A 112,849-nucleotide genomic window follows, 5' to 3' on the forward strand; every position below is an offset into this window, starting at 1 on the left:
TAGGCGATGGCGATGTCGGCGCTGCCGCTGCTGTGGCCGGGGACCTTGAGGTCGGGGCGGAGCTGGGCGAGCAGCGCGGCGACCTTCTCGGTGGTGCCGACGGGGGAGGTGGATTCGAGGATCACCACGTCGCCCGCCTTGAGCACCGTGGCGATGCTGGTCGCCGCCTGCAGGACATAGCCGATGTCGGGTGCATGGTTCGCCCCGAACGGGGTCGGCACGGCGATGACGAACACGTCCGCCGGCTCGATCGCCAGCGCCGCACGCAGGTTGCCGCGCGCCACCACGCCCGAGACGAGGCCGTCGAGGTCGATCTCCTCGATATGCACCCGGCCCGAGTTCACCGTCTCCACTACGCCCGCATCGACATCGATGCCGAGCACCTGCGCCCCCGTCCGTGCGATCACCGCCGCGGTGGGGAGCCCGATATAGCCGAGGCCGAGTACGGCGACCTTCGGCTCCGTGGTGACAAGCATCGCAAACTCCGCGCGAATTCAGGAGCCGCGACCATGGCAGAGAGGCGTTAAAATATCGGAAGACGGCTCAGGCGAGGCCGAAGCCGGCGCGAATGATGTCGGCGATGCGCGCGGCGGCATGGCCGTCGCCGAACGGATTGTGGGCGCGCGCCATCGCGGCATGTGCCTCGCGATCGTCGAGCAGGCGGCCGACTTCCTCGACGATGCGATCCGCATCGGTGCCGACCAGCCGGGCCGTGCCGGCGGTGACGCCCTCGGGCCGCTCGGTTGTCTCGCGCATCACCAGCACCGGCTTGCCGAGCGCAGGTGCCTCTTCCTGCACCCCGCCCGAGTCGCTCAGCACCAGATCGGCCATGCCCAGCGCGCGGATGAAGTGCGGGTAATCGAGCGGGTCGATCCGCGCGATGTTGGGCTGGTCGCCCAGGGCTGCGTCCATCACCGCGACGACGTTGGGGTTGGGGTGCACCGGAAACAGGATCGCGACGTCCGGCCGTGCTGCAATGCGGCGAAGTGCATCGGCAATCGCGGCCATGCCGCCGCCGAAATTCTCGCGGCGATGGGTGGTGACCAGCACGATCCGCTTTCCCGCGAACCGCGCCGCGATCGGGTCGAGCCCGGCCGCGAGCCCCGGCTCGGCCGCGATTCGCGCCCGCGTCGCGAGCAGCGCGTCGATCACGGTATTGCCCGTGACATGGATGGTGACGGCGGTCACATTCTCGTCGCGCAGCGCGTTGGCGGCGGTCTCGGTCGGGGCGAAATGCTGGTCGGCGATCGGCGCGACGATCCGGCGGTTCACCTCCTCCGGCCAGGGCTGGTAGATGTCACCCGATCGCAGTCCCGCCTCGACATGGCTGACGGGGATCTTGCGATAATAGGCCGCCAGCGCGCCGACCATTGCAGTGGCCGTGTCGCCCTGCACGATCACTCGGTCGGGCCGCACCGAATCGAGCGCGCCGCCGATGCCGGTCAGCAGCCGCACCGTCAGCGCATCGAGCGACTGGCCAGGGGTCATCAGGTCGAGATCGATGTCCGGCGTGATCCCCGCGATCGCCAGCACCTGATCGAGCAGGCCGCGATGCTGCGCGGTCACGCAGGTGACGACCTCGAAATCCGGCGACGCCTGCAGCGCGCGAATCACCGGGAACAGCTTGATCGCCTCGGGACGTGTGCCGAAGACGACGAACAGCTTTTTGCGAACCTGTGCCATTTCCCCCAATTAGCGTAACTGCCTCACCGAACCATTACGGATCCCGCGCGTTTGCCACCCGCGCGGTATGAGGTTATGCCGCACTGCACCCAAAATTAACCACGAGGGGGGTTATGACGATCAAGCCGCTGCGTAAGGCCGTGTTCCCGGTTGCGGGTCTCGGCACCCGGTTCCTGCCCGCCACCAAGGCGATGCCGAAGGAGATGCTGCCGGTCGTTGACCGTCCGCTGATCCAGTACGCCGTCGACGAGGCGGTGGAAGCCGGCATCGAGCAGATGATCTTCGTCACCGGCCGCGGCAAGTCCGCGCTCGAGGACCATTTCGACATCGCCTACGAGCTGGAAGCGACGATGGCCGCGCGCGGCAAGTCGCTGGACGTGCTCGACGGCACCCGCCTCAAGCCGGGCAACATCACCTATGTCCGCCAGCAGGAGCCGATGGGCCTCGGCCACGCCGTGTGGTGCGCGCGCGACATCGTCGGCGACGAGCCCTTCGCGGTGCTGCTGCCCGATGACTTCATGTTCGGCCAGCCCGGCTGCCTCAAGCAGATGGTCGACGCCTATAACAAGGTGGGCGGCAACCTGATCTGCGCCGAGGAAGTGCCGGACGACCAGACGCACCGCTACGGCATCATCACGCCGGGCACGCAGGACGGCACGCTGACCGAGGTGAAGGGCCTGGTGGAAAAGCCGGCGCCGGGCACCGCACCGTCGAACCTGTCGGTGATCGGCCGCTACATCCTGCAGCCTGAAGTGATGCGCATCCTGGAGAATCAGGGCAAAGGCGCCGGCGGCGAAATCCAGCTGACCGACGCGATGCAGAAGATGATCGGCGACCAGCCGTTCCACGGCGTGACCTTCCAGGGCACGCGCTATGACTGCGGCGACAAGGCCGGCTTCATCCAGGCCAACCTCGCGGTCGCCCTGTCGCGTCCGGACCTCGAACCGGCCGTGCGCGCCTTCGCGCAGAAGGCGCTGGGCTGAGCCCTAGCCGGCGGTGCGCCGGGCAGTCCGGCGCGCCGCCTCAGGCGCGGGCGATGTTCTCGCCCGCGACGCCGGCCTTGCCGCACGCGTTGCGGGTATCGATCACGAGCTTGGCTGAGGCAGCAAGCGCGGCATAGTCGACCGCATCGTGGTCGGTGGCGATCAGCACTGCGTCATAGTCCGCAATGGTCGCTTCGTCCCAGGCTACCCCATGACGATAGTTGAGCGTCGGATGCTCGCGGGTGCCGTTGATCTGGGCGACGTGCGGGTCGTGGAAGTCGGCCGTTGCCCCGCGCGCCTCGATCAGCTCCATCAGGCGGAGCGACGGGCTCTCGCGGATGTCGTCGACATTCTTCTTGTAGGCCACGCCCAGTACCAGAATGCGCGCGCCGCGCAGGCCGCGGCCGAAGCGGGCGTCGAGGGTGTCCGCCAGCACGCGGATCACGTGCTGCGGCATGTCGGCGTTGATCTGGCCGGCCAGCTCGATGAAGCGGGTGTGCTGGTTGTACTCGCGCGCCTTCCAGGTGAGGTAGAAGGGGTCGATCGGGATGCAATGGCCGCCCAGGCCCGGGCCCGGATAGAAGGGCATGAAGCCGAACGGCTTGGACTTGGCTGCCTCGATCACTTCCCACACGTCGATGTCCATCGCGGTGAAGATCAGCTTGAGCTCGTTGACCAGCGCGATGTTGACCGCGCGGAACACATTCTCGGTGATCTTCACCGCCTCCGCCGTCGCCGCCGAGGAGACCTGGATCGCCTCAGGCACGATGTGGCGATAGAGCGCCATGGCGAGGCCCGCCGATGCCGGATCGTCGGCGCCGACGACCTTGGGGATCTTGGTGGTGGAGAAGGTCGGGTTGCCGGGGTCCTCGCGCTCCGGCGAATAGGCGAGGAAGAAGTCCTTGCCGGCGGCAAGGCCGCCTTCCTCGAGGATCGGCTGCATCACCTCGCGGGTGGTACCGGGATAGGTGGTCGATTCGAGGATCACCAACTGGCCCTTGCGCAGGCTGTGCGCGATCGCGCGGGTGGTGTGCTCGACATATTTGAGGTCGGGCTCAAGGTGGCGTGTGAGGGGCGTCGGCACGCAGATCAGCAGGACGTCGACTTCGCCCAGCCGGTCGAGATCGGCGGTGGCGGCGAGGCGCTGCTCGCCCACCAGCGGAGCGATGCGGTCGCCGGGGACGTGCTTGATGTAGCTCTCGCCCCGGTTGAGCGCGACAACCTTCTCGGGATCGAGGTCGAAGCCCAGCACCGAACAGCCCGCCTCGCCGAACGCCACCGCCAGCGGCAGACCGACATAGCCCATGCCGATAATGCCGATCGTCGCCGCACGCGTCTCGATCCGGGTCTGCAGCTTGAGTCCATGCGCCGGCCACTCGAAGGTCATCTTGTCCGCTCCAATCGGGAGCGGCCCTTCTGCACCAGCGCCGGTTTCAGCTTCGATAATGCTCCAGATACCAGCGCACGAAGGCGGCCACGCCTTCTTCCGGCGTGGTGGAGGGCGCATAGCCGGTCAGACGGCGCAGCAGGTCGGAGGATGCCTCGGTCGCGGGCACGTCGCCGGCCTGCATCGGCAGGAAGTTCTTGATGGCGGTGCGGCCCAGCGCTTTTTCGGCCGCGCCGATATAGTCCATCAGCGGGGTAGGGCGGCCCGCGCCGATATTGACGATGCGGAAGGGGGCCGCGGGGGAAAGGCTGTCGCCCTCCACCGGTACGTCGCCCGGCACGGCGTCGACCAGTCGCACGATCGATTCGGCGAGATCGTCGATGAAGGTGAAGTCCCGCACCATCTCGCCATTATTGTACACGTCGATCGGCTCGCCCGCGAGGATGGCGCGGGTGAACTTGAACAGCGCCATGTCCGGGCGGCCCCAGGGGCCATAGACCGTGAAGAAGCGGAAGAAGGTCATCGGCGTGCGGAACAGGTGCGCGTAGCTGTGGCCCATCAGCTCCGTCGCGCCCTTGGTGGCGGCGTAGAGGCTCATCGGGGTGGCGGTGCGCTGGGTTTCGCCGAACGGCATGTCGGTATTGGCGCCGTAGACCGAGCTGGTCGAGGCGGCGAGGAAGTGGCGCACCGGATGGTGGCGCGCGAGTTCGAGCAGGTTGAACGTGCCGACGATGTTCGCGCCGATATAGCTCGCCGGCTGCTCGATGCTGAAGCGCACCCCCGCCTGGGCGGCGAGGTGGATCACCACGTCGGGCTGGAACGCCGCCCATTCGGCGGCAAGCGCTGGTTGGTCTTCGATCGAGAGGCGCGCTACCCGGAAATTCGGGTGGTTGGAGAGCATGTCGTTGCGCGCTTCCTTGAGCGCGACGTCATAGTAATCCGAGAAATTGTCGATGCCGAGCACCGTGGCACCCGCCTGCAGCAGGCGGCTGGCGGTGTGGAAGCCGATGAACCCGGCCGATCCGGTGACGAGCACGCGCGGGGGCTTGGCGGTCGGGTCGGTCATCATGGCTCCTGTGCTGCGGTATTCCGTGCCGCTCCTAGGCCGCTTCTCCTTACCGGAGCGTTCCCGTGCCGCAAGCCGGGCAGCCAGGATCCTTGGGCAGCTGAAGCGTGCGGAAGCGGAAACCAAGCGCGTCGACCAGCAGCAGCTTGCCGGCGGTGTCGTCGCCGAACGGCGCGATCGCGCGGATCACCTCCAGCGCGGCGAGGCTGCCGAGGATGCCGGTGAGCGCGCCCAGCACGCCCTGTTCGGAGCAACTCACGCCCTCGCGCTCGGGATCGTGGCCGACGAAGCAGCGGTAACACGGCTTGTCCGACTCCCACCCGCGGAAGGTGCTTAGCTGGCCCACGAACTCCGCGACGGCCGAGGAGATCAGCGGCACACGGGCGGCAAGCGCAGCGTCCGCTACGGCGAGGCGCGTGGCGAAATTGTCGGTGCCGTCGAGCACGACATCGTGCCCGGCGATTAGCGCTGGCGCGTCCTCCGCCGAGAGCCTGCGGGCCTCGACCCGCACGCTGACATTCGGATTGATCGCGGCGACGCGGGCGGCGGCGGCCTCGGCCTTGCCGGTGCCGATATCGTCGGTGCCGAACAGTATCTGGCGCTGGAGATTGGAGCGGTCGACCACGTCGTCATCGACGATGGTCAGCGCGCCCACGCCCGCCGCGGCGAGATACTGGATCGCCGGTGCACCGATGCCGCCCGCGCCGATCACCAGCGCCCGCGCGGCCTTGAGCTTTGCCTGACCCGCACCGCCCACCTCCCGCAGGATGATGTGGCGGGCATAGCGTTCCAGCTCCTCGTCGGAGAGCGTCATTTCGGCCAGGTGAAGGTGACGGTCGCGCGGTACCATTGGTCGGCATTGGCCATGCGCGGCAGCAGGTTGCCACGCGCCGCGCCCGCGACCATCGCGGCGGCATATTGCTCCACCGTCGGGCACTGGATCGCGCGCGGCACCGTCGTGCGGATATTGTCCTGTGCGTCGATCAGCACGGCGACGTCGACGCTCAGCGTCAGGCCCGGGCCGATCGCGACCGGGCATTTGCGCGTCGTCACTTCATTGGCGACGAAGGCGAGCATGTCCGGGGTGATCTGCGGCTCGCTGCGATAGGGCAACGGCGCGAGCGACGGCCAGTCGATGCGCGGCGGCGTTGCCTGCAGCGCCAGCCCCAGAGCGATGGCGCCGATCACCGGCCCGTCGAGCCGAAGCCGCCCGAACCGCGCGCGGTTTCGTCGAGGCTCGTCACTTCGTCCAGATCGGCGCGCTGGACGGGGGCGGGGACGAGCTGGGCAATGCGGTCGCCGCGGGCGATCGGGAAGTCCTCGTTGCCAAGATTGGCGAGGATCACCTTGATTTCGCCGCGATAATCGGTGTCGATCGTGCCCGGCGTGTTGAGGCAGGTGATGCCGTGCTTGAGCGCCAGGCCCGAACGCGGGCGGACCTGCACCTCATAGCCGGCGGGAATCGCCATGGCGAAGCCGGTGGCGACGGCGTGGCGCGCACCCGGGGCGAGCGTCAGGTCTTCGGCGGCAACGACGTCCATGCCCGCCGCACCTTCGGTGGCGTAGCGGGGGAGGGGCAGGTTCTCGCCATGGGGCAGGCGCTGGATCGCGATGCGGATCGGCGGCAGCAAGGTCAGCCTTTCGTGGGAAGCGCGGTCGCCAGCCGGTTGGTTGCCGCCAGCACTTCGGGATCGTTGAGCAGATCATGTCCCCGTCCGGGGACGATCCGGAGATCGGTAGCGATGCCGCGAAGCGCAAGGGCCTCGGCATAGGCGCGCGAGAGGGCCGGGGGGGTAATCTTGTCGTCGAGGCCGACCAGCACGGCGGCGCGCATGCCGGGCATTACCCCGCCCGCGGTCTTGAGCGGATCGAGGCTGGCGACGGGGGTCGCCCATGCCGCGCCGTGGCGCTGCTTCTGCATGCCCTTGCGCCACTCGGGCAGCGCGCAGGGGCAGCCGACCAGCACCATCGCGTCGACCAGATCGGGGCGGATGCCGGCGATGTCGGCGGCGATCGCCGCGCCCCCCGAATCGCCGACCAGGATCAGCCGCGCGGAAGCGAAGCGGCGGCGCAGGATGCCGAGCGACTCCGCGATCGCGTCGATCCGCTCCTGCGTATAGTCGTCGCCGAAGCCGAGCCCGGCCTGGCCCGGCGAGCGGTTGCCCGCGGCATCGCCATAGCCCGGGCGGAGCAGCGCGACTGCGGCGCTGTTAGGGATGCTCTGCGTCGCGGCCTCGGCGAAGCGATAATGGTCGCTGCGCGATTCCGGGCCGCCGTCGCCGTGGAGGACGACGATCAGGGTGCGCACCGTGTCCGGCGTGGTGACGCCGAAGTTGCGCGCGTGAAGGTTGAGCGCGGGCTCGATCTTGGCGGCGGTGTGCGTCTTGGTGGCGACCGGCGCGGCGCAGCCGGCGAGCAGCGCCACGCCAGCGAGGGCCGGCAGCAGCTTAGAGCGCATCGGCGATCCGTTCGGCGAGGCGGCGGGCGACGTCGGCCTTGGACGCGCGCTCCCAGCTTTCGACGCCCTCGGCGGTGACGAGATGGACGGCATTGGCTTCACCCCCCATCACATCGCCCGAAACATCGTTGGCGACAATCCAGTCCGCGTTCTTGCGCGTGCGTTTCGCGACGGCATGTTCGATCACTCGTTCGGTTTCCGCCGCAAAGCCCACCACGAGCCGCGGCCGGCGCGATCCCTGCGCCACCCCGGCGAGAATATCAGGATTCTGTGCAAGGTGCAGCAGGGGCGCGGCATCGCCCTTCTTCAACTTCTGGGCGGCGGGTTCAACCTGCCAATCGGCTACGGCGGCAACCATCACGGCAGCGTCTGCAGGTAGCGCTGCATCGACCGCCGCGGCCATCTCGCGCGCCGTTTCGACATCGACTCGGGCGACGCCGGGTGGGGTGGGGAGCGTCACCGGCCCGGCAACCAGCGTAACCCGCGCGCCCAGCGCTGCCAGTGCGCCGGCGATGGCGAAGCCCTGCTTCCCCGAGGAGCGGTTGGCGATGTAGCGCACCGGGTCGATCGGCTCGTGCGTGGGGCCTGCGGTGACGAGGACATGCCTGCCGGCGAGCCGCTGCTCGACGGGCGAAAGCGCCTGCTGGATCGCCGCGAGGATCGCCTCGGGCTCGGGCAGCCGGCCGGGGCCATATTCGCCACAGGACATCGGACCCTCGTCGGGCTCCAGCACCGTCACGCCATCAGCGCGGAGCTGGGCGACGTTGCGGCGGGTCGCGGCGTGGCTCCACATCCGCACGTTCATGGCGGGTGCCGCGAGCACCGGCTTGTCGGTGGCGAGCAGCAGCGTGGTCGCCAGGTCGCTGGCGATCCCCCCGGCCATGCGGGCGAGAAGATCGGCGGTCGCGGGCGCGACGACGACCAGATCGGCTTGGCGGCTGAGCTGGATATGGCCCATTTCCGCCTCGTCCTTCAGGTCCCACAGCGTCGTGTAGACCTGGTTCTCGGACAGCGCGGCGAGCGTCATCGGCGTGACGAAATGCTGGCCGCCTTCGGTCAGCACGCAGGTGACCCCGATTCCCGCCTTGCGGCACAGGCGGACCAGCTCGCAGGCCTTGTAGGCGGCGATGCCCCCGCCGACGATGAGCAGGATGCGCTTCATGGCGTCACCGTTGTAACCGTGATCCGTCGCCTGTCGAGCGCACGGTGCCACAGGTCCGCCAGCGCGTCGGGCACGAACACCAGCCCGACCAGCGCGGCAGGTGCGATCATCAGCGCCCAGTAGAAATTGTCGAGCCGCGCGAACACGGAGATCACCACGCCGTAGGCAATCAATAGCGCGAACATGCGCAGGCCGAGCGGCTCGTCCCAACTCGCCCAGCCGAGCAGCGCCAGCGCGATCAGCACCGCGCCGACCACCACCGGCAAGGCCTGGAGCGCGGTCGAGGTGACCAGCGCGCGGAGGAAGAAGCCGGGGCCGTTGAATGCGGACCAGCCGGGCGATGCGGCGTCGAGTGGCCCGGTCACCCCGGCCACGGCATGGGCATGCAGCGCCAGCACACCGCCGAAGACCAGCAGCGCGATGCCCCAGCCCAGCGCCTCGCCCCGACGGTCCTCGCCCCAGGCGAAGACCAGCATGACGATCGCGTACAGGGCCGCGGTTTCGCGGATCAGCATCGCGGCGAGGCCGAGCGCGATCGCCTCCAGCGCGCGGCCAGGGCGGCGCAGCGCCAGCGACAGCGCGACGAGCAGGCCCGCCCAGACCTCGTGGAACAGCACCAGCCCCGGCTGGAAGAAGGCCAGCATCGAGGCGGCGAGCAGCATCATCATCACCGCGCGCGGGAACAGCCCGGTGAGCGCCACGCCGACGCGCGACGCCCAGGCAAAGGCGGTCAGCGCGGCGAGCGCGAGCAGCAGGGCGATGCTCGCCCAGCCGGGGATCAGCGCCTCGAGCGCGGCCAGCGCGGGCAGCCGCATGGTGAAGAACGGCCGCAGCGGATAGGCCCCGGCGCGCATCGCATCGCTCGCCGCGACATAATAGGTGTCGCCGCCCTTCATCGCCGCGACGACCCGCTCGTACAGCCCCACATCGGTCATCCGATCGGCCGTGGCGGCGGCGGTGGTGCCATCGCCGGTGAGCGACGGCACCGCCAGCGCGGTCAGCGACGCGAGCACCAGCAGCAGCACCGCCAGCCAGGCCAGCCGCGCGCGGCCCCGCGACAGGGCGGCGAAGCGGCTCGGCTGGAGGGTCCAGAGGCGGCGCGTGCGCCCGGTCATTTCAGCAGCAGCGTTCCGGCCACGCCGGCCAGCGCGGCGACGATGCTCACCAGCGCATAGCGCCAGCCGCCGCCGACACGCACCACCTGGATCTCGCGCAGGGGCGGCTCGGGCGGGGCACCGCCGGGGGCGGGGAAGCGGCGTTCGATGTTGCGGACCAGCTCGGGCAGGCGGGCGAGAGTGCGCAGGTCCTCGATCAGGCGATCGGCGACCTTGGCCTCGGGCCCCAGCTCGGTGCGGATCCATTCGCGCACGAAGGGCGCGGAGACTTCCCACAGATTGATGTCCGGATCGAGCCCGCGCGCGACGCCTTCCACCATCACCATCGTCTTCTGGAGCAGCAGCAGGTGCGGCTGCGTCATCATGTCGAAGTCGCGGGTGATCGAGAACAGGCCGTCGAGCATGCCGCCGATCGACATCTCCTTCACCGGCAGGCCGCGCATCGGCTCGCCCACCGCGCGCAGGGCGGTGGCGAACTCGGCGACATTGTGGTGGGCGGGGACATAGCCCGCCTCGAAATGAATCTCGGCGACGCGCTTATAGTCGCCGGTGATCAGGCCGTAGAGGATCTCGGCCAGCCACACCCGCGCGCGGCGATCGATCCGGCCCATGATGCCGAAGTCGATCGCGGCGATGCGGCCATCGGGCAGGGCGAACAGATTGCCCTGATGCATGTCCGCATGGAAGAAGCCCTCGGCGATCGCCTGGCGCAGGAACGCCTTGATCAGCTTGCCCGCCAGCCCCGGCATGTCGTGCCCGGCGCGGACCAGCGCGTCGCGGTCGCTGAGCTTGATGCCGTCGATCCATTCGAGCGTAAGCACCTTGCCGGTGGTGCGCTGCCAGTCGATCTGCGGGACCATGAAGTCGGGCTCGGCGGTCATCGCCTCGGCGAGCTCGGAGGCCGAGGCGGCCTCGCGGCGGAAGTCGAGTTCGCGCACGGTCCAGCGCTTGAAGCTTTCGATTACCAGACGCGGGCGCAGGCGGCGGGCCTCGCCGCCATAGGCTTCCAGCTGGGCGGCGGCCCATTCATAGGTGTCGATCGCGCGCGCGAAATCGCTCTCGATGCCCGGGCGCAGCACCTTCACCGCGACGCGGCGGCCGTCGGTGGTCACCGCACGGTGGACCTGCGCGATCGAGGCGGCGCCGATCGGCTTTTCCTCCACTTCCGCGAACATCGCGGAAAGCGGGCGGCCATAGCTGGTCTCGATCCGCGCGCGGATGATGTCGAAGGGGACGGGCGGCAGCGCATCCTGCAGGCGCAGCAGGTCGTGCGCGGCTTCCTCGCCGACGAGATCGGGGCGGGTGGCCAGCGTCTGGCCGAGCTTGATGGCGGCGGGGCCGATCGCCTGGAAGGCATCGGCATAGGCGGGGACGGCAGGCACACGGGCGCCGAGCCGGGCGATGCGGGCGAGGCGGCGCACCGGGCGCGGCGTGTTGGCGTCGCGCTCGATCCCGCGCAGCGCGCCGTGGCGCGCCAGGATGCGGCCCCATTTGAGCAGGCGCCAGAGATGGATGGCGGGCGCGGTCATGCCCAGATCCTCCCCGGAACGGGGAGGGGGACCAAGCCGCATTGCGGCTTGGTGGAGGGGGCTATCCACGCGCGAGTCCGGTGGGGCGATCCCCCTCCACCACGCGCTGGCGCGCGCGGTCCCCCTCCCCGTGCCGGGGAGGATCGAACGGCGGCTGCCATCAAATCTTCCAGCCGCTGTGGATCGCGACGAGCCCGCCGAGCAGCGGCTCGACCTTGGTCTGGCGGAATCCCGCCTCGGCGATCATCCGCTCGAAGCTGGGCATGTCGGGGAAGCGGCGGATCGATTCGATCAGGTAGCGGTAGCTGTCCTCGTCCTGCGCGAGCAGCTTGCCGAGCTTGGGCACCAGCTTATGCGAATAGGCGTCGTAGATCTCGGCGAAGCCCGGCCACTGGGTGGTCGAGAATTCCAGCACGAAGAAGCGGCCGCCGCGCTTGAGCACGCGGTGCGCCTCGCGGAGCGCCTTGGGGATGTCGGTCACGTTGCGGATGCCGAACGCGATCGTATAGGCGTCGAAGAAGCGATCGGGGAATTGCAGCGTCTCGGCATTGGCCTCGGTCCACACCAGCCCGTCGATGCCGCGCTGGGCGGCGCGCTCGACGCCGACGCTCAGCATTTCCGGATTGATGTCCGCCACCGTGATCGCGGCACCCGTCTCGGCCATGCGGAAGGCGATGTCGCCGGTGCCGCCGGCCATGTCGAGGATGTGCTCGCCCGCGCGCGGCTTGACCCGGCGGACGAAGCGGTCCTTCCACAGCCGGTGCATGCCGCCCGACATGGCGTCGTTCATCAGGTCGTATTTGCTGGCGACATTCGAGAACACCTCGCCGACGCGGCGGGTCTTGTCCTCAGGGGCGACGTCTTCGTAACCGAAGGAGACGGTATCGGGCATGGGGGTGCCTTAGCCGCAGGTGACGGCCAAACCAAGAGGGCTGAGGGGCCATTGTAGATCCTCCCCGGCACGGGGAGGGGGACCATTCGCTGCGCGAATGGTGGAGGGGGCTATCCAAAAGCGACTCCGGTGTGGCGGCCCCCCTCCACCACGCGGCTGACGCCGCGCGGTCCCCCTCCCCGTGCCGGGGAGGATCTTAGGGTGACATTCCGCCTGCCACTTCCTAGCTGTAGCGCCAGATGCCTGAGCTTCCCGAAGTAGAAACCACCGTTCGCGGCCTGGCCCCCGTGCTGGAAGGGCAGCGGATCGAGCGCGTGCTGCTGAATCGCGCCGACCTGCGCCGCCCGTTCCCGGTCGATCTCGGCCAGCGGCTGACCGGGGCGACCGTCATCGGCCTGTCCCGCCGCGCCAAATACGGCCTTATAGATACGGACCGCGAGGATACGCTGGTCTTCCACCTCGGCATGTCCGGGCGCTGGCGGATCGATCCGGCGGAACTGGGCAAGCACGACCATGTCGTGATCGAGACCGCGCGGCACCGCTTGTCGCTGAACGATCCGCGGCGATTCGGCTCGATGGACCTGGTGCCCACCGCCGAACTGGCCGACTGGCCCGCGTTCAAGGCGCTGGGGCCGGAGCCGCTGGGGCCGGACTTCACCGCAGCGCATCTCGTGGCGGCGTTCGAGGACCGAATCGCACCCGTGAAGGCGCTGCTGCTCGACCAGCGAATCGTCGCGGGCCTCGGCAATATCTATGTGTGCGAGGCGCTGTTCCTCGCCGGCATCGCGCCCACCAAGCCGGCGGGCTCGATCGGCCGCGCCAAGCTGGAGAAACTGGTGGCCGCCGTGCGCGAGGTGCTGGAGGCCGCGATTCGCGCCGGCGGCTCCACGCTGCGCGATTACGCTCGGCCCGACGGCGAGCTCGGCTATTTCGCCAAGGAGTGGCGCGTCTATGGGCGGGAAGGGGAGCCGTGCAGCTGCGGCCGCCTTGTGCAGCGTCGCGTGGATTCGGGGCGCTCCACCTTCTATTGTGGAAAATGCCAGCGCTGAAATGGTTGACCCGAATCGCTGTAGCCGGTAAGGGGCCCGTCTTTCCGGCGTGGGCTCGCTTCCGCGCCTCACCCATTTCGAGCAGGAACAAGACCGAATGGCGAATACGCCGCAAGCGAAGAAGCGCATCCGTCGCAACGACCGCCGCGCCGAGATCAACGGTGCCCGTGTTGGCCGCATCCGTACCTTCGTCAAGAAGGTCGAAGCTGCGCTGACCGCCGGCGACAAGGCCGCTGCCACTGAAGCGCTCGCCGCTGCGCAGCCGGAAATCGCCCGCGGCGTCGCCAAGGGCGTGCTGCACAAGAACACTGCGGCGCGTAAGTTCTCGCGTCTCAACAAGCGTCTTCAAGCGCTCGCCTAACCGTAACTTTTCGGTAACGAAAAACCCTGCCGGGCACTGTCCGGCGGGGTTTTTCGCGTTTGCGCTGCAAAAATGGTTAAAATTTGAGCAACGCAGGCGAATCGCGCAAATCCACGAGTCGTACCGATTCGGTCGCCGAAGACTCTGGGTTTACCATGTTAACTGACGGAATTAGTTGAATAATTCTGGCGCCCCCACGGTTTTCCTAGGGGTTCGGGCTGTCAACAAAACTATTTCAGAAAGTTTACATGGCAGGCCCTTGCTCGACTCAGTTCGAGCTTCCTACAACGAACCTCCCGGCCACGCTGCTGGTCGGGGACAACGAGCTCAGCGCGCGTCTCCGGGGGCATGACCGGCTGCGATGGGCCTCATGATCGACAATGGTTTTAGAACGCGGGAATCTTGATCCCCGCGAAGGAAGGGTGCGTCACAGTGACTCAGGTTCAACCGCTGGAACGTGAGGAAGGCCGCGACGTCGCCAAGGCTTGGGCGCATGTGCGCACGAACCTGCGCCGCTCGGCCGGCCAGCGGCTGTTCGACCAGTGGCTGAAGCCCGTGGTCCTCGTCGAGGGCAGCGATTCGCACGCCGTGCGTCTGGGCCTGCCGTCCCCGTTCCTCACCCAGTGGGTGAAGAATCACTATGCCGAGCGCCTGCTGCTCGAATTCCGCGCGGTGCTGCCCAACGTGCGCACCGTCACGCTGGAGACGCTGCAGGATGCCGAGCCGCGCGTGCTCAGCGCCGAGCCTGCGCCCGCGCCGCGCAAGGAAACGCTGGTCGAGCCGGCCGAGCGCCCGTCGTTCGACCCGCGCTTCACCTTCGATCGCTTCGTGGTTAGCACGACGAATCGCGTCGCCTTCAACGCCGCGCGCACCGTCGCGCAGCCGGGCGTGCCGATGTTCAGCCCGCTCTACCTCCATGCCGGCACCGGCCAGGGCAAGACGCACCTGATGCACGCGATCGGCCACGCCTTTCTCGAGGCGAATCCGGGCGCGACCGCGATCTACTCGACCGGCGAGCGCTTCATGTTCGAGTTCGTGCAGGCGCTGCGCAACAAGGACACGCTGGCGTTCAAGACCCGGCTGCGCTCGGTCGACCTGCTGATGATCGACGATCTCCAGTTCATCGGCGGCAAGGACGCGACCCAGGAAGAATTCTTCCACACGGTCAACGAGTTCATGAGCGCCGGCAAGCGGCTGGTGATCGCCGCCGATCGCGCGCCCCAGGCGCTGGAAGGCTTCGAGCCGCGCCTGGTCGGCCGCCTCGGCGCCGGGCTGGTGGCGGACATCAAGCCCGCCGAGCTGGACCTTCGCCGCGCGATCGTCGAGCGGAAGCTCAAGGACATGCCCGCCGTCGACATGCCGGTGGAAGTGGCCGACCTGCTCGCTGCGCGGATCACCACCAACGTTCGCGAGCTTGAAGGCGCGCTCAACCGCCTCGTCGCCTATGCGAGCCTGTCGAACGAATCGATCACCATCGATTTCGCGACCAGCGTGCTCGGCGAAGTGCTGCGCACCAGCCAGCGCCGCATCACGATCGACGAGATCCAGCGTGCGGTCTCCACCCATTTCGAGGTCAAGCAGCTTGACCTGATCTCGGCCCGCCGCGCGGTGGCGATCGCCCGCCCGCGCCAGATCGCGATGTATCTCGCCAAGCGGCTGACCACGCGCTCGCTCCCCGAGATCGGCCGGAAGTTCGGCAACCGCGATCACTCGACCGTGATCCACGCGGTCAAGCGGATCGAGGATCTGCGCAGCAAGGATGTCGAGATCGACGGCGCGGTCCGCGCGCTGATGCGCACCCTGGAGGGGTGAGCTTGGTGATTCGCCCTGCCGTCGGCCAAGACGGCGCGGCGATCTGGGCGATCCTGGAGCCGGTGATTCGTGCCGGCGAGACCTATGCGCTGGACCGCGATCTCTCGCGGGAGGCCGCGCTGGCCTATTGGCTGGCGGCCGATCGCGCGAGCTTCGTCGCGGAAGCGGAGGGGCGGGTGCTCGGCACCTATTACCTCCGCGCGAACCAGGGCGGCGGCGGCGCGCATGTCGCCAATTGCGGCTATGCGACGCACCCAGAGGCGCGCGGCCGCGGCATCGCCCGTGCGATGGCCGAGCACAGCGTCGCCGAGGCGCGGGCGCGGGGCTTTCGCGCGATGCAGTTCAACTTCGTGGTGAGCAGCAACGCGCCCGCGGTGCGGCTCTGGCACGCACTCGGCTTTGAAACGGTGGGCCGGGTGCCAGAGGCGTTCGATCATCCGAGCCTCGGCCTGGTGGACGCGCTGATCCTCTATCGACGGCTCTAATCGGGGTGGCTGTCAGCACCGGGCTGCGGAAGGCCCGGCGCTCTCGACGGTTCCGGAGAGGGGCGACGTCCGATCCGCCTCTCCATTATCTCGAAAAATGAGAGGATCATTCTCGCGGCCGCCATATACTCTCACCCGGCGAGCAATCGTATCTCCACGCCATCGAGGCCAGACCGGCGCTCGAACGGTTTCGGAGATGCGCGATGTCGCTCAAGATTTACCCGATCAAATATGGCGAGCTGGACATGGATGCCAGCGGCCTGGTCCTGTTCCGCGATCCCGGCAGGACGGTGACGATCCCGATCATGGGTTTCCTGATCCTCGGCGGCGAGGAGCCGGTGCTGGTGGATACGGGCCCGCGCAGCGCGGAGGAAGTGAACGCACTCGGCTATCCGTACCGGGTGCGCGAGGAGGATGCGCTCGACTATCATCTGGCCCAGCACGGGCTGAAGCGTTCGGACATCCGCCATGTCGTGCATACCCATGGCCATCTGGATCATGCCGGCGGCAGCTTCCAGTTCCCGATGACCACCCAGGTGAGCATCACCCGCCAGGAAATGCAGTTCATGGCGTCCGGCATCATGGGCCCGGGCATGTACACGGCGGCGGACACCAAGCATTTCATCGACCGCCTGCACACCCGCGGCGCGCTGCGCCTGTTCGACGTGGACGGCTCGTTCGAGGAGGAAGTGATCCCCGGCGTGGTGGTGCAGCTCTCCGGCGGACATACGCCGGGTTCGATCTCGGTGCTGGTCGAGACCGACGAGGGCATCGCCAATATCTGCGGCGACATCGCCTATGACCTCAACGACCAGATCATCAGCCCGGCCTTCGAGCAGGCGGCGCACGAGCCCCACATCACCGGCAATCGCGCGATGACCACGCTGGAGGAGAAGCGGGCGATCAAGCGGGCGCTGGCGAAGAGCCGCTTCCTGTTGCCGGGGCACGACGTGCCGGCGCTGGTCGAGCGCGGCAAGATCGTCGGCCTGGCGCCGAACGCCATCTCGAACCCGGCGTTCGATGTCACCAAGGCGGTCAATTACACGCCGCTGGTGCGGCAGATCGACGTCGAAACCCTGGTGTAGGCGCGAAAGGACGGAGGGCGGGTCGAACGGCCCGCCACTTCCCCAAGGGACGTCGCGGCGAAACGCGCGCCGCGGCGTTGTCCGTCCTTTGGGAGACGGCGCGTGGCGACCAAGGACGACGAACAGTGGATGCGAATGGCGATCGAGGTGGCGCGCTCGAAAGGATCGGATCCTTCCACCTCGCCGCTCGGCTGCGTGATCGTGCTGGAAGGCAAGGTGCTCGCCGCCGAGCGCAACCAGACGCATGAACTGCCCGATGCGACCGCGCATGCCGAGATGATGGCGATCCGCCGCGCCTGCGAGAGCACCGGCGAACTCGAACTTCGCGGGGCGACGCTCTACTCGACGCTGCAGCCCTGCGGGATGTGCACCATGGCCTCGATCTGGTCCAAGGTCGGGCGGGTGGTCTACGGCGCCGGGCGCGACGACGTCCATGCGATGTATTTCGAGGCGCGGCATGTCGACACGCTGGGCTTCATCGGCGACGCCTATCGGGACGACATCGTGATCGAGGGCGGCTGCCTCGCCGCCGAATGCGCGACGCTCTATTATCCCCCCGATGCCGAGCTGCCGGTGGAGGAGCAGGCCAATCTCTAGCGGAGCAGCCCCGCGAGGATGGCGAGCGCACCCACTACGGCTGCGGCGCGCGCCAGGCGCACGTCATAGGTCAGGCCGAGCAGGACGAGCGCGGCGCTGAACGGCAGCACGCCGCCCCAGGTCACCAGCGCGGTCGGCCAGTCGGATGCGGCGAGGCTGGCGGCGAGCGAGGCGAGCAGCAGGGTCCATCCGGCGATCCGCAAGCCAGAGCTCGGCATCCGGCGTTCCCATGCCCCCAGCAATGCCGGCGCGTGGCGGGGCATGGCCGCGGCGAGCGCGAACATGCCGAGCAGCGTCAGGCCGGCGGCGATCATGCGAGCTGCTCGCGCGTGCGGCGGCGCGTGGGCGCCGGGCGGGGGCGCCATTGGCGAAAGCCCAGCCAGCCAAAGGCAAAGGCGGCGGCGAGCAGGGTGAAGCTCACGCTCGCCTGCACGGTGTTCGCAAAGGCGCCGCCGGGGAGCGCCGCTGCCGCACAGCCGAGCGCGAGGAGCGTGAGCAGCAGCGGCCAGCTCCGCTTCGGTGCGAGCACGGCGCCGAGCGCCAGCGCAGCGGCAGCGCTCCAGAGCGCGGCCGAAACTTCGGCACCGGCGCGGTCGGCCATGCCCAGCGGCAGCACGCGGTTGACCAGCAGGAAGGCAACGCAGCCGATCGGCACGCCCGCCAGCACGCCGGCATTGAGCCGCTCGACGATCCGGTTGCTCAGGCTGAGCGGCGCACGCTCGCGCCGCTTGACCACCCACAGCACCATTCCGCTCGCCACCGCCAGCGTCAGCATCGCGCCGCAGAGGAAGTAGAGCCACCGCGTCGCCAGCGGGGCGAAGCGCGCGAGGTGGAGGCCATAGGCCACCCCGTACGTCTGGAGCGCCGGGCGATTCTCGGTGAAGTCGGCGAGGACGCGTCCGGTCGTGCCGTCGAAGCTCACCGCGCCCGCGGCATAGGCGATCTGGCGGGCATCGTCGCGGAACATGGTGACCACCGCGGCGGCGTCGCCGGGGTGCGCTACGGTCACCCGGCCCACCGGCCTGCCCAGCCGCCGCTCGGACTCGGCCAGCATCGGGGCGAGCGGGGCGAGCGGCGCGGGCTTGCCCATGGCGGGGCGGTCGATCTGGCCCGGCTGGAAGGCCTGGAACATCGCCGCCATGTCCTTCCCGTAATTGGCGCTGATCGCCCAGGGCATGTTGAGCGTCGCCAGCGTCAGCAGACCGGTGAAGCTGATCATGATGTGGAAGGGCAGGGCGAGGACGCCCAGCGCATTGTGCCCATCGAGCCAGGAGCGCTGGCCCTTGGCGGGGCGGAAGGTGAAGAAGTCCTTGAAGATCCGCCGATGCGCGATGATGCCGGTGACCAGCCCGAGCAGCAGCACCATCGCCGCCAGCGAGGCGAGCAGGCGGCCCCAGGGGAAGGGGAGTTGGAGCTCGAAATGCAGGCGGTAGAAGAACTCGCCGCCCAGCGTCTCGCGCGGGGCGGGCGCGCCGGAGACGGGATCGAGCGCGCGATAGACGAAGCCGGTGCCGGGATCATAGGTCGCCTCGACCGTGTTCATCCGCTCGTTCGGCAGCGTCAGGTACCAGCCGAACGAGTTGGGGGCGTTCCTGGTGAGCCAGCCGGTGGCGGCGGTCAGTGCGGTTGCCCGGTCGGCGGTGGCGATCGTCTCGGGGCGCATCCAGCAGCCGATCTCGGGCTTGAACACGCTGAGCGTGCCGCCGAGGCACATCACGAACAGCACCCAGCCGAGCAGCAGCCCGGTCCAGCCATGCAGCCACGCCATTACCTGGCGGGCGCCGTCGCGCACCGCGCTCATGCCGCGGGCATCCCGGCCGCCCAGGCAATGCCCGCGAGCAGCGCGGCGGCGGCGAGGATGCCGCCAAGTGCGCGCAGGGGACCGGGGGCGAGGAAGGCCCAGATCGTCGCCACGGGGGCAACGAGGAAGGCGAGCATCGTCGCCGGCACGATCGCGTCGAGCCGGGGAAGGGGGAGGGTGCGCGCCGCCGCCGCGGCGAAGCACGCCGCGACCAGATAGGCGCCGAGGCTGCCGGCCACCGCGCGCGTCGCGATGTTGGCCCGGTAGCCCCAGCCTTTGCGGAGATGCGCCCCCATGCCCTGCCTTAGTAGCTGAAGCTGATGCTGCCGAGCACGCTGCGCGGCGGCGCGTAGAAGGCCTGGCCCCACATCACGCTGCCGAGATAGCTGCTGTCGGTCACGTTGCGGACGTTGATCGCGGCGCGGACGTGATCGATCAGGCGGACGCTCGCCATCAGATCGAGCACGGCATAGTCGTTCTGGGTGACGGTGAAGTCCGGGCTGCGGATCTTGTTCTGCCAGCGCAGCTGGGCACCCATCTTGAGGTCGCGCAGTTCGGGCACCGTATAGGTGGTGGCGAGCTTGAGGCTCTTGGTCGGGATGAACACGCGCGCCGCCTTGCCGGCATCGTCCTCGATCTCGAGCCCGGTATAGCCGCCGCTGATCGTCCAGTTGTCGGTCACTTTGCCGGCGAGCTCGATCTCGAAGCCGCGCGAGGTGGTGTCGAGGCCGCTGTAATAGCTGGTGCCCGGCTGGCCGGGGTCGCCTGGGCCGAAGGTGCCGGCGAAGGTCGCGAGGTTCTTCTGCTTGGCGCGGAACAGCGAGGCGGTGGCGTAGAGCCGGCCGCCGAACCATTCGGTCTTGAGCCCGCCCTCGATGCTGGTGCCGGTCACCGGATCGAGCCGGCGGCCGGTCCGGTCCACCTCGATCTGCGGATTGAAGATGTCGGTATAGCTTGCGTAGACCGAGACGTTCTTGGTCAGGTCGTAGGTCAGCCCGGCATAGGGGCTGACGCGGCTGTTCTTGCGATACTGGTCGGCGCCATAGGAGTAGCCGCTGGACTTGAGCCAGGTCGCGCTGCCGCCGACTACGAGCTTCAGCTGGTCGGTGACGCTGAGGTGCGCGGCGCCGTACGCACGGGTGACGTCGGTACGGCTGTCGGCCTGAAGGCTGATCGGCCCGGTGCCGGGATCGGCGATGACCGCGCTCGAAAGGTTGGGTACCGCGGGATAGGCGACATAGTTCTTGCCGGTGCCCTCCCACTGGCGGTTGTCGAGGCGCCCGGTCGAGACGCCGAACGCCAGCTGGTGCTCGCGCCCGAACAGGTGGAGCGGGCCCGAAGCGGTGAAATCGCCGAGATACTGGTCGGTCTCGGACGGATAGGCGCCGACTTGGCCCTGGATGCCGAGCCCGGTCGCCTTGTCCGGCGCGCCGAAGGCATAGAGCAGGCGGGCCTGCTGCTTGTTGTTGCTGTAGGTGAACACGCCCTTGGCCTGCCAGCCCTTGCCCAGATCATAGGCGAGCTCGCCGAACGCGCGCTGGTCGGTGGTGTCCCAGAAGGTCCAGGGCGCCGAGGTGGTCGCCGAGCGCGCATAGGGGATGCGGCTGCCATCGGTGTAGGTGAGCGGCAGCGCGCCCCACAGCACGCCGTCGGCATCATTGTCCTGGCGGCTGTAGCCGATCGTGGCGGTGAGCTGCGGGGTCACCTTCCAGTCGGCGATCAGGCCGTACACGTTGCGGTTGACGTGGTTGTAGTCGAGATAGCTGTCGCGCTGCTCATGCGCATAGACCGCGCGGACGCCCAAGGTGTCGGTCACCGGCACCGAGACGTCGGCCTCGCCGCGCCAGCGGTTCCACGAGCCGGCCTGCGCGGTGGCGGTCGCCTGCAGCATGTCGGTCGGGCGCTTGCGGACATAGTTGATCGTGGCCGACGGGTTGCCCACGCCGGTCATCAGCGCATTGGCGCCGCGGATCGCCTCCACCCGCTCGAACAGCGCGGTGTCTAGGTCGCCGTACTGGATGCCATAGGGCAGCGGCAGGCCGATGCCGTCGACCTGGAAACTGTTGATGTCGAAGCCGCGCGAATTGTAATAGGTCCGGTCGCTCTCGACGCGCTCGACGTTGATGCCGACGGTCTGGTCGAGCAGGTCGTTGATGTTGGTGAGCTGGAAATCCCGGATCCGCTGCTGATCGATGATCGTGATCGACTGCGGGGTCTCGCGCGGGGTGAGGGTGAGGCCGGTCGCGCTGCGCGAGGGCTGCGCCGCCACGCCGGTCACCACGATCTGGTTCTGCTGGTCGTCGCTGTCGGCGCTGCCGTCCGTACCTGCGATGGCGACGCCGGGCAGGGCGAACAGCGCGGTGGTGAGCAAGGCGGTGCGAAGCGACAGATGCATGGTTCAGCAAATCCCTTTGGGTCTCGTTTTCTGAGCGAGCCTTTAGGGATGCTGTGTATTGCGAGTCAATCGCATTATCAAATTTGGGGTCGGAATCGGCCTTAGCGCAGGCCGCGCGCGATCCGCAGGACGTAGCTGATCACCTCGGCCACCGCGGCATAGTGCTCCACCGGGATCGGCTGGTCGAGCTCGGCGCTGGCATAGAGCGCGCGGGCGAGGGGGCGGTTCTCGACGAGCGGGATGTTGTGCTCGGTGGCGATCTCGCGGATCTTCAGCGCGATCGTGTCGACGCCCTTGGCGACCACCACCGGCGCGCCCATGCTGCCATGGTCGTACTGGAGCGCGATGGCGTAGTGGGTCGGGTTGGTGATGACCACGCTGGCCTTGGGGACGTTGGACATCATCCGGCTGCGCGAGCGCTGCATCTGCATGCTGCGGATCTTGCCCTTGATCTTCGGATCGCCCTCGCTCTGCTTGTACTCGTCCTTCACTTCCTGAAGGCTCATCCGCATCCGCTTCATGAACGAGCGACGCTGCCAGACGAAGTCGAACAGCGCGAGCGCGCCGACCAGCGTGGCGATCGGGCGGAGCATCGAATGGACGATGTCGCTCGCCGCCGCGCCGGTATCGACCAGGTCTGCGCCTACCAGCCGGTCGATCGTCGCGGCATGCGGCCATGCGATCGCCGCACCGATGCCGCCGACTAGGCAGAGCTTGGCGAAGGTCTTGAAGAACTCCACCATCGCCTGCTTGCCGAACATGCGCTTGGCGCCGTTCATCGGATTGAGCTTGTTCCACTTCGGCTTGATGCGCGACCAGCTGATCATCGGCCGGCCCTGGAGCACGCCGCCGAGGATCGCGAAGCCGAACAGCGCGGCGAGGATCGGCGCGAGCGCTGTGCCGACCGCGCCGAACAGACCGGTGGCGAAGCTTTGCGAGCCGTCTGGATCGAAGCGGAAATCGTCTGCACCGCCCCACAGCCGGACGAACAGATTGCCCAGCTGCTGGATCGTGTAGGTGCCGAGGCCGCCCATCACCACCAGTGCGGCCACGAACATCGCGGCATGGCGCATTTCGGGCGCCATCGGCACGTCGCCGCGCTTGCGCGCGTCTTCGAGCTTCTTGTCGGTAGGTTCCTGGGTCTTGTCGTCCGAATCGTCGCCGCCGCCCGCCATCACCAGCCCTTTTGCAGCACGTCACCCATGGTCTGGGTGAAGAAGGTGAGCATGGTGCCGATGGTGGTGATCATCAGCGCGACGCCGAGCAGCAGGTTGAGCGGCTGGGCGATGAAGAAGACCTGGATCGCGGGTGCCACGCGTGCGGCGAGGCCGAGCGCGACGTTGAAGACGATGCCGTAGACGAGGAAGGGCGCGGCAAGGCTTATGCCCAGCGTCATCGAACGACCGATCGCCTCCACCGCCAGCTCGGCGAAATCGTGCATCGGCGGCATGCCGCCGATCGGGAAGGTCTGGTAGCTGTGGACGATCGCGCCCAGCCAGAGGTGATGGACCTGCATGCTCATGCACATCAGCGCGGCGACGATACCGACCAGCTTCGACAGCATCGGCGCCTGGCCGGACTGCGAAGGATCGAAGATCACCGCCGAGGACAGGCCGATCTGGAGGCTCATCAGCGAGCCCGCCATTGAGATCGCGAAGAACAGGATCTTGACGATCATCCCCATCGCCAGCCCGGTGATCAACTCGGTCACCAGGATCGCGGGGAGCACGGCGCCCGCCTGCACCGCGGCGCGCGCCGGCGCGCCGATCAGGCAATAGATCGCGAAGGACATCGCGAAGGCGATGAACAGGCGGATGCGACCGGGGATCGCCTCTTCGCCGAAGACGGGGAGCAGCATCAGCACCGCCCCGACCCGCGCGAAGACGATGAAGAAGGCCGAGACCTGCAGCGCGAGATCGGGGGGGACGATCATCCGTGGATGATCATGTCGCTGATCTTGGCCATGAACTGGCCAAGCGCCTGCCCGATGGTGGGCAGCATCAGCAGGAACACCAGCCCCATCGCGACCAGCTTGGGCACGAAGGTGAGGGTGGTTTCCTGGATCTGGGTAAGGGCCTGGAGCAGGCCGACGAACACGCCGACGATCAGCGACGTCAGCAGCAGCGGCCCGACAACGGTGAGAATCAGCATCAGCGCGGATTCGGTGAGGCTGATCAGCTGTGCGGGCGTCATGTCGCGGCGTGCCTTCGTCAGATCTGCATGCGCATGATGTCGGTATAGGCACCGACGACGCGGTCGCGCACCGCGACCATGGTGTCGAGCGCGGTCTCGGCGGCGCCGATCGCGGTGACGACGTCGATCAGGTCTCCTTTGCCGGCGACCTGCTTGGCCGATGCGGCCTCCGCCGAGCGCAGCTTGTCGGCGGTGCCGCCTACCAGGTTCTCGACCATCGCGCCGAAGCCCGACTGCTGGTCGCCGCCGATGTCATTGCCGCCCGCAGCCTTGCTGAGCGTGTTGCCGATCGACGCGGCCCGGCCATAGGCCTTGCTGGCGTCCAATGCTCCGATGGACATGATCCGGATTCCTTACTTGAGCAGATCGATGGTGCGCATCGTCAGGCTCTTGGCCGCTTCGATGGCGTTGAGATTGGCTTCGTAGCTGCGCTGCGCCGCCTTCATGTCGGCGGTCTCGATCAGGCCGTTGACGTTGGGGCGCAGTACATAGCCCTGCGCATCCGCCGCCGGGTGGCCCGGCTGGTAGACCTTCACGAATTCCGACTGGTCGTTCTGGATGGCCTTCACCTTCACGCCGGTGCCGCCGGTGGCGCGATCCATCGCCGCCTGGAAGCTCACGACCTTGCGGCGATAGGGATTGCCGCCCGGAGTATCGGCGACCGAATCCTGGTTCGCGAGATTTTCCGCGATCGTCCGCATCCGCAGCGACTGCGCGCGCAGACCCGAGGCGGAAACGCCCAGCGAAGCATCCAAATCCATTGTTGATCCTCCACGAGCCTGAAAGCGGCCCACGCCATCATTGTAGGCAAATTTTGCCGGGCTGGGCGTCGGGGGCGGAAAAAAGGTTCCTATAAGTCAGGGGGAAAGGGAGACGCATGTCCGTACTCGATGGAATCATGATCGAAATGTCGGTGGTGCTCGGTTCTACCGAGGTGCCGGTCCGGCAGATCCTGCAGATGAGCCGCGGGGCGATGATCCCGCTGGATTGCGGGCAGGACGATCCCAGCATGGTCTATGTCAATGGCGAGCTGGTCGCGCTGGGGCGCATCCTCGTCGACGGTGAGGTCATGTCGCTCGAAATCTCCGAACTCGTAAAGAAGTCGCGTCACTAATGGATCTTCTGTCGATGCTACGTACGCTGGGCGCGCTGGGCCTGGTGTTGGGGATGCTGGCAACGGCACTGTGGGTTGTTCGTCGCTATGATCTGAAATTGCCGGGCCGTGTGGCCGGCGGGGGACGCAAGCGGGTGGAACTGGTCGAGCGGCTGGCGGTGGACGCCAAGCGCTCGGTCGCGCTGATCCGTCGCGACGGGTGCGAGCACCTGATCTTCATCGGCCCCGAGGGCCATGCCACGATCGAGACAGGTATCGTCGCGCCGCCGCAGCCTGTGGCGGAGGCGACCGCGGCTGCCGAGGGTTCGGCCAAGATAGAGGACGATTTGGCGGTACTCAAGGCGGGCGTGGCCAAGCTGGCCGGCAAGCTCGACTTCAAGGCGATGGTGGAGCGGGTGCGCCCGGATGCGTACCCGGCGACCGGGGCCGTGGCTGAAACGCCGGTGGAAGCGCCGGTCGACACACCCGTCGTCGCCGCTGTCGAGCCTGCGCCGAGCCTGCCGCTGGCAGCGAACGACGCCGAGCCCGACGCGACGGTGGAAGCCGGAACGGAAATCGAGACCGACGCCGCGCCCGCCGCTGCGGAGCGCGCTGCGCGCCCGCGCGCCCGTGCGCAGGCCCGCACTCGCATCCCGCGCGACACTACGCGCTGGAACAAGCGCGCCGTGCGTGAGGCTCTTAATGGGTAAACTGCTTGCCGCGGCCGCACTGCTGATCGTGCTGCCGGTCGCGGCGCACGCGCAAGCCGTTGCACCTGCCGCGCAGGCGGCGGCGCAGGGCGCGACCATCAGCATCGGCGGCGAGGGGCCGCTTTCGGCCAAGGCCATCCAGCTGGTGCTGATGCTGACCGTGCTCAGTCTGGCCCCGGGCCTGCTGATGACGGTGACCAGCTTCACCCGCATGGTCGTGGCGCTGTCGCTGCTGCGTACCGGCATCGGTACGCCGGGCGTTCCGCCGAATCCGGTGATCATCAGCCTTGCGCTGTTCCTCAGCTTCTTCGTGATGGCGCCGACCTTCGAGAAGGCGTGGAACGAAGGCGTCGAGCCCTATACCAAGGGCAAGCTGACCGAGGTGGCGGCGTTCGAGAAGACCAGCGAGCCCTTCCGCCAGTTCATGCTTGGCCAGGTGCGCGACAGCGATCTCAAGCTGTTCGCGGACCTCGCCAACAAGAAGATCGCGACGCGCGCCGAAACGCCGCTCACCACGTTGGCGCCGGCCTTCATGATCTCCGAACTGCGCCGTGCGTTCGAGATCGGCTTTCTCTTGCTGCTGCCGTTCCTGGTGATCGACCTGGCGGTGTCGGCAGTGCTGATGGCGATGGGCATGATGATGCTGCCGCCGCCGACGATCGCGCTGCCGATGAAGATCATCTTCTTCGTGCTGGTCGACGGCTGGGCACTGGTCGCCGGCTCGCTGGTGAAGAGCTTCACGCATTGAGTCTACATTCTCCCCTCCCGCTTGCGGGAGGGGGAGGGTGTGTCGTGGAGGCTCCTTCTGCAACGGCGTCGCCCGCTAACCTCACGCACCCTCCCCTAGCCCCTCCCGCAAGCGGGAGGGGGATTTAGAAGGGAAGGGACGGGATCAGACCTGCAGCCCCACCGCCCGCTGCGCCGCCTTGAGCGTCGGCGCCGCGAGCGCACTCGCCCGCGCGGCGCCTTCGGCAAGCTTCGCCCCCACTTCGGCGCGGTCGTCCAGCAGCGCGGTCAACCGCTCGCGGATCGGCCCGAGGACCGAGATGGTCAGGTCCGCCAGCGCCGGCTTGAACGCGCCGAAGCCCTGGCCGGCATATTCCTCGACCACCGATTGCGGATCACGATCCGCCAGCGCCGCGAAGATCGTCACTAGGTTGCGCGCCTCAGGCCGCTCCGCAAGCGCGTCGAACGAGTCCGGCAGCGGCTCGGGATCGGTCTTGGCCTTGCGGCACTTGGCGGCGATCGTGTCGTTGTCGTCGATCAGGTTGATGCGGCTCAGGTCCGACGGGTCGGACTTGGACATCTTCGCATTGCCGTCGCGCAAGCTCATGATCCGCGGCGCGGCCTTGCTGATCAGCGGCTCGGGCAGCGGGAACAGCTCGACACCGAAGTCTTGGTTGAACTTCGTCGCGATGTCGCGGGTGAGTTCCAGATGCTGCTTCTGGTCCTCGCCCACGGGGACGTGGGTCGCCTGGTAGACCAGGATGTCGGCGGCCTGCAGCACCGGATAGGTGAACAGCCCGACGCTGGCGCCGTCGCGGTTCTTGCCGGCCTTGTCCTTCCACTGGGTCATGCGGTTCAGCCAGCCCATCCGCGCGGTGCCCTGGAGGATCCAGCACAGCTCGGCATGGGCGGGGACGCGCGCCTGGTTGAACAGGATCGAGCGATCGTCGATGCCCGCAGCGAACAGCGTGGCCGCCATCTCGATCGTCGAGTTGGCGAGCTCCTGTGGGGTCACCGTGCCGGTGAGGGCGTGGAGATCGGCGAGGAAGAACAGGCATTCGCCCTGATCCTGCATCGCGACCCACTGCTTGATGGCGCCCAGATAATTGCCGAGGTGAAGGTTGCCGGTGGTCTGGATGCCCGAGACGACGCGCATTGGTATTCACTCCGCACCCGGTTGACCGTTCGGCCGTTGGACCGGCCGCGGGTCCGTGGCGGCGGGGGTGCTTGCGGCCGCGCGAATTGCCAGGACGCGGGCGCTCTACCGCGCGGCGCGGCGGCGGACCAGCGCCTTGATGTCCGAAAGCAGGAAGGCGCGGGTGGCGAAGCAGGCGGCGACATAGATCGCGCAGCCCGCGCCGACGAGGAGCACCAGCCCGGTATAGCGCTCCCAGATCCGGCCGTTGAGCCACGGGTCGAGCAGCCCGGCCCCCGCCCAGAGCGCCACGCCCATCAGGATCGCGGCGAGCGCGAGCCGCGGCACGCGGCGGGCGAGCTGTGCGTCCACCGTGAAATGCCCGCGCTTGCGCAGCGTGAGGTACAGCATCGTCACGTTGACCGTGGAGGACAGCGCAGTCGCGAGCGGCGGCCCGAGATGCGCGATCAGTGGGATCAGCGCGAGATTGGCGGCGATGTTCACGCCCACCGAGATCATCGCCAGCCGCACCGGCGTCCGGGTGTCCTGCCGGGCGTAGAAGCCGGGGGTCAGCACCTTGACGAGGATGTAGGAGGGCAGACCGATCGAGAAGCCGGCTAGTGCCCAGGCGCATTTCACCGTGTCCTCGGGCGTGAAATGGCCGTACTGGAACAGCCCGCGCACGATCGGCTCGGCGGCGACGATCAGCGCGACCATCGCGGGGAGGGTGAGGAACAGCGCCAGCTCCATGCCGCGGTTCTGCGTCTCCATCGCCTCGGCTTCCTTGCCCGCGCCGAGCAGCCGCGAGATGGTGGGCAGCAGGATCGTGCCCAGGCCGATGCCGATCATCCCCAGCGGCAGCTGGTTCAGCCGATCGGCATAATAGATGTACGAGATCGACCCTTCGCCGAGCAGCTTGCCCGAGAGTGCGGTGGAGATGACGAGATTGAGCTGCACCGCGCCGGCGCCCACCGCCGCGGGCAGGATCAGCTTCATCAGCCGCCGCACATCGTCGTCGATCCGGGGCAGGCGGGGTCGCAGCGACACGCCAGACGCGCGGCAGGCAAGCGCAAGCCAGCCGAGTTGGAGCAGCCCGCCCATCGGCACCGCGATCGCCTGCACCCGCGCAGTCTCCTCCGGCGTGCCGTGGAAGAAGAATAGCCCCGTGACCATCGCGATGTTGAGCAGGATGGGGGCTGCGGCGTTGACCCAGAACTTGTCGAGCGAATTGAGGATGCCGCCGAGCAGCGACGCGAGGCAGATCAGCATCAGATAGGGGATGGTGATCCGCGACAGCTGCACCGCAAAGGCGAACTGGTCCGCCGTGGGGTGCTGCTTCTCGAAGCCGCCGGAGAGGATGGCGGTGAGCGGCCAGGCGGCAGCGAGTGCCACCAGCGTCAGCACGAGCAGGATCAGGAACAGGACCGAGAGGGTGCGCTCGGCGAAATCATAGGCCGCGCCGCGCTCGCCGTTCACGCCGAGCTTCTGGTTGAACATCGGGATGAAGGCCGATGCGAAGGCGCCCTCGGCGAAGAAGGCGCGGAACATGTTGGGCAGGCGGAAGGCGACGAGAAAGGCGTCCGACGCGAAGTTGGCGCCGACATAGCGCGCCTGGAGCGAATCGCGGACCAGCGCGAGGACACGACTGGCCAGCGTGAGACCGCCCACCGAACCCAGGCTGCGCACAAGCTTCATCGAGATTTCGCCGTCCTAATACAGAAAAGGGGGCGCCACCGACGTGCGGCGCGCCCCCGAATTCAGGCTGCAGCCCGGATCAGGCGTGGCCGGCTTCTTCGAAGCCGATCGCGCCTTCCTGCTGGGCACGCTGCTGCATGTAGATGCCGGCGAAGTCGATCGGCTCCAGCATCAGCGGCGGGAAGCCGCCGTCCCGGACCTGGTCGGCCAGCACGCGGCGCGCGAAGGGGAACAGGATGCGCGGGGCTTCGCCGAGCAGGAACGGATCGAGCGCTTCCTGGGGAATGTTGCGGAGCGCGAACAGGCCCGCATAGGTGAGGTCGACGATGAACGCGACCTGCTCGCCGGCCTGGGCGCGGACTTCGATCTTCAGCGCGACTTCGTACACATCGTCGCCGACCTTGTTCGAGCCGATGTTGAACTGCACGTCGATCGCCGGCGGCGTCTGCTGCTGGTAGATCGCCGGTGCGTTCGGATTTTCGAACGAGAGATCCTTCACATATTGCGACAGCACGCCCGCCTGGGGCGCATCGTCCGCGCCGCCTTCAACGCCCATGCCGGCGTAGGTGTCGTTCTCGGCCATCCAACTTTCCTCTTTATGCAGGAGAATTTCGCGCCCTCGGCGCGTTACGGGGCAAGCGACTAGCAGGCGTGTGCCGGTGGTGCAATCGCACGGCCCATCGTACGGTTTGAATCCCGGGGCACGAAGGCCTATGTACTACAGACGGAGGCTTTGGAGGGCCAGTGTTCTACGTCATTCTGTTCGCGATGGTGGCCGGTTTCCTGGCGCTTCGGCTGTATGCCGTACTCGGCAAGCGTACCGGGCACGAGCAGCCGTTGCCCAAGCCTGCCGAGGAGCGCGTCGCCGCGCCGCCCGTGACGCGGACGATCGAGGCGCTGCCCGAGGTCCGCGACTCGGCGAATCGCGCGATCGACTCGGGGGCCGAGACCGGCCTGCGCGCCGTCGTTGCGGCGGACTCGAGTTTCGACGTCGCCAAGTTCCTCGAAGGCGCCAAGTCCGCCTATCGCATGGTGCTCGAAGCCTTCTGGAAGGGCGATGAGGAAACCCTGCGCTTCCTGGTCGACGACGAGGTGCGTGCCGCGTTCGAGCAGGCGATCGCCGATCGCAAGCTGACGGGCGAAGTGCTCGACAACCGCCTGGTCTCGATCGAGCGCGCGACCATTTCCGAGGCCGGCGTGGAGAACAAGGTGGCCCGCGTCACCGTGCGCTTCGATGCCGATATCGTCGCGCTGACCCGCGATGCCGAGGGCAATGTGATCGCCGGCTCGCTGAGCGATGCGGTGACCACGCACGACGTCTGGACCTTCGCCCGCAAGCTGCGCAGCGACGATCCGAACTGGAAGCTGGTCGAGACCGACGAAGCCTGAGGGGCGGTATGCGAATACTCGGGGGATTGGCGCTCGCGGGGCTGCTCGGTGCATGTTCGAGCGGCATCGTTCCCCCGGAAGCGGGCGAGCGGCCCGCGCCGACGCGTCCGGCGCCCGCACGGCCGGAGCCCGCACCCGAGCGTCCGCGCCCGGGTGCTACGCTTCCTGAGACGCCTGCAAATCTTCCCGCACGCCAGCCGACCGCCGCGACCCCGCTGCCCGCGATGCCGGCCGCGCCCGTCGCCACGGGCGCGACCACGGCCGCCATGTCCGGCCTGGTCGCCGGTCCGGCGATCGAAACCCTGCCGATTACCTCCGACAATGCGAAGCGCGCGCTCGCCGCGTTCAGGCTCAGCTGCCCGGGGCTGCTGCGCCGCACCGACGCCTCCGGGCTCACCACCGGCAGCGACTGGACCAATGCCTGCGCCGCCGCGGCGAGCTGGTCGGGCGACGCCGCGCCTTTCTTCGCCCAGTGGTTCGAGACGGTGCAGGTCGGCAACGGCGCCGCCTTCGCCACCGGCTATTACGAGCCCGAGATCGCGGGGGTACGCGCACGGCGCTCGGGCTATGACGTGCCGGTGTACGGCGTGCCGGACAATCTGATCGAAGTTGATCTCGGCCTCTTCTCCGATGCGCTGAAGGGCAAGAAGATCCGCGGCCGCGTCGATGGCCGCCAGTTCGTGCCCTATTACGACCGCACCCAGATCGAGCAGGGCGCACTCGAGGGCCACGCCCCGGTGATCGCCTGGGCGGCCGACCCGATCGAGATGTTCTTCCTGCAGGTGCAGGGCTCGGGCCGGCTCAAGGGGCCGGACGGGCAGGTGCTGCGCATCGGCTATGCCGGGCAGAACGGCCGCGACTATACCGGCATCGGCAAGCTGATGAAGGATCGCGGGCTGCTCGGCCCCGGCCAGACCTCGATGCAGGGCATCGTCGCCTATTTGCGCGCGCATCCGGAAGAAGGCCGCGCGATCATGCGCGAGAACAAGAGCTTCGTGTTCTTCAAGGAGCTGAACGGCGCCGGCCCACTGGGCGCGATGGGCTATCCCGTCGCCGGCTGGACGAGCGTGGCCGCCGACCCGAAGTTCATTCCGCTCGGCGCGCCGCTGTTCCTGTCGATGGACCGCACCGATGCGAGCGGGCTGTGGGTGGCGCAGGATACCGGCGGCGCGATCAAGGGCGCCAACCGGGTCGACACCTTCTGGGGCGCGGGCGACGATGCGCGCGCGATCGCCGGCGGCATGGCGGCGCGCGGTACCGCCTGGCTGCTGCTACCCAAGGGTACGCTCGCCCGCCTGAATGCGACCCAGCCGCCTGCACCGCAGCCGGCAATCCCCCAGCCCACGATTCCCCAGCCATGAGCGGGCGCGGGCGCCGCGATCTGGCGCCCGAGGAAGCGGCGCTGTGGCAGAAGGTGATTGCGAGCGTCACCCCGCTCCACGTCCGCACCGCACCCAGGCGCCTCCCGCCGGAACCGGCACCGGCGCCGCAACCCGTTGCCCGGCCGGTCCGCACGCCGCTCGCCATACCGATCGGCAAGCTCACACCGACAAGGCCCGCGCGGTCGGCGATTACGCTCTCCACGCCGATGCCCGACACGCACGAGCGTCGAACGCTCGACGCAAGCTGGGATCGACGGCTCTCGCGCGGGCTGGTGGCGCCGGAAAGTTCGATCGACCTGCACGGGCACAATCTCCACGCCGCCTATGATCGACTCGATGCGGGGCTCGCCCAGGCAATCGCGCAAGGGGATCGCGTGTTGTTGCTGGTCACCGGCAAGCCGCCGCGCCCCGAGTCGGAGCGGCCGCATGCCCGCGGCGCCATTCGGGCGGCGGTGGGGGACTGGTTGGCGGCCTCGCGGCATTCGGACAAAATTGCGGCGGTACGTCAGGCGCATCCTCGCCACGGCGGCGCAGGCGCGCTGTACATTGTATTGCGGCGCCCACGGTCTTCGTAGAAGTCCTGAATTTCTTAACTAATGCATGCGAAGTCTACAGCGGCGCCATCTACTGTCGGCGTCGCTGGGGATCTTTGGAGCGTCGATCGGCAATGCGCTGGGGGGAGCGAGGCATGGGAAGGGGAGTGGCAAGCGCCGCTGCGCTTGCAGCCTGCCTGCTCGTCGGCGCCGCATGGGCTGCGGGCGCGACGCTGAACGTGCTGGGCGTCGCTGTCGCGCTTGCCGTGCCGCTGATCGTCCTCACCGTTCTCGCCGTGCTGGTCCTGCTCCAGCCGCGCCGCAACGCCGTGCTGACCGCCGCGGTGGACCGGCTGCATGCCGCCGCGCTGGGCGACCTCGAAAGCCCGCTGCCGACCGCGCTGGCACAAGGCGCCCCGCGTCTCGCCGAGTCGATGGACGAGCTGTTCCTCAAGCTGCGCGGCAATCTGGAGAGCGTGCACCGGCTCGCCATGTTCGACACGGTGACCGGCCTCGCCAACCGCCCGCATTTTCGCCGCAGCGCCGAGCGGATGCTCGAGGACGCGCACGAGGAAGCGCGCGCGGTGCTGTTCTTCATCGATCTCGATCGCTTCAAGGCGGTCAACGATACGCTGGGCCATGCGGTGGGCGACGTGCTGCTCGGCATGGTCGCCAACCGGCTGCGTGCCGTGGGCGACCAGTGCGCCGCCTTCAACCATGGCGAGACGCCGCTGATCGGCCGCCTCGCCGGCGATGAGTTCACCCTGTTCTTCGCCGACCTGCCGGATCCCCATGCCCGTGCGCGGGTGGGCGAGAAGGTGCTGGAGGCGCTGTGCGAGCCGTTCGATCTCGCCGGCCAGCAGGTCTGCATCGGCGCGTCGGTCGGGCTGGCGCTCTATCCCGATCACGGGGTGACGCTGCACGAGCTGATGGGTGCCGCGGACGCTGCGATGTACCAGGCCAAGACCCAGGGCCGCGGCCGCGTCGAGACGTTCAGCGACGGCCTCGCCGCGCAGATGATCGCCCGCGCCCGGCTGGAGACCGAGCTTCGCGCCGCGATCGAGCATGACGAATTCGCGCTGGTCTTCCAGCCGCAGGTCTCGGCGAGCACGGGCGCGATCGTCGGGGCCGAGGCGCTGCTGCGCTGGCAGCATCCCGATGGCACCAAGCTGCCGGGTTCGTTCCTGCAGCGCGCCGAGGAGACCGGGCTGATCGTCGAGATCGGCGACTGGGTGGTGGCGACCGTGGCGAACACCATCGCGCGCTGGGCCCGGCTCGGCGTCGAGCAGCGGTTGGCGGTGAATGTCAGCCAGCGCCAGATCGACCATGCCAGCTTCTTCCGCCATCTTCGCGCGGCGATGCTCGCGGCACAGGCACCCGCCCGGCTGCTCGAACTGGAGATCAGCGAGACGCTGGCGATGCATTGCTCCGAGGACGTGCTGCGCGCGATCGCGACACTGCGCTCGGCGGGGGCGACGATCGCGGTCGACGATTTCGGCACCGGCTATTCGAACCTCGCCCGGCTGCGGCGGCTGCCGATAGACCGGGTCAAACTCGACCGCAGCCTGATCGAGCATGTCGGTACCAATCCTGAGGCGCGCGCCGTCGCGCAGGCGGTGATCGGCCTCGTCCATGGCATCGGCTGCGAGGCGGTGGCCGAGGGCATCGAGAACGAGGCCCAGGCCGCGGTGCTGCGGGTGATAGGCTGCGACGTGCTGCAGGGCTATGCGATAGGCGCGCCGATGGGTGAGGCGGACTTCCTCGCCTGGGTGCAGGACATGGCGCCGCGCCGGGCGACGGCCTGAGCGGTCAAACGCGGCGCAAGATCTCCGCATAGACGTTGGTCAGCGCACGCAGATCGGCGAGCGCTACGGCCTCGTCCAGCTTGTGCATGGTGGCATTGAGCAGGCCGAACTCGACCACCGGGCAGACGCGCGACAGGAAGCGGGCGTCCGACGTGCCGCCGGTGGTCGAAAGCTCTGCGTCCACCCCCAGCACGTCGCGGGTCGCGCCGCTGATCAGCTCCGAAAGCGGGCCCGGCTCGGTGAGAAAGGCCTCCCCATAGACGCGGCCGTGCACCTCGGCGTTGGGTGCGTGGCGCGCTACGATCTCGCGGATGCGGTCGATCAGGTCGGGCCCGCGCTGCTGGTCGTTGAAGCGGATGCTGATCCGGGCGGCGGCGCGGCCGGGGATGACGTTGGTCGCCTTGTTGCCGACCGCGAGATCGATCACTTCGATGTTCGACGGCTGGAACCAGGCATTGCCCGCGTCCAGCACGATCGCGTCGATTTCGGCCAGCGCGCGGACGAGGCGGGGGACCGGATTGTCGGCGAGGTGCGGGTAGGCGACATGGCCTTGGCGGCCGATCACGGCGATGTCGATCACCGTCGAGCCGCGGCGGCCGATCTTGATCGTGTCGCCCAGCCGCTGGGCCGAGGTCGGCTCGCCGACGACGCAGCAATCGGGGACGAGTCCGCGCTCCGCCATCCGCTCGATCAGCTTCGGCGTGCCGTAGGTGGCAGGGCCTTCCTCGTCGCCGGTGATGATCAGGCTGGTGGTGCCGCGTGCGGGCACCTGCGCGGCGGCGGCGACGAAGGCGGCGATGGCGCCCTTCATGTCCACCGCGCCGCGGCCATAGAGCAGGTCGCCGCGGATCTCGGGGGCGAAGGCGCCGCTGGTCCAGCCCTCGCCGGGCGGCACGACGTCGAGATGGCCGGCAAAGGCGAGGTGCGGTCCATCGCTTCCCCGCACCGCCAGCAGGTTCTCTACCGGGCCGTCGGGCGCCTCGCCCTCGACGAAGCGCTCGACGCGGAAGCCGAGGGGCAGGAGCGCCTGCTCCAGCACGTCGAACACGCTGCCGCGCGCAGGCGTGACGCTTTCGGCGCCGATCAGGGCCTTGGTGAGTTCGACGACGTCCGGCACACTACCTCCCAAACACAAGGGAGGCGACATTGCCCAAGCTGGACCTGGATACAATCCCGCAGACCAATGCCACCGGCTATCCGCCACCGTTCGACGCGCCGGTAGCCGAACGCTGGTACCGCCGGCTCGCACCGCCGAGCGGGCTGACGGCGATGGGGGTGAGCCATGTCGTGCTCAAGCCCGGCGCCTGGTCGTCGCAGCGCCACTGGCACGACCAGGAAGACGAGTTCGTCGTGATGCTGGCGGGCGAGGCGGTGCTGGTGGAGGAGGGCGGGGAAACGGTGCTGGTTGCGGGTGACTGCGCGGCGTTCCCGGCGGGGGTGGCGGACGGGCACCATCTGCAGAACCGGTCCGAGGCCGATGCGGTGTTCCTCGCGATCGGCGCGGGGCCGCGCGGGAGCGGGGAGTATCCCGATATCGACATGGTGTTCACGCCCGAGGGATATTTCCGGAAGGACGGGACGCGGTACGACACCGAGCGGTTGAAGTAGGTTCTCTTCTAAGCCCCTCCCCTTCAGGGGAGGGGTTGGGGTGGGGCTGTGTCTCACAGAGACCAACCTGCGTTCTGGAATCCCTCCACCCCCAACCCCTCCTCCAAGGAGGAGGGGCTTAGCGCTAGGTCACCGGCAGTTCGTACTTCTCGATCACCCATTCCTCTTCCTGCGCGCCCGCGATCCAGTCCTGCATAAAGGGGTGCTGGAGCACGGCGAGCATGTAGCTCTGGGCAAAGCGGGGGACGGGCAGCGAATAGGTGACGATCCGCGTCACCACCGGTGCGAACATGATGTCGGCGGCACCGAACGCGCCGAACAGGAACGGCTCCTCGCTGCCGTAGCGCGCGCGGGCCTGGGCCCAGAGCTCCATAATCCGCTCGAGATCGGCTGCCACGTCCGCATCGACCGGCGCGGGCGGATAGACCTGGCGCACGTTCATGCTGTGCTTGCTGCGCAGCGCCGTGAAGCTCGAATGCATCTCCGCCGCCATCGACCGCGCCATCGCGCGCGCGGCGGGGTCTTCGGGCCAGAACAGCGTGTTGCCGGTCTTGTCGTTGAGATATTCGACGATCGCCAGGCTGTCCCACACCACCGCATCGCCGTCCCACAGGATCGGTACCTTGCCCGAGGACGGCGCGAACTCGGCGCCCTGGCGGCGCTTGTCCCAATCCTGGTCGTACATCGGCACGACCGTCTCCTCGAAGGGGAGCCCGGAGAGCTTGCAGGCGAGCCAGCCGCGGAGCGACCAGGACGAATAGGCCTTGTTGCCGATGATTAGCTTCATGGGCATCGGGGATAGCCGGGGGGCGGGAGGACGGCAACCGCCGCCATTGCATGTGGCGCAAATCGAAAGCACCTTGCCTGCTACCGCGGCGGGGGCCGCGAATCGGAGCTTATCTGGGGGCAGGAATGCGGAACAAGGGGCGGCTGCTGGCGGCAGCGGCGATGCTGTGCGGGCTGGCGATTCCGGCGGGCGCGCAGCAACAGGCGACGGCCGATGCGGCCAAGGCCGCGGCGCCGGCGCGGCTCGACGTGGCGGTATTCGCCGAACTGCCGCCGGTGCAGCGCCCGGACCTGTCGCCCGACGGCAAGCACATCGCGGCCAAGCTGGCGATCAACGGCGCGCAATATTTCGCCGTCATGGATCTCGATGGCGGCAACCGCCAGGTCATCGGCACCGGCGACATCGACATCAACTGGTGGAGCTGGGTGAACAATTCCTGGCTCGTGCTGGGCGTGCGGCGCGAGGTGGAATTCGAAGGCGACAAGTGGCCGATCAGCCGCGTGTTCAGCGTCGAGGCCGCCACCGGCAAGCTGATCCTGCTCAACACCCGCGATACCGCCCAGAATGGCGACGACGTGCTGTGGATGCCGCACGATGGCTCCACCAAGGTGCTGCTGTCCGCCCAGACCTCGGTCTACACCAACGAGCCCGGCTTCTGGCCCAAGGTCGACGAGGTGGACGTCACCAACGGCCGCCACCGCCCCGTGATGGAAGGCCGCGAGGGGGTGATGGACTGGTATGCCGATGGCAGCGGCACGGTTCGCATGGGCGTCGGCACGTCGATCGATGGGCGCCAGCGCCGGCTGCTCTATCGGCCGAGCGCGCGTGACAGCTTCCGGGTGATCGATCGCGCCAAGGGCATCAATGACGGCCTGCTGATGCCCAAGCTGTTCCTGTCGGACCCCGGCAAGGCGCTGGTGGTGCAGGACGACGATCAAGGCTTCTCGGCGCTCTGGGAATATGACCTGACGACGATGCAGCGGGGCAAGAAGGTGTTCGGCGTCGCCGGCTATGACATCGATGGCCCCGTGATAGACACGCGCACCTCCACGCTGCTGGGCGTGGGGGTGACCGAGAAGTCCGCGCGGACCGAATGGCTCGATCCGGCCATGGTGGCGCTGCAGCGCAAGCTCAGCGAGCGGGTGAAGGGCGCGCGCGTGCAGATCACCAGCTACAGCGCCGATCGCTCGGTGGTGATCGCCCATGTCGGCGATGCCAGCGCCCCGGGCGCCTATTTCATCTACACCGCGGCCGACGACGCGATGACCGCCCTGTCGATGAACAACCAGACGCTGGGGCTGCGGCGTCTCCATCCGGTGACGACTATCCAGTACAAGGCGCGCGACGGCCTGGAAATCCCCGCCATTCTCACGCTGCCGCGCGGCAGCACGGCCAAGAACCTGCCGCTGATCCTGATGCCGCATGGCGGCCCGCAGGCGCGCGACGAGGAGAGCTGGGACTTCATGGCCCAGTTCCTCGCCGATCGCGGCTATGCGGTGATCCAGCCCAATTATCGCGGCTCCTCGGGGCTCGGCACCAGTTTTCTCCGCAAGGGCGACGGCCAATGGGGCCTGGCGATGCAGGACGACCTCAACGACGCGGTGAAGGCGCTGGCGGAGCGCGGCATCGCGGATCCGAAGCGGGTGTGCGTGGTCGGGGCTTCCTATGGCGGCTATGCGGCGCTGCGGGCGGCGCAGCGCGACGGCGGGCTGTTCCGCTGTGCGGTTTCCTACGCGGGCGTGTCCGACCTCCAGCGGATGGTCAGCTATGACTCGCAGTTCCTCGGCGGCGGTGCGGTGAAGGACTATATCAAGTCCAAGGCGCAGGATTTCCGGGCGGTATCGCCGGTCTTCCACGCGCAGGATTTCTCGATTCCCGTGCTGCTGGTGCACGGCAAGAAGGATCGGCGCGTGCCGTTCAACCAGAGCAAGGTGATGGTGGATGCCCTGAAATCGGCGGGCAAGACCTATGAGTTCCTCGAACAGCGCGAAGCCGACCATTTCTTCAGCCGCGCCGACGACCGGCTAACCTTCCTCAAGGCGATGGAAGCCTTCCTCGCCAAGTACAACCCGGCCTAGGCCCTTACATACACCCAGGCGCGGGTGCCCGAGGCGAGGGGCACCCGCACCCGGACATAGTTCTCGCTCTCATAGATGTCGGCGGCTTCCAGCTCCTCAGGCGTGAGCTGGAAGACCTTGCCTGCGATTGGCGGGCCGTCGCCGGGGACGAGCGCCAGATGCGTTTCGATGCCGCTGGCGTCGAGCACGGCGGGGTCGCGGATCTGGATTTCGGTGATCACATAGCCGTGGAGCACGTCGTCGGTGCCGTCGAGCAGCCGGCCGAACTGGCTGAGTTGGACCTGGTCGAGCTGGAGCGTGCCGTAGGAGAAGAGCGGCTCCATATGCGTGCCCTCAGCCGATCGCTTCGAGCACCGCGGCGCGCAGTTCGGGCAGGCCCATGCCCTTGTCGCTCGACGTCGCCAGGATCTCGGGGTGGGCGGCGGCGCGCTTGCGGGCTTCTTCCACCGTGCGGGCGGTCACCTCGGCCAGTTCGCTCGCCTTGATCTTGTCGGTCTTGGTGAGGACGATGCGGTAGCTGACGGCGGCGTCGTCGAGCATCTCGAGGATCTCGCGGTCGACATCCTTGATGCCGTGGCGCGAATCGATCAGCACCAGCGCGCGCTTCAGCTCCTGCCGGCCGCGCAGATAGTCGTTCACCAGGTAGCGCCACTTGCGCACCATGTCCTTGGGCGCCTTGGCGAAGCCGTAGCCGGGCATGTCGACCAGGCGGAAGCGCAGCGGCTCGCCGACGTCGAAGAAGTTGAGTTCCTGCGTGCGGCCGGGGGTGACCGAGGTGCGGGCGAGGCTGTTGCGGTTGGTCAGCGCGTTGATCAGCGACGACTTGCCGACGTTCGAGCGGCCGGCGAACGCCACTTCCGGCACCGTCGGCGCGGGCAGATGCTCGAGCGCGGGGGCGGACTTTAGGAAGGCGATGGGGCCGGCGAACAGCTTGCGCGCGGCTTCGATCTGGTCGGGGTCGAAGGACATCAGGAATTCAGCTGCCTCAGAGAATGAGGCCCTTTCAAATCCTCCCCTGGAAGGGGAGGTGTCGCGAAGCGACGGAGGGGTGTCGACGGTGCAATGGCGGTCCTCCGACGCGAACGGGGACACCCCTCCGTCAGGCCTTCGGCCTGCCACCTCCCCTTGCAGGGGAGGATCGTGGAGGGGCGTGCCGCCATTACTTGGCCTTGGCCGTGTCCGGCTTGGCCACCGGGACCTTCATCTCCGGGTGCCGCGCATAGAGCCACTGCTGCTGGAGCACGGTCAGCACGTTCGACGTGATCCAGTAGATCTGCAGGCCGACGGCGAACGGCGCCATCAGGAACATCAGCATCCACGGCATGATCGCGAACATCTGCTTCTGCATCTCGTCCATCGGCGCGGGGTTCATCCGCATCTGGAAGAACATCGATACGCCGAGCAGCACCGGCACCACGCCGATCGCCAGGAAGCTGGGCAGGGTGAAGTGGAGATAGCCGAACAGGTTGAGGATCGTCGCCGGATCGGGTGCCGAGAGATCGCGGATCCACAGCACGAAGGGCTGGTGGCGCATTTCGATCGTCAGCAGCAGCACCTTGTACAGCGCGAACATGATCGGGATCTGCAGGATCATCGGTGCGCAGCCGGCGAGCGGATTGACCTTCTCCGTCTTGTACAGCTGCATGATCTCCTGCTGCTGGCGCGCCTTGTCGTCCTTGTAGCGCTCCTGGATCGCCTTCATCTTCGGCTGCACCTGGCGCATCTTCGCCATCGAGGCGAACTGCTTTTGCGCGATCGGGAAGAGCAGGCCGCGGATGGTGATGGTCAGCAGGATGATCGCCACGCCGAAATTGCCGACCAGCTTGAACAGCCAGCTGAGATAGGTGAAGATCGGGCGTTCGATGATCTCGAACCAGCCCCAGTCGATCGCGCGCTCGAACTTCGCGATGTCATACTGTTTCTGATAGGCGTCGAGCAGCTTCACTTCCTTCGCGCCGGCGAAGAAGTGGCTGGTATAGGTCGCTTCCTTGCCCGGGCGGATCGCGATCGGCTGGGCGAGCGCGACATCGGCCTGGTACTGCTGGGCGGCGGTGCCGCGCTGCTGGATGGTCACCCCGCCGCGCTGGTCTGGGATCGCCGCGGTCAGCCAGTAATGGTCGCTGAAGCCGACCCAGCCGCCGGTGGTGGTGAACTGCTGCGGCGTGCTCTCCACGTCCTTCCAGTTGATATAGTGCGCCGCATCGTTGGTCGCGGCGACCGGGCCGACATGCGCGGCCCACTGGCTGGTATCGGTCGAGCGCTGGCCCCGCGAGATCAGCGTATAGGGCGTCACGGCCACCGGCGCGCCGCCGCGATTGGCGACGGTCTGGCGGACGGTGAACATGTAGTTCGAATCGACGCCGAGCTCGACCGTGAAGGTCTGGCCGGCGCTGTTGGTGGCGGTGAGCTTGACCGGCGAGGCGGGCGTCAGTGTCTCGCCATCGGCCTTCCACACGGTGTTGCCGTCCGGCGCGCCCGCGCCCTGCCAGCCGAACTGCGCAAAATAGCTGCCCTCGGCACCGCTCGGCGAGAGCAGGCGGATCGGCGGCGAGTTCTTCGCGACGGTCTGATCATACTGGCGCAGGACGAGATCGTCGATGCGCAGGCCCTTGAGGTTGATCGAGCCCTTCAGTGCGGGGGTATCGATCGCCACGCGGGGGCTATCGGCCAGCACCGCATCGCGGCTGCGAATCGTCTTGGGCGCGTTGGTCGCCGGATCGACGCCCGAATTGGGCACCGGCTGCAGCTTGCCGTCGACCATCTTCGCGGGGGCGGCCGGCTGCTGCGGGAAAAACCAGTGGCTGATCATCGGCCAGCCGAGCAGCACGAGCGCCGCGAACGCCGCGAAGAGGATGAAATTCTTCTGTTCTTCTTTCACCGATAATCCCCGGAAGGAAACTCAAGGAACGGGATCTGGGCCGTGCCCGCCCCATGGATGGCAGCGCGCAATGCGCCGGAGCGCAAGCCAGCCGCCTTTCACCGCCCCATAGCGGCGAAGCGCCTCGATTGCATAGGCCGAACAGGAAGGCTGGTAGCGGCAGGTGGGCGGCAGGATCAGCGACGGACCCAGCTGCCAGGCGCGCGCGAGCAGCATCAGCAGGCGCGCGATCATGATTCGACCTTGGGGTCGCCCTTGGGGCGCACGCGCCGAAGCGCCTTGGCGAGTTCCGCCTTCAGATCGGCATAGGGGCGTTCGATTCCGCCGTTCCGGCCGATCAGCACATGGTCCGCGCCGGCGATCCCCGCCTCGGGCAGGATTTCGCGCGCAAGCATGCGAAAGCGCCGCTTCATCCGATTCCGGATAACGGCGTTGCCAACTTTCTTGGATACGGTAATGCCGATCCGCATCGACGGATCGGCATCGTTCCGTTCGCGCACCAGCAGGACGAAACCGGGCATCGGTGCCCGCTTTCCCCCGTTGGCGGCGAGATAGTCCTTGCGCTGCGTGAGCCGGTCGAGGCTCAGCAAGGGCGTGTCGGTGCTTACGCCGACAGCTTCTTGCGGCCGCGGGCGCGGCGGGCGCGGATCACATTGCGACCGCCCGGGGTCGCCATCCGTGCACGGAAGCCGTGCCGGCGCGCACGCACCAGGTTGCTCGGCTGAAAGGTCCGCTTCATCGCTCATCCTCGAGTATCTAGAACGTAAAAGGGCCGCCACAGGGGCGGCCGCGTGTCGAGCGCCATTACGGGCAAGCGGCGCCAGAGTCAACGCAGGATGCGGAAATTGGCCGGGTTCGGAGCACATCGCCCCACAGATGGGAGAGGTGTGGTGCCTGTGCAATACGCTCGACCCTGATTGTACCGCTTCCGTAGCGAGCAAAAGCCGCTATGCTCTCATATCGGGGAGGGGGCTCTCGTGGTCGCCAGCGTCTCGACGGTTGCCTATCTGGGGTTGGAAGCGCGCGCGGTGGAGGTGCAATGCAACCTTGTCGCCGGGCTGCCCAAGTTCGTCGTCGTCGGAACACAAGACCTCGTATTTCTCCTTATGCGCCGACACCTCCCGATCGAAGTTGTCTTGAGGTTCATCGCCGCGTGACGTGTCGAACGCAAGAGGCTGCGTTCATGGTTGGAGATTGTCTGCAATTGCAGATCTTAAATCCAGTGAAGAAATAAAGATTAGGTGGTATCCTGAGTTGATCAACTCGGGAGAAATGCGTGCTTAGGTTCGTAGGAGATCGTTGGGTGGTCGAGTTTGCTTCGGGGTCGGGGCGGCTTTCAACTAAGAGTTTCACATCCGAAAGTCGCGCCAAGGCGTGGATGACAATGAGGCAGGGCGCATTATCGCGATATGGCCCGCTTGAGCACGCGTCCGACCCTTACGTGGACACCCTTGGTGACCTGCTGGAGCGATATGGCCGCGATGTCTCATCGCAGAAGCGCGGAGCCACGGTGGAGGGATACCGCATCGGCAAGCTCCGGCGCTCGCTTTTGGCGGCCCTTCCGGTCGCGGAGCTGACAAGTAAGGCAATCGCTGACTACCGGACTGAGAGGTCGGCCGAGGTGTCCTCCAGCGCCATCCGAAGCGAGATAAGTCTCATCCGGCGGACTTTGGAGACTGCGAGGCGGGAGTGGGGCTATCAGCTCCTGACGAACGTCGCTGCCCTGGTCGCCCTTCCAGCGCCAAGTGCTGCTCGGGATCGTCGGTTGCGAGCTGGCGAATACGAAGCGCTCCGGGACGCACTTGCCGGCCATCCACTTGCCTGGGCCTACGTCCGGTTCGCCATCGAGACGGCGATGCGCCGGGGTGAGATACTGTCGCTGCGATGGCGCGATGCGTTCTTGTCCCAGGGTTGCGTTCATATCCCCAAGACGAAGAACGGCCGGCCGCGTACCGTTCCTCTGACCGACGAGGCCCTGAACGTGCTGAAGGCACTCAAGCCGCACGGCGAGTACGTGTTCCCTATCGATGTTCATGCCCTCCGCTGGGCGTGGACGACAGCCTGCAAGCGAGCGGGCATTCAGGACCTTCGGCTGCACGATCTACGACACGAAGGCGTTTCCAGGTTATTGGAGCTAGGCCTGTCGCCACCGGAGGTCGCCACGGTCAGTGGGCATCTGACATTATCCCAATTGATGCGATACACGCACCCGGACGCACAGCGGATTCGTGCCAAACTCGCCGGTCGAAGGACGGGGCAATCGGTTGAGTGAAGGGCTGCCGACGATTCCCGAATGATCTTATCGGCCGCCTAGGCTTCAGGCGGACCGAGAAGCGGAGGGCCTGGGGGAAACCCTGGGCCCTTTTGCTATCCGCGGAACCTGCCGTCCTTCACCTGGTGCCGCATAGTCTCCGCGAGCGTCCGGTAGTCGTAGGGCTTTGGCAGGTACACTCCGTCATCCGGAATTTCCCAGTCCTCCAGCCGCTGGCGACCCGAAGTTACAACGATGCCAACCTTTGGATGCCGAACGGCCACGACGTCCGCCAACTGTAGCCCGTCTATCGCTCCCGGCATGTTGATGTCGGTAAAGAGCACCTCGACCTTGTTCTCCGCCAGAACGTCGAGGGCCTCAGTGGCGCTTTGAGCCTCCAGAACGTTGAATCCGTCCTCGGCCAGGATGTCAGCGGCCAGCATGCGAACGATTGGCTCGTCCTCAGCAATCAGCACGGTCAAGTCGCATTCCTGGGCCATTATTAGCTTCCCCTTGATGCATGTTGACTAACGATCTGAATGCAAAAGGGTTCGGGTATATTATCGAAAATCAATCTAACCGCGATACCTGCGCTTCATCGCCTGGAACTCCGCTTGCGTCGCGGGGCCGATCGGTGGGCTATTCGGCTCCTCCAGGCTCGCACGCATCGAACAGAGCTTTTGCTTGCAGATGGTGCAGCGGAAGAAATTAGAGAGCATGACGAGATTGAGCGGCCAGACCTTGAGCCGCGCTAGGCGCTCCAGTGGGGCCGCGTCGATGATCCGGATGCGGTCGCAGCTCTTACAGACCAACTCGACGGCCAAGCCCTCTTTCACGCAGGCGTCTACGGTCTTGCAGCGGGCGCGTCGGCGTTGCTCTTCGGGCGGGTGGTCCATGCAGCCGGGCATATCAGAACAAATCGGGAACATGGAAGAGGCTTGCGGACTCGATCGGCACGCGGCATCCCGCGTCGATGCGCTTCGCTCCCCTCGCCCCCCCTATGCTTCCTCGTCGCGTCTTGCGGTGGCGGAGCGGAAACCTACACGCTCTATCGAACGTCGAGTGTCGAGATGGACATCAAGGGCACTCAGCTTGCCCGCATCCATTGGGCAACATTCGACGCAAGCGAGTCGAACCCGGCTTACAATCTCGACAACTGCTCGATGGCTATGGAGCTGCTCAACGAGAACGTTGGGCGCCTCAATGCCGGCAAACACCCGGTCAAGTTTTGGTGCGAAAAGGGCAAGTACCATAGCTAAGGACGCGGCGCGGGCTCGCTAAGGAGTTAATGTGAGGAGACCTCAATCAAAGGCGGCGGACACCCGAACCCGTCTCGCTTACGCCGGACTGATGGAAGAATTGAAAGTCCGACTGCAGGCTATAGAGCTTGCCGTGAACGGTGACTATCATCTCTCACCAGGTTTTGTGGAAGAGTTCTGCTACCTTCAGTTGCGCATGATCGGCGAGCTGATTGCTTTAGCCTGCTTGCTCGCACACGGAGACATTCCCGCAACGCAGAAATCAACCCTGCAGACGAGCTGGGATGCTGACAAAATCCTCAAAACGCTTGCAGGTCTACATCCCAACTTCTTTCCAATTCCTGTTAGGCGAGAGCATCAACCTCCCTCAGAGAGTGCACCGCGGGGAAGCATTCGTCTGCACGAGGTGACTGAGGAATATCTCACAAAAGAGGAGATTCTTTCTTTCATCGGAAAGGTTGGTAACAAGCTGCATCGTGGAAGCCTAAAGAAGGTGCTAAGGAATCAACTTACCGTACAAATGAATTTTCCCGAGATAACTTCGTGGCACGACAAAATCGTTAGGCTGCTAAATGAGCACAGGATAATGCTCGCCGATTCTAAGTCGATGTACTATTGTGCTTTGATGGAGCCTTCGATGAATAACCAGGTGATGGTTGCCTTCGCCGAGGCACCCCTGCCGATCTTCGCAGACCCGGACAAATAGGGTCTGATAAAAACCCCCAGGCACCCGAAGGCGCTAGGGGGTCTTTGAGGCAGCATTAGGCGGCTGCGGGCGCCGGCTGCGAGGTCTTTCGAGGCCCTGGAGCGCGCGAAGCCCTCTTCGGCCTCCAGCTCGTCCTGGAGCATCGCCAGGGCACGCCAGGCAAGCCGGGCCGTATGGCGAACGCCCCGCCCGTCGAAGCGCCCACGGTCCACCAGGTGCCGCATGATCTTATTCGCGTGATCCGTAGACTTGTCGCGGGCCCGCCCCTGCTCGTCATCGTCAGGCCGCTCGATCGTCTTTTTGACAAGCATGGCAGTAGAGGCGCCCGGAGGCGTAGCGGGCCGCGTTGTCGCGTGAGCCGCACTCAGGGTAGGGCTGGTGACCCACGAAGGCCGCTGTCGTCGTGAGCACTTTTCATATCTATTCCGAATTGACTATAAGCCTGCAATGTCCATGTTACCGCCGGTTAACAGGGAGCACTTGAATGAAGTTGACGGATGGAGAGAAATTGTTGGCGATTATGCTCGCCGATGTCTTGAAGGCGGTTGGAGCCGACGGTGAAATCAACGCCGACTTTGTCATCAACGCACTTACCGGCGGTCACACGTGGGCGCTCAAATGGAAATATCCCGGTCTATTCCATGACGAAAGCCCAGACGAAGAGATCGTCGATGAGGTTGGCCGTATTTTAACCATGTCGCGAGTAGTGGAGCATTCCATAAGAGAGCTCTCACCTGAGGATTTGGCGCAAATTCCTGAGGCCGATCGTACGGTGTTCGTCGGGTTCGATGGCAACCAGGAGGCTCACTACGGGGTGGCACGTTTCATGGTGGAGGAGCTTGGCCGCTTCGATGAGCTGAGGGGCCGTAACATGAACAGTCACATGCCTATGGTGCCCGCGTATTTGCGCATGGCTGACGCCTATGATCACGTGCAAGGGGGCTTCGGACCTCTCTCCCTAGATAATATTCAGACGATCCTGAACGCTTAGCGGCCGACAATAAATACGGGGCCAACCGTGGTGTTCGATTGGCCCCGTGGGGTATCCTCAGGCGCGTTCGACGCGGAGGAGCTGCTCGCCCTGGAAGCGGACGCGATAGTTGCCGGCCGTGAAGGCCCGCGTATCAATGCCATCCGAGGCGGCATAGGCGCCCGCAGCATCCACCAGCGCCTCTATGGCAGCGGTGAGTGCCTCAGCGGGGTGTGGATGCGGGGCGGTGCTCCAAGTGCCGAGAGAGCGTTTGGGCGCATCCTCTGCCCCGCGGAACGAGGGCCCGCAGTTCACCTGGAGCGGCTCAAACTTATCAGGAGCGGCTCAAACTTATCGCCCGGCGCCCGCCGCGTCCAGGCGGGTCCAATGCTCAAGAGATTTCGTACCAGTACGCTCTCTAGGTGCCTCTCCGCTCGCTAAAGGCGTTAGGCAGCCTTCAAGGTAACTCGGGGCACTGTGATTGGTGCGTTTTCAATCACCCCTCCAACGACTGCGGCGAAGCCGTTCTCAATGGCAGCTCTAGCCTCACCATGGTTGCCAGTGGGCACGATCAAGCTGTCATGGACAGGGAGGCTGGGAATGCCTCCGGCTCGCAGGGCGCCCATAGCGTGCCTCAGCACTTCGCTCTCATGATATTGCAGCTCCAGGACCGGGAATGCCTCGGGGGTGCCCAGCGTCTGTAAATGCGGATGGGCGCTGAGGATGCCGTTCCGGAGGGCCGCGAAGTCATGATCAGCCGCCAACTCTCTACCCTTAGTTTTCCTTGCGTATTCCCGCCGCGCCTGAGGTGGCCACCGTGTCCCGCCCACTGTCTCCTTGCCAAGGGCCTGGGCGATCCAAAGCTTCACCCCGGCGCGGTCCAGCCCCGGTAGAGCGTAAGGGTCCGCTTCCAGCCCCTGAGGCAGCTCCAGGCCGCTCAAGGCGTAGAAAAGCCGGAGCTGGGAAGCGTTGATGTCGACTTCGCCGACCGCTTCGCCACCCAAGCGCAGCACCCTGCGCCGCTCCTCGCCGCTCCGCTGCTCATAGGCGCGCTCCATGCCGGGGAAGGTAATCGAATAGAACCGGCCGCCCCACTGCCAGCGGAAGCCCGGTATGTCGCCTTTGTTGAAAATGCGCCGAAGCCCTACGAAGTCCGCACCGGCTACGCCTGCCTCCGCCAGGAAAGCGTTGTGAGCCTCAAGGTCCCCGAGCATCTCAGCAACTTTTGAGTCTCGGAAATCAACGGCCATGATTGCGCCAGGCGCCGCCTTGCCGGCTCGTGGCTCTTTGGCCGCTCGCAGCTCGATCAAGGGTACTCTCAAGTCCCTGAGGTCAGGAAGGGTGTCCACTGTCTCCGATCGGCCCCAGTGGTCTCGATGCTTGCCGCTAAGCACCCCTGCCGAGGCGGCTATGGACAGCGCCTCCGGTGAAAGTCGAAAACGCGACCGCCAGCCGCCGGACAGCATACCCACAGACCCGTCCGTCATGGTCTTCGGGCTGGCCCTGCGCCCTTTTCCGTAACTCAGCCACCCGGCCGCCTCTAGGCCCTCGACCACCTCCATAAAGGCCGGCCGTCCGAACCCGAGCAGCTTCGCGGGGAGGTCAGCAGGCCGCGTTCCGTGGGAGCCGGCCTGTCCCTCGACGTAGAGGCGCAACAGGTCCGCTAGGAGCGCCTCCACGGCCCTCCGCGTCTTCAAACCATTGCTTGGCCGGCTCTGTTTGGTGCTTGCGCCAGTGGCCTTTGCAGCGGCCCCGAGGGCCATTGTGGCAAACGCCACGGCTTCCGGTGACACAGCGGCGCTGCGCAAATGGATCTCACCGGCGGCTTTCCATTCAGCCGGCGAGAATCCGTCTCGCTTGCTCATTCCCCCGCGCCTCCAAGTGCACGATAGACACTCGCGCGACCGATCCCGAGTTGCTTTGCGATGGCCGCAGGGCCCATGCCGGCCTTTCGCAGCTCCCGGACCTTCAAGACGTTCACAGACGGCTTACGGCCCTTGTAGACGCCACGGTCCTTGGCCTTCGCAATCCCCTCCATCTGACGCTCGCGGCGAATGGCGGTCTCGAATTGAGCGAAGACCCCCAGCATCTGGAGGAATGCGACGCCGGCTGGCGACGAGGTATCGATGGGCTGCTCAGTGGCTCGAAGGAACGCGCCGCGATCCTGTACGCTCGCTACTATGCGCTCCAGGTCCGCGACGGACCGGGCCAGACGGTCAACCCGCGTGACCATGAGTGTGTCACCTGAGCGGAGGAACGACAGGATGGTTTCCAGCTCCTGCCTACCCTCGCTCGTCGTGCCGCTGCGCTTCTCGCTCCGTATGATCGTGCAGCCTGCCGCCCTCAGCGCCTCCTCTTGCAGAGCGCAGTCCTGATCATCGGTACTGACGCGGGCGTATCCAACGAGTGCTGACATGATCCATTCAGTCCCAATAGGCTCTAAACCCAACCCTGGTACATGCCTCAAAATTCGCAGTCAACCCTATTGAGACGCAATAATCGTCTCACGCCTGCATCTCTCAAGGGTATACTCGATTGAGACGGTGCGCAGGTCGACGTTCTCTCGGGGTGAATCAGTATTCAGGCCGCATATGCCATTCGAGCGATTTGGGTGTGTCTCGCCACCGTCCGCCACCTCCTTCGCGATCACCCCACGCTTCAACTAGCTGGCCTCTGAGCCGCACAAGTTCTTCATATTGAAGTCGAGGGATGCTGAAGAAAGGAGCGTTGCTTCCTCCTCCCAGAAATTGGAGGTAGGGCTGTCTTAATCGCTCAAGAATCTCCTCTGGGTCATCAATATCGGTGTGCTTTATTGCGAACCGCGCCGTATCAACTATACTCTTGGCGGTATCAACGGCAACAACATCGCCGACCCTAGCTTTCCGTAAGGCATTCTTGCTGACATCGGCTGATTTAGCGAAGCTGGCGTTGGTTACTCCCAGCCAATCTAGAATACCGTCGACCAACCCCGGCCTAAACTTGATGAAAATCAATATTTCTAAATTATTGTGCTTATCAAGGTCGTCGTCGTAGAACTCAAAATCATCCTTGAGCCATTTCTGAGTTTTGTCGAGTACGCTGCCATTGAAAGCTCCCGGATCGTATTGGGCTGCGTCCAAATTCGAGAAGCGCAAATCTGCCTTGTCGAAGTTCATGCCTTTCAAGTTCTGACCACTTAGATCCAATCCAGTCAGATCCGCGCCACGATAAAAGGTAAACGCATCCCTTTGTGACATCCGGGCGAGCGTAAGTAGATCGCGCTCCTCAGAGCGCAGCATGTTATCCGCTAAACGAAGATTTTCTCTAAGGGTCTTCATTCTTCCACCGAAAGGGCATCTGCCAAGATAATGTCGGCAAAACGATCGTCTAGCTTCCCAACTTCAAGATTGGCTTCACGTAGCGTTAGCTTTATTTGCTGTATCGCTGCAGCCATATTAATTTCGTTAAAAATTGCTTCTCGTACCGAGGCAGTGAAGCCAGACTGTTTTGGCGTGAGATCTGTGATCTCGATATCTTCGAGGCGGCAGGTGACTATAACCTTGATTATGGGATCTATAGCGGACGATGATTCAGGACTTCGCACAGAAAGGCGCGGATGTTCAACTGGTTCCCACGGCGATCCGCTAAGTTCCTCGTCATATCCCGGCGATAATTCCCAGCCATATTCTTGCTGTCCACCGGGGATTGGACTGGCAATTATTCGAGGTATATGCTGCACGACACGGACCTGGTCCTCTTGACGTACTTCGTGCCCGGAGGATAATTCACCGGATGCGGTTAGATGAATTGCGGCGGGGCTTAATCGTCCTTTTAAGCTTGCATTTGCTTTGGCCTCTTCGCGAACAGCTCTTATCCGACTGTACTCGGCCTCATCAGATGGGATGCCTCTGGCGACCGATTTGCGTTCGATCTTGAGGGGGGATTCGACCTTGATTGTCAGTAACGCCTTCTTCAATTTTATTCTAAAGGTAAAAGGAAAATCATCGTTGTCCCCGCCTAACCTTCCTTCACGAAAACTAAGATCCACATGAACGGATGAACTGCCGCCGGCACGAAGGGGTTTGTGCCAAGCGTCGATGGCGAGCACCTCCGCGAAAACTCTGACGTGATTGTTCGGCAACTCCACATCCCCTACCGCTTCAAGACTTCTCTGAGCATACGTTATCCTCGATCGAACTCAAAGGTGGGTGTGGGCTGGAAAGGCCACCGGCAGAAGATGTTGTTGAGATCCGGTGTCCCGCCAGCAAATGAGCTATGGAGCTACTTGGCGTCGATCCCCATACTCCCGGATCGGCCCTAATGTCCCCGATGCCAGCCCGCCGCTTCCGAACGGCCAATCCTCCCGCGTTCCCCACGCACCCAACGCCCACGCTGGCTTCTACATCCAGTAGGAAACCGCAGTTTCCCTAGGCATTGGGGCAGGGTGGGGGACGGCATGGTGGGGCAATCGGCCACTTCGGGTCCCTTCCGCCGCCCCCGATGGAACCGGCCGGACGCGATCGGATGCGGTTCGCAACTGGCGGTTTCGCTGCGATGGCCACAGCGCCAGTCCGACCCTTGATGACGCGGCGGTTCCCCTGAGTTTTCCGGGAGTTACCCCGGATTTCTTGCCGCCTCTTACCGATCGCTGCGGGACCGGAACGATCACCCGATTATTTCTGGGGAGCGGCGGGTCCCTTTTGGCCCCTTGGAGGGACCCGAAGACGCCTTCCGCTGCTTGCCGGTTGGTCCGTTACCTTCTTGGGGGTAAAGGTTACTGTGGGTCCCCTTTGACGCATTGGGCTCCCTTGGAAAACCTAGTGAAATCAGTCGTTTGGCATTAGTACGGATATAAGCACAACTGTCTGCAATTGGCGACGATCCATTCCGCCACTCTGGGCCCCCTTCAAGCCCCTTAAGGCCCCCTAAGGTCCCTTAGAGTTAGTCTGATAGTTAGAATCTTAGAGAGACCCTTAGAGTCACTCAAGGTCCCTCAGGGTCCCCTAAAGGCCACTCTGAGACTCTCCTGATGCTCGCCACTGATGCGGGCCAAACTCTCCCCCAAATAATCACCCATGAATTGGCGTCCGACACCTTCGGTTCGCCGAAGGTTACCTAATGTCCGTCGAGACCGCCCAGTTCATCCATCAGCTCAATCCGTCCTATCCGTCCGGCTCCGACCGGCTCAAGGAAGGCGACGACCACCTCCGCCTCATCAAGGCGACGCTCAAGGCAACTTTTCCGGGACTAACGGGCCCTCTGGACGCCTCGGTCACCCACACGTTCCTCAACGCCCTCAAGGCATCTCTCGTCCCGTTCGGCACGATCGCGATGCACTACGGTGTCGCGGCACCGGAAGGGTGGGCGCTCTGCGACGGCCAGACGGTCCCTAAGTCGGACGGCTCCGGCAACTTCACCACGCCGGACTTCCGCAACCGTGTCCCCTTTGGCGCCTCTGCGGACCACGCGCTCCTCTCGACCTTCGGGCAGGCCAGCCGGACCATAACGACCGACGCGGCCGGCTCGCATACCCATTCGGGCAGCACGTCATCGGGTGGCGCTCACGGCCACCAGGTCAACGTTGAGGGCACTGCGCTCTCCGTGGACCAGATGCCGGCGCACAACCACGGGAACGGCGTGGCTGACGACAACGTCGGCAATATCTTCCTGTACGGCACCAAGTCGGGGCCCTCGGGCGGCAACATCCGCAACGATTCCGGGTCCAACAGCAACCAGGGCCTCACCGAGACTGTGGGTGGCGGAAAGCCGCACTCCCACACCGCAACTGCCGCTGAGGCGGGCGCTCATACCCACGGCGTAACTGTGGATGCGGCCGGTTCCCACAGCCACTCGGCGACCATCGACGTCACCCAGCCTTCGCTGGCCGTCAACTTCATCATCAAAATCTAGAAGACCGACCACCCATGTCCATTTCGTCCACGCTGGCCCGCACGACTCCGGCCACCAAGGCAACCCCGATCGTCCCCAGCGATACCGTCGCGATCGACCCGATCCCGAAGGCAATCTACGTGGGCACGGGCGGTGCCATCAAGATGCAGGGTCCCTCCGACGACACTCCGGAAGTCTGGAAGAACGTGCAGGCTGGCTCGATCCTTCCGTACTGCCCGAAGCTGATCTTCGCCACGGGTACGACCGCAGCGGACATGCTGGCGCTCTACAACTAATGCGGTCCTTCAGCATGGGCGTTTCGCTGATCGCCCTTACTGCGGGCATGCCGCGCCAAAGTGGCGGCTCGCAGACACCTACGCCCAGTCCAAGCCCGACCCCCACGCCGACCTTGAGCCTGTCACCCACGAGTGGGTCGATCCCGGCCAATGCCGCCCCCGGATACCAGCTCTTCACGATCACGGGGGTTCCCTCAGGTGTCACGCCGACCATCACCCCGAACGACGGGCGCTTTGTGGTAGGCGGAAGCGCTTCGACCGGCTGGGTTGGCATGCTGGGCAATGCTGCGATCAGCGCAGGCAGCGCCTCGCTGGAGGTAGCTGCTAGCGGAGCGAACAGCGCAACCTTCGCGCTCACCATCAACTCGGCATCTTCTGCGTCCCTGACGGCTCCGAATAACTGGGACTACATCGGATTTGGCGACAGCCGCGTCGAGAACGGCCTAGGTGCCGGTCTTGGCAGCAGTGGCTACAAGGCAACGCAGTCCATGCTCTCCTGGGCCTCGCTCGTCCCTCAGGAGTCGAACAATCGCCTGCGGCTCGGTCGCTACCCGAACTTCGGCATCTCCGCGTCGAACACCTTCAACGGCTCGATGATCCCTCGGCGACCGGCGACGTATACTTCGGCCAGCCCCTCGGCCGCCGCGACGCAGAGCAGCCCACCGACTTGGTATCGTGGCAGCGACTCCACGAATAAGGGCATCGACTACGCGGCCGCGCATCCCGCTGGAATCGTGATGATCATGCATGGCGGCGCGGACAACGACCTCGACACCGGGGCACGTACGCGCTTCCAGAGTTACATCACGTATCTTCGGGCCAATGCTCCGCAGAAGCTCATCGTCATCCTGAATGAGCCGCCCTTTGGTGTGAACCAAGCGGGAGCGGTGGTAGGCGGCTCCAGCAAATCTGTGATGGACTTCGCGGCCTGGCAGAAGACGTTCGACTACGCCTCGGGCCATGCAAACGCGACGCCTAACGTCATCGTTGTGGACACGAACGCTCTCATTGCCGATCCCGCATCCGGTCCGACGACCTATCTGAACAAGCAGGGTTTCTATCGGGACGATCGACACTTCACGGCATGGGGCTCGCAGCAGGTTGCACGCGCTGTCCACCAGCGTTTCAGCTCGGCTTTCGGTAGCGCCTACACCGGCTTGCCGTCGCGCGTTTCCCTACCAGTGAGCAATGGGGCGACCATCGCGGCAGACACCATCGGGGTGCATAGCGGCTTCGTCCACACGAATCCTCTGCTCACGCCGGGCAGCAACGGCAGCGTTATCGCCGCCGGTTTCGCCGCGCCGCCGCCGGCTAGCTCAATCCCTCAGGGCTGGACGCTCTCGGGCAGCAACGCGGTGCTTGGCGCCGACATTACGGTCTCGGTCGACAAGACCGGAACCGACCCGGACGGCTATCCGATGACGACGATCACGCTGGCGGGGACCATGCGCTCGGCGAAGTTCACCGGCTCTATCTCCGGCACTACGCTGACGATCGAGTCGATGGACACCAGCCAAGGTGCCGGTTCGATCGCCATCGGCGCAACGCTCTACGCTGGCTCCAACTCGTACTTCATTCAGGCGCTTCTGAGCGGAACGGCTAACACGGCTGGTGCGACGTACCAAGTCAGCTCCGGCACAGCTAAGCCGTCCGGTACGCAGATGGTTACGACGACCGGCTATAGCGTCAGCCTGTATCAGAACACCATCGCCGGCAGCGGCTCTGAGCTTAGCCTCACCGACAAGCTGCGCCCTGTTGGGCGTGTGGTTCCCCTCGCTGGCAGCAAGCTGTTTGCTGGCGCGGAACTGACTGGCTATGTCCGAACCGGCGCCACCCCGGACGCCAAGTCGCAGCAGTCCGCGCTCTACAACATCCCGCAGGGCGGCAACACCGGTGACTTGCTTGGCTATCTGCTCAGCGCATACGGCTACGACGCTGGCGGGGCTACTGCTCCCCTCGTGGGGCAGATGATTGACCTAGCTGATCCTAACATGGACACCGCTAATGGCGGCCCAGGCTTCATCACGACGCCGGGCTCGGTAATCCAGGTCAGCGTAAGCGTTACCAACTCGTCTGGGTTTGATCAGCCGGCGCTGGCAGTCGTTCAGCTTAGCCGAGTCGGCCTCGCCCGCGTCACGAGCTAGGACCGGCACAGCTTAGCTTGGCGAGGCGGGGCGGGCTGTGGAGAAATCGGCATCCCCCACTCGGCAACCCCCCTCAAGAGCGTTCGCAATCTCGATAGATCCCGCGAGCAGGGCAAGAAGCAATGCAAGCGATAGTCGGTCGAAAATTGAATGCCACTTACAGCCGTTCGCACGCTGCGAACGGGAAACTTGCCTCTGTCTCAACTGCATCCCCCAATGCCCTCTACTGAAAGCATTACCGGGCAGGATGTGACTTGGAAAGGGGTTCTGCGTCCGTCCTTGGGACAGTTCGCGAACGCTTAAATCACCGCTCCATCTAGGAAGCATAATGCCTACGTTCCCCGTGCGCCGATTAGGCGCCGGGGGCGTGGTGACCGATATGAACCCTGCCGACATCGAGGACCCTTCGGTCTTCACGGCGGGTGTGAACGTGCGCTTCAGCAATGGCCGCGTCTCGCGTGGTCCCGCGCCCCGCACCGTTGCCCTTCTCGACTTCGAGCCAGGGCACGCCCTTTCGATACCTCCCGCATCCGGAGGGTACGACGAGATCGTGATGGTCTCGGCCGATTTCTCCACGATAAAGCGCCTCAACGGCTCTGCTTACGATGACCTCACGCCCCCTGGGCAAGTAGGGTCCTCGGAGGCCCAGCCGATTACGAGCTGCTTCCTCGGCGGCGTCAGCTATCTCAACCGGGAGAGCCACGTCCCGCTCTTCAAGGCACCTGGTGATCCTGGATACTCGAAGATACCGGCTTGGCCTGACGCTGACCGCTGCAAGGTGCTTCGTGCCTTCAAGGATCAGCTAATCGCCCTAGGGGTGACCAAGAACGGGGCCTATTACCCAACGATGGTCAAATGGTCCGACATCACGGGCTTCGGGGTGCCTCCCGGCTCGTGGGACCCGACCAGCACCACCAACTCGGCCGGCGAAAACATCGTCAACGAGATGCAGCACAGCATCGTCGATGGCCTCGCCCTCCGCAACAGCTTCATCGTCTACTGCACCAACTCCGTGTGGCAGATGGACTACGTGGGGGGCGACTTCATTTTCGCCTTCACGAAGCTCTTCGATGAACGTGGGGTCATCAACGCGAACTGCGTGGTCCAGGTCGCCGGGCAGCACTTCGTCTTCGATCGGAACGACCTCTACGTTCACGATGGCATCGAGCAACGCTCGATCGCCGACGCGAAGGTCAAGGAGTTCGTCTTCGAGGCGCTGGACACCTCAAGGGCCCACCTGTGCTTCGTGTCGCATGATGCCCGTCTGACGGAAATCCGCTTCTGCTATCCGTCTGCGGACCGGCTAGTGGGCTTCCACAACCCGACCACCGGCTGCAATCGAGCGGCCGTCTACAACTATGCGAACGGCACGTGGACCTTCTACGACCTTCCCAACGTCACTGGTTCCTGTCGGTCCTCCCTCATCTCCGGCGCGAGCTGGGATGATGACGACACGCTGACCTGGGACACCGCCGAGGGTCTCTTTGCCACCACCGAGGGCGATGAGAGCCAGCACGTGCTCTTCGTCGGCCGCCCGGACCTAAAAGCCGGCATCACGGCTCCTAGGCTCTACGGGTACGACCTGATCGCAGGGGGCGTTCTAGCGCTGCCAATCGAGCGGGAGGTTCTCAAGCCTTCCTTCGTCGAGCGGACGGGTATCGACCTGGACAGCCTGGGAAAGAACCTGACTCAGTACGTCCACCTCCAGACCCTCTGGCCACAGCTCAGCATCGACTACCCCGACGATGGCTACTGGCAAGTAGGCGCGTCCGAGCTTGTGAACGTCGAGCCCCAGTGGAGCGACGAGCTGCGCTTCGATCCAAAGACGGAAGCCCGCATCGACGTCAATGAGGCCGGCAAATACCTCGCCTATCGCTTCGGCGTGCGCGGCATCGGAGACTTCAAGCTCTCCGGCTTCGACGTCCAAACGGTCGTGAGGGGCCGGCGATGATCCTCCCCGAGGTCCTCGCAAAGATGCGCTCACGTGTCGCCGCCTTCACCCCGTACCGGCGCCGCGTGCGCCCGGCGGCAGGCTCCAGCCTCCCTCCATTTCTCGACGGCGAGTTCCAGAACCTCGCGACGGCCCTTGCTGACCTCAAGCAGATCGTCGCGGACCTGGATGCTCGTCTCGAAGCCCTCGGGGGCTAGCCCCGGATTTTCAACTTCCAGCTCCGGGAGACCCGCATGGGTGCAACCATCCCGGAGCCGGATCACCAGTTCAAGGTCCCGGTTGTGTGCCGCCCAGAGTACACGCTGTACCTAGAGCAGGCGACCCGGCTCCACACCTTCCTCCACTGCGACGTTCATGCGCCGTGGACCCCGCGCCTCAAGCGCCAGCTCGCCACCGACTTTGAGAACCTCAAGTCGCTGCACGGCGGGCCACTCTACGCCCTGCACGAACCGGGCGACACTAAGCACTCCAAGTTCCTCGCCATGTTCGGCTTTCGTTGGGCCGCGTCTTACACTGATCGCCACCACCGCCGCATGGAAATCCACACGACCTAAGGACCCCATGGGCGACCTCTTCGGCGGCTCTACCAAGACCACATCATCCCAGACGACCGACACCGGTCCGTCCAAGTTTCAGCTCCCCTACCTGACGTCGGCATTCGATGCCGCGAAGGCAAACTTCACGAATCAGTCCGGCACTCCCTTCTATCAGGGCGAGCTGTACGCGGGCATGTCCGATGCCCAAAAGCAGGCTCTTGCCGCTCAGACCGGATACGCCACTGGAACTACTCTTCCCACCGCCGCTGCTCTCACCAGCATGGGCACTGGCTTGGTGGGGAACGCTAAGACGGCCCAGGACCTCCTCGGGAGGTACTCGGACCTCGCGTCCACCGACGCCACTGCCGCAAACATCGCCGCGGCGAGCAAGTACGCAGCCAATCCCTATCTGGACGGCCAAATCGACGCGGTGAACCGCGACGTCAGCCGGCAACTTTCCGAAGAGACGCTACCCGGCATCGACCGGGCCGCCTCCGGTTCCGGCAACATCAACTCCAGCCGAGCTGGCGTCGCCGCGGGCATCGCGCAGCGGGGCGCCGCGGACCGGATGGCCGACAACGCAGCTTCGCTACGCGGGCAGGCGTACAGCCAAGGCCTCGGCCTTGCGGCACAGGACCGGGCGAACACACTGTCCGCCATGGCCACGGCCGCCAGCGGTTACTCCGGGCTTGCCGGGCAGGGCATCTCCGCCATCGGCGCCGGCAACTCGCTTGCTTCTGGCGCATACGACGCCATCAGCAAAGCTGGCGCGGCAGATCAGGCCGACCGGCAGGGCAAGAACGACGCCGCTTACGCTCAATGGCAGGGGAACGACACCCGCGCCACGGACCTTCTCGATCGCTACTACAAGATCGTCGGCGGGAACGCGTGGGGCAGCTCGGGCACGTCCAGCGGCACGCAGACCACGAAGCAGAGCCAAGGCCTACTCACGGGCCTCGCGGGCATCGCCACGACCGGCCTGGGCCTGGCGGGCGGACTGGGCTGGAAGCCCTTCGCGTAAGGAAAGACATCCATGAACCCCTTTATGACACCTTATGGTGCTGGGCCCGTGTCGCAGATCGTGGCCGGAGATGACCCGAGGCCGCTGCCGAAAGCCCCGCCGATCCCCGGCGCGAACCTGTGGGACCCCGGAAATCGGCACAAGACGCTGATCGCCCTGGGAACAGGCCTGCTCTCCGGCAACAGCTTCGGGGACGGCATCGGCCGCGCTGGAATGAACGCCCTCGGCCTCGAAGAGCAGCTCAAGGCCGAACGGCTCGCACGCCGCCCTCAACGCGAATACGGCGGGCCGGACGGTGCCTTCGAGATAACGACTGATCCCGTCACCGGGGAGCGGACCGTCCAGCCGGTGAAGCAGTTCGCCGACTACGCGACCGCTAAGCGTACCAAGGCTAAAGACACCGCGGACATCAACGGGCGTGCCATGGCGGCTCTCCTCCAGGAGCCGGAGGCAAACCGGCCAGCGGTATACGCCGCGATGCTCCAGCATCCCGACTATTACGGCATCGACCCGGAGCACATGCCGGCCACCTACGATCCCCAGTACGTAGCCAACACGGCACATATGGGCATGACCGTGGCGCAGGCGCAGGCGCGAGAAACGGCGAACACCAACGCCGCAAGCTTGAAGGCCGCTCGCGAAGGGGCCGCCGCAGACCGCGCAGTTCGGACGACTGCCTACGTAGACCGAAGCCACGCGCTGACGGCGCAAGGCGAGCGGCGCATCGGCATCGCGGCCGGCAAAGCGAAGACTGGAGGCGGAGGCAGGACCAAGACTTCGCCCCACAACTCCGACCTCTCCTACCTCCTGCAATAGGGCACCAACATGTCTCAGAAAGACCCGCTCAAGGAGCGCATCTCGCTTCTCGAAATGGGCGAGGCGCAAGGCAAGCTGAAGCCGGAGCACAAGGCCGAGCTTGAGAAATACCGTGCGAGCGGGATGGCCAAGCCGCTCCCATCGGCGGACGGTAGCCCCTCGCAGTCCCTTGAGACTGCAAAGTCGAGGGATGACGCTCGCAAGGCGCTAGCGGTCATTGGCCGCGTGTCGCCCATCCTGGATCGCGTGGAGCAGCTTCAACGCTCCGCAATGAGCGGACGAGGCCTCGCCGGCCTCAAGGAGTACCTGCCGTTCCGCCAGGAAAATCAGCAGTACGACGCAGCCACGGCGATGCTGAAGACAGCCGTCCGGCCCGTCACCCGCACGCCTGGTGAAGGCGCCACGTCGGACTTCGAGTCCAAGCTCGCAACGCAGATCGTCCCCAACCGCTGGAACTTCGACGGGACGAACGAGGAAGCTATCCGCGGCCTGCGGACCTTCCTCAACACCAGCCGCGACCAATACACCAAGCAGTTAGGCGGCACCCTCCCTAAGCCACCGCCGGGCAGGCCAAGCGCGGCTGCGCAACCCGCTGGCTGGACGATCACCAGGAAGAAGTAATGCAGGACACCTTCACCGTCCGGGCCCCCGATGGCACCGAGTACGAGGTCCAGGCTCCAGCCGGCGCGACCGAGCAGGACATCATGGCCCGCGTTCAGGCTGAGCATGATGCCGCGCCCAAGCGCATGTCCGCCGAGGACGAAGCCGGGTACGTCAAGCTCGCGAAGGACCCTAACGCCACGGCGGACCAGCTCGTGGACTATGTGGCCTCGAAGGGCTTCAACCTGGATCCTAAGACCGCTGCCGACTTCATCGAGCAGCGTTCGGTGGCGGGGGGGCAGGCCGGTGACCGGGTGTCCTATACCGACGAGCCGAAGGCGCCAGCCGCGGCGGCAGAGCAGCCCCAAGCCGCACCAGCGGCGGCTGAAGAGCCCGAGGAGCACAACTCGCTTCGGGAGGATATTCGGGCCGCCGCCGGCCGGTTCGCTGACGGAGCCTTCCCCGGCGCCGCAAGCACCATCCGCGGCCTCCGAGGCGCGATCGACAATGCTTGGGACTGGGCCGTTCACGGCAAGCCGCTGGAGCCCGGCAAGGCGTTCGACGAATACGCGGCCGACATGAAGAAGGTGACGAAGCGCTTCTCAGAGGAGCACCCCGACCTCGGGGATGGCCTCGGCTGGGCAGGCTTCGGCGCCAGCTTCCTCGCCCCCGAACTTCGAGTGGCCCGCGGCGCAGGCCTTGGCTCTCATGCCATCAACGGGCTCGCCACTGGCGCAGCTTACGGCGGAGGCTCGGGGCTCCTCAACGATACCGGCGAGGGCCGACTAGCGAACGCAGGTAACGGCCTCCTGTTCGGCGGGACCGTGGGCGCCGCTGCCCCGGCCGCTCTTCGCGGCGGTGCCGCAGCGGGTTCCTATGCGCTGCGTACGGTGCCCTTCGCCGATCGCGCCGTGGAGGCCATTGGCGACGTCGCAAGCCGCGCTCGCGGTCTCCCCGTGCCCCCGCCGAACCGAGCAGCCCGCGCCCAGGCCGAAAGGCTTATCGGAACCGAGATGCGCAACGGCAACATCGCACAGGGCATGGGCGCGACCGGCGCCGCAGCGACCCCGGCGGGCGTCGAGGCCGAAGTGGTCCGCCGGGAGGCTCTCGGGACCCCCGCGATGCCCGCAGACACCACCGAGGACCTTCGCCGGCTCACAAGCTGGGCCCTGCAAGGTCGCGGTCCGATGACAACCCGAGCCCGAGCGGCCCTGAGCGCCCGACAGGCACAGGAGGGGACCCGCATCCGCCAGCACGTCCAGGACGAGCTTGGCCCGGCTGTGGACCCGATCCAGGCCGTGGATGAGATCAACGAGCGTGCCGCCGCGGCGTCGCGCCCCGGCTACCAACAGGCCTATGCGCAGCCAATGGTCCTCACGCCTGAAATCGAGAGCATCATGCGAACCCCGGCGTTCCGAAACGCCCTCCCGCGGGCCGTCGAGAACATCCAGAACGCTCGGCGCAACCCGACAGAGCTGGGCTTCCGGCTGCACTCGGATGGCTCGATCGAAGGCGCCAACACGCTCACCGTCGAAGGCTTCGACCAGGTCATCAGGGCCATGCGTGACTCCGCCGAGGCGGCTATGAATACCTCAGGATTTCGCCCGAGGAACACGACCAACTCGGTCCACATCAACAACCGACGCCGGGACCTTCAGCGCCTCATTGGCGAGCAGAATGAGCCCTACCGCGACGTGGTGGCGAACTATGCCGACGAGATGGCCCTCCGGGATGCGCTAGCGAACGGCCAAGATGTGGCCAAGCTCACCGGGCCCGAGATTGCGGGGCAGATGCGCGACATGCCCCAGCATGCTCAAGAGGCGTGGATGACGGGCGCTCGCACTGCTCTGGCGGATGGTGCGGTCCAATTCGGGCAGAAGCATGAGAACGCTAATGTGGCTCAGCGCGTCAGACAGGGCTTGGGCCTTTCCGGTGCTGGCAGCTACGCGGCTCCGGGCGACGTCGCTAAGCTACAAGCGATCGAAGCCATGTCGGGGCGCCCTGGCGCATTGAACCGCCTGGATGATCGGCTGGAGGCGGAAGACCAAGGCTTCAAAACCTTCGCGGAGACGTTCGGCAACTCCAAGAGCTACGGGAGGCAGGCATATGACGACGCCATCTATGGCGGAGATGCGAAGGTCGCGGCAAAGTTCCTGACCGGGCGCGTGATCGACGGCACCATGGACCTTCTGTTCCGTGGCCGCGGCGCTGGGCGCTTCAAGCAGGCGGTCCAGGAGCGCGTGGCCGAGGTGCTCACCGCCGCCAACCCCGCGGACGTCACCGAGGCCATGGCGGCAATCCAGCGCCGCGCCGATACCGACCGGGCCTTCAATGCCTCTCTTCAACGGGCAGGCATCAAGCTTGGCCAGATTACGGCCATCCAAGCAGCCGGTATGCCCACTGCGGCGGACCCCGTGTCTCCCGCAGCCATCCCCGGCTACCACTAACCACCCACCGAACCCCGCCGGCACCTATTCGCTGGCGGGGTTTCCCACGAGATTACACCATGCCCACCAAGCCGACTGGCCGCCCCCGTGGGAGACCACTGGGGGTCAAAAATAAGCCGAAGACGATCGACGCGTTCGTAACCGAGCAGATTAGCTGCCCGATCGCTCCGCCCCCGAAGCCGCCCACAAAGGCGCCGAGGGGACCTTGGGTCAACATGACGCCAGAGCAGCGGAAGGCATACTCCGCAAAGCCCGTAGCGGCCCGGAAGGGCAACCACCCGAACACCAACATTCCCGGAAAGCCGCGCGGCCTGACCTGCGCCCAGTGGGCCACGGTACAGGCAGAGGCGAAGCGGGACGCAAAGCGGATCATCGCCAAAATGAAAGACGCCGGCCAGCTCCCGGACGATCCCCGCGCGGTCGAGGCCCTCGAAAAGGCCGTCACGACCCTGCGGGCCTCGCAGAGTACCAAGGACGTTGCCGCCCTCGGGCGCCTCATCCTCGACTTCACGAAAGCCAAACCGGCGCAGAAGGTGGACCACATCGTCCGCACCGCTGAGGACATCCTCGACGAGATGGCCGCGGAAGGATGATCCTGCCGGCGCCTTCACCGCTCCAAGCCATAACCAGAAGCTAATTGCCCCCAGCGCCCTCTTCGGGTGCCGGGGGTATTTTATCGACCAGACGCCTAGTTAGCCGCGCAGCTTGGCCAACAGAAGCTCAAGGTCGTCCTCGGTAAGAACTACGCGCTGTCGCATTTTTCTTCCTGGCTCCGCCTGATCAACGACGATCAGCCCATCGCCCATGAGTTCTGCGACCATGTCATTCTCGGGTATGTGGATGGTCAGGCGATCGGAGGAGGCTACCGTTTTGGGGGACATCACGACGCCTGCTCCAAGTTCGATTCATGATTGTTGGACTCTTGTACATCAAAAAGGATGGCGTAAGTGATCCGGCACAGGCCGCCAGCCTTCCACTCAAAATCTATGGTCCCATCTGGCCAGTTGATAATGACCCGGCTGAACAGCGTTCGGAGTGCTTGATTGGCAGCCGCTCGGTCCATTTCGCCGTGAGTCTGGCCAAGAGCTTCGATGGCGCGATCGACCCTCGCGGCGATGATGGTGTGGTCAGCGGCGACATTTAGTTTCCTCAGGCGCTCCAGCTCTTCGCTTTGGTCCTTACGCGCCTCGGCGAGCTGCCGCAGCTTTTGGCGCAGAATGCGACGAACATTCTCATCGTCCTCCGCAGCCAGATCATCGACCAAGCGCCCGATGTCGTCGCTAACGTGGCTAAGGCGATCCTCCGTTTCGGCGATACGGACTGCAAGGTCACCATCGGTCGCGTCCAAGCCCTCGCGCTGCCGCAGCCTTGCGGGAAGGTCCTTCAGTAAACGCTCTTCGATCAGAGAGTACCTTACGGATCGGTACTCACACGCCTTGCCCGCCTTCGCCATCGAGCAGACCAAGCTGGGGTACGAGCGCTTGCCCTTCATCACACGGACCATGCTGCCCCCGCACTTTGGGCAAACAGTCAGCCCAGCCAGCAAGTTCTGCGTGGGGAACAGCGCCCTCGGAGCACGGACGCGGTCGCCCCGTGCAGATGTAGCGGCGTTGGCTTCTCTGAAGATCTCCTGAGTTACCACAGGCGGATAGTAGTCCCTCACCGTCTCTTGAGGCACCCGCGACATCACACCTTCTTCATCATGCGAGGTGCGGTGGAGGGTGATTTCTCCCAGGACAGCGGGGTTCTTGATGATGCGAGCGATATAGGACCGGTGCCACATCTTGGCCTTGCGCTTCCCTCGCGCCCACGTGTCGATCCCTTCGGCGTTGAACGTGTTCGCTATCGCCTCTACGCCAGTGCCACCGATTGCCATCTCAAAAATGCGGCGAACAAGGGTGGCGCGATCGTCGATCAGTTCCAGCTTGCATGTCGCATCGTCCAAGGCGATCCAAGCGGGCGTCATTGAGGTGAGGGGCTTCGAGCCAATCTGCGCCATCTTGTTCCCCCATGCGGCGCTGCCGCGCTCTGACTTCGTACGGCTTTCCTCATTAGCCCGCATGAAGAGCACCACGGCCATAATCAGAGACGTGAAGTCCTTCTTCAGAGACTCCCGAGTGTACTCCCGGCCGTCGCTGATCGTCACCACCGTCACGCCGTGCCGCAGGATGTCACGAAGGACATCGATTGCGTCCAGCGGGTCCATTCGGCTGATGCGGTCTAGCTGTTCCACCAGGAGCACCGAGCCGGGCTCTACGTGTCCGGCTGCGACCGCCTCCATGAACACGGCTAGCCTACCGGCCTTGTAGTTTGCGCCACGGTAACCCGAACGCCCGACGTCATGGAATGTGAGCGTCTCGTCCAGTTCCAGTCCATGCTTCTGGGCGTACTGCTTTGCTAGCTCGTGCTGGCGCCGGAAGCTGTCCCCCTTGCCCTGCTCGGGCGTGCTGAACCTGATGTAGGAGTAAGCTTTCCGAGGGCGCCCACCCGCCGTGCTGTCCATGTCCATTTCCAACCAATGTTCGTCTCGGTAACTCATAGATGCCTCGGCCCCCGAGAAACGCGCCAAGCTCAACCGCTTTGGCTCCCCGCCCTCTGTGGGTCAACTGTCCCTACAAGGGTCGTCGTCGGCCTGCCCGACAAGGCGGTGGCGGAAAGCCGCGAGCGGGTCCGCGCCGCGATGGCCGCGATCGGCCTCGCGCTACCGCCCAAGCATATCGTCCTCAACCTCTCGCCCGCCGATCTGCCCAAGGAAGGATCGCATTTCGACCTGCCGATCGCGCTGGCGCTGCTCGCGGCGATGGGCGTGGTCGATGCCGAGACGATCGCCGGCTATGTCGTGGTGGGCGAACTCGCGCTCGACGGGCGGATCGCGCCGTCACCGGGGGTGCTGCTCGCAGCGATGCATGCGGCCGAGGCGGGCAAGGGGCTGGTCTGCCCCGCCGCGCAGGGGCCCGAGGCGAGCTGGGCGGGGCAGGTGGAGGTGCTCGCCGCACCCGACCTGATCAGCCTGCTCAACCACTTCAAGGGCAACCAGCTGCTCGCGAACCCGATGCCGGGCGAGGTCGACCCGCCGGGGCAGGGGCCGGACCTCGCCCAGGTGAAGGGGCAGGAGACCGCCAAGCGCGCGCTGGAGATCGCGGCGGCGGGCGGGCACAACCTGCTGTTCGTAGGTCCCCCGGGGGCGGGCAAGTCGCTGATGGCGGCGTGCCTGCCGGGGATCCTGCCGCCGCTCGAGGCCGCCGAGGCGCTGGAAGTGTCGATGGTCGCTTCGGTCGCGGGGACGCTGCAGGGCGGGCGGCTGACCCGCACCCGGCCGTTCCGCGCCCCCCATCACTCCGCCTCGATGGCGGCTCTGACCGGCGGCGGGTGTAAGATTTCTATGTTGGATTGCAGTAGAGCATGTTGGATTGCAGTGGAGCATGTTGGATTGCAGTGGAGACTGCGCGGATGCAACGGGTTCGGCGACGGCCGATCATCTTTTTATCAAGGTCGTAGAAGAAACTCGGCGTGCCGCTTCCCCCCCCCGAAGCTAGATGTGATATCATCTTCGTTCGTCAATAGAAGATATCACAAACAATGGTTCGGGGATCATTTGCGTTTTCTGAGCCCGCGCTGTGCTTGTACCTTGCGGCTACACGAGCTATGAGGAAATATCTTCAAACGTGTGGTCGAAAGATACACCATCCTGAGCCTGCGCGGAGCTGTAACTCGGCGGGCTCAAATTCTAGGCAGGATGCCAGAAGCAGCGGGCTTGCAATCCGTCTAGCCTTTTTGACATCCCAGATCTCTGCATTGATACGCTGTTGAGTGACCCTTTCAGCAGAGTTCGATCCTATTCTGCGCTCTGAAGGGCTTTCAGCGAACCTCGCGGCCAAAGTGAAGATGGACATAAAAGCTTGGCGCTTCAGCACTCTTCGAGTGGGACTTCGGCGCCATTCTAGTAACCTCGAAACGTAGCTGAGATATATTTCAAAAGGAGCGATGGTGCTACCGCGCGGGCTAAGTGCTCCTTTCTTTTTTGCGCCTTGGCTTTTGCGGACCATCCAATAATTTTGCTTCCCTATTCGCCATCCTTGTCTCCATCATTCGAAATATGAGCCCGCGCAGGAATGCCGGAGTATATAGCATAAAGCTACCCAAAATGCCAATTATAACGTCGCTTTCTAGATATCGCTTTATCATACTGACGGCTTGTAGATTGCTGTTTGGCAGTATGGCTGTTGTGGGAAATAGAATATTGCAGCCACGAAACTGAGAAAGGTCGCAATTTTGCGCGTAAAATTTATAGTCGGACTCGTTTCGAATTTCGTCTACAATCAATACGTCAGTACTTAAAGCGGTTAGTCCTTTCCGTTTTTCATGAAACACGTAATCTCTTTTTGAGATGACCGAAACACTTGCTCGAGGCTTTGCTCCTATGTAATCGTCGTGAATGAGCTGTGGTAGCTCGTTCAAAAAATATGATGTGCGGCACTCGACATTGGACCGAGGTTGTCCTGTCTTGATCGAAATGAAGTCAATCAAATCCGCGGGCGGATCGTAGAAGGTTCGCTGATAACTACATTCTTCAAAGCCAATTACGGTCATAAATTCCTGGAAGGAAGGAAATTTATGTGTTCTGGCGATGGAGCTTATCCACTCAGGTAAGCTGGCAAAGTCATCGGGTGGATCGCTGAGATGCCATGTCATGCTAGCAGACCTCATCTGACCTTGTTCAGGAAAACGCACTTTTATTGAAGATGCTACATGGTGAGATGTTAAGCAATAGGACTCTTCAGCGCGGGTAGATTGTTTCGTCGGGTTAAAGCCTGTTCGATGAGGAATGCTCCGGCGCTTCGATTAAGTGATAGCAGCTGACGATGCGAAGATCGCGACTACCATCGAACTGTCGGGTCCCGAGAATCCTAAAGGAGTGAGCTGACGCTCGATCTCGGTGACGTCCTCCCTGTTTTTTGGCCCGTTTTGAGCGAGAGTTTTCCGGCCCTTTGAAGCCTTTTGGCAAGGAGCTGGGACATGAAGAAATCGCGGTACACAGAAGAGCAGATTGCGTTTGCGCTGAAGCAGGCGGAGACGGGCACGCCGGTTGCGGAGGTGATCGGCCGGATGGGGATCTCGGAGCAGACCTTCTACCGCTGGAAGAAGGTGTATGGCGGCCTGGGCGTGGGCGAGCTGCGGCGAGTGAAGCAGCTGGAGGAGGAGAACCGGAAGCTGAAACAGCTGGTCGCCGACCTGAGTCTCGACAAGCATATCCTGCAGGATGTGCTGGCAAAAAAGCTCTGACGCCTGGACGGCGGCGCGCGATCGTCGCGCACGTCCAGGCGTCCCACGGCATTAGCGAGCGGCGCAGTTGCTCGGCGTTGGGCGTCGAGCGGTCGTCGGTGCGGTACATCTCGCACCGACCGGACCAGACGCCGCTGGTGATGCGCATCCGTGATCTGGCGGCGACGCGGACGCGCTACGGCTATTTCCGCATCTACATCCTGCTGCGCAGGGAAGGATGGGTCGTGAACCACAAGCGTGTATATCGGCTCTATCGGGAGGATGGACTGAGCCTTCGGCTCAAGAAGCCCCGGCGCAACGTCAGCGCCGCCAACCGAGTGCGGCAACCCGCGGCATCGGCTGCCAACGAGATGTGGTCGATGGACTTCGTGTCCGACGCCCTGTTCGATGGCCGGCGCTTGCGAGCGCTGACGGTGGTCGACACCTTCACGCGCGAGGCGCTGGCGATCGATGTTGACCAGGGCATCAAGGGCGAGCAGGTGGTTGCGACGATGGCGCGGATCTCCTCGATCCGCGGCGCTCCCAAGACCATTCGCGTGGACAACGGACCGGAGTTCATCTCCAAGGCGCTCGACCGCTGGGCGTACGAGAACGGCGTCACGCTGGACTTCAGCCGGCCGGGCAAACCTACCGACAACGCCTTGTGGAATCGTTCAATGGTCGCTTGCGCGACGAGTGCCTGAACGCGCACTGGTTCCTGTCGCTGGCCGATGCCCGGGCCAAGATCGAGGCCTGGCGCCGGGACTATAACGAGAGCCGTCCTCACACATCGCTTGGGTGGCTGCCGCCGGTCGAATATGCTGCCGCCGCGGCCGAGATCGCCGCGGAATGAACGCCGGATACTCACGCCCAGACTGGATGAGAAACCGGGGGACCTCACTCAACGACCGCATCATTGCACAGCTACGCTGGTGCGGGGGCCGTACACCCCATCACGTCACAGACCGCGCGTTTGGTGGCGTTGCGTTCGGTTTCAGGCGTCTCCATGGTCGTTCTTTGATGGCCACATGGCCATCTGTAGAACGCTCGCGGACGAGATTGCGGACGAATGGCTTTAGGGCTTGTGCCGACCAGCTCAAGAAATTCAGCATTGTTGACCTGAGCGGCGGCTCTTCCTGAAATCCGCCATTCGTGTTGCGCAAACCAGCCGGTCGGCTTTACGCCCAATCTCGGCCGTTCGCTGACGCTCGGCGCAATCCCAAAAGCTGCCTTTGGTCTTATGGCCACTTATGGGGCGAAGGCGGTCGGTGGGCTTAGATCAACCGGATAGGCTGCAAGGCGCCTTCTTCTCCCGCAGGAGTGCGCCGACTTCGCGATCCTACGCATCGGGAAGCGTGCGGGGCGGGTGTGGTGTGGACGCCGATTGGCGCGGACGACACTTGGAAGATTAGCCTAGTCCACGAAATGCGACAGGCGGGCTACGAAATTGACGTCACGAAGACTCTCGCCCTGTAGCCTGGTCGGTGCCGCAGCTTGGGCACCGTAGGCCGCGGCGTTTCCTTGTCGACTCCGAAGTACCGGGCCAGCCGCTCGCGATCGCGCTCGGCCGGGTCGTAGGGCACGCTGGGAGTTAGGTAGTTCGAGAGGTGCCCGGCACCTCGCCCCATGAAGCGCGAGAGTTCCCTTCGACACGCTTTACGCTGGCGCACCAGCTCGGTCAGGCGCGCGCGCCGCTCAGTGGGAAGCATGATCTTCATGGTGCGGCCCTGACTGCGCCGAGTCGGAACATTAGCAGAGCAGAGCGTCCGGCTATGGAAGCCCAATGCTCACGCGGTGGCTCGATCCAGAAACCGCTGGACCCTCGCGAACGTAGACTCTCCAACCGCGCATGCCGCCTCCCAACTGAAGTACTCGGCCGATATGGAGCTCGAGAGCCAGATCTCGGTCAGATAATCCCTGACGGCCGCCGCCCTCTCAAACCTGTCCCTGAGGGCGCCAGAGCGATAGTGCTCAGCTAACGAGTCGAAGAGCTCCTCGTCAAATAAAGGAATATCAACGGCAATAGCCTCTAAGTATGGGAATGTTGTGCACCAAATTCTCAAGTGATAAGCGCCAACGGTGTTTATCCTCCATAGATCTGGAAGGGTGCCGTAGAGGCCGGCCTCGTCCTCATCAAACGTAACCCGCCGGTTGGATTCTACGAGGCGCATATTATTAGCGAGACGAATGGCGGACTCAATTGAGGTGGCCCTAAATCCCCAAACCTGCATCTCCCGCGTAAGGTCCGCGTAGCTTACGAAACCTTCGGAATTACGATGTTTACCGCTTGCGTCCAAGTAGGCCAAGATCAGAGGCAGTAGGAAGTGCTCTTTCTTATCGGGCGAAAACACCGAAAAGATATTTGCTGATAGTGAGCGCGAAGGATCAAAATACCTAAAATCACCCTTTATTGCAACTTTCCACCAATCATGGGTAGGGATAATATAATTCCCCTCCCGCTCCAACACGCGAACGACGGCCTCAGCGTCCATGTTTGGCGACCCCATCAGGTTAGCTATTAACTCGATTAGCAATCGAATATTGCCACCCGTAATATTCTCTAGAAAAAGATTGACCTCGTCACTGTTGTCAACCGTGTGCATTATCACCTGGAGAAATGCGGCTACGTTGCTGAGGTTCAATCGAATTTGGGAAAGAGACTCAAGGCTCCTCCGACCCTCGGCGACGTCAAGCGCAAATTGTAACCGCTTACGCACTACGGCATCGATGCGCGGCGGCGCAATTGTGAAAACTCGATGGGGATACGCTGATAGTGCGCCAGAGCGTTTGGACTGATAGAAGGTTCGCGGGCGCATCGACACGAAAACTGTTGCTCGCCAATCCGACGCCATCGTCTGCGCGATGATGAACGCCTCCGCCTGCGTTTCAGAATCCCTCTGATCCGAGTTGTCCAGAGCAATGATAATTTGCTTCCTCTTCTCCTTCGCCAGGAACCCAATAGCGGCCTTGACGTGAGAAGCGCGATCATCCTGCCTTTTTGCGAGCATCTCTAGCAAATGGCGGCCGTACTCTTGAGGATTGGAAACCTGCAGAGAGCCGTATATACCTCGATCAAATCTCTTTATTTCTTGTTTGTAGACGCTTTTTACAAAGCCGGCTTCAAATATGTCGACGTTGTACTCTTCCAAGAGTGCGGATTCCACCTGATCGAGCACAACTTCCTTCAGATCCGAAGATAGTGCTCCGGTACGCCCCAGATCGACATAGATGTAGAGAGCATGCTGAAACTCGTCATACGCACTGACATACATAAGATGCTTTAAGAATGACGACTTACCGACCCCTACATCTCCTAGAAGAACTATAGGTCTGTTGGATATCGCGTCGGAAAGAACTTCAGGCGTCAGCAGGGGCTTGCCTGGCTTTGCCATAACGGGCTCGACACGCGGGGATGCCTCCTCTGCCGGAAAGAGAGAGGCATATCGAGCGTTCAGCATTTGCTTGCTTAAGAGAGCATGTTGGGAGAGCGCACCACTTTCACAATAGCACTCCTCAAAGAATTGCTGTTCTATATCTTTCTGCAACTCCACATTGATAAGTAGAAGGTGCGCCATACTCGCAAGCGATTGCTGCAGAGCAGATGGTTGGATATACTGAGGATAGTTCGGAATTATGGAAGACAGCCTCTTCGGAGCGCTTGGCGCCGACATCCTTTCGAGGAAGCTGCGAAGAATACCTTGGCGAAGACCTTCCGGCGAGAGGAAGTCCCAGAGGCGGTCGAGATTGCGATCTAGGTCATCGAGGCTCGATACGACGAGGCACTTGCCCGGGATGGTGGCGGTGAGATCTGGCTCTCTCGGGCAGAACGCCACGAGTTGGTGTCCGTTCGTTGCGACAGCAATGTCGGCGCCGCGGTCTAGGCAGTATCTATTAACCTGAACGATCGCTTCACGCGCATCGTCCGAGGCGATCGCGATGGAGCTAATCTCATGGATCATCCCTCGACGTGTCCGCACTGGGATCGAAAAGACCCTCCCTTCGGCCTTCGCCTCCCAGATGGCCAGGGTTGGCGAACCGAGTTCATAGTCGGTGTATGTTCGCCCTTGTGCACGCTCTAACCGAATTTGGTCACGAGACCACCCAAACAAGCCTTGGATGAGGACGTCGATCAGATGAAACCGCGTATCCGCTTCGTTGCGCTGTTCGGTACCAACCTGCTCGGCGAGCAACTGCCGCATCGCCTCTTTAGCGTCGGATAGCTCGACCGCAGTTTTTATATCCATGCCCCACCCATCTAAGCGCTTCGCTTAGATTGATATTGCATTACCCCACGCTTGGTCGAGAGCCTAACGCTCCAACGGCCGGCGACATGTTGCCGATCACCTGCCAATCATTGCAGCCCTAGCGGCCCTGCCATCTTGCGGCGAATTTCACGACTAATTGGCAATTTTTTCGGCGCGAGCGGGGAGGACACCAATCTCGTGCGAGGGATTCGAATTGGCACACGGCTTGCTATAATGTTCTCGTTGAAGGTCCACTCCCGATAGGGTCACCCATGGAGGGCGCCATGTGAACGAAAGAAACTCAAACGAGCGTCGGGCGGCGCACCAGGGCCGTGGTGCACCGCCGGGCGCTCCAGGGATGGCTCAGACAGCGGCCCGCTGCTGAGCGGGAAGGCGCTAAGTCCTCTCGGTGTAAACGAGATGCTCTGTCTCGAACGTCTGCTTCGGCACCATTCCGCCCTAAAGCTGCTTGTCTGCAACCGACCCGATCTTTGTCGTTCGGTGATACCGGTTATGCAGAAGCCGGATGTCGGCTCTTGGCCAGACCCGCCGTTCGACACGTCGCTGGCGAATGGCAGAAAAGTCCCGATGCCGGCCAATGCCGGCGGCGGATTGGCGGAAAACCCTGTTGTCGACAGGAATGTACGACAAACAGGTGATTTCCGCTGCGCCGGGAGTGCCATTTACCGCTTACGGGCCGTGCCAATCAGGGCTGACATCTACACGGTAGAAAAGCGACCGATTTAGCCTTCCCAAAAGGGAACGCTTGGTGAGCAGGGGAGGGGAGGGCGAGCCCCACTCGAGCAAGTGCTGCGAAACCGCCGCCGCCGGACTCTCAAAAGCCGTTCTCAAAATGGCTTTCTTGAAGGGCGCGTTCCACACCGAGTTGTGAGAATGAAGCACAATGCTCATCGGCTAGCTCGAGGGCGTAAACGCCTGCGCTATGTGGCGGCATTCTGATCACGCTATCTGACGTGCTCCCACCCAAGCAGGGGAGAGCTTGGCGACCCGAATAACACCTGTTTGTCGTACATGCGCCCCGCAAACGACCGCCAGAGTGCAGCGGTAGCTCTCGGCAGGACCGCCCGACTGAATGGCCGAGAGTGGGTGGAGAGCGGACATAGGAAGGTCACGGACCCGTTGATCGGCGGCGGCCTTTTGATTTGAACCTTACAAGAAGCGCGCAGGGTGATATGAAGGACGCGAGCCAGCGGAAACTGCGTCGTCACTTCGGGTGGTCGCGCGCCTAGGTCCGCTGGCTCACCTTACCACATTTGAGCGAGACACTTCAGACCTTCCGCTAGTGGGGCGGGAGCAGACCGGCTGCTTTTCCATTCGAAGCGGAACGGCAGCTCCTGGGTCAGGCGAGGCGCTGAGCGGCTGAAAATGGGTGGGAAGCGGCCACTCCGCCGCCCCCCCACATTAGCGGAAAAGCGCGGCCCTCAACTGTCCTGCAAAAAACACTCCTATCCCGCTACGGAAGTTGCCTTCCGTCCCGACATCTCCGTGGATCAAGCCAATGAGCCTGCCTGCCGCTGTGATCGGACCGCCAGACAGGCCAATTGCGCTAGGTTTGTCCAACCCGATAGATATTCCGACGACCTGGTCCACCGTCGCAGTAATATCAGTGGAGTCTATCAACTCCGTATTCAAGCCAGGAAACCCATGAATAGTTACCTCTTGACCGATATATGGTGCTTCCACTTCACGCAAGTCAAAAGCGCCGAAAGGCGCCAGCCGCGCCGCTTCTATCGCGTCGAGCTTTATAGTCATGGCATCGACAAGAAAGCCGAATTGCTTGTTTTCAACGACGGTATAGCGCGGCCTATATTCACGGTCGGTGAGTTCAATTTCAAGTTCCCGCCCAACTACCGAGATCGCAGCGTTCCTGAATAAGGTGGCAACCGGCGGGGTGTTAATCATATGAGAAACGCAGTGAACACTTGTTGTAAGCCAAGACGAATTTCCGTCAGTGACCACGAATGCGGTTCCCGCCATTTGCCCCGCGCGAGATCTTACGTGAATTGGGATCGGTTTTGCCATTATACCCCTGCGTCGTTAGCCCCAGTGGTTATGCTACTTGGATGGCCAGGGCGTACCCACCTACGTTTTCTTTCTATCGCGTCTTCAAGAGACTGCAATCGCGCAAGCCGCCATGGCGAAAAATCGTGGATTTCAAACCGGCGGCTTCCAGGAAGAAAAGCGAGTCAGCGACTGTTCCTGACCGGTAAATAACGCGCTTTTCAAGGATCTTGATATCGACGGCTAAGCAGGCCTGCTTTCATTGATCCAAAAAGCGGTATCGCCCTGTCCCGCGTCAGCAAGAAGGATGCGAACGGCTTCTTCGATGCCGAACACCGCAACCGGATCAAAGACGTGCTTTAGCAATGCCGCCGCCTTTACGTCCACGTTGACCACTTTAGCTACGGCGTCCATCCGCTCATGAAATTTTGCTTTTAGCTCACGAAGAGCAATGGGGAGCATCCGCTCCAGCTTCGCGAAGGTGTCTGCATGAAAGCTGGTCTGATTTGACGCGCTTGCCGGCTTCCAGCGCCCTTCACCAGAATACACGGCGAAGAAAATCGAGCGGTGCCAATCGTGATTGCTGAGCTTTCGTGAGCCGTAGACATGCGCCACTGCTTGATTCCGCACGTCCAGAATGGCGCTGTGGTCGGCCCAATCCTCAGGCGTCAGCTTCTTCTCTGATAGCTGGATGGACCCGCGCTCACCCTTGTCCCCGTTGGTCGATGTCGCACGAGCATAAAGCATAATGGCATTCGCCATCAACGACCGTTCCACCGTCAACAGAACGGGTGTGTCCTGCTCAGTCGGGCGCTTAAGCATATCCCGCAGGACGTCCACGCAATCACTCGCCTGCCTCAGGTCACCCAAACAAGATTGTGCGCGCCATGCCTGCGTGACCATCGCCCGAAGTTTTACGTTCCCACTGCTCGCAAGCTCTTCCGCCACTGCCGCCAAGTTAGTGAACGCCGGTAATGTCATGGTCACCTCCCCCCACGCGATCCACGAACATAAACGAAAGTCGGATTTCGGGTACTAGGATTAGGCCGTGGAATGACTGGGATTGGGGCGGGAGCGGACCGGCTGCTTTTTCCTCCAAAGCGGACCGGCAGCTCCTGGCGCTGGCGCGGCGCTGAGCGGCTGAAAATGGGTGGAAAGCAGACCGGCAGCTTGCGGGAGCCGAGGCGGGGATAGCTGCCGTTCAAGCTCGCCTCGTGCACGCGGCGCAGGTAGCCTTATAAGGGAGAGACCCACAGGAAGGAGATCACATTGATGATGCAACTTGAGCAGTATATCGCTGCCTGGCGGGCGCACGACGTGGCCGCGATACTCGCGACGCTTGCTCCGGATTGCGTCGTCATTGAGAGCTTCGGACCGATCTATCGCGGGCACGATTGTGTAGCGCAATGGGTGTCGAGATGGCTGGCTGAGGACGGCTGCGTGATCGACTGGACGATCCGCGATCTACGAACCTCGGGTGAGGGTGAAACTGCCGAATGGGCTTTCCACTACAGGTGGCGTGGTGAGGAAAAGCGGTTTGACGGGGCAACCATCGCCACACTACGCGATGGCAAACTCTCGTATCTACGTGAATATGCTACGACGGCGGCGCTCTACGATTGGCGAGGTGAGTGGCAGCAGACCTTTGCAACGACGGTATCATAACGTGCTCCAACGAACTTCGACAAATGGACTAGCAAGTCGGGTGCCATCCCACTGATCGGCTAACGTCCGCCTCCAGGCCGTTTTCGGACGATACGAGCGCCGACAGAAATGACCGACTTTGGGCGGGAGCGGACCGACAGCTTTTTCATCCGAAGCGGAACGGCGGCTCCCGGCACGGGCGCGGCGCTGAGCGGCCGAAAATGGGTGGAAAGCGGACGGGCACTTTCGGGCGAAGGCGGCTTGTAACCGAACCTATCGGCGACCTGCTCGCCGATCAAAATATCGCTTCGTTCGCCAGCCAAGCCATAGTGCTACCAACGCACTCGCGAGCCAGCAGAGGTCGACCGCTATTCCTGCGCGATCAGCATCATCTGGTCCACCCTCCGGCGCGACTAGGAAGAACAGGGTGACGAAATAGAGCACCAGAAAAGAGGTGGCCGCAACGAAGAAGCCAGATGCGATAGCCCCCGCCCTCACACCCTTGTAATTGCCTGATGCCATGCACCGAAGCTGGACCAATGTCGGCTTTGGGGCAATCGTAGTTTACCGCCCTACGGCCGAAAGCGGGGCGGGAGCGGACCGGCAGCTTTTTCATCCGAAGCGGAACGGCGGCTCCTGGCACGGCCGGGCCGCTGAGGGGCCGAAAATGGGTGGAAAGCGGAACGTCTGCTTTGCAGCCCTCAACCGGCAGAAGCTGCCGTCGTTTTGCCGATGCGTCTACCCGAGGAAGAGCTTGACCCTATAGGGGCTACAGCCTTTATGGGCGCTCCCGGGAAGCACCATCAGGCCGGTGCAGAGTAGGGACAGTCGCTTGCAGCTGAGAACACATGCGCGTGCGTTGACGGCGTCGTCGGCTCTTTCGATCGCGGCATGCTTCGCGCCTACGCCCGTCCACGCACAAGATAATCCGGGAGCCGAAAAGCCAGAGGGTGAGGAGATCATCGTGCAGGCGACCCGTACTGGTCGGCGCGTGCAAGACGAACCGATCCGTGTCGAAGTGCTGGACCGGGAGGAGATTGAAGAGAAGATCCTCATGTCGCCGGGTAACATCGCCATGCTGGTGAACGAGACGCCGGGCCTCCGCGTACAGGTGACCTCTCCCGGCTTGGGTGCTTCGAACGTCCGGGTGCAGGGATTGAAGGGGCGCTATACGCAAGTTCTAGCGGACGGTCTGCCGCTCTACGGTGGTCAGACGCCCTCACTTGGTTTGCTTCAAATCCCCCCGACCGATCTTGGCCAGGTGGAGATCATAAAAGGAGCGGCGTCCGCCCTTTATGGCCCCTCCGCTTTGGGCGGCGTCATCAACCTGGTGTCGCGTCGGCCCTCTCCCGAACGAACCGGTGATCTGTTGCTCAACGCGACGACGCGGGGTGGGCAGGACGTGACCGGCTACAATTCGGGCCCGCTCTCCGATACGCTGAGCTACTCGCTGACAGGTGGCTTCAACCGACAGGATCGGAAGGACGTGGACGGCGATGGCTGGGCGAACATCCCGGGCTATCATCGCTGGACTGTTCGGCCTCGCCTATTCTGGAACGGGCCGAGCGGCGCCAAAGCCTTCGTCACGCTCGGCTCCATGACCGAGCAGCGTAAGGGTGGGACGCTCCCTGGCCGCGTCGCGTCCGACGGCAAGGCCTTTGCCCAGGACCAACGCAGCCGCCGCTTAGATGGCGGCTTGAACGCGCAAGCGCCCATCGAGGGCGTCGGAACGCTATATCTGCGCGCGTCGGGTGTGAACCAGTCGCACCGGCATCGTTTCGGAGACGTCGTAGAGAACGACCGTCACCAGACATTGCTGGCAGAAACGTCGCTTGGCGGTGAAGGCGGTATAACGACCTGGCTGGCCGGTGCGGCGTATCAGGTCGATAGCTATCGTTCGCGTACTTTTCCCGCGTTCAACTACACCTATCGGGTGCCCGCGCTGTTCGCACAGGTCGAGCAGAAAGTGCTTCCCGCCCTCACGCTCGCGGGTAGCGCACGATGGGACGATCACAGCAAATATGGCTCGCACTTGAGCCCGAGAATTTCGATGTTGTTCAAGCCAGGACCATGGACAGTACGCGCGTCGCTCGGCCGCGGCTTCTACGCTGCGACACCGTTCGTCGAAGAGATCGAGGCGGCCGGCTTGTCCCGCCTTCAGCCGCTGCAAAGGCTTGGCGCCGAAACTGCAAACACGGCTTCAATCGACTTTGGTTATGCGCGCGGGCCGATCGAGGCGAGCTTGACTCTTTTTGGCTCCGACATCGCCCACGCCGTGCAGCTCCGCGACATCGCCACTGATCGTGTCGCCCTGGCCAACGCTGACGGGTCCACCCGCACGCGGGGCGCGGAACTGCTACTTCGCTATCGCTGGGACGCAATCACCCTGACCGGAAGTTACGTCCACACAAATGCCGAGGAGCCGAATCCCGATGGCTTCGGGCGCCGCACCGTTCCGCTTACCCCACGCGATACCGCCGGCTTGACAGCTGTTTGGGAAAAGCCTGGACGAGGGAGACTAGGTCTGGAGGCGTATTACACCGGCCTGCAAGGATTGGAGGACAACCCCTACCGAACGCTGAGCCGGCCCTATGTTGAACTTGGGGCAATGGGCGAGCTTGTGCTTGGAAACGTCAGTCTGTTCGTCAACGCCGAGAACTTGCTGAACTTCCGCCAGACGCGCTACAACCCGTTGCTGTTGCCGACGCGTGCGCCGGACGGGGCATGGACCGTCGATGCATGGGGGCCCTTGGAGGGCCGCACTATCAACGGCGGTGTGCGCCTCCGATTTGGCGGAGAGTGAAGGGTGTCACTGACGATCGGCGATCTGAGCAAAGCGACGAACACAAAGGTCGAGACGGTCCGCTATTACGAGCGCATCGGTCTTTTGCCGAAGCCGCCTCGAACTTCTGGTAACTATCGAAATTATGGCGAGGCGGAGCTGGGCCGCCTGTCCTTCGTTCGGCGCGCCCGCGACCTGGGATTTTCGCTTGATCAGGTGAGGGCGCTACTCAGTTTGTCCGACGATCGGGATTGCGATTGCGCTGGCATCGATCGAATTGCCAACGAACATCTTGGGGAAGTGGATCGGAAGATCGCTGACCTTAAGGCGCTTCGTCGCGAGCTGAAGGCGGTCATCGACTCCTGTGACGGCGGTACCGTCGCAGAGTGCAGGATTATCGAGGCTCTGGCGCCGCGGGGGTGAACAAACGTCAGCTTCCGGGCAACGCCAGCGCGAACCTGAATGACTGACTCTGGGCGGAAGCAGACCGGCAGCTTTTTCATCCAAAGCGGAACGGCCGCTCCTGGCGCGGGTGCGGCGCTGGGTGGCGGAGAGTGGGTGGAAAGCCGAAATTGTGATAATGTGAAAGAGGTTGAGACGGTGACAGCGGGCCTTTTACCGAGACCTCACCAAAAACTCGACATGTCCAGAGCGCCTTGCCACGTCGTGTCTCGCTGTGCTTGGCACCACCTATGTCTTTTGCTGAAATCCTGTGAACTTATTCAGTAGTGATCTATAGAATACCATTTCCGGCATCAAAAATGGCAGCATCAAAATCGGTTGGAACTCACGGGGGTTTATGAATTTTAAGGCGAAATACCAGTTTATCCCGGTGAAAACGGCAATGAGAACCCACGCTGTAAACTTCACTATTAAGCGCTCGGATATGACTATCAAGACCATGGTCATTGACGAAAGTATAGCGAACATCACCGCGTAATCTGAATACGAGGTTTTCGAAAAATAGATATAAATCGCATAGGTTGGTACGAGGCACGCGGCTGATAGGCCAAAGGCATATCGGCCGAAGGGGTGGCGTTCCCCACTATCGCCTACCTCTTCATTTGCGTTGTGCTCATGCATGTGACCCATCCCCTGTAGGCCTATCGTCAGCGGAAACATTACAAAGGCCGCGAACGTCGGCAAGTGGGGCGTGAGCAGACGCGGCTACGCGTCTGAAGGACCCGTCCATCCAGTACGAGCAAGCGTGCCCACGAGGGTAGACCGAGGGATGCCGAAATTCCGGCACACCGCCGCTTTGCTGGTGCCGGATGCCAGTGCTTGGATCACCGCTTCCATCTTCTCCGCGTCGATCGTTGGCGGCCTCCCGCCCTTGCGTCCTCGGCGCTTTGCTGCGGCAAGGCCGGCAACTACTCGCTCACGCGTCAAAGCTCGCTCGTACTGTGCCAAGGCACCGAACAGGGAGAACAGCAGCTCGCCGTGGGGGGTGGTCGTGTCCATCTGCTCGGTAAGCGAGCGGAACGCGATGCCGCGCTCTTTCAGGTCCGCTATGATCGAGAGGAGGTGGGACAAAGAGCGCCCGAGACGGTCAAGTTTCCACACCACCAGTGTGTCACCTTCAGCCAGATAGGCGAGGCAACCTTTGAGGCCTGGTCGATCGTCCCGCGCGCCGGAAGCTTTGTCGGTATGAATGTTCCGCGGGTCGACACCCGCCGCGATAAGTGCATCACGCTGCAGATCCACCGATTGACGATCATCGGCGGACGAAACACGCATGTATCCAACGAGCATGTACGGAAAACCCCCAAAACCGTATTTTCGTACACTGCACCAAAGCGACAGGGTTTGTCGATCACTTTCAGCGACAAGGCGATCGCGGAAACAGGGTTGTCGCGCAGGGTGTCGGAAATCATGTGTTTTCCGACAGGAGCATGCCTGGCCGTTTCCGACCATTTTAAGCCCAGTCCGGGACGGCTCCGCGAATGGCGGCTCATGATGGGAGCCGCCATTCGCTTAGTCGATAAGTTTTTACTCGGCGGCAGACATCCACTGCACGGCATCCGCACCTGCCGCGATCCTAAGCGGCGCGTTCGGATCGGTGGCAGCCTGCCAGACCGCCGCAGCGACATCGACTGCATGTGTGACCGGGCTGCCGTTCTCACGAGCATGGGTGATGAAACCTTCGATCATAGGTTTGTAATCGGGGTTATCGAGCCCGCGCAGATGCGGCATTGCGTTGCTGCCGAAGCTCGTCTCGGGCGAGCGTCCAGGCAGCACGATGTGCACGCGCACGTCGAATGGTTGCATTTCGACCGCGAGGCTCTCGGTAAGCGCGTCAACTGCCGCTTTGCTCGCCCGATAAACGCTGACCAGCGGCAGAGGCCTGAGCGTCGTTGAAGACGTGACGTTGATGACCGTGCCGCTACGACGCTTGCGGAAACCCGGCAAGACAGCCTGCACCATCGCCAGTGTCCCGAGCGTGTTCGTTTCGAATAACTGGCGAGCGGTAGCCGGGTCGATCAGCTCGATCGGCACGGCGGCACCGAAGCCTGCATTGTTTACCAGCACGTCGATGTCGCCGGCCTGCGCCAGCGTCGCTGCGATGCTGTCCGGGTTCGTGACGTCGAGCGGCAGAACCGTGAGATTATCGGATGCGGGCAGGCTATCGGCTTTGGGTTGCCGCATTGTGGCGATGACGTTCCAGCCGTTCTCTAGGAACAGTCTGGCCGTCTCAAGGCCGAAGCCCGAGGAACAGCCGGTGATAAGGACGGTGGACATAAGCGCGCTCCGAGGTTGTTGGCGTCACCCGGATATGGCAGCCGATCGAGAGATCGGCTATGCGTTGATGTCTCGATTCCATTGGCGATAGTCTTGATATGAATGTCGATCCGCTTGCTGAGATCGTGACGCTTCTCCAGCCCTCGGCCAGCTACTCCAAGCTTGTCGAATATGCCGGACGCTGGCGCATCCGTCGCAACATTGAAGGCAAGCCGGTCTTTTTCGCTGTGCTTGATGGGGAGTGCCGCGTCGTATCTTCCGGTCGTCCGCCGATCATCGTGCAAAAGGGCGATTTCGTGCTGTCCCCATCGACCAACGATCACATTGTCGAAAGCATCGACGCGCCGCCGCACGGGGTCGAGATGATGCCAACCGAAATGGGTGAGGGACGATTTCGAGTCGGGCCGTCTGGCGAACCCGTGAACTTGAAACTGCAGGTTGGCTTGTGCAGCTTCGCCTCGCCAGATGCCGCTTTGCTCGTCTCCCTATTGCCGGCAATGATTGTCGCGAGGGGCGAGCCACGCCTTGCCTTGTTGCTTCAGTTGGTGGGGGACGAGAGCCGTCAGTCCCGGCCGGGCCGCGAACTGGTGCTTGAGCGCTTGCTTGAAGTTCTGCTGATCGAGACGCTTCGGAGCGGGGTCGATACAACCTCGGTGCCGAGCGTTGCGCGAGGTTTGTCAGACGATCGCCTCGTCTCGGCCTTGCGCGCCATGCATGCGCGCCCCGCGCACGGATGGACGGTCGTTGATCTTGCTGCAGAGGCTGCGATGTCCCGTTCGGCTTTTTTTGCCCGTTTCAGCCGGATCGTCGGGCTGCCGCCGATGGAATATCTTTTAGCATGGCGCATGGCGCTAGCCAAAAGACTGCTGCGCGCGGATCGGGTGTCGATCGAGCACGTCGCAACTCAGGTTGGGTACGGTTCGGCAAGTACGTTCAGCACCGCTTTTTCACGGCATGTCGGGATGCCGCCGATGCGATATGCGCGGACGGCATTCGCCGTTTAGCTGCAACGAGCAGATTCCGGCCCACCGCTATCATCTGCATGGCGGGCTAAGCGATCGCGGCAGCTATTGCTGAAAGCGGTCATCAGAACCGAGCGTTGTGAACGGCGGCTTTGCCCAATGCCGGCGGCGGAGTGGCGGAAAACCCTGTTGTCGAAAGGAATGTACGACAAACAGGTGGTTTCGGACAGCCTCGGACGAGGCAGGTTCCTCTGAGGGGCGCTAGCCGAAGCGACATTCGCCTCGGAACCATATCGCCCGTTGTACTCGCCTCGTTAGCAGAGCTCGCCCGCAATCATGTGTTTTCCGACAGCTCTGACGATCCGATCCCAGCGGTCTGCTTTACCTGGTCCTCAAGGGCCAGTCTGTTTTGAGTCGTTGCAGGACGCTTGAAGCACCGGCTCCCGCCCAGTGCTCGAAAGGCATACCCAAAAGGCACCTCCCAAATCCCGCATCGGCAAGCGAAACAATTCCTGGACTGGCTACTCGCCCGACCCAGATATCCTTGAAGCGTGGACCCCCGAGCCGGGGGAGGGGAACCGGGAATTCGTTTGAAGTTCCACGACCCGAGGCGATCCCGAATTCACCATACGCCTCAGGGAACGTACAGAAATTGTTTGGCAGCGTATGTGAGCTTCATCAGCGAAGCACGAGCCATTTTTCCCTCAAGAACCAACCTCAAATCATTCTGGTTACATGCCGTATGAGAACCTTCGAGTGCGCCAGGACCTCTGCGGCCTCTTCTGCGCTGTAGGAGGCATTCGGGTGCATCACTTCATTGCGCCAGCTGATCCTAACCGCGTTGAGGTGCGCCGAAAGCGCACCATATTGCTGCTTTTTAGCCGCTTGCGTTCGTGTTTTGCTGGGGAGCGCATCTACCGCTTTGTTAACGTGTTGAACAATTTGATACCAATTTTCCTTGCTCGGCTCAATTTCAATGCGAAGCCGTTTCCCGACGGCCCTTAACGTCGCCTCCAAAGCCCTCATCATGTGAAAAACGCTCGCTGTGCTGCATTGTAGTTCAAGGCAGCGGATAGCAGCGGACACATCTGCCACGATAGCGGGCAACTTCTTCTCAATGTCACCGAATTCACTGAGGCCCAAATTAGAACTTCCGAGAACGATGTACTTGTCTGAAAGACCTTTTTCCAGGACTACCTTCAGGTTCTCTAACGAACGCTGATAACGGACGGCTTCTGCCGAATGGATGCTAAGTCCGCCTACACAATAAACGTTATGAGCGTCTTCAACCTCAAGGATGACATGGCTGAGTTGCGGCATGCTCCATGCCCTTGCCGCCGACAGCAGCACCTTCAGCGTTCTGCCTATACTTTGGCTATGCAGGCTAAAAACAAGGTTTCTGCGGCGACACTCATCGACGTGAGCTGCCTGTTCAACGATGAAGCGAAGTGCACTTAGTAGCTCGCTCGCGTTTATGATCGATGATTCCACCGATAGATCCTACAGCGGGCTCGTAGCCTTTTCCAGCCCTCGACTGCCACGCCGACGGACCGCGGCCGCTGGCTGCCGCAAGGCCGGTATATAATCGTGGGAACCGTTAGCCGAACGGTAAGGAAGATAGACTTGGATCTCCAGCACGCCGAGTGCACGTTAGGCGCCGGTCATCAAGGAGCTATCTGTGGCATTCAAGTTTGGAGCGGCGTCAAACATCTCTCTGGAGTCGCCAGAGCGAATGTTTCTCGACTTTAGCGACCGCGTGTTCAAAGGGCTTTTGACCCATCAAGGCCACGTTCTCACCGAATATCAGCAAAAAGCGATGTCGTCCTCGAATGTCGCCATTAAGCTTCCTACAGGCAGTGGAAAGACCCTTGTCGGTACACTAATAGCAGAATGGCGACGCCGGAAAGAGCATGAGCGTGTTGTTTACGTCTGCCCGACGCACCAGCTGGCGCACCAAGTAGTTGAGGAAGCACGCGGAAAGTATGGCTTCGGCGAGTCTATTGCGGCTTTCGTAGGAAAAAAGTCGAGTTATAAGCCTGAAGACAAAGGCAGATTCCAGTCTGGGGACGTTATCGCCGTAACCACATACGGTGGACTGTTTAACGCTAAGACATTTTTTGACGAGCCGCATCTTCTTATTTTCGACGACGCTCATGCCGCCGAAAACTACATGACGCAGCATTGGTCCCTACAGATCGAGAGAGTGTCTCACAAAGCGCTTTTCGCCGTCTTAACGGAAATCCTCTCCCCGTGCCTATCTGCACTGGATGTTAAGACGCTTCGTGACGATGCCCAGACATCTGGTGATATGTCCTGGGTCGATATGGTCGCGACGCAGTTCATTCGATCCATCGAGCCGCAATTGATTGCAGCACTGGATGAGCATCTTGCTGGGGATGACCTGAGGTGGCGGTGGCAAGAGGTGAGGGGGCACCTCGCTGCGTGCCGGTTCTATATAAGTGCGGGGGAAATCCTTATCCGGCCGTTAGTGCCGCCGACAATGCGCTACTCCCCGTTTGCGAAGGCGAAGCAACGAATTTTCATGTCAGCCACGCTAGGCGAGGGTGGAGACTTGGAGCGGGTCACTGGCGTGCCTAAGATCACGCGCCTGAGCGTGAGTGAAGACTTCAACGCTCAAGGGGTCGGACGTCGCTTTTTCCTCATGCCTGGCAAGGCTCTGGCGGAGGAGGAGCAAAATGCACTACAGTGCGCCGCGATCGAGGAAGCCAAGAAAGCTGTTGTCTTGGTTCCCGACTTTCGACGCGCTGCTGTAGTTGAGGCGGAGATTGCGAGTACAATCCAGTACCCGGTTTTTAACGCTAAGCAGATTGAAGAGTCAAAGGCGCCCTTTGTAGAAGCGGAAGCTGCCGTCGCCGTACTAGCGAATAGGTACGACGGCATTGACTTTGCCGATGATCAGTGCCGTCTTCTGGTCATGCGCGACCTACCGTCTGCCTCAAATCTGCAGGAGAGATTTCTTCAATCGCGAATGAGTGCAGGGCTTCTTCTTGCAGACAGGATTAAGACTCGCTTCGTCCAGGCAGTTGGTCGATGCACCCGCTCCGCGACTGACTACTCCGCTGTAATTCTACTTGGCGAGAACTTACATACTTACATCAGCAAGAAGGAAACGAGAACGGCTCTTCATCCAGAGCTGCAGGCTGAGATCACTTTCGGCATGTCAGAGTCAGGCACAGCAGAGGAAATGCTCGACAACCTTCGGATCTTTTACGCTCGCGGCGAGGAGTGGAAGGCTGCCGACAACCAAATCCGACGATTGCGTGGTGAGGCAGTTCAGACAACCTTACCGGCGCTAGATCAGCTTCGCGAGGCGGCTTCTCAGGAGGTGGCGTTCCAATATGCCCTATGGGATAATAATCCAGAGGCAGCGTTAGAGGCCGCTAAGAAGATACTGACGATTCTGCAGGACGGGGGCCTTAAGGGGTATCGCGCGCTCTGGAATTACCTCGCTGGCGATGCAGCGAGCCAGGTGACTGCTTCAGGTCTCTCCGACCTTAGCAGCGCCGCGAGGGAGTATTACCGTATGGCCGCCAAGTCGGCCCCGTCGGTTCACTGGTTTCGCGACCTTTCAAACGATCGTGGCGCTCCTGCCGAGGAAGAGGCTCGACCAGGCAGCACCGCGGCTCCGCTGATTGAGCGATTAGAACAGCGCTTTGCCGAGCTGGGGACGAGGCACGATGAAAAATTCGTCAAGGTCGAAAAAGCGATCTTGGAGTCGATTGATCAGGACGAGCACAAGGCATTCGAAAGAGGCCAGAAGGAGCTTGGCTCTCTTCTTGGATTTGAGGCCGGCAACGAAGAAACGAATGCGGCTCCTGACGGTTGGTGGATCGCAGATGATACCTTTGCGATTGTCTTTGAGGACTACACTGAGGCGCAGCCAGACAGCACTCTCGGTGTTGTGAAAGCTAGGCAGGTCGCCAGCCATCCCATATGGCTTCGGAACAGATTTAAGTTCACGGATAAGACGCAGATACTACCGGTTTTGGTTAGTGGTATCAAGGGTGCAGATGACGATGCCGCGCTACATCTTGGAGATGTCGCATTCTGGAACTCGGAGGAATTCCGGGTTTGGGCGAAAAATGCCGTCAGCGTTATCCGGTCCTTACGAACTTCTTATCCTGGCCCAGGTGACCTTTTTTGGCGAGAGGACGCCATGGCTGCGTATGCTGCGAACGGCTTAGATCCCCTGTCTCTGCGTCAAAGGCTCACGCCATTGAAGTCGGCAACCACGTTTTAGAGGCCGAGCGGACTAGATGTCGCTACCTGAGCGCTGTTGCCGGCTCCATCGCGGCGGTGGCAGATGCTCGCGTGTGACGGCGGTAACAAACCACAACGTTGGCCTTATATCCGGTTCGGGGCGGCATCCCGTCGCCCCCTATCAGGAGTACGAGCACAATGGCATTCGCAGACCTGTGCACCTTGCTTCTGGTGTTGTTCGCCTTCGGAACCCTTCTTTTGAAGGTCATCGAGGTGGCACGCCAGAAGTAGCACACGGGCGGGGGGGTGGCGGCAACCGCCCCCCCAAACGATTGAGGCCCCGGGGCGGCAACCCCGGGGCCTCTTTATCTACCAAGTGTGTTTCCGCACTGGCATTCGCAGGATCGACAATAGGTTGAATCGGCTGCGAGTTCAATAACGCAGGTGACCCCCGGACCCGTGCATCATCGCCTCCCAGGAGTCGCTGGCCCTTACGCCTCGATAAACCAACGTCATCCGCGCCCACGGGTGGGGAATGCGGGTCCTCTGACGGTCATCTTGGCAGCGTCATAAGGACGCTGCAGCTCCACGATCTCCGCGTATGTGCCGGTCAGCCAGCGGTCGATATCCTGAGGCTCTAAGATCGTGATCATGGCTTTTGGGTGGATCGGCTTGACGAGCTCGTTCGCGTCACAGGTAACCATCGTGAAGCTCGGCCCGGCGGTGGTTCGCTGCCAGAAGCCCGCAACGGCGAAGGTCGGTTGATCCACGACGCTGAACCACATTTCTCCCTTCAGCGGCGGCTTGCCGTCCCCGAGATCGTGCTTGTCAGGGGTGAACTCGGCAAACTCGGTCAGCGGAATGATGCATCGGTTCTCAGGCTTCTCAGCTAGCCGGCGCCACTGCGGGAGCTTGAGGTTCCTCACGTTCGTCATCGGGTAGGGGGCTTGTCCGCCGAGGACGTCCCAGGTCATCACATCCCAAGCCCGCTTGCCGTCTTGTTCGCGGATCACATAGTTCCGCGACTTCGGTCGCAGCTCGACCGGGTTGAACCGGTTGTCTCGAGGCCGCTCCTCAAACAGCTCGGCCGCGGATCCAAACAGCGTTTCGGGTTCACCGCTATAGCGGGCTCTGTTGCACATCTGGGCAAGCTAGCATCCGGCGCCCCATCTGCAACGGCCCTCGGGTAGCGGCGGCATGTTGCACGTCCGTTCCGTCAATCCACAGCTCAGTGATTGTCCCTGCCTTGACCGATCGGGCGGCTTAATGGAACATAAAGAGAACGAGTAGAGTCTTAGAACACGATGTCCGTCGCCCTCGAGTCTTTCGCGCCGACCCTAGCGCAGCTCCGAACGATCGCCACGCCGGCGACCGACTACCGGGTGCTGCCGTTCGGGGTTGAGGAGATCGACAACCGGCTCGGGGCAGGGGGGCTGCGTGCCGGTGCGCTGCACGAGGCGTCGGCGCGGAGCGTCACGATGGTCGACGATGCCGCCACGACGCTCTTCCTCGCCGGCATCGCCGCACGCGAGGCGGCGGGAGCGGGTGGTCCGGTGCTGTGGGCGAGCTGCCGCAGCGACCTCTACGCGCCAGGCCTGGCCCAAGCCGGCCTGCCATCCTCTAGCGTGATCTTCGCGCAGCCTAAGGACGATGCCGCGCTTCTGGCCGTTATCGAGGACGCGGTGCGCGACGGCACCCCGTCTGTGGTCGTGGCCGAGGCAACCCGGGTGTCGATGGTCGCAACACGCCGCCTGCAGCTGGTTGCCGCCGAGGCGGATATGCCGGTGCTGCTGCTGCGCCGCCGGCGCGCGCGTGACCAGGATCCCTTGGACGAACCGTCGGCTGCATGGACGCGGTGGCGCATCGGTGCTGCGCCGTCCGAGCGGCTGAGCGTCGCTGGTGTGGGGCGGTCGCGCTGGTTGGTGGAGCTGGCGCGCCAGCGTGGTGGGGCCTCCTTCTCCCTGATTGTGGAGGGTAGCGATGAGACGGGTCGTCTCGCTGTTCCTGCCGAACTTGGCCATCGAGCGGCTGAGACGGTTGGAACGGCCCGCATCGCGGCCGCCTGAGCGGCCGCCGCTTCAGCTCCCCGTCGACGATGATCCCGGCGCTTGCTCGGTGCCGAGGGGCGGGGGTTGGCGACCTGGTGCTCGCTGGGCGCGGCAAGGTGCGGATCCCCGCGCCAACGTTGAAGCGCAGATCGCGGCGCTGCCCTCGCACGCCAAGCCGCCGATGCGCGAACTCGGCCGACGCTCGGAGCCCGCCAGCAACCCGTACAAGGCAATTCATGGCGTAAACACCGCAGAAGCATCGCGTTTTCATATTGAAACCACATCAGAAGCACCGCTGGCGCTGGTGGGCAAGGTCGGCCGCCGGGAGGAGGTCGTGGCCGCGTGTGTGGGCGCGCAGGCGCTGGGCATCCGCCCCGGCATGGCCGCTACGCATGCCCGCGCATTGGTTTCGGACCTGGACTTCCGGCCTGCGGATCCCGAGGCTGATGCAGCGCTTCTCGATCGCCTAGCGCTGCTGGCGGTGCGCCGCTGGTCACCCACGGCGGCGGCGACGCCGATCGACGGGATCTGGATCGACCTCACCGGCTGCGAACACCTGCATGGCGGTGAGGAGCGGTTCTGCCGGCGGCTCCGGCAGTTCTGCCGGCGAGCTGGCTTCACCGCGCGCGTCGCCGTCGCCGATACTCCCGGCGCCGCACATGCCCTCGCCCGCTACGGCAGAGAGGATCTGACCCGGGTTGAGCCTGGCAAGACGGCCGATGCGCTCGCACCGCTGCCGATAGCCGCTCTTCGCCTATCCGCGCCTGCACAAGCTGCAGCTCGCAAGTTCGGGTTCGAGCGCGTGGCCGATCTCCTGCCCGTCGCGCGCGGCCCGCTGGCTCGCCGCCTTGGTCTGCCAGCTATCGAGCGCCTCGATCAGGCGCTTGGCGCGGTAGCCGAACCCATCACGCCCCGGGAAGACGCTGAGGTGCCTTTCGTCGAGCGCCGGTTGCTGGAGCCGATCGGCACCGCCGAGGCGATTGAGCAGGTGATGGGCGATCTGCTGGGCGACCTGGCCCAAGTGCTGCAGGAGCGGGGGCTCGGCGCCCGCTCGCTCCGGTTGACGGGTCTGCGCGTCGACGGCGGCGAGCAGGTGGTGGCGATCGGCACATCGCGGCCGACGCGCGAGGTATCGCACCTTCTCCGCCTGCTGAAGCTGCGCATCGGTCGCATCGATCCCGGCATGGGCCTCGAGCAGTTCTGGCTTGTCGCTCCTCATACCGAGCCGCTCGATGCCGTTGACCTGGGCGCGGTGCTCGCCGGCGACACGATGGTCCGCGACCCCTCGCGCCTCGTCGACGTCATCGCCGGTAGGATCGGCCCCAGTGCGGTCTTCCGCATCGCTCCTGTCGAGAGCCATGTGCCGGAGCGCGCGGTCGCGCAGGTCGATGCTAATGAGCAACCGGGAGAGTGGCCGGGTTGGCAGCGCCCGATCCGGCTGTTCGCGCGACCCGAGCCCCTCTTCAACGTGCTGGCGCTGCTGCCCGATCAGCCTCCGCGCCGCTTCGAGTGGCGAGGCAAGCGCTACACGATCGTCGGCGGCGATGGGCCTGAGCGCGTTCACGGTGAGTGGTGGCGCCGCGATGCTGAGACCTGGGCGGTTCGCGACTATTACCGCGTCGAGGACGAGGAGGGCGGCCGCTACTGGGTATTCCGCCGCGGGGACGGCTTCCAAGACAACACCGGCGACCTCTCCTGGTGGATTCATGGTGTGTTCGGATGAGCCGCTATGTCGAGCTGCAGGTGCTCACCCATTTCTCGCTGCTGCGCGGTGCATCGAGCCCTGACGAACTGTTCGTCGCGGCGGCGCTGCTCGGCTACCCGGCGATCGGCATCAGCGATATCGGCACCGTTGCCGGCGTTGTGCGAGCATGGGAGGCGCAGAAGGCGACGGGTGTCCGCTCGATCGCGGGCACGCGCGTGGATCTCTCCTGCGGCCGCCGGCTGCTTCTCTATCCGACCGACCGCCCTGCCTGGTCCCGGATCACGCGACTGCTCACCGTCGGCAAGAAGCGGGCAGGGAAGGGGGGATGCCTACTCCACTGGCACGATCTCGAGCCTTGGTCTGAAGGCGTCGTCGCCATCCTGCTGCCCCACGAGGCGGACGAGGAGAACCTGGCCGCCCTCCGAGACCTGAAGAAGGTCTATGGGCGGCGCGGCTACATGGCACTGTTCCAACGCCGTCGCCCCGGGGACGCGGTGCGGATCGATGCGCTGGCGAGGCAAGCAGGAGGTGCCGGCGTGCGCGCGGTCGTGACCGGCGATGTGCTTTATCATGCACCCGACGCGCGGCTGCTGCAGGACGTGGTAACTGCTGTGCGAGAGAAATGCACCGTGGACGAGCTCGGCTATCGCCGCGAGGTGAACGCCGATCGCGCGCTGAAGTCGCCCGACGAGATGATCCGGCGCTTCCGCGCTTATCCCGATGCGCTGCAGGCGAGTGTCGACATCGCCAGTGCCTGCACCTTCGACCTGGGCGAGCTGGCCTACCAATACCCACATGAGCGGCTGATCGACGGCCTGACCGCCCAAGAAGCGCTTACGCAGCTGGCCACAGAGGCGGTCGGCCAGATGTTCGACGGCGACGTGCCGGCTGCCTACACCAACCAGATCGCGCACGAGCTCAAGCTGATCGAGGAGCTGGGCTATGCGCCGTACTTTCTCACCGTCTACGCGATCGTGCGCGAGGCGCGCCGGCGTGGGATCCTCTGCCAGGGTCGGGGCTCGGCCGCCAACTCCTGCGTGTGCTTCGTGCTCGGCGTCACCTCGATCGATCCGATCAAGCACGAGCTGCTGTTCGAGCGCTTCGTCTCCGGCGAGCGGCGCGAGCCGCCGGATATCGACGTCGACTTCGAGCATGAGCGTCGTGAGGAGATCATCCAGTGGATCTACGAGACCTATGGTCGTGATCGCTCGGCGCTGACCGCTGTCGTCACCCGCTACCGCGCGCGCGGTGCCGTGCGTGACGTCGGCAAGGCGCTCGGCTTGCCCGAGGATCTGACCTCCTCGCTTGCGGGCCTGGTCTGGGGCTGGTCGGCCGAGGGGGTAGGGGACAAGCAGGTCGAGGAGCTCAACCTCGATATCGGCGATCGCCGGCTACGGCTGACGCTCGAGCTTGCCCGCAAGCTGATCGGGGTTCCGCGGCACATGAGCCAGCACCCGGGAGGCTTCGTCCTGACGCATGATCGCCTCGACGATCTGGTGCCCATCGAACCGGCGGCAATGGACGATCGCCAGATCATTGAGTGGGACAAAGACGACATTGATGCATTAAAATTTATGAAGGTAGACATCCTCGGATTGGGCATGCTCGGCTGCATGAACCGGGCCTTCAACCTGCTCGAGGCCGAAAAGGGCGTGCACGTCGAGATGAAGGATCTGCAGGAGGATGATCCTGCAGTGTTCGGCATGATCCAGAAGGCCGACACCCTCGGTACGTTCCAGATCGAGTCCCGCGCGCAGATGTCGATGCTCCCGCGGATGAAGCCGCAGCGCTTCTATGATCTGGTCATTCAGGTGGCGATCGTTCGGCCAGGTCCGATCCAGGGCGACATGGTGCATCCCTATCTGCGCCGGCGGGAGGGGCTGGAGAAGCCCGAGTACCCTCGGCCCGAGCTGCGCGCGGTGCTCGAGAAGACGCTGGGCGTGCCGCTGTTCCAGGAACAGGCGATGCGCGTGGCGATCGTCGGGGCCGGCTTCACCGCGGCCGAGGCGGATCAGCTGCGCCGCGCGATGGCGACGTTCAAGTTCACGGGCGGCGTGTCCCACTTCAGCGAGAAGCTGATCGAGGGGATGGTCGAGCGGGGCTACCCGCGCGAGTTTGCCGAGCGCACCTTCCGCCAGCTCGAGGGCTTTGGCTCCTACGGCTTTCCCGAGAGCCACGCCGCGTCCTTCGCGAAGATCTCCTACGCCTCGTGCTGGATGAAGCACCATCACCCTGACGTGTTCTGCGCGGCGCTGATGAACGCGCAGCCCATGGGCTTCTACGCGCCGGCGCAGATCGTCCGCGATGCGCGCGAGCATGGCGTTGAGGTTCGGCCACCCTGCATCAATGCGAGCCGCTGGGACTGCACGCTCGAGAAGGGCGACCGCTACCTGGCCGTGCGTCTTGGGCTGCGGCAGATTCGCGGGCTGTCCAACGCCGACGGCGCCAAGATCGTGGCGGCGCGGGGCACCGCGCCCTTCACCAGTGTCGAGGAGGTGTGGCGGCGGTCGGGGGTCCCGCGCGCGTCGATCGAGAAGCTGGCCGACGGCGACGCCTTCCACAGCTTCGGCGCCGATCGGAGGCAAGGACTCTGGAAGGTGAGGGGGCTTGGCGAAGCGCCGCTGCCGCTCTTCGCTGCCGCCGATCGCGCCGCTGAGCGCTTCAGCGCGGAAGGGATGGAGCCGGAGGTGGCGTTGCGGCCGCTGACCGACGGGCGCGAGGTGATCGAGGATTATCGCTCGCTGCAGCTGTCTCTTCGTGCACATCCGCTCTCCTTCGTTCGAGACGATTTGCGGCGGCGGGGCGTTGCCAAATGCGCCGATCTGGCGAACATCCGCGACGGCCGACACGTCGAGGTCGCCGGCATTGTCCTGGTCCGCCAGAAGCCGGGTTCGGCGAAGGGGGTCTTGTTCATTACGATCGAGGACGAGACCGGGATCGCTAATGGGATCCTCTGGCCCGACCGTTTCGAGGCGCAGCGCCGCACCATCATGTCAGCGTCGATGGTGGGCCTGAAGGGGCGGGTGCAGAAGGAAGGCGAGGTCATCCACGTCATCTGCGACCGCATCATCGACCACGGCGATCTGCTGCACAGGGTGGGGGAAATGTCGTTCCCGCACAAGACTGGCCGCGGTGACGGGGCGCGGCACGCAGGCTCCCCGGACCGCGGCGACGAGGCCTGGAAGCCCGAGGCGCGCAACCAATATTGGCCGCCGCACGCCGACGGCATGGACCCGGAAGACGTCGTGCGGTTCAAGTCGCATGACTTCCATTGATCGATGGCGAAGCTGGCCAGGCATCAGCGCGTCGTAATCGCGCTCTCAGTGCATATTCTGAGAAGTGGGGTCACCAGGTGCGCGCAATCCCGCGTCGATCTGCCCGAGATCCGCTTGGCGCTGCGCTGCCTGCTGCCGCATTGCCCAGAGAAGTGGCCACTGACCTGCTACTGGGATGCCGCTGGCCAGGAGAATGAGATTGGGCGGTCCCAAGGGGTGACTGCCGCGTTCAACGGCATTGTGCGGCAGCTGCGGCGCGCCGGCTGCTACGAGGAGGTGACGCCGCATGATCTTCGATAGAGCGCGACATGCCGGCTAAGGTCGAAGGCTCGTACAAGACCCTCGGCGAGTGGGCCATTGAGCGCGCGGATATGCGGATCGTCTGCGAATGCGGACGCACGATCAACGTGCCCGCCGACAAGATCCTCTCGCGGTTCGGCAGGGACAGCAGCGTCCAGCAAGCCGTGATCCGCTTGCGGTGCAGCACATGCCGGCGCCGCGGCATGCCACCATTTCTCCCATTCCGGTGTTGAAGCGCTAGGAAGGGTTGGCACGATGCCGGAGACGAAGCCCACAACGACCGACGATATCCGCAACTCGCTTGCGCACCTTCTAGCCGGCGCGGCGGGTGAAGATGAAGCGCACTGGCTGAAGCTGATTGGACCGGTGACCGCTCTTCCGATCATCGATGCTCCCAGGTCTAATTGGCGGATCGAGCCCAAGGGTAAGCCTGGGGAAGTGGAGGCGATTGAGAAAGCCGCAGAGGTGGTGCGCTTGGCCTACCCGTATGTGCCGTCTCCTCGCGCGGGAGGCGCCGCTCGCTGATGCCGCGGAAATGCGCCGAGCGAGCCTCAGCTCTGCTCGGCGCGCTGCGTACCACTCGTCGGGTTAGCGCTTCAGATACTCGCGAACGTCATCGGCACGATCGCCTACGGCGTTCACTGCCTCGACCAGCTTCTCCTTCGAAACACCGAAGGACTCCATCCAGTCTCGGACCTCATACTCCTCGCTCAGCGAAATCCGCTGGCGATCCTGACCACCAACCTGCGTCTTATCGTCTGCCATGTCTTCACCTTCTGGAGCGATGCCAAGCTGTTGTGATTATTCGGCTGAAGGGCCTTCCGGCTCATCGGCCCGCTTCCGCGTTTGGAGGTATGCACCCCCGGCGAGGGCCAGCACACCTGCCGCGCCTGCAATCAGGCCGCGGTTCCTCCTGAGAAATCCTTTGGCGGTCCGTTTGGACTTCGCTTTCGCGGAGCGGGCTTTCTTATTGGGCTTTGCTGTCATGCGGGCTTGAACCTACGTGCCGCTTACAAGTTGCTTGAACCATCCGTTGCAGGGCTCGCCCGAGCGTGGCTCTCCTCGGCAATGGCTTCCGTGGTGGAGAATATCATTGGCTGCGTCCCCGACCCCCGATTTCACGGTATCTGACGCCGACAAGCTCTCGATTGCCGGACATGTCGTTCCTGGGATCATGGAAAGCTTCCGAGCCATGTCTTCCGAAGGCGTCGTCACCGCTGATGACGTCATTGACGTCTTGTCGCTCTGCATCGCTACTATGCTCGAGAACGACACGCACATCACCACGCCCAAGCATACGCGCGACGCGATGAAGACCGTGGAGACGTTCGTTACGCGCTGGGCGCGCCGGCTGCGCGACGATCGCACGACAGCAGATGCTCCAAGCTTCCTAGCGAGATCGACTGAGCGATACCGTGCCGAGCTGGCAGAGATCGAGGCACAAGCGGGAGGGCAAAGCTGAGCCAGCGCGGTGAACGCGTCGCCTACTCCGCTGAGCCATCCTCCGAGGGAGTTTCGACATAGCGGCTGAGGACGGAGTTTCGCGCTGCCATCTTCTCCCACATCTCTGCGCTCTCGCTGTGCTTTCGCCGCACATTGATCAACGGCGTCGCTTCTGCGGCTTCACGGTGCTCGCGGGCTCTTTCGAGACAATAGGTCGGACTCTCGCTCATACCGCTCCTCATTTGGGCGTCTAGAACGTGAGGAAGAGCCGATCGTTGCGAATAGAAGCGCTAACCTTCATCTATTACAAGCGAAACGGAGCCCAATAACCTATGCAAAAAAATGGCGCTCCACCACGGAGCGCCTACGAAGTTTGGGTCGTGCGGCGTGAATACCATCTCGGTTCCGATGATCAACGGCTTGCGACAATTAATTACAAATTTTCAGAGCGTGACGCCTACAAATACCATGAAAAAGGCAAGGATACCGGTTGCTATCTTGCCAACCCCGAGCGTCCTTGCAGCTACTCCGCGCCTTTGCCTGTTCCAGGTCTTGTCCCGCGCTGTTCGAAGGGCGAGCACGCCATCCACACAGAGGACCGATCCGACGATGAAAAGAGCGGTACTGCAGGCTTTGACGAAACCCGTGATGCCGTGGCCGGTCATCAGAAAGAAGGCGATCAGTGCAATGGTGAGGAGTGCATAGAGCATCATGCCGACGTCCAGGACGCTGTAGATCCGGTAGAGCCGCGGGCGCCCGACAGGACTGCGCGCGATCACGATCGGCCGCTTGCAGGAGAGGCAGCCTCGAACCTTATGCCGCTTCAGGTTCTGGAACAGGATGTTCTTGCAATATGGGCAGTGCGCTGCCTGGATTTGCATAGGAGCGTTCATGCGCCAGCCCTTCCGACATAGTAGACCTCGATCACGGAGAGGCCGCGTCGGACACCTTCGATCGTGACCTCCTCGGCGTCGTCGCATTGTGAGAGAGCTTCTCCGGTCAGGCGCCAACGCATGCCGCCATTGTCGCAGAGCATGCGGCCGCGCGGCGTCCTGGTCATTTTGCCGGAGAGCCGCATCGGGGGATCAGACGCCATCGTCAATCTCCGTCGCCGGGGTGGTTGCCACTCGGAAGCATTCGGGCATGCAGTGGAGCATCGGATGCCCTCGGTAGAAGAACTGCTCGCCGTCCATGAGAACCGGCTCGTGCGCGAGCCGCCGGCACGGCTTGTTCGCAGCATTCCGCCAAGCACATGGCGCGGCCATTGGCTGCCGAGTCTTGGCCTCCAGCTCGACCATCTCACGTGTCGTGGCATCCGAAAGAGATCAGCCTGCAGCTCCATCGCGCACCTCTCAGAAAGGCAAGGGGAGGCTGCCCAGCTGGCATCCTCGCCCTTCCTCTCCCCCTCTTCTCACTGCTGCCCTGGTGTCGCGCTGGCGCCAGCAGGCGCCGGTGCTGGCGCTGCGGCGGCCGCCGGCGGCGCAAGCCGCACCTTCGCGTCGGTGGTGAGCTTCCGGTAAGCCTCTCGCAGCGCGAGCGAGGTGATCTTGTGGTGTAGGTGCTCGTACAGCTGCCACCGAGCGCGCCGACGCCGGCACTGAGAAGGACCCAGCTTGCAATGATCGACAGGTCCTTCTTGCAGACCTGGCTGCTGGCGATCGCGCCATGGATGCCCGTCGACATTTCCACGAGCGCCAGAGTCACCAGCGTGTCGAGCTTTTGGCCCTCCAAGCCTAAGCCGGTGCCGTCTTCGCCGTCGCCGTCCGAGTAGAGGACCGTCGCGGTGAGCAGATAATCGGCTGCGGGCAGCGTGTAGCTCTAGGCCGCGCCGGCGGTGGTTGCCCCTGAGGCTCATTGTCCTCAAAACCAGTCTTTCGAGCACACTCGTCCTCGAGGCTCGTCTATCGAGCACCTTCGTCCACGTGGCTCGTCTATCGAGCACGTTTGCCCGCGAGGCTCGTCTATCGAGCACGTTTGCCCGCGAGGCTCGTCTATCGAGCACGTTTGCCCGCGAGGCTCGTGTATCGAGCACGTTTGCCCGCGAGGCTCGTCTATCGAGCACGTTTGCCCGCGAGGCTCGTCTATCGAGCACGTTTGTCCTCGAGGCTCGTCTATCGAGCACGTTTGTCCTCGAGGCTCGTCTATCGAGCACGTTTGCCCGCGAGGCTCGTCTATCGAGCACGTTTGCCCGCGAGGCTCGTCTATCAAGCACGTTTGCCTGCGAGGCTCGTCTATCAAGCACGTTTGCCTGCGAGGCTCGTCTATCGAGCACGTTCGCCCGCGAGACTGGTCTATCGAGCACATCATCCTCAGGCGCTGGTTAACCACCTCAACGGCCGTGAGTTGCTCTTCGTCCTCCCGCTGCAGAGGGGTGGGGGGCTTCGGTGTCAGCCTTCGGCGAGGCAGCTCGTAAACTCGACGGGGTGGCGGCATCTGGCAAATCTTGCCGCGTGGGCGAACGCGTTCAACGGCCCACCAGATGACAGGATAAACTCATATCTGAGCAACTTCAGCACCAAAAGCCGCCGGTGTTACCGCACCGGCGGCCCTTTGAAGCATTGCAATCGCAATCACAGCCCCGGCGTTACAGCGCCGAAACAGCTCGATTCGATACCATGCTCTAAGATGAAACGGAACCCGCTCCACGTCCGATCCGCCACAGACTGATTGCATGGGGAAGCGGCGTGAGACCGGCGCCATCGATAGCAGTGTTTGCCTAAACACAAGATTTTGGGGAGCCTAGGTTTTCTAAACCTATTAACCTAAATGCAACTGTATCAGGGATGCAAGTAGGTATTTGCTACACTCACGAATGAAAAGGGTAGTGTCGATGCGCCACCACGAGTCGCCCACGACCACCAAACGCCAGCTTCTGAACAAAGGGCTGCAAAATTGAACGGCCAATAAGCTAGCAGTCGTGCCACGAGCGCATTCATTCTATGACGCTCAGCGGTGATCATGAACTCAAACATACGAAGGTCCGCGATGAACGACGGGGGAGCGGGGTCTCCACCATAATGCTTATGAATTGTCATGCGAAGAGAAGCTGATCGGGGATTCGACGCAACGAGGGATGCGACATGCCTCACGAGACTGAAGTAGGTTAGGGGGTGGTGGCACCCAAAGTCAGAAGGCATCACTGGGGAGCCAAGTGCTATGGCGACCATTCGTTCTTCCATTTTGAGGGCGAGTGGGTCAGCCTCTGATGTAGCAGAGTTGCGGCGATTATGGCCACAGACATGACACTCATGGTCGATGCTCTTGTGCGGCACGGCAGGCGTTTCGCACTGCGAGCAGTGATCGCTTAGGATGGTGGCGTGCTTTGGGCAACTGGTGACAAAGCTCAATCGCCAGTTCCGCCGGTAGTAGGGGGTGGAGTCATTTTCGAGGCACTGTGGGCACCATTGCGCCCCGAATCCTCTCCTCGTTCGATGGTAGATCCCTAACGGAAGGAGGCCTCGCGTGACGCCATTCGCCCGAACGTTCGGGAAAACGGAACCGGTAAAAGCTTGAAGGGAAGTATTCCAGCCTGCGTCAAAGTTCGTACCAGACAGGCTGCTCAGGCCGCTAACGAATGACTGATCCGCGAGGGTGTCTAGATCGCGGTTCCAAAGTTGCTTTCCAGGCCAAAGCAGGTGGCAGAAAGAGTGTAGCTTGACAGAATTTCCAAGTGCAATCCGATGAAGCCAGGATGATAGCACCTCATCCGGCCATGGCTTCGGGCGCCACGGAAGCAGGGGATAGGGATCAAAGGAGGCCAAGAACGCGCTCGGCTTCGCGTCGACGCTGGCTTGGTGGAATCCATGATAGCTCTGCCAGAAGGTCGGCGTCGATCTTCTCCTTTCCTGTTAGGATGGCTCGATGAGCCGCAGCCGAAACAAGGTGTCCAATCTCTCCTATGGTTCCCTCGGACAAGCTAATAATCAACTGCATATTGGCTCGATCAGCCAATTGTGAGGCGTTATGAAGAGGGAGAGTGGACTCCATAGTTGCTAGAAGTCTCCGCGATAGATCGTTGTATCCCCACTTTGGAAGTGCCCAGTGCTCGAACCGGTTGGCAAGTTGTTCGTCATACTGCAGAGCGCGAACGGATATCTCAATCCCACAGCAAACTAAACTGATCGAATTTTCGTTGGAAATAAACCGGAGGACGTTCAAAAATGACCGTTGCTGTTCAAACCGACCGGCAAATATGTTGTGTATTTCGTCGATAACTATCATCTTTGTTTTGACTACAGACAAAATCTTCATGGTCAGCGCTTGCAACGTGCCCAGTGAAGCGGTTGATCGAACGGGACAATCGAGTTTCCTCAGAATGGAGAGGTAAAATTGTCTTTGATCGGGGACTGGTGGCATTTGCACATATAGAACTTCCACCAGTGTGGCTTCCGCGGCCGGATCTTTATTTATCGGCTGGGCGGCTACGAATTTGCTTACTAGCATGGTCTTACCATTGTTTGTTGCCCCAGCAATCAGCATACTTCGCGGGCGATGCGAGTGAGGCTGTGCAAGAATTTCACTTAACCGGTCACGTATGCGAGTCGCCAGATCATATTGGATGAACGGCATTTGACAAAGTGAGGCAATGCGCACTTCATTGCTACTGGACAGCAGCTTAGATGCTGCGCGGGATAGTTTACGCTGAGTCACTGCTAATCTTCAATGTCAAAAATATTTAGGTCATTGAAGTCATCGGTGATTATGGTGTCGTCTTGATCGATTGGCGTCGTTTGAACTGGTGGTGCAATGCGCGAGTTTCGATTTCGCCGTTCCTTGGCCATGCGAGCGCGTTTGGCGACAGACGTTTTTTTAGTAGATTCTTGGCTATGCTTCTGTAACTCTTCAATAGCAAGAAAGATCTGGGCCTCGTCAAAGTCGTTTGTACCTTTGACCTTCATGATTTTGCGAGCTTCATGAAGGTCCCACAGCGAGATGCATGGAGTTGTCAGGCTACGAGTGCGTATGGGATGGTACTTCCCATCATCCGGAGACAGAAGCCAAATACGAGATATATCGCGCGGATCGCGTCTCACAATAAAGGGTTCTTTGTAATCCCTGCCAATGTAAGGCTTGAGAATGTCGTCCATATAATTAATTCGGTCCCAAGCAATGCCGGACCTTGTTACCCGCCGTCTAGCGAGAGGCAAGAAATCTAGTAACAACCTGCCCGGGTCATCGACGGGGATTGGAAGGCCGCAGCCTGATGATCCATCATCGCCAAAAATTCCGGTCATCCATTTTCGGAACGGTGACATCCCGATGCCCGAATGCTCCCGTCGGTGGTATTCCTGAGAAAAGAATCTTGTAAAATGCTCTTCCAGTTCCCCTAACGTGAGGGCTGCGGTTTTATGTGGTTGCCGCTCACCTCGGTCTTTGATGGAGCGACCGGTAGCGCCTGGAAGCGTCCGCAGCGACTCCATCGCAGTGCGAAAGGCGCGCTCAACTATGCCCCCGTAATGTGGGCGACCAGGCGGGCGATAATTGATCTTCATGCCCCATAGGGCGCACCCGCGTTCGACTGCTTCCGAATGGAAATCGGCGCCATTATCGACATAGATTTCATCGGGGCGGCCGTGCATCGGCCATTCAAACTCGAAACTGAACCGCTTGGCCCAGTCCTCTTTTGGTAACACTGCATGAACTAAGCAGAGGCCCACTGATGTGGCGGATGGCGCGTCTAGGCTTAAATGGAAACCCAATATTGACCTAGAAAACTCGTCGATTGCTATCGTGAGCCAGGGCCGCTGTAGTGGCATCCGTTGGGCTTCGTCGACTACTACTATATCGGCCCGAGTATGATCTATCTGAACACGCGCGAGTGGTCGCGAAGTGTCCGGTGTTTGGCCGTTCAAGGCTTTCAATCTCGACCTCGCTGCCTTGGTACCTTCTCGGCCCGCAACGATTTCGATCGCGGGTATCGATCTGATCCGTCGCCTTATCGTGGACGCGGCAGGTAGGGGAATGCCCGCGTTGGCGCAACGGCGACGTATCTCGTTTGTAGTCTGCGTGTACGTCGGCCTCATTTTACTCAGATGATATCTATGTAAGACTTCGGAAACTATGGACTCTGCTTCCATTGAAAGGAAGCGGTGGCCTCTGGAGCGTGAACTTTCGCGTGGCAATAGGTCCACTAATCTGCCCGAGCACCTGTATCGTTTTAAGAGATAGCGCACCGTGCGTGCGCTTCGCCCAATCCGTTTCCCGGCAGCCGCGACTTCCGCCTCGCTGGAAGAGTGCAAAAGCGCATCAAAGATTGGCTGTCGACTTAACGCGAGCTCCACCTCCTTTTGAGTTAGCTCTCTGCCGTCCAGCGGAACGTCGGTCTGCTGCGCCTCGGACATTCCTGCCCTTCCTGAGAAACGAGCCATTGGAAGAATCGGCCTTCTCTGCTGGATTCATATCATGGTCGGGGCCGGCTTCGAAGCTTTGTTCATCGCCCAACTGCGGATTCTGCAGAGCAACGTGATCCGCCCTGCAATCCAAGGCGCTCCAACAAAGGGCGGGGTTCGCCCGCTGCTGCAATCCAAGGTGAGAAATTTACAGCGGGCTCAAGGTCAAGCCGGGGGAGGTGAGCCTCGCCCATCTCGGCGTGCTGTTCCTAGACGAGCTGCCGGAGTTCCAGCGCGCCGTGCTCGATTCGCTCCGCCAGCCCCTGGAAGCAGGGGTGGTAAGCGTCGCCCGGGCCAATGCGCACGTGACCTTCCCGGCGCGGGTGCAGCTGATCGCGGCGATGAACCCGTGCCGCTGCGGGCATCTCGGCGACCCGGCGCTCGCCTGCGCGCGGGCGCCGCGCTGCGCGGCGGACTATCAGGCCAAGGTCTCCGGCCCGCTGCTCGACCGCATCGACCTGCATGTCGAGGTCCAGCCGGTCACCGCCGCCGACCTCGTCCTGCCGCCGCCCGCGGAAGGATCGGCCGAGGTCGCGGCGCGGGTGGCGGCGGCGCGCTCGATCCAGACGGTGCGTTATGCCGGCACCTCTACGCGCACCAATGCCGAGGCGGACGGCGAGCCGCTGATGGCGGTCGCCACGCCCGACGATGCGGGCCGCAAGCTGCTCGCCCAGGCGGCCGAGGCGATGCGGCTTTCGGCGCGCGGCTACACAAGGGTGCTGCGGGTGGCGCGGACGATCGCCGATCTGGCGGGAGCAGAAGGGGTAGGGCGCATCCATGTGGCGGAGGCGCTCAGCTACCGCCGCCAGGCACCGCGGAGCTGAGGCCTCGCGCCGGCCAGATCGGTTCCCCCCATCACTGGCAGAATCCTCGGGACGTGGACGTCTGCGCGGCGGGAGACGGCGAAGACGAGTGGCATCAAGCGGCGCGTTCGATGTCCGCGGAGGATCGGCGCAGGCGCAGTCGAACGCCCAGCGCACCGAACGCTACGAGCAGCAGCGCCCAGCTGCCCGGTTCAGGAACTGGCGAAATCGGTTGGGCGGTAGGCCGGGAGGGCGGCGTATCGATGCTTGGCGTATATGGGGTGGTCGGGTTGCCGGGACCCGCGACCCCACCGGGGCCCTCGCCTGGTCCGTCATGGGGGGCACTGTCACCATTGCCACCGTTGCCCGGCGCGGCGCTGCCCCCACCGCTGCCCGTGCCACCGCCACCGCCGCCGATGCCGCCACCGCCCCCGCCGCCGTGAAATCCGCCGCCGCCGCCGCCGCCCGCGGCCGCGGGGGGTAGGGCGTCGGCTGCGGCCGCTAGCGCTTGCGCCCCGGTGCTGGGGACCGCCGGATCATCGTACGTTGGCGACGCGAGCATGGTCGAGGGGCCTTCTGGCGGAAGCAGCGCAGCGGCCGGGAGCGGCGGCGCGGCTTCCGCGACGGCGTCGCGAGGCTCCGAAGCTGCAGGCAGGCGGCGCGATTTGGTGCTGGTCGCGCCTGGAGCCCTCGCGCCGGGTGACCGCTTCCCGAGAAGGTCCATCGCGGATAGTGCCTTGGTCGCCCCGTTCGCAGCGGCCATGGCGCCGCCCAACGATCCCGTGACGCTGCCCGAGACCGTTCCAGCGAGGATGATCGGCAGCGCAGACATGCGCGCCAGCTTGCGCAGCCGCGAGGCCGGCCGCCCGACCGCCCCCTTTTGTTGAACAGATGACGGCACCATCGAGGTGCCGGTGCTGGACTTGGACGATCTGACGTGCATGCACTGTGATCCGGCTAGGTAATGGTTCGCACCAACATGATGTGACCTCAGCCTGCGTACGAAGAATCTATGGGTAGGTGAAGGCGTTGTTCATCTATGGCTTGGGTGGAATGTATCGCGTCGGGACTGTCGAGGATAAATACATAGGCTGAAAGCGGGGAGGTGTTTATCGAAACGGTGAAGATGTATAGTTAACGAATATTACTTGCGCGCGTTCGTGCGGGTCGGATGCAACTGGCGAACCACCTCCGCGTTCACCACGCTATGGAACAGCCCCGAAACGAAGCGCCGGAGGGCGAAGAGCCCAATCTTCCCCCCGACGAGGAGGAGGATGTCCAGGAACGCGAGGCCGCGTCCTCGCGCGTCATCCACGAGGTCATCCGCCGGCAGGGCGACGAGGAGCTCGACCGGCCGGCGAGTTCGCTGTTCTTCTCCGGCGTGGTCGCGGGCGTGGCGATGGCAGCCTCGGTGCTCGGGCGCGGGCTGATCGAGAGCCATCTGCCGGACACCGAATGGCGGCTGCCGGTGTCGAGCATCGGCTATTGCCTGGGCTTCGTGATCGTCGTGCTCGGGCGGCTGCAGCTGTTCACCGAGAGCACGCTCTCCGCAGTGATCCCCATCGCGGCGAACCCGACCGTTCGCAACTTCGTGCGGCTCGGTCGGCTCTGGGGCCTGGTGCTGGCGGCCAATCTCGTCGGCACGCTGCTGATCGCCTGGCTCGCGACCGAGGGCTGGGTGGGCACGCAAGCGAGCACCAAGGCGATGCTCGACACCTCGCGCAGCCTGCTCGAACTCACCGGCTGGGATGCGGTGCGCGCGGCGGTCCCGGCGGGGTTCCTGATGGCCGGGATCGCCTGGTCGCTGCCGGGCGCGCGGCGGCAGGAATTCTTCGTGCTGGTGTTCTGCACCTATTTCATCTCGCTCGGCGAATTCGCCCATGTCGTGGCGGGTGCGGTCGAGGCGTGGATGCTGTGGCTGGCGGGCGAGGCGAGCCTCGGCTGGGTGCTGGGCGGCTTCCTGGCGCCGGCGCTGCTCGGCAACATCCTCGGCGGATCGGTGCTGTTCGCGCTGCTGGCGCATGCCCAGGTCCGCGAGGAGACGTGATCGGGCAGAACGTCGCGCTACCTTTCCGGTTGCAGGGCGCGAGCCGCGCGCTATAGGCTCGGTGGCCATCACGCGGGCGTGGCGGAATGGTAGACGCAACGGATTCAAAATCCGTCGTTGGCAACAACATGTCGGTTCGAGTCCGACCGCCCGTACCACTCTCCCTGCGCAAAAACCGCCCAATGCGGGCTCTGCCCTGCGAACCGCCGCGCCGAGGCTTGCGCCGCGCGTGCGTTGCACGTGCGCCGATGGGCTTTGATTTGACGCCGCCTTCCATTTGTCTGACTAGTGGGCCGCGCAGACCGGCCTCGATTATGGGCGGCTGCACGCGGAGAGGCCGGAAATGATAGAAGACGCACGATTTTTCGACAGCACCGACGCGCCACGACGGGGCAGGGGCACGTCCACGGTCACGCGCCGCCTGTTCCTGGGTGGCGTGGCAGCCGTTTCCGCGATGCCGGCGATGGCGCGCACCACCGGGACGATCGTCAACCCGGTCGTGCGGCAGCGGGCCGATGCGCAGGTCGTCCGCCACACCGACGGCTGGTATTACCTGACCGGGTCGGTGCCCGAATATGACCGGCTCGTGCTGCGTCGCTCCAAGACGCTGGCGGGCCTCGCCACCGCACCCGAGCGCGTGCTGTGGCGGCACGCGGCGAGCGGGCCGATGTCCGGCTTCCTCTGGGCGCCCGAACTGCATCGGATCGACGGCAAATGGGTGATGTACTTCGCCGCCGGTCCCAGCGGCGGCGGTGAGGACGTGTTCCGCATCCGCACCTACGCCGTGGTGTGCGACGGACCCGATCCGATGACCGGCACCTGGTCGGTGCTCGGCCAGCTCCAGACGCCGTGGGACAGCTTCAACCTCGATTCGACCAGCTTCGTCCACAAGGGCCGCCGCTATCTCGCCTGGGCCCAGCGCGAGCCGGGCATCGACACCAACTCGAACCTGTATCTGGCGCCGCTCGCCTCGCCGCTGACCTTTGCCGCCAAGCCGGTGCGGCTCTCGGTGCCGACGCTCGACTGGGAGGTGCAGGGATTCAAGGTCAACGAGGCGCCCGCCGTGCTGATCCGCAACGGCAAGCTGTTCATGACCTATTCGGCGAGCGCGACCGATGCCCGCTACTGCCTGGGCATGCTGACCGCCCGCGCCGATGCGGACCTGATGGACGCGGCCAGCTGGACCAAGTCGCCGGTGCCCGTGTTCCAGACCTCCGCCGCGCACAAGATCTACGGCCCGGGGCACAACAGCTTCACCGTCGACGAGCGCGGCCGCGACGTGCTGGTCTATCACGCGCGCGACTATGCCGAGATCCAGGGCGATCCGCTGTTCGATCCCAATCGCCACACCCGCATGCAATATTTCGGCTACCGTGCCGACGGGGCGCCGGACTTCGGCGCACCGGTCGCGAATGGCCCGTTGCGGCGGCCTTGAAGCGCGCCGCGTCGCTTGCACTGGCCCTGCTCGCGGCGGCGGGCGGGGCGGCGGCCAGTGCGCCGCGACCGGCGCCGCTGGTGCTGGAGGGCGCGATCGCGGGGGTGCATGATCCCGCGATCCTCAAGGACGGCGACACCTATTATCTGTTCGCTACCGGCCATCTCGGCAGCGCACACGGCCTGCTGCCGCTGCGCACCTCCACCGACCTGCGCCACTGGAAGCTGCGCGGGCCGAGCGTTGCACAGCTGCCGGACTGGGTGCGCACCGCCGTTCCGGGGGCGACGGGGATCTGGGCGCCGGACATCTCGAAAGCCGGCGGCGAATATCGGCTCTATTACGCCGTCTCCACCTTCGGGAAGAACCGCTCCGCCATCGGTCTCGCCACCGCGACGCGGATCGATCCGGCGGCGCCGGCGGCGCACTGGGTCGATCGCGGGCCGGTCGTGCAATCGGGGCCCGGCGACGATTTCAACGCGATCGATCCCATGCCCTTCAGCGACGCCCAGGGGCGCACCTGGCTGGTGTTCGGCAGCTTCTGGTCGGGGATCAAGCTGATCCGTATCGACCCGGCGACCGGGCGGCGACTGGCGGGCGACGCACCCCCGCGCGCGCTGGCGGCGCGTCTCGCACCGGGCGCAGTGGAGGCACCTTATGTGATCCGCCACGGCGCGCGCTATTATCTGTTCGTGTCCTTCGACTTCTGCTGCCGCGGCGCCGCGAGCAGCTATCACACCGTGGTCGGCCGGTCCTCGGCGCCCGACGGGCCCTATGTCGATCGCGCGGGGCGGCCGATGCTTGCGGGCGGGGGCACGGTCGTGCTTGCCAACGGACGAGGTACCCGCTTCGTCGGGCGCGGCGGCGCCTCGATCCTGCAGCGACACGACGGCGATTTCATCGTCTACCATGCCTATGACACGGCGCACGGCGGCACCCCGACGCTGCAAATCCAGCGGTTGGGCTGGACGCCGGACGGGTGGCCGGTCGCGCGATAGATCAGCGCGGTGGGGCGAGCGGCGCGACCACGCCGGCGGGCCCGGCGACATCCGGCGTGTCCCCTCGCCAGCGTACGCGCTGGATGAGCGGCGAGCGCCTGGCGGTGCAGCCCATCCCCGCCGCCGGATTGGCGTGGTAGACGATCCACGTCTCGCCGCCCGGCGTCGTGAAGAAGCCGTTGTGCCCGGGTGCGAAGATGCGCTGCGCCGGGTTGGTGGCGAGGATCGGCTCGGGCGTCTTGGTCCAGGCCGCGGCGTCGAGCGGATCGCTGCCGGCGGAGGCACGCAGCAGCCCGATCGCATAGCCGTCGGACCAGCAGGCGCTCCCCGAATAGGTGAGGTACAGCGCGCCCCGCGGGCCCCGCAGGAACTCCGGCCCTTCGACGATCTGGCGACCGCCCTGCCGCTCCCAGGCGCGGTCGGGGCGCGCGATCGTCGTCTCGGTGCCGGTCAGCGTCCAGGGATTGGCCATCGCCACGATCCGCAGCGCGCTGTCGGGCCCGTCATAGGCGGAATAGACGAAATAGCGGCGGCCCCGATAGGCGAAGGTCGTGCCGTCGATCCCGGCAAGCTGCGTCTTTAGCCGACCGCGGTCGACCCAACTGCCCCGCGTGGGATCGCGACCGGCATTCTCCAGCACGAAGATGCCGCGATGGGCATCGTCGTCATGTCCCGCTGCGGCGGCGGTGTAATAGAGGTACCAGCGGCCGCCGATCCGGTGGAGTTCGGGCGCCCAGATCGATTGCGCGTTCGGCCCGGTGGCCGGCGGCGTCCACACCGTCACTTCGGGCGCGTCGGCGAGGCGGGTGAGATCGCGGGTCTTGCGGATCGCCAGCCGGTTCCCCTGCGTGTTCATATAGTAATAGGTTCGCCCGTCGCGCACGATCCACGGGTCCGGACCGGAGTCCAGCAGCGGATTGCGGACCTGCCGCGCCTCCTGCGCCGCGAGGGGCGCGGCGAGGACAAGAAAGACGAGCGGGAGTAGTGCGCGGGGCTGGATCATCTTGCGCTCCTGGGCGGAGCGGCTGCACGGCCGCGTGGGCGGTGCAGCCGTGCCGGTTAGCGGGCGGCCGGCACCACGCCCTTGGGCGCGGCGGACAGGCGCCGGATGAGGTCGACTTCGGCCTGGCGATAGGGCTTGCCGTCGCCATGAAAGACCTCGTGGAACCAGATCGTCGGCTCCTCATAGGTATAGGGCTTCTTCCAGCTGTCCCAGGGCAGCCGGGTCTGCGACTTGCCGTCGACGAAGCCCCAGTTGAACATGCCGATGTTGAGCCGCTTGCCGATCGGCAGCGTGCCGTCGAAGGTCGATCCGTTGCCGCGCGCCATATATTCGGTGCACAGCACCGGGCGGCCATAGCCGAGCATCTGGTTGGCGCGGCGCTCGAAGGTCTCGGGCCAGCTGTAATCGTGAAAGCTCAGCACGTCGGACTGGGCGATCTGGATCTTCTCGACCGCGTCGAGCGTGCCCTGGTCGTCCCAGTGATCGCCGATCCACACGCCCGAGGTGAGCGGCTGGATCGGGTTCGCCGCCCGCGCGGCGGCGAACATGCGGGGCAGCAGCAGCGCGACATATTTGTTCTTGTCCGGCGTCGGCGTGTAGTTGCCGCCGCCGCCATTGTTGGGCTCATTCCAGACGTCCCAGCCGAGCACGCGCTCGTCCTTGGCGAAGGTGGTGACGATGTCCTTCACATAGGCTTCGAGCTTGCCGTACTGCGACGCGTCCTTGAGCCGCGCCGCGCCGGGCGACTGGGCCGAGCCCGAATTGTGGACGCCGGGGATCGGCGGGCGCTGCGGCCCGGCATGGGGATCGGGATCCCAGCAGCTGTCGAAGAAGATCCACAGCGTCTTGATGTGGTGCCTGGCCGCGATCGTCATGAATTCGTCCATACGGCGCTTGAGCCCCGGCGCGTCGGTTTCCCAGAGCAGGTGGTGCAGGTTCACCCGCATCACGTTCATGCCGATCTTCTCGGCCCAGCCGAGTTCGAGATCGATGCGCTTGGGATCCCAGGTTTCGGCCTGGAACATCTCGAGCTGGTTGATCGCGGTCGCGGGCGTGAAGTTGGCCCCCACCATCCAGGGCTGCTGGGCATACCAGCTATTGGCCTGCGCCTTGGTCCACTGGTCGCGCGCCTCGGCCGAGGGCAGGGTGGCGGCGATCGCTAGCGCGGCGCCGGCGAGAAGAAAGCTGCGGCGGATCATCATATGGTCTGCTCCCCTTTTCTGGTTCAGCGCTTCTTCGGCGCCGCGGCCTGGCCGGTGGTCAGGCGATAGGTCATCACGTTGCGATAGGTTTGGCCGGGATCGAGCCGGGCGTTCGGAAAGCCCTTCTGGTTGGGTGCGTCCGGGAAGATCTGCGGCTCCATCACGATCGCATCGCCCTCGCGGTAGATGCGCTTGGACTTCCCATGGGTGGTGCCGTCGAGGAAATTGCCCGAGTAGAATTGCAGCCCCGGCTGGTTCGACCAGAGCTCGAAGCCGCGGCCCGAGGCGGGATCATAGACCTTCGCCATCAGATGCTGGTCGCGCGTCACCTCGCGGCCGATCACCCAGTTGTGATCATAGCCGCGCCCGAACACGATCTGCTGGTCGCGCGCGTCGCGGACGCGGTCGCCGACTGCCTGGGGCGTGCGGAAGTCGAACACCGTGCCGGCGACGCTCTTGAACGCACCCGTGGGGATCGCGCCGGCGTCGGTCGGCAGATAGGTCTGCGCCGGGATGGTGACGCGGTGGCCCATCGCGCCGCCCGTCGCGCCCTCGCCGGAGAGGTTCCAATAGGCGTGGTTGGTGATGTTGGCGATCGTCGGCGCGTCGGTGGTCGCGGTGTAGGTGATCGTCAGGTTGTTCTGCTCGTCCAGCGCATAGGTGGCGTCGACGGTAATCGTCCCCGGATAGCCCTGGTCGCCGTCACGGCTGACAGCGCGCAGCGTGACGGAGGCGGTGAGGCCGTCCTTCACCGAGACGACCTCCCACAACAGCTTGTCGAACCCGACAGTCCCGCCGTGCAGCGCGTTCTTGCCGTCGTTGACCGGGGTCTGGAAACTGCGGCCGTCGATCCGGAAGCGCCCCTCGGCGAGGCGATTGGCGAAACGGCCGACGGTGGCGCCGAAATACTGCCCCTTGGCGAGATAGTCGGCCATGTTGTCATAGCCGAGGATCACATCGGCCTTGCGACCGGCGCGATCGGGCATCACCAGCGACTGGAGCATCGCGCCGTATGCGACCACGGTTGCCGAGACGCCGCGTCCGTTGCTGAGCGTGACCGAGGCGACGGCGCGCCCGTCCGCCATCTTGCCGAAGGTACCGCGCCTGGCGGTCGCCGCATCGGCCTGGCTCGACAGCGCGACCATCGCGGCGAGGCCGCAGATCGCCATTGCACCCTTCATCATCCTTCTCCTCCCAAGCTCTGTTTTCTTGATCCTCGCAGCGCACAGGGCACGCAGCAAAAATATGATAAATATGTTGCTTGCGATGTCCGGCTTATATAATCTCCGCATCACGAACAAGCCCGCCATTCGAGCGGCGTGAAAAAGGGGAGGTTTAGCATGAAGATGAAGCCGTTGTTGTGCGCGTCCGTCTCGGCCGTGGTTGCTTTGGCGCTGGCGCCCGCCGCGTTTGCGCAGACCGCGCTGGAATCGCCCAAGCCGCAAAGCTCCAGCGCCGACAGCATCAACCCCGCGTCGCCGGCCGCTGCCGTGCAGGAAACGGGCACGAGTGCCGAGGACACGATCGTCGTTACCGGCCTGCGTCGCAGCCTCCAGTCCGCCCAGTCGATCAAGCGCAACTCGGACGGCATCGTCGACGCGATCGTCGCCGAGGATATCGGCAAGCTGCCCGATACCTTCGCCTCCTCCGCGCTGCAGCGCGTCGCCGGCGTCAACGTCACCCGCGGCGGCGGTGAATCGGCGGGCGTCACCGTGCGCGGTCTGCCCGACCTCACCACCACCTATAACGGCCGGCAGATCTTCACCGCCGAAGGCCGCTATGTCGCGATCCAGGACTTCCCGGCGGGCACGGTTGCCGCGCTGGAGGTGTTCAAGTCGGGCCTCGCCAACCAGATCGAGGGCGGCATCGCCGGCGAGATCAACGTCCGCGGCCGCCGGCCGTTCGACTTCAAGGGTTTCGAGCTGTCCGGCTCGGTCAACGGCGTGCTCTCGCAGCAGTCGAAGGGCACCACCTGGAACGGCAACCTGCTGGTCAGCGATCGCTGGAACACCGGCATTGGCGAGATGGGCCTGCTGGTCAACGCCTCCTATGTCGGCATCAATTTCCTCGATTCGACCCGCGAACAGTCGCTGGTGATCGCGACGACCAACGCCGCCAACGCGCCCGCCGGCCAGGCGGGGCTGCGCTATCCCGACGCGCAGGGGCTGTACCTGGGGTATGGCGATCGCTGGCGCCCCTCGGCCAACGCCGCCTTCCAGTGGAAGCCGACGCCCGAGCTCGAAATCTATGCCGACGGCCTGTTCCAGGGTTTCCGCTCGCGCGACTATAACCGCTACATGTTCATGCCGATCTTCGGCGACAATCTGCAGCTGTCGAACATCACCACGCAGGCGAACGGCAGGAACATCGCCAGCATGACGGTGAGCGGCTCGACCCGCCCCGACGGCTATAGCGGCTCGTTCAACGGCCATACCGACACCTATCAGGGCGGCGGCGGCGCGATCTGGACGCGCGACCGGCTGCGCATCTCGGCCGACGTCGCCTATACCGACAGCACCTACACCGCGAACAACGTCAATATCGACTATGCTGCGGCCAGCTCGCCGGTGCGCAACGTGCAGTTCGAGGCGCCGGTCGACGGCGGTCCGAGCCAGCAGTTCGTCAATTTCAGCCTCACCGATCCCGCCAACTTCATCAGCCGCGGCCTGTGGCAGGAGCTGCTGGTGGTGAGCGGCACCGACTGGCAGGCGCGCACGGACCTTTCCTATGATTTCGACGGCGGCTTCCTCAAGCGCATCGATGTCGGCCTGCGCTATTCGGACCGCAAGGCGGCGCGCGACCTGGGCAACCTCTACATCAACAACGAACTCGCGGGCGTTCCGCTGACCGCGCTGCCGGGTGCCGATGTGCGCCCGACCCGGCCGGGCTTCGCCTATCATGACGGCTACCCCAACGTCTTCTACGCGGCGAGCACCCGCGACAGCATCCGCAACAACCTGCCGGCGCTGCGCAGCTTCTTCGGCGCGCCCGCGGGCATCCCGCCGTTCAACCCGGCCGAGACCTTCCGCGCCAACGAAAAGTCCTACGCCGCCTATGCGCAGGTCAAATACGGCTTCGAGCTTGGCGACACCAACATCGACGGCGTGGTCGGCCTGCGCGCGGTGAAGACCAAGACCAGCATCAACGGCTTCTCGCGCGTCGAGGATGCGGGCGGGGTGGTCACCAATCCGCCGGTCAGCGCCAAGAACGACTATACCGACTATCTGCCCAATGCGAGCGCCCGCATCGGCTTCACCGACAAGCTGCAGCTGCGCCTCGCCTTCACCCAGACGCGGACCCGGCCCAATTTCTTCGACCTGCGGCCGAACACCTCGCTGAACCAGCCGGTGATCCTCGCGCCGGGCGATCCGTGCCTCACCAACGCCACCACCCCCGAATGCGTCGAGCGCCTGCGTCGCGGCGGATCGGCGGGCAACCCGTATCTCAAGCCGCTGACCTCGGACAATTACGACGCCAGCCTGGAGTGGTATTTCTCGCGGACCGGATCGTTCACCGCCGCGATCTTCCGCCACGATGCCAATGGCTTCCTCGCCACGGTCGACGATCGCACCCAGCCGGGGCTGCGGCTCG

Annotated in this window: 105 protein-coding genes, 1 tRNA gene and 6 pseudogenes (2 of these 112 running past the window's edge); 52 read left to right on the forward strand and 60 right to left on the reverse strand. The window is 64.0% G+C overall.

Features of this window, described 5'->3' with window-relative positions; translation table 11 throughout:
• On the reverse strand, positions 1–476 hold the 5' portion of the coding sequence (gene wecC, locus ABIC65_RS16275) for a UDP-N-acetyl-D-mannosamine dehydrogenase (protein WP_354310153.1). Its footprint begins 823 nt before the window's first position; the window shows 476 of its 1,299 coding nt (coding positions 1–476); its start codon is at positions 474–476; its stop codon lies off the left edge, out of view.
• 67 nt (positions 477–543) lie between these two features.
• Entirely contained in the window at positions 544–1,683 is a 1,140-nt protein-coding gene (gene wecB, locus ABIC65_RS16280; RefSeq protein WP_354310154.1) for a non-hydrolyzing UDP-N-acetylglucosamine 2-epimerase, read from the reverse strand.
• 113 nt (positions 1,684–1,796) lie between these two features.
• Between wecB and galU the strand changes: the two genes are divergently transcribed.
• Positions 1,797–2,666, forward strand: coding sequence for a UTP--glucose-1-phosphate uridylyltransferase GalU (gene galU, locus ABIC65_RS16285; RefSeq protein WP_354310156.1), 870 nt, complete (start codon positions 1,797–1,799; stop codon positions 2,664–2,666).
• A gap of 40 nt (positions 2,667–2,706) precedes the next feature.
• Here galU and ABIC65_RS16290 read toward each other — a convergent pair whose 3' ends face one another.
• From ABIC65_RS16290 to ABIC65_RS16335, 10 genes are all read right to left on the reverse strand, one after another.
• On the reverse strand, positions 2,707–4,053 hold the full coding sequence (locus ABIC65_RS16290; protein ID WP_354310157.1) for a nucleotide sugar dehydrogenase: 1,347 nt from the start codon (positions 4,051–4,053) through the stop codon (positions 2,707–2,709).
• 46 nt (positions 4,054–4,099) lie between these two features.
• Positions 4,100–5,119 carry an NAD-dependent epimerase/dehydratase family protein gene (locus tag ABIC65_RS16295; protein WP_354310158.1) on the reverse strand — a complete coding sequence of 340 codons (1,020 nt, stop codon included), beginning with the start codon at positions 5,117–5,119 and terminating at the stop codon, positions 4,100–4,102.
• Between the two features lie 49 nt (positions 5,120–5,168).
• On the reverse strand, positions 5,169–5,933 hold the full coding sequence (locus ABIC65_RS16300; protein WP_354310160.1) for a HesA/MoeB/ThiF family protein: 765 nt from the start codon (positions 5,931–5,933) through the stop codon (positions 5,169–5,171).
• On the reverse strand, positions 5,930–6,307 hold the full coding sequence (locus ABIC65_RS16305) for a hypothetical protein (RefSeq protein ID WP_354310161.1): 378 nt from the start codon (positions 6,305–6,307) through the stop codon (positions 5,930–5,932). The genes ABIC65_RS16300 and ABIC65_RS16305 overlap by 4 nt, the downstream gene beginning before the upstream one ends.
• Positions 6,304–6,750 carry a dUTP diphosphatase gene (dut, locus tag ABIC65_RS16310; RefSeq protein ID WP_354310162.1) on the reverse strand — a complete coding sequence of 149 codons (447 nt, stop codon included), beginning with the start codon at positions 6,748–6,750 and terminating at the stop codon, positions 6,304–6,306. Before dut ends, ABIC65_RS16305 begins: the two co-directional genes overlap by 4 nt.
• A 2-nt stretch (positions 6,751–6,752) precedes the next feature.
• On the reverse strand, positions 6,753–7,577 hold the full coding sequence (locus ABIC65_RS16315; protein ID WP_354310163.1) for an alpha/beta hydrolase: 825 nt from the start codon (positions 7,575–7,577) through the stop codon (positions 6,753–6,755).
• Positions 7,567–8,739, reverse strand: coding sequence for a bifunctional phosphopantothenoylcysteine decarboxylase/phosphopantothenate--cysteine ligase CoaBC (gene coaBC / locus ABIC65_RS16320; RefSeq protein ID WP_354310164.1), 1,173 nt, complete (start codon positions 8,737–8,739; stop codon positions 7,567–7,569). The genes ABIC65_RS16315 and coaBC overlap by 11 nt, the downstream gene beginning before the upstream one ends.
• A complete protein-coding gene (locus ABIC65_RS16325; protein WP_354310165.1) occupies positions 8,736–9,854 on the reverse strand; it encodes a hypothetical protein in 1,119 nt (372 codons plus the stop codon). The genes coaBC and ABIC65_RS16325 overlap by 4 nt, the downstream gene beginning before the upstream one ends.
• Positions 9,851–11,383 (reverse strand): 2-polyprenylphenol 6-hydroxylase, encoded by a 1,533-nt coding sequence (ubiB, locus tag ABIC65_RS16330; RefSeq protein ID WP_354310166.1) that lies wholly within the window; start codon positions 11,381–11,383, stop codon positions 9,851–9,853. The genes ABIC65_RS16325 and ubiB overlap by 4 nt, the downstream gene beginning before the upstream one ends.
• 160 nt (positions 11,384–11,543) lie before the next feature.
• Positions 11,544–12,275: a class I SAM-dependent methyltransferase gene (locus tag ABIC65_RS16335; RefSeq protein ID WP_264608095.1), complete on the reverse strand. Its 732-nt coding sequence runs from the start codon at positions 12,273–12,275 to the stop codon at positions 11,544–11,546.
• 239 nt (positions 12,276–12,514) lie between these two features.
• On the opposite strand from ABIC65_RS16335, the gene mutM reads away from it, so the two are divergent.
• From mutM to ABIC65_RS16365, 6 genes are all read left to right on the forward strand, one after another.
• Complete coding sequence (gene mutM, locus ABIC65_RS16340) at positions 12,515–13,324, forward strand: bifunctional DNA-formamidopyrimidine glycosylase/DNA-(apurinic or apyrimidinic site) lyase (RefSeq protein ID WP_354310167.1); 810 nt, start codon at positions 12,515–12,517, stop codon at positions 13,322–13,324.
• Positions 13,325–13,421: 97 nt separating this feature from the next.
• Positions 13,422–13,685: a 30S ribosomal protein S20 gene (rpsT, locus tag ABIC65_RS16345; protein WP_010545371.1), complete on the forward strand. Its 264-nt coding sequence runs from the start codon at positions 13,422–13,424 to the stop codon at positions 13,683–13,685.
• A 432-nt stretch (positions 13,686–14,117) separates the two neighbouring features.
• Complete coding sequence (gene dnaA / locus ABIC65_RS16350) at positions 14,118–15,497, forward strand: chromosomal replication initiator protein DnaA (protein WP_354310168.1); 1,380 nt, start codon at positions 14,118–14,120, stop codon at positions 15,495–15,497.
• On the forward strand, positions 15,494–15,982 hold the full coding sequence (locus ABIC65_RS16355; RefSeq protein ID WP_354310169.1) for a GNAT family N-acetyltransferase: 489 nt from the start codon (positions 15,494–15,496) through the stop codon (positions 15,980–15,982). Before dnaA ends, ABIC65_RS16355 begins: the two co-directional genes overlap by 4 nt.
• A 203-nt stretch (positions 15,983–16,185) precedes the next feature.
• A complete protein-coding gene (locus ABIC65_RS16360; protein ID WP_354310170.1) occupies positions 16,186–17,067 on the forward strand; it encodes an N-acyl homoserine lactonase family protein in 882 nt (293 codons plus the stop codon).
• Between the two features lie 102 nt (positions 17,068–17,169).
• Positions 17,170–17,664: a nucleoside deaminase gene (locus ABIC65_RS16365; protein WP_354310171.1), complete on the forward strand. Its 495-nt coding sequence runs from the start codon at positions 17,170–17,172 to the stop codon at positions 17,662–17,664.
• Here ABIC65_RS16365 and ABIC65_RS16370 read toward each other — a convergent pair.
• The 9 genes from ABIC65_RS16370 to flgC all read right to left on the reverse strand — a co-directional run bounded on the left by ABIC65_RS16370 (position 17,661) and on the right by flgC (position 24,814).
• Positions 17,661–17,978, reverse strand: coding sequence for a DUF3325 domain-containing protein (locus tag ABIC65_RS16370; protein WP_354310172.1), 318 nt, complete (start codon positions 17,976–17,978; stop codon positions 17,661–17,663). The two genes, ABIC65_RS16365 and ABIC65_RS16370, sit on opposite strands and share 4 nt — an antisense overlap.
• On the reverse strand, positions 17,975–19,465 hold the full coding sequence (locus tag ABIC65_RS16375; RefSeq protein ID WP_354310173.1) for a PepSY-associated TM helix domain-containing protein: 1,491 nt from the start codon (positions 19,463–19,465) through the stop codon (positions 17,975–17,977). The genes ABIC65_RS16370 and ABIC65_RS16375 overlap by 4 nt, the downstream gene beginning before the upstream one ends.
• Positions 19,462–19,761, reverse strand: coding sequence for a ketohydroxyglutarate aldolase (locus tag ABIC65_RS16380; RefSeq protein WP_354310174.1), 300 nt, complete (start codon positions 19,759–19,761; stop codon positions 19,462–19,464). The genes ABIC65_RS16375 and ABIC65_RS16380 overlap by 4 nt, the downstream gene beginning before the upstream one ends.
• Before the next feature lie 8 nt (positions 19,762–19,769).
• Entirely contained in the window at positions 19,770–21,860 is a 2,091-nt protein-coding gene (locus ABIC65_RS16385; protein ID WP_354310175.1) for a TonB-dependent siderophore receptor, read from the reverse strand.
• A 101-nt stretch (positions 21,861–21,961) separates the two neighbouring features.
• Positions 21,962–23,035 carry a flagellar biosynthesis protein FlhB gene (gene flhB / locus ABIC65_RS16390; RefSeq protein ID WP_354310176.1) on the reverse strand — a complete coding sequence of 358 codons (1,074 nt, stop codon included), beginning with the start codon at positions 23,033–23,035 and terminating at the stop codon, positions 21,962–21,964.
• Positions 23,035–23,793, reverse strand: a complete 759-nt coding sequence (gene fliR, locus ABIC65_RS16395) for a flagellar biosynthetic protein FliR (RefSeq protein WP_354310177.1) — start codon at positions 23,791–23,793, stop codon at positions 23,035–23,037. The genes flhB and fliR overlap by 1 nt, the downstream gene beginning before the upstream one ends.
• Positions 23,790–24,053, reverse strand: coding sequence for a flagellar biosynthetic protein FliQ (locus ABIC65_RS16400; RefSeq protein ID WP_066722503.1), 264 nt, complete (start codon positions 24,051–24,053; stop codon positions 23,790–23,792). Before ABIC65_RS16400 ends, fliR begins: the two co-directional genes overlap by 4 nt.
• A 17-nt stretch (positions 24,054–24,070) precedes the next feature.
• Positions 24,071–24,394: a flagellar hook-basal body complex protein FliE gene (locus ABIC65_RS16405; protein ID WP_354310178.1), complete on the reverse strand. Its 324-nt coding sequence runs from the start codon at positions 24,392–24,394 to the stop codon at positions 24,071–24,073.
• Between the two features lie 12 nt (positions 24,395–24,406).
• On the reverse strand, positions 24,407–24,814 hold the full coding sequence (gene flgC, locus ABIC65_RS16410; protein WP_354310179.1) for a flagellar basal body rod protein FlgC: 408 nt from the start codon (positions 24,812–24,814) through the stop codon (positions 24,407–24,409).
• 116 nt (positions 24,815–24,930) lie between these two features.
• Between flgC and ABIC65_RS16415 the strand changes: the two genes are divergently transcribed.
• Genes ABIC65_RS16415 through fliP form a run of 3 tightly spaced genes read left to right on the forward strand, consistent with a single transcriptional unit; the run spans position 24,931 to position 26,604 of the window.
• Positions 24,931–25,167: a FliM/FliN family flagellar motor switch protein gene (locus ABIC65_RS16415; RefSeq protein WP_121075729.1), complete on the forward strand. Its 237-nt coding sequence runs from the start codon at positions 24,931–24,933 to the stop codon at positions 25,165–25,167.
• A gap of 14 nt (positions 25,168–25,181) precedes the next feature.
• On the forward strand, positions 25,182–25,856 hold the full coding sequence (locus tag ABIC65_RS16420; RefSeq protein ID WP_354310180.1) for a FliO/MopB family protein: 675 nt from the start codon (positions 25,182–25,184) through the stop codon (positions 25,854–25,856).
• A complete protein-coding gene (gene fliP, locus ABIC65_RS16425) occupies positions 25,849–26,604 on the forward strand; it encodes a flagellar type III secretion system pore protein FliP (protein ID WP_354310181.1) in 756 nt (251 codons plus the stop codon). The genes ABIC65_RS16420 and fliP overlap by 8 nt, the downstream gene beginning before the upstream one ends.
• Positions 26,605–26,748: 144 nt before the next feature.
• Here the strand turns inward: fliP and trpS are convergent, their stop codons facing one another.
• The 3 genes from trpS to secB all read right to left on the reverse strand — a co-directional run bounded on the left by trpS (position 26,749) and on the right by secB (position 29,995).
• Positions 26,749–27,738 carry a tryptophan--tRNA ligase gene (trpS, locus tag ABIC65_RS16430; RefSeq protein ID WP_354310182.1) on the reverse strand — a complete coding sequence of 330 codons (990 nt, stop codon included), beginning with the start codon at positions 27,736–27,738 and terminating at the stop codon, positions 26,749–26,751.
• Between the two features lie 105 nt (positions 27,739–27,843).
• Positions 27,844–29,412: a murein biosynthesis integral membrane protein MurJ gene (murJ, locus tag ABIC65_RS16435; RefSeq protein WP_354310183.1), complete on the reverse strand. Its 1,569-nt coding sequence runs from the start codon at positions 29,410–29,412 to the stop codon at positions 27,844–27,846.
• A 79-nt stretch (positions 29,413–29,491) separates the two neighbouring features.
• Positions 29,492–29,995, reverse strand: coding sequence for a protein-export chaperone SecB (secB, locus tag ABIC65_RS16440; RefSeq protein ID WP_313535313.1), 504 nt, complete (start codon positions 29,993–29,995; stop codon positions 29,492–29,494).
• A 161-nt stretch (positions 29,996–30,156) separates the two neighbouring features.
• On the opposite strand from secB, the gene ABIC65_RS16445 reads away from it, so the two are divergent.
• The 4 genes from ABIC65_RS16445 (at position 30,157) to ABIC65_RS16460 (ending at position 34,521) form a co-directional block, all read left to right on the forward strand.
• Complete coding sequence (locus ABIC65_RS16445; protein ID WP_354310184.1) at positions 30,157–30,801, forward strand: Tim44/TimA family putative adaptor protein; 645 nt, start codon at positions 30,157–30,159, stop codon at positions 30,799–30,801.
• 8 nt (positions 30,802–30,809) lie between these two features.
• Positions 30,810–32,162 carry a murein transglycosylase A gene (gene mltA / locus ABIC65_RS16450; RefSeq protein WP_354310185.1) on the forward strand — a complete coding sequence of 451 codons (1,353 nt, stop codon included), beginning with the start codon at positions 30,810–30,812 and terminating at the stop codon, positions 32,160–32,162.
• Entirely contained in the window at positions 32,159–32,758 is a 600-nt protein-coding gene (locus tag ABIC65_RS16455; RefSeq protein WP_354310186.1) for a Smr/MutS family protein, read from the forward strand. Before mltA ends, ABIC65_RS16455 begins: the two co-directional genes overlap by 4 nt.
• Positions 32,759–32,871: 113 nt before the next feature.
• Positions 32,872–34,521 (forward strand): putative bifunctional diguanylate cyclase/phosphodiesterase, encoded by a 1,650-nt coding sequence (locus ABIC65_RS16460; protein WP_436286739.1) that lies wholly within the window; start codon positions 32,872–32,874, stop codon positions 34,519–34,521.
• A gap of 4 nt (positions 34,522–34,525) precedes the next feature.
• Here the strand turns inward: ABIC65_RS16460 and dapE are convergent, their stop codons facing one another.
• Complete coding sequence (gene dapE, locus ABIC65_RS16465) at positions 34,526–35,668, reverse strand: succinyl-diaminopimelate desuccinylase (protein ID WP_354310188.1); 1,143 nt, start codon at positions 35,666–35,668, stop codon at positions 34,526–34,528.
• On the opposite strand from dapE, the gene ABIC65_RS16470 reads away from it, so the two are divergent.
• On the forward strand, positions 35,668–36,129 hold the full coding sequence (locus ABIC65_RS16470) for a cupin domain-containing protein (RefSeq protein WP_354310189.1): 462 nt from the start codon (positions 35,668–35,670) through the stop codon (positions 36,127–36,129). The two genes, dapE and ABIC65_RS16470, sit on opposite strands and share 1 nt — an antisense overlap.
• 124 nt (positions 36,130–36,253) lie before the next feature.
• On the opposite strand, the gene ABIC65_RS16475 is transcribed toward ABIC65_RS16470, so the two are convergent.
• Positions 36,254–36,916 (reverse strand): glutathione S-transferase family protein, encoded by a 663-nt coding sequence (locus tag ABIC65_RS16475; RefSeq protein ID WP_354310190.1) that lies wholly within the window; start codon positions 36,914–36,916, stop codon positions 36,254–36,256.
• A gap of 125 nt (positions 36,917–37,041) precedes the next feature.
• On the opposite strand from ABIC65_RS16475, the gene ABIC65_RS16480 reads away from it, so the two are divergent.
• Positions 37,042–38,994 (forward strand): S9 family peptidase, encoded by a 1,953-nt coding sequence (locus tag ABIC65_RS16480; protein ID WP_354310191.1) that lies wholly within the window; start codon positions 37,042–37,044, stop codon positions 38,992–38,994.
• Here the strand turns inward: ABIC65_RS16480 and ABIC65_RS16485 are convergent.
• The 6 genes from ABIC65_RS16485 to rpmH all read right to left on the reverse strand — a co-directional run bounded on the left by ABIC65_RS16485 (position 38,991) and on the right by rpmH (position 42,611).
• Positions 38,991–39,317, reverse strand: coding sequence for a gamma-glutamylcyclotransferase family protein (locus ABIC65_RS16485; RefSeq protein ID WP_354310192.1), 327 nt, complete (start codon positions 39,315–39,317; stop codon positions 38,991–38,993). The genes ABIC65_RS16480 and ABIC65_RS16485 overlap by 4 nt on opposite strands.
• Positions 39,318–39,327: 10 nt before the next feature.
• Positions 39,328–39,963: a ribosome biogenesis GTP-binding protein YihA/YsxC gene (gene yihA / locus ABIC65_RS16490; RefSeq protein ID WP_093293544.1), complete on the reverse strand. Its 636-nt coding sequence runs from the start codon at positions 39,961–39,963 to the stop codon at positions 39,328–39,330.
• Between the two features lie 190 nt (positions 39,964–40,153).
• Positions 40,154–41,872, reverse strand: coding sequence for a membrane protein insertase YidC (gene yidC, locus ABIC65_RS16495; protein WP_354310193.1), 1,719 nt, complete (start codon positions 41,870–41,872; stop codon positions 40,154–40,156).
• A gap of 21 nt (positions 41,873–41,893) precedes the next feature.
• Complete coding sequence (gene yidD / locus ABIC65_RS16500) at positions 41,894–42,106, reverse strand: membrane protein insertion efficiency factor YidD (protein ID WP_010545929.1); 213 nt, start codon at positions 42,104–42,106, stop codon at positions 41,894–41,896.
• Positions 42,103–42,462 carry a ribonuclease P protein component gene (gene rnpA / locus ABIC65_RS16505; RefSeq protein WP_294256351.1) on the reverse strand — a complete coding sequence of 120 codons (360 nt, stop codon included), beginning with the start codon at positions 42,460–42,462 and terminating at the stop codon, positions 42,103–42,105. Before rnpA ends, yidD begins: the two co-directional genes overlap by 4 nt.
• A gap of 14 nt (positions 42,463–42,476) precedes the next feature.
• Positions 42,477–42,611 (reverse strand): 50S ribosomal protein L34, encoded by a 135-nt coding sequence (gene rpmH / locus ABIC65_RS16510; RefSeq protein WP_010545931.1) that lies wholly within the window; start codon positions 42,609–42,611, stop codon positions 42,477–42,479.
• A gap of 238 nt (positions 42,612–42,849) precedes the next feature.
• Here rpmH and ABIC65_RS16515 point away from each other — a divergent pair.
• Positions 42,850–42,963, forward strand: a pseudogene (locus ABIC65_RS16515) (ATP-binding protein); the annotation flags it as partial.
• 212 nt (positions 42,964–43,175) lie between these two features.
• A complete protein-coding gene (locus ABIC65_RS16520; RefSeq protein ID WP_354310194.1) occupies positions 43,176–44,144 on the forward strand; it encodes a site-specific integrase in 969 nt (322 codons plus the stop codon).
• A gap of 95 nt (positions 44,145–44,239) precedes the next feature.
• On the opposite strand, the gene ABIC65_RS16525 is transcribed toward ABIC65_RS16520, so the two are convergent.
• Together ABIC65_RS16525 and ABIC65_RS16530 are read right to left on the reverse strand one after the other, a co-directional pair.
• Positions 44,240–44,599 (reverse strand): response regulator, encoded by a 360-nt coding sequence (locus ABIC65_RS16525; protein WP_354310403.1) that lies wholly within the window; start codon positions 44,597–44,599, stop codon positions 44,240–44,242.
• 99 nt (positions 44,600–44,698) lie between these two features.
• The gene (locus ABIC65_RS16530; protein WP_354310195.1) at positions 44,699–45,019 is read right to left on the reverse strand and encodes a hypothetical protein; all 321 of its coding nucleotides are present in this window, start codon (positions 45,017–45,019) and stop codon (positions 44,699–44,701) included.
• 174 nt (positions 45,020–45,193) lie between these two features.
• Between ABIC65_RS16530 and ABIC65_RS16535 the strand changes: the two genes are divergently transcribed.
• The 3 genes from ABIC65_RS16535 (at position 45,194) to ABIC65_RS16545 (ending at position 47,079) form a co-directional block, all read left to right on the forward strand.
• Complete coding sequence (locus ABIC65_RS16535; protein ID WP_354310196.1) at positions 45,194–45,382, forward strand: hypothetical protein; 189 nt, start codon at positions 45,194–45,196, stop codon at positions 45,380–45,382.
• Between the two features lie 91 nt (positions 45,383–45,473).
• Complete coding sequence (locus tag ABIC65_RS16540; protein WP_354310197.1) at positions 45,474–46,088, forward strand: hypothetical protein; 615 nt, start codon at positions 45,474–45,476, stop codon at positions 46,086–46,088.
• 484 nt (positions 46,089–46,572) lie between these two features.
• Entirely contained in the window at positions 46,573–47,079 is a 507-nt protein-coding gene (locus ABIC65_RS16545; RefSeq protein WP_354310198.1) for a YfbU family protein, read from the forward strand.
• 425 nt (positions 47,080–47,504) lie between these two features.
• Here the strand turns inward: ABIC65_RS16545 and ABIC65_RS16550 are convergent, their stop codons facing one another.
• The 4 genes from ABIC65_RS16550 to ABIC65_RS16565 all read right to left on the reverse strand — a co-directional run bounded on the left by ABIC65_RS16550 (position 47,505) and on the right by ABIC65_RS16565 (position 51,145).
• The gene (locus tag ABIC65_RS16550; protein WP_354310199.1) at positions 47,505–48,923 is read right to left on the reverse strand and encodes a hypothetical protein; all 1,419 of its coding nucleotides are present in this window, start codon (positions 48,921–48,923) and stop codon (positions 47,505–47,507) included.
• Positions 48,920–49,474: a recombinase family protein gene (locus ABIC65_RS16555; protein WP_354310200.1), complete on the reverse strand. Its 555-nt coding sequence runs from the start codon at positions 49,472–49,474 to the stop codon at positions 48,920–48,922. Before ABIC65_RS16555 ends, ABIC65_RS16550 begins: the two co-directional genes overlap by 4 nt.
• A gap of 157 nt (positions 49,475–49,631) precedes the next feature.
• Entirely contained in the window at positions 49,632–50,375 is a 744-nt protein-coding gene (locus tag ABIC65_RS16560; RefSeq protein WP_354310201.1) for a pentapeptide repeat-containing protein, read from the reverse strand.
• Complete coding sequence (locus ABIC65_RS16565; protein ID WP_354310202.1) at positions 50,372–51,145, reverse strand: hypothetical protein; 774 nt, start codon at positions 51,143–51,145, stop codon at positions 50,372–50,374. Before ABIC65_RS16565 ends, ABIC65_RS16560 begins: the two co-directional genes overlap by 4 nt.
• Before the next feature lie 1,010 nt (positions 51,146–52,155).
• Here ABIC65_RS16565 and ABIC65_RS16570 point away from each other — a divergent pair.
• The 11 genes from ABIC65_RS16570 to ABIC65_RS16620 all read left to right on the forward strand — a co-directional run bounded on the left by ABIC65_RS16570 (position 52,156) and on the right by ABIC65_RS16620 (position 63,330).
• Complete coding sequence (locus ABIC65_RS16570) at positions 52,156–52,947, forward strand: phage tail protein (protein ID WP_354310203.1); 792 nt, start codon at positions 52,156–52,158, stop codon at positions 52,945–52,947.
• 14 nt (positions 52,948–52,961) lie between these two features.
• Positions 52,962–53,222, forward strand: coding sequence for a spike base protein, RCAP_Rcc01079 family (locus ABIC65_RS16575; RefSeq protein ID WP_354310204.1), 261 nt, complete (start codon positions 52,962–52,964; stop codon positions 53,220–53,222).
• Between the two features lie 14 nt (positions 53,223–53,236).
• Complete coding sequence (locus tag ABIC65_RS16580) at positions 53,237–55,366, forward strand: SGNH/GDSL hydrolase family protein (protein WP_354310205.1); 2,130 nt, start codon at positions 53,237–53,239, stop codon at positions 55,364–55,366.
• Between the two features lie 367 nt (positions 55,367–55,733).
• Positions 55,734–57,317, forward strand: a complete 1,584-nt coding sequence (locus ABIC65_RS16585; RefSeq protein ID WP_354310206.1) for a hypothetical protein — start codon at positions 55,734–55,736, stop codon at positions 57,315–57,317.
• Positions 57,314–57,514 carry a hypothetical protein gene (locus ABIC65_RS16590; RefSeq protein WP_354310207.1) on the forward strand — a complete coding sequence of 67 codons (201 nt, stop codon included), beginning with the start codon at positions 57,314–57,316 and terminating at the stop codon, positions 57,512–57,514. Before ABIC65_RS16585 ends, ABIC65_RS16590 begins: the two co-directional genes overlap by 4 nt.
• Before the next feature lie 36 nt (positions 57,515–57,550).
• Complete coding sequence (locus ABIC65_RS16595) at positions 57,551–57,871, forward strand: hypothetical protein (protein WP_354310208.1); 321 nt, start codon at positions 57,551–57,553, stop codon at positions 57,869–57,871.
• A 7-nt stretch (positions 57,872–57,878) separates the two neighbouring features.
• A complete protein-coding gene (locus ABIC65_RS16600; protein ID WP_354310209.1) occupies positions 57,879–58,874 on the forward strand; it encodes a hypothetical protein in 996 nt (331 codons plus the stop codon).
• Between the two features lie 48 nt (positions 58,875–58,922).
• Positions 58,923–59,690 (forward strand): hypothetical protein, encoded by a 768-nt coding sequence (locus ABIC65_RS16605; protein WP_354310210.1) that lies wholly within the window; start codon positions 58,923–58,925, stop codon positions 59,688–59,690.
• A 9-nt stretch (positions 59,691–59,699) separates the two neighbouring features.
• Positions 59,700–60,311 (forward strand): hypothetical protein, encoded by a 612-nt coding sequence (locus ABIC65_RS16610; RefSeq protein WP_354310211.1) that lies wholly within the window; start codon positions 59,700–59,702, stop codon positions 60,309–60,311.
• Positions 60,311–62,737 (forward strand): hypothetical protein, encoded by a 2,427-nt coding sequence (locus ABIC65_RS16615; RefSeq protein ID WP_354310212.1) that lies wholly within the window; start codon positions 60,311–60,313, stop codon positions 62,735–62,737. Before ABIC65_RS16610 ends, ABIC65_RS16615 begins: the two co-directional genes overlap by 1 nt.
• Positions 62,738–62,952: 215 nt before the next feature.
• Positions 62,953–63,330, forward strand: a complete 378-nt coding sequence (locus ABIC65_RS16620) for a hypothetical protein (RefSeq protein ID WP_354310213.1) — start codon at positions 62,953–62,955, stop codon at positions 63,328–63,330.
• 99 nt (positions 63,331–63,429) lie between these two features.
• Here the strand turns inward: ABIC65_RS16620 and ABIC65_RS16625 are convergent, their stop codons facing one another.
• Both ABIC65_RS16625 and ABIC65_RS16630 read right to left on the reverse strand, forming a co-directional pair.
• The gene (locus ABIC65_RS16625; protein WP_354310214.1) at positions 63,430–63,618 is read right to left on the reverse strand and encodes a hypothetical protein; all 189 of its coding nucleotides are present in this window, start codon (positions 63,616–63,618) and stop codon (positions 63,430–63,432) included.
• Positions 63,618–65,240, reverse strand: coding sequence for a recombinase family protein (locus ABIC65_RS16630; protein WP_354310215.1), 1,623 nt, complete (start codon positions 65,238–65,240; stop codon positions 63,618–63,620). The genes ABIC65_RS16625 and ABIC65_RS16630 overlap by 1 nt, the downstream gene beginning before the upstream one ends.
• A 105-nt stretch (positions 65,241–65,345) precedes the next feature.
• Between ABIC65_RS16630 and ABIC65_RS16635 the strand changes: the two are divergent.
• A pseudogene (locus tag ABIC65_RS16635) lies at positions 65,346–66,140 on the forward strand (ATP-binding protein); the annotation flags it as partial.
• Between the two features lie 599 nt (positions 66,141–66,739).
• Here ABIC65_RS16635 and ABIC65_RS16640 read toward each other — a convergent pair.
• Positions 66,740–67,429 (reverse strand): hypothetical protein, encoded by a 690-nt coding sequence (locus tag ABIC65_RS16640; RefSeq protein ID WP_354310216.1) that lies wholly within the window; start codon positions 67,427–67,429, stop codon positions 66,740–66,742.
• 324 nt (positions 67,430–67,753) lie between these two features.
• Here ABIC65_RS16640 and ABIC65_RS16645 point away from each other — a divergent pair.
• Positions 67,754–68,852: pseudogene (locus ABIC65_RS16645) on the forward strand (IS3 family transposase).
• A 586-nt stretch (positions 68,853–69,438) separates the two neighbouring features.
• Here ABIC65_RS16645 and ABIC65_RS16650 read toward each other — a convergent pair.
• The 4 genes from ABIC65_RS16650 to ABIC65_RS16665 all read right to left on the reverse strand — a co-directional run bounded on the left by ABIC65_RS16650 (position 69,439) and on the right by ABIC65_RS16665 (position 75,246).
• Positions 69,439–69,717, reverse strand: a complete 279-nt coding sequence (locus ABIC65_RS16650; RefSeq protein ID WP_354310217.1) for a hypothetical protein — start codon at positions 69,715–69,717, stop codon at positions 69,439–69,441.
• Between the two features lie 69 nt (positions 69,718–69,786).
• On the reverse strand, positions 69,787–72,243 hold the full coding sequence (locus ABIC65_RS16655; RefSeq protein ID WP_354310218.1) for a hypothetical protein: 2,457 nt from the start codon (positions 72,241–72,243) through the stop codon (positions 69,787–69,789).
• Between the two features lie 1,422 nt (positions 72,244–73,665).
• A complete protein-coding gene (locus ABIC65_RS16660) occupies positions 73,666–74,166 on the reverse strand; it encodes a hypothetical protein (RefSeq protein WP_354310219.1) in 501 nt (166 codons plus the stop codon).
• Between the two features lie 342 nt (positions 74,167–74,508).
• Positions 74,509–75,246 carry a hypothetical protein gene (locus tag ABIC65_RS16665; protein WP_354310220.1) on the reverse strand — a complete coding sequence of 246 codons (738 nt, stop codon included), beginning with the start codon at positions 75,244–75,246 and terminating at the stop codon, positions 74,509–74,511.
• Positions 75,247–75,537: 291 nt separating this feature from the next.
• On the opposite strand from ABIC65_RS16665, the gene ABIC65_RS16670 reads away from it, so the two are divergent.
• From ABIC65_RS16670 to ABIC65_RS16680, 3 genes are all read left to right on the forward strand, one after another.
• Entirely contained in the window at positions 75,538–75,930 is a 393-nt protein-coding gene (locus tag ABIC65_RS16670; protein ID WP_354310221.1) for a nuclear transport factor 2 family protein, read from the forward strand.
• Positions 75,931–76,873: 943 nt separating this feature from the next.
• Complete coding sequence (locus tag ABIC65_RS16675) at positions 76,874–78,712, forward strand: TonB-dependent receptor plug domain-containing protein (RefSeq protein ID WP_354310222.1); 1,839 nt, start codon at positions 76,874–76,876, stop codon at positions 78,710–78,712.
• 3 nt (positions 78,713–78,715) lie between these two features.
• Positions 78,716–79,114 (forward strand): MerR family transcriptional regulator, encoded by a 399-nt coding sequence (locus ABIC65_RS16680; protein WP_354310223.1) that lies wholly within the window; start codon positions 78,716–78,718, stop codon positions 79,112–79,114.
• Between the two features lie 744 nt (positions 79,115–79,858).
• Here the strand turns inward: ABIC65_RS16680 and ABIC65_RS16685 are convergent.
• Both ABIC65_RS16685 and ABIC65_RS16690 read right to left on the reverse strand, forming a co-directional pair.
• A complete protein-coding gene (locus ABIC65_RS16685) occupies positions 79,859–80,443 on the reverse strand; it encodes a recombinase family protein (RefSeq protein ID WP_354310224.1) in 585 nt (194 codons plus the stop codon).
• 237 nt (positions 80,444–80,680) lie between these two features.
• A complete protein-coding gene (locus ABIC65_RS16690; RefSeq protein ID WP_354310225.1) occupies positions 80,681–81,430 on the reverse strand; it encodes an SDR family oxidoreductase in 750 nt (249 codons plus the stop codon).
• A gap of 98 nt (positions 81,431–81,528) precedes the next feature.
• Here ABIC65_RS16690 and ABIC65_RS16695 point away from each other — a divergent pair, with 98 nt between their 5' ends.
• Entirely contained in the window at positions 81,529–82,434 is a 906-nt protein-coding gene (locus tag ABIC65_RS16695) for an AraC family transcriptional regulator (RefSeq protein WP_354310226.1), read from the forward strand.
• A 675-nt stretch (positions 82,435–83,109) separates the two neighbouring features.
• On the opposite strand, the gene ABIC65_RS16700 is transcribed toward ABIC65_RS16695, so the two are convergent.
• On the reverse strand, positions 83,110–83,883 hold the full coding sequence (locus ABIC65_RS16700; RefSeq protein WP_354310227.1) for a hypothetical protein: 774 nt from the start codon (positions 83,881–83,883) through the stop codon (positions 83,110–83,112).
• A gap of 187 nt (positions 83,884–84,070) precedes the next feature.
• On the opposite strand from ABIC65_RS16700, the gene ABIC65_RS16705 reads away from it, so the two are divergent.
• Positions 84,071–86,653: a DEAD/DEAH box helicase gene (locus ABIC65_RS16705; protein ID WP_354310228.1), complete on the forward strand. Its 2,583-nt coding sequence runs from the start codon at positions 84,071–84,073 to the stop codon at positions 86,651–86,653.
• A 472-nt stretch (positions 86,654–87,125) separates the two neighbouring features.
• On the opposite strand, the gene ABIC65_RS16710 is transcribed toward ABIC65_RS16705, so the two are convergent.
• Positions 87,126–87,755 carry an SOS response-associated peptidase family protein gene (locus ABIC65_RS16710; RefSeq protein WP_354310229.1) on the reverse strand — a complete coding sequence of 210 codons (630 nt, stop codon included), beginning with the start codon at positions 87,753–87,755 and terminating at the stop codon, positions 87,126–87,128.
• 162 nt (positions 87,756–87,917) lie between these two features.
• Between ABIC65_RS16710 and ABIC65_RS16715 the strand changes: the two genes are divergently transcribed.
• The 5 genes from ABIC65_RS16715 to ABIC65_RS16735 all read left to right on the forward strand — a co-directional run bounded on the left by ABIC65_RS16715 (position 87,918) and on the right by ABIC65_RS16735 (position 94,466).
• Positions 87,918–88,679 (forward strand): ImuA family protein, encoded by a 762-nt coding sequence (locus ABIC65_RS16715; RefSeq protein ID WP_354310230.1) that lies wholly within the window; start codon positions 87,918–87,920, stop codon positions 88,677–88,679.
• Positions 88,594–90,384 carry a DNA polymerase Y family protein gene (locus ABIC65_RS16720; RefSeq protein WP_354310231.1) on the forward strand — a complete coding sequence of 597 codons (1,791 nt, stop codon included), beginning with the start codon at positions 88,594–88,596 and terminating at the stop codon, positions 90,382–90,384. Before ABIC65_RS16715 ends, ABIC65_RS16720 begins: the two co-directional genes overlap by 86 nt.
• Positions 90,381–93,641 carry an error-prone DNA polymerase gene (locus tag ABIC65_RS16725; RefSeq protein WP_354310232.1) on the forward strand — a complete coding sequence of 1,087 codons (3,261 nt, stop codon included), beginning with the start codon at positions 90,381–90,383 and terminating at the stop codon, positions 93,639–93,641. The genes ABIC65_RS16720 and ABIC65_RS16725 overlap by 4 nt, the downstream gene beginning before the upstream one ends.
• Before the next feature lie 3 nt (positions 93,642–93,644).
• Positions 93,645–93,941: a hypothetical protein gene (locus tag ABIC65_RS16730; protein WP_264610173.1), complete on the forward strand. Its 297-nt coding sequence runs from the start codon at positions 93,645–93,647 to the stop codon at positions 93,939–93,941.
• A 255-nt stretch (positions 93,942–94,196) separates the two neighbouring features.
• Positions 94,197–94,466, forward strand: a complete 270-nt coding sequence (locus ABIC65_RS16735; RefSeq protein ID WP_354310233.1) for a hypothetical protein — start codon at positions 94,197–94,199, stop codon at positions 94,464–94,466.
• Positions 94,467–94,529: 63 nt separating this feature from the next.
• Here ABIC65_RS16735 and ABIC65_RS16740 read toward each other — a convergent pair whose 3' ends face one another.
• On the reverse strand, positions 94,530–94,706 hold the full coding sequence (locus tag ABIC65_RS16740; protein ID WP_084253398.1) for a DUF3606 domain-containing protein: 177 nt from the start codon (positions 94,704–94,706) through the stop codon (positions 94,530–94,532).
• Positions 94,707–95,034: 328 nt separating this feature from the next.
• Here ABIC65_RS16740 and ABIC65_RS16745 point away from each other — a divergent pair, with 328 nt between their 5' ends.
• Complete coding sequence (locus ABIC65_RS16745) at positions 95,035–95,403, forward strand: hypothetical protein (RefSeq protein ID WP_354310234.1); 369 nt, start codon at positions 95,035–95,037, stop codon at positions 95,401–95,403.
• A 424-nt stretch (positions 95,404–95,827) separates the two neighbouring features.
• Here the strand turns inward: ABIC65_RS16745 and ABIC65_RS16750 are convergent, their stop codons facing one another.
• From ABIC65_RS16750 to ABIC65_RS16775, 6 genes and pseudogenes are all read right to left on the reverse strand, one after another.
• Positions 95,828–96,277: a hypothetical protein gene (locus ABIC65_RS16750; protein WP_354310235.1), complete on the reverse strand. Its 450-nt coding sequence runs from the start codon at positions 96,275–96,277 to the stop codon at positions 95,828–95,830.
• Positions 96,274–96,480 carry a DUF5818 domain-containing protein gene (locus ABIC65_RS16755; protein ID WP_121079681.1) on the reverse strand — a complete coding sequence of 69 codons (207 nt, stop codon included), beginning with the start codon at positions 96,478–96,480 and terminating at the stop codon, positions 96,274–96,276. Before ABIC65_RS16755 ends, ABIC65_RS16750 begins: the two co-directional genes overlap by 4 nt.
• A 1,681-nt stretch (positions 96,481–98,161) precedes the next feature.
• Positions 98,162–99,145 (reverse strand): TniQ family protein, encoded by a 984-nt coding sequence (locus ABIC65_RS16760; protein ID WP_354310236.1) that lies wholly within the window; start codon positions 99,143–99,145, stop codon positions 98,162–98,164.
• On the reverse strand, positions 99,132–100,034 hold the full coding sequence (locus tag ABIC65_RS16765; RefSeq protein WP_354310237.1) for a TniB family NTP-binding protein: 903 nt from the start codon (positions 100,032–100,034) through the stop codon (positions 99,132–99,134). The genes ABIC65_RS16760 and ABIC65_RS16765 overlap by 14 nt, the downstream gene beginning before the upstream one ends.
• 2 nt (positions 100,035–100,036) lie before the next feature.
• Positions 100,037–100,963 carry a Mu transposase C-terminal domain-containing protein gene (locus ABIC65_RS16770; protein WP_354310405.1) on the reverse strand — a complete coding sequence of 309 codons (927 nt, stop codon included), beginning with the start codon at positions 100,961–100,963 and terminating at the stop codon, positions 100,037–100,039.
• A gap of 294 nt (positions 100,964–101,257) precedes the next feature.
• Positions 101,258–101,752 (reverse strand): annotated as a pseudogene (locus tag ABIC65_RS16775) (DNA-binding domain-containing protein); the annotation flags it as partial.
• A gap of 176 nt (positions 101,753–101,928) precedes the next feature.
• Between ABIC65_RS16775 and ABIC65_RS16780 the strand changes: the two are divergent.
• A pseudogene (locus tag ABIC65_RS16780) lies at positions 101,929–102,597 on the forward strand (ATP-binding protein); the annotation flags it as partial.
• A 94-nt stretch (positions 102,598–102,691) separates the two neighbouring features.
• Here the strand turns inward: ABIC65_RS16780 and ABIC65_RS16785 are convergent.
• A complete protein-coding gene (locus ABIC65_RS16785) occupies positions 102,692–102,841 on the reverse strand; it encodes a PEP-CTERM sorting domain-containing protein (protein ID WP_354310406.1) in 150 nt (49 codons plus the stop codon).
• Positions 102,842–102,910: 69 nt separating this feature from the next.
• Between ABIC65_RS16785 and ABIC65_RS16790 the strand changes: the two genes are divergently transcribed.
• The 5 genes and pseudogenes from ABIC65_RS16790 to ABIC65_RS16810 all read left to right on the forward strand — a co-directional run bounded on the left by ABIC65_RS16790 (position 102,911) and on the right by ABIC65_RS16810 (position 107,053).
• Complete coding sequence (locus ABIC65_RS16790; protein ID WP_354310422.1) at positions 102,911–103,060, forward strand: hypothetical protein; 150 nt, start codon at positions 102,911–102,913, stop codon at positions 103,058–103,060.
• A gap of 723 nt (positions 103,061–103,783) precedes the next feature.
• Positions 103,784–104,623 (forward strand): formate/nitrite transporter family protein, encoded by an 840-nt coding sequence (locus ABIC65_RS16795; protein WP_354310238.1) that lies wholly within the window; start codon positions 103,784–103,786, stop codon positions 104,621–104,623.
• A 72-nt stretch (positions 104,624–104,695) separates the two neighbouring features.
• A tRNA-Leu gene (locus ABIC65_RS16800) sits at positions 104,696–104,781 on the forward strand.
• Positions 104,782–105,077: 296 nt separating this feature from the next.
• Positions 105,078–106,046 (forward strand): annotated as a pseudogene (locus ABIC65_RS16805) (glycoside hydrolase family 43 protein); the annotation flags it as partial.
• Between the two features lie 8 nt (positions 106,047–106,054).
• Positions 106,055–107,053, forward strand: a complete 999-nt coding sequence (locus ABIC65_RS16810) for an arabinan endo-1,5-alpha-L-arabinosidase (RefSeq protein ID WP_354310239.1) — start codon at positions 106,055–106,057, stop codon at positions 107,051–107,053.
• A gap of 1 nt (position 107,054) precedes the next feature.
• Here ABIC65_RS16810 and ABIC65_RS16815 read toward each other — a convergent pair whose 3' ends face one another.
• Genes ABIC65_RS16815 through ABIC65_RS16825 form a run of 3 tightly spaced genes read right to left on the reverse strand, consistent with a single transcriptional unit; the run spans position 107,055 to position 110,442 of the window.
• Complete coding sequence (locus tag ABIC65_RS16815; RefSeq protein ID WP_354310240.1) at positions 107,055–108,056, reverse strand: glycoside hydrolase family 43 protein; 1,002 nt, start codon at positions 108,054–108,056, stop codon at positions 107,055–107,057.
• 56 nt (positions 108,057–108,112) lie between these two features.
• A complete protein-coding gene (locus tag ABIC65_RS16820; RefSeq protein WP_354310408.1) occupies positions 108,113–109,255 on the reverse strand; it encodes a cellulase family glycosylhydrolase in 1,143 nt (380 codons plus the stop codon).
• A 26-nt stretch (positions 109,256–109,281) separates the two neighbouring features.
• Entirely contained in the window at positions 109,282–110,442 is a 1,161-nt protein-coding gene (locus ABIC65_RS16825; RefSeq protein WP_354310241.1) for an aldose epimerase family protein, read from the reverse strand.
• A 156-nt stretch (positions 110,443–110,598) separates the two neighbouring features.
• Here ABIC65_RS16825 and ABIC65_RS16830 point away from each other — a divergent pair, with 156 nt between their 5' ends.
• On the forward strand, positions 110,599–112,849 hold the 5' portion of the coding sequence (locus ABIC65_RS16830) for a TonB-dependent receptor (RefSeq protein ID WP_354310242.1). 530 nt of this gene lie beyond the right edge of the window; the window shows 2,251 of its 2,781 coding nt (coding positions 1–2,251); it begins with the start codon at positions 110,599–110,601; the stop codon falls past the right edge of the window.

Source organism: Sphingomonas trueperi, from assembly GCF_040545665.1.
Classification (GTDB): domain Bacteria; phylum Pseudomonadota; class Alphaproteobacteria; order Sphingomonadales; family Sphingomonadaceae; genus Sphingomonas; species Sphingomonas trueperi_B.

Excerpts from the sequence above, each read along its gene's own strand:
- wecB (WP_354310154.1), bottom strand. The coding sequence starts at position 1,683 with ATGGCACAGGTTCGCAAAAAGCTGTTCGTCGTCTTCGGCACACGTCCC.
- galU (WP_354310156.1), top strand. The coding sequence starts at position 1,797 with ATGACGATCAAGCCGCTGCGTAAGGCCGTGTTCCCGGTTGCGGGTCTC.
- ABIC65_RS16290 (WP_354310157.1), bottom strand. The coding sequence starts at position 4,053 with ATGACCTTCGAGTGGCCGGCGCATGGACTCAAGCTGCAGACCCGGATC.
- ABIC65_RS16295 (WP_354310158.1), bottom strand. The coding sequence starts at position 5,119 with ATGACCGACCCGACCGCCAAGCCCCCGCGCGTGCTCGTCACCGGATCG.
- ABIC65_RS16300 (WP_354310160.1), bottom strand. The coding sequence starts at position 5,933 with ATGACGCTCTCCGACGAGGAGCTGGAACGCTATGCCCGCCACATCATC.
- ABIC65_RS16315 (WP_354310163.1), bottom strand. The coding sequence starts at position 7,577 with ATGCGCTCTAAGCTGCTGCCGGCCCTCGCTGGCGTGGCGCTGCTCGCC.
- coaBC (WP_354310164.1), bottom strand. The coding sequence starts at position 8,739 with ATGAAGCGCATCCTGCTCATCGTCGGCGGGGGCATCGCCGCCTACAAG.
- ABIC65_RS16325 (WP_354310165.1), bottom strand. The coding sequence starts at position 9,854 with ATGACCGGGCGCACGCGCCGCCTCTGGACCCTCCAGCCGAGCCGCTTC.
- ubiB (WP_354310166.1), bottom strand. The coding sequence starts at position 11,383 with ATGACCGCGCCCGCCATCCATCTCTGGCGCCTGCTCAAATGGGGCCGC.
- ABIC65_RS16335 (WP_264608095.1), bottom strand. The coding sequence starts at position 12,275 with ATGCCCGATACCGTCTCCTTCGGTTACGAAGACGTCGCCCCTGAGGAC.
- mutM (WP_354310167.1), top strand. The coding sequence starts at position 12,515 with ATGCCTGAGCTTCCCGAAGTAGAAACCACCGTTCGCGGCCTGGCCCCC.
- rpsT (WP_010545371.1), top strand. The coding sequence starts at position 13,422 with ATGGCGAATACGCCGCAAGCGAAGAAGCGCATCCGTCGCAACGACCGC.
- ABIC65_RS16360 (WP_354310170.1), top strand. The coding sequence starts at position 16,186 with ATGTCGCTCAAGATTTACCCGATCAAATATGGCGAGCTGGACATGGAT.
- ABIC65_RS16370 (WP_354310172.1), bottom strand. The coding sequence starts at position 17,978 with ATGATCGCCGCCGGCCTGACGCTGCTCGGCATGTTCGCGCTCGCCGCG.
- ABIC65_RS16375 (WP_354310173.1), bottom strand. The coding sequence starts at position 19,465 with ATGAGCGCGGTGCGCGACGGCGCCCGCCAGGTAATGGCGTGGCTGCAT.
- ABIC65_RS16380 (WP_354310174.1), bottom strand. The coding sequence starts at position 19,761 with ATGGGGGCGCATCTCCGCAAAGGCTGGGGCTACCGGGCCAACATCGCG.
- ABIC65_RS16385 (WP_354310175.1), bottom strand. The coding sequence starts at position 21,860 with ATGCATCTGTCGCTTCGCACCGCCTTGCTCACCACCGCGCTGTTCGCC.
- flhB (WP_354310176.1), bottom strand. The coding sequence starts at position 23,035 with ATGGCGGGCGGCGGCGACGATTCGGACGACAAGACCCAGGAACCTACC.
- fliR (WP_354310177.1), bottom strand. The coding sequence starts at position 23,793 with ATGATCGTCCCCCCCGATCTCGCGCTGCAGGTCTCGGCCTTCTTCATC.
- ABIC65_RS16400 (WP_066722503.1), bottom strand. The coding sequence starts at position 24,053 with ATGACGCCCGCACAGCTGATCAGCCTCACCGAATCCGCGCTGATGCTG.
- ABIC65_RS16405 (WP_354310178.1), bottom strand. The coding sequence starts at position 24,394 with ATGTCCATCGGAGCATTGGACGCCAGCAAGGCCTATGGCCGGGCCGCG.
- flgC (WP_354310179.1), bottom strand. The coding sequence starts at position 24,814 with ATGGATTTGGATGCTTCGCTGGGCGTTTCCGCCTCGGGTCTGCGCGCG.
- ABIC65_RS16415 (WP_121075729.1), top strand. The coding sequence starts at position 24,931 with ATGTCCGTACTCGATGGAATCATGATCGAAATGTCGGTGGTGCTCGGT.
- ABIC65_RS16420 (WP_354310180.1), top strand. The coding sequence starts at position 25,182 with ATGCTACGTACGCTGGGCGCGCTGGGCCTGGTGTTGGGGATGCTGGCA.
- fliP (WP_354310181.1), top strand. The coding sequence starts at position 25,849 with ATGGGTAAACTGCTTGCCGCGGCCGCACTGCTGATCGTGCTGCCGGTC.
- trpS (WP_354310182.1), bottom strand. The coding sequence starts at position 27,738 with ATGCGCGTCGTCTCGGGCATCCAGACCACCGGCAACCTTCACCTCGGC.
- murJ (WP_354310183.1), bottom strand. The coding sequence starts at position 29,412 with ATGAAGCTTGTGCGCAGCCTGGGTTCGGTGGGCGGTCTCACGCTGGCC.
- secB (WP_313535313.1), bottom strand. The coding sequence starts at position 29,995 with ATGGCCGAGAACGACACCTACGCCGGCATGGGCGTTGAAGGCGGCGCG.
- mltA (WP_354310185.1), top strand. The coding sequence starts at position 30,810 with ATGCGAATACTCGGGGGATTGGCGCTCGCGGGGCTGCTCGGTGCATGT.
- ABIC65_RS16455 (WP_354310186.1), top strand. The coding sequence starts at position 32,159 with ATGAGCGGGCGCGGGCGCCGCGATCTGGCGCCCGAGGAAGCGGCGCTG.
- ABIC65_RS16460 (WP_436286739.1), top strand. The coding sequence starts at position 32,872 with ATGGGAAGGGGAGTGGCAAGCGCCGCTGCGCTTGCAGCCTGCCTGCTC.
- dapE (WP_354310188.1), bottom strand. The coding sequence starts at position 35,668 with ATGTCGCCTCCCTTGTGTTTGGGAGGTAGTGTGCCGGACGTCGTCGAA.
- ABIC65_RS16475 (WP_354310190.1), bottom strand. The coding sequence starts at position 36,916 with ATGAAGCTAATCATCGGCAACAAGGCCTATTCGTCCTGGTCGCTCCGC.
- ABIC65_RS16480 (WP_354310191.1), top strand. The coding sequence starts at position 37,042 with ATGCGGAACAAGGGGCGGCTGCTGGCGGCAGCGGCGATGCTGTGCGGG.
- ABIC65_RS16485 (WP_354310192.1), bottom strand. The coding sequence starts at position 39,317 with ATGGAGCCGCTCTTCTCCTACGGCACGCTCCAGCTCGACCAGGTCCAA.
- yihA (WP_093293544.1), bottom strand. The coding sequence starts at position 39,963 with ATGTCCTTCGACCCCGACCAGATCGAAGCCGCGCGCAAGCTGTTCGCC.
- yidD (WP_010545929.1), bottom strand. The coding sequence starts at position 42,106 with ATGATCGCGCGCCTGCTGATGCTGCTCGCGCGCGCCTGGCAGCTGGGT.
- rpmH (WP_010545931.1), bottom strand. The coding sequence starts at position 42,611 with ATGAAGCGGACCTTTCAGCCGAGCAACCTGGTGCGTGCGCGCCGGCAC.
- ABIC65_RS16530 (WP_354310195.1), bottom strand. The coding sequence starts at position 45,019 with ATGGACCACCCGCCCGAAGAGCAACGCCGACGCGCCCGCTGCAAGACC.
- ABIC65_RS16535 (WP_354310196.1), top strand. The coding sequence starts at position 45,194 with ATGGACATCAAGGGCACTCAGCTTGCCCGCATCCATTGGGCAACATTC.
- ABIC65_RS16540 (WP_354310197.1), top strand. The coding sequence starts at position 45,474 with ATGGAAGAATTGAAAGTCCGACTGCAGGCTATAGAGCTTGCCGTGAAC.
- ABIC65_RS16545 (WP_354310198.1), top strand. The coding sequence starts at position 46,573 with ATGAAGTTGACGGATGGAGAGAAATTGTTGGCGATTATGCTCGCCGAT.
- ABIC65_RS16550 (WP_354310199.1), bottom strand. The coding sequence starts at position 48,923 with ATGAGCAAGCGAGACGGATTCTCGCCGGCTGAATGGAAAGCCGCCGGT.
- ABIC65_RS16555 (WP_354310200.1), bottom strand. The coding sequence starts at position 49,474 with ATGTCAGCACTCGTTGGATACGCCCGCGTCAGTACCGATGATCAGGAC.
- ABIC65_RS16560 (WP_354310201.1), bottom strand. The coding sequence starts at position 50,375 with ATGAAGACCCTTAGAGAAAATCTTCGTTTAGCGGATAACATGCTGCGC.
- ABIC65_RS16570 (WP_354310203.1), top strand. The coding sequence starts at position 52,156 with ATGTCCGTCGAGACCGCCCAGTTCATCCATCAGCTCAATCCGTCCTAT.
- ABIC65_RS16575 (WP_354310204.1), top strand. The coding sequence starts at position 52,962 with ATGTCCATTTCGTCCACGCTGGCCCGCACGACTCCGGCCACCAAGGCA.
- ABIC65_RS16580 (WP_354310205.1), top strand. The coding sequence starts at position 53,237 with ATGGGCGTTTCGCTGATCGCCCTTACTGCGGGCATGCCGCGCCAAAGT.
- ABIC65_RS16590 (WP_354310207.1), top strand. The coding sequence starts at position 57,314 with ATGATCCTCCCCGAGGTCCTCGCAAAGATGCGCTCACGTGTCGCCGCC.
- ABIC65_RS16595 (WP_354310208.1), top strand. The coding sequence starts at position 57,551 with ATGGGTGCAACCATCCCGGAGCCGGATCACCAGTTCAAGGTCCCGGTT.
- ABIC65_RS16600 (WP_354310209.1), top strand. The coding sequence starts at position 57,879 with ATGGGCGACCTCTTCGGCGGCTCTACCAAGACCACATCATCCCAGACG.
- ABIC65_RS16610 (WP_354310211.1), top strand. The coding sequence starts at position 59,700 with ATGTCTCAGAAAGACCCGCTCAAGGAGCGCATCTCGCTTCTCGAAATG.
- ABIC65_RS16615 (WP_354310212.1), top strand. The coding sequence starts at position 60,311 with ATGCAGGACACCTTCACCGTCCGGGCCCCCGATGGCACCGAGTACGAG.
- ABIC65_RS16620 (WP_354310213.1), top strand. The coding sequence starts at position 62,953 with ATGACGCCAGAGCAGCGGAAGGCATACTCCGCAAAGCCCGTAGCGGCC.
- ABIC65_RS16625 (WP_354310214.1), bottom strand. The coding sequence starts at position 63,618 with ATGTCCCCCAAAACGGTAGCCTCCTCCGATCGCCTGACCATCCACATA.
- ABIC65_RS16630 (WP_354310215.1), bottom strand. The coding sequence starts at position 65,240 with ATGGACAGCACGGCGGGTGGGCGCCCTCGGAAAGCTTACTCCTACATC.
- ABIC65_RS16640 (WP_354310216.1), bottom strand. The coding sequence starts at position 67,429 with ATGACATGGCATCTCAGCGATCCACCCGATGACTTTGCCAGCTTACCT.
- ABIC65_RS16650 (WP_354310217.1), bottom strand. The coding sequence starts at position 69,717 with ATGAAGATCATGCTTCCCACTGAGCGGCGCGCGCGCCTGACCGAGCTG.
- ABIC65_RS16655 (WP_354310218.1), bottom strand. The coding sequence starts at position 72,243 with ATGGATATAAAAACTGCGGTCGAGCTATCCGACGCTAAAGAGGCGATG.
- ABIC65_RS16660 (WP_354310219.1), bottom strand. The coding sequence starts at position 74,166 with ATGATTAACACCCCGCCGGTTGCCACCTTATTCAGGAACGCTGCGATC.
- ABIC65_RS16665 (WP_354310220.1), bottom strand. The coding sequence starts at position 75,246 with ATGACATTACCGGCGTTCACTAACTTGGCGGCAGTGGCGGAAGAGCTT.
- ABIC65_RS16670 (WP_354310221.1), top strand. The coding sequence starts at position 75,538 with ATGATGCAACTTGAGCAGTATATCGCTGCCTGGCGGGCGCACGACGTG.
- ABIC65_RS16685 (WP_354310224.1), bottom strand. The coding sequence starts at position 80,443 with ATGCTCGTTGGATACATGCGTGTTTCGTCCGCCGATGATCGTCAATCG.
- ABIC65_RS16690 (WP_354310225.1), bottom strand. The coding sequence starts at position 81,430 with ATGTCCACCGTCCTTATCACCGGCTGTTCCTCGGGCTTCGGCCTTGAG.
- ABIC65_RS16695 (WP_354310226.1), top strand. The coding sequence starts at position 81,529 with ATGAATGTCGATCCGCTTGCTGAGATCGTGACGCTTCTCCAGCCCTCG.
- ABIC65_RS16710 (WP_354310229.1), bottom strand. The coding sequence starts at position 87,755 with ATGTGCAACAGAGCCCGCTATAGCGGTGAACCCGAAACGCTGTTTGGA.
- ABIC65_RS16715 (WP_354310230.1), top strand. The coding sequence starts at position 87,918 with ATGTCCGTCGCCCTCGAGTCTTTCGCGCCGACCCTAGCGCAGCTCCGA.
- ABIC65_RS16720 (WP_354310231.1), top strand. The coding sequence starts at position 88,594 with ATGAGACGGGTCGTCTCGCTGTTCCTGCCGAACTTGGCCATCGAGCGG.
- ABIC65_RS16725 (WP_354310232.1), top strand. The coding sequence starts at position 90,381 with ATGAGCCGCTATGTCGAGCTGCAGGTGCTCACCCATTTCTCGCTGCTG.
- ABIC65_RS16730 (WP_264610173.1), top strand. The coding sequence starts at position 93,645 with ATGGCGAAGCTGGCCAGGCATCAGCGCGTCGTAATCGCGCTCTCAGTG.
- ABIC65_RS16735 (WP_354310233.1), top strand. The coding sequence starts at position 94,197 with ATGCCGGAGACGAAGCCCACAACGACCGACGATATCCGCAACTCGCTT.
- ABIC65_RS16740 (WP_084253398.1), bottom strand. The coding sequence starts at position 94,706 with ATGGCAGACGATAAGACGCAGGTTGGTGGTCAGGATCGCCAGCGGATT.
- ABIC65_RS16750 (WP_354310235.1), bottom strand. The coding sequence starts at position 96,277 with ATGAACGCTCCTATGCAAATCCAGGCAGCGCACTGCCCATATTGCAAG.
- ABIC65_RS16755 (WP_121079681.1), bottom strand. The coding sequence starts at position 96,480 with ATGGCGTCTGATCCCCCGATGCGGCTCTCCGGCAAAATGACCAGGACG.
- ABIC65_RS16770 (WP_354310405.1), bottom strand. The coding sequence starts at position 100,963 with ATGCACGGCCGCCCCGATGAAATCTATGTCGATAATGGCGCCGATTTC.
- ABIC65_RS16790 (WP_354310422.1), top strand. The coding sequence starts at position 102,911 with ATGGGGGGCACTGTCACCATTGCCACCGTTGCCCGGCGCGGCGCTGCC.
- ABIC65_RS16795 (WP_354310238.1), top strand. The coding sequence starts at position 103,784 with ATGGAACAGCCCCGAAACGAAGCGCCGGAGGGCGAAGAGCCCAATCTT.
- ABIC65_RS16815 (WP_354310240.1), bottom strand. The coding sequence starts at position 108,056 with ATGATCCAGCCCCGCGCACTACTCCCGCTCGTCTTTCTTGTCCTCGCC.
- ABIC65_RS16820 (WP_354310408.1), bottom strand. The coding sequence starts at position 109,255 with ATGATCCGCCGCAGCTTTCTTCTCGCCGGCGCCGCGCTAGCGATCGCC.
- ABIC65_RS16825 (WP_354310241.1), bottom strand. The coding sequence starts at position 110,442 with ATGATGAAGGGTGCAATGGCGATCTGCGGCCTCGCCGCGATGGTCGCG.